111 protein-coding genes, 2 tRNA genes and 1 pseudogene (1 of these 114 running past the window's edge) are annotated in these 115,343 nt (G+C 39.0%); 7 read left to right on the forward strand and 107 right to left on the reverse strand.

The genetic code is table 11. The features are described from left to right. Positions 1–183: 183 nt before the first annotated feature. The 50 genes and pseudogenes from ACO6HM_RS04905 to ACO6HM_RS05150 all read right to left on the reverse strand — a co-directional run bounded on the left by ACO6HM_RS04905 (position 184) and on the right by ACO6HM_RS05150 (position 47,646). Complete coding sequence (locus tag ACO6HM_RS04905) at positions 184–558, reverse strand: type II toxin-antitoxin system HicB family antitoxin (protein ID WP_485390035.1); 375 nt, start codon at positions 556–558, stop codon at positions 184–186. Positions 559–575: 17 nt separating this feature from the next. Next, positions 576–767: a type II toxin-antitoxin system HicA family toxin gene (locus ACO6HM_RS04910; RefSeq protein ID WP_485372465.1), complete on the reverse strand. Its 192-nt coding sequence runs from the start codon at positions 765–767 to the stop codon at positions 576–578. Positions 768–869: 102 nt separating this feature from the next. Then, complete coding sequence (gene rpoC, locus ACO6HM_RS04915) at positions 870–4,541, reverse strand: DNA-directed RNA polymerase subunit beta' (protein ID WP_485390036.1); 3,672 nt, start codon at positions 4,539–4,541, stop codon at positions 870–872. Positions 4,542–4,656: 115 nt separating this feature from the next. Further along, complete coding sequence (gene rpoB, locus ACO6HM_RS04920; RefSeq protein WP_485390037.1) at positions 4,657–8,538, reverse strand: DNA-directed RNA polymerase subunit beta; 3,882 nt, start codon at positions 8,536–8,538, stop codon at positions 4,657–4,659. A 458-nt stretch (positions 8,539–8,996) separates the two neighbouring features. Beyond that, complete coding sequence (gene rpsR, locus ACO6HM_RS04925) at positions 8,997–9,275, reverse strand: 30S ribosomal protein S18 (RefSeq protein WP_208428205.1); 279 nt, start codon at positions 9,273–9,275, stop codon at positions 8,997–8,999. An 18-nt stretch (positions 9,276–9,293) separates the two neighbouring features. Continuing rightward, a complete protein-coding gene (locus ACO6HM_RS04930) occupies positions 9,294–9,740 on the reverse strand; it encodes a single-stranded DNA-binding protein (RefSeq protein WP_485390038.1) in 447 nt (148 codons plus the stop codon). A gap of 21 nt (positions 9,741–9,761) precedes the next feature. Continuing rightward, on the reverse strand, positions 9,762–10,049 hold the full coding sequence (rpsF, locus tag ACO6HM_RS04935) for a 30S ribosomal protein S6 (protein WP_485372462.1): 288 nt from the start codon (positions 10,047–10,049) through the stop codon (positions 9,762–9,764). A gap of 179 nt (positions 10,050–10,228) precedes the next feature. Next, entirely contained in the window at positions 10,229–10,417 is a 189-nt protein-coding gene (locus ACO6HM_RS04940) for a DUF951 domain-containing protein (protein ID WP_208428202.1), read from the reverse strand. A gap of 7 nt (positions 10,418–10,424) precedes the next feature. After that, a complete protein-coding gene (locus tag ACO6HM_RS04945; RefSeq protein ID WP_485390039.1) occupies positions 10,425–11,483 on the reverse strand; it encodes a type IV pilus twitching motility protein PilT in 1,059 nt (352 codons plus the stop codon). Positions 11,484–11,509: 26 nt separating this feature from the next. Next, the gene (locus ACO6HM_RS04950) at positions 11,510–11,986 is read right to left on the reverse strand and encodes a hypothetical protein (protein WP_485390040.1); all 477 of its coding nucleotides are present in this window, start codon (positions 11,984–11,986) and stop codon (positions 11,510–11,512) included. After that, positions 11,986–12,471, reverse strand: a complete 486-nt coding sequence (locus ACO6HM_RS04955) for a hypothetical protein (protein WP_485390041.1) — start codon at positions 12,469–12,471, stop codon at positions 11,986–11,988. The genes ACO6HM_RS04950 and ACO6HM_RS04955 overlap by 1 nt, the downstream gene beginning before the upstream one ends. 20 nt (positions 12,472–12,491) lie before the next feature. Beyond that, positions 12,492–12,971 (reverse strand): DUF4860 domain-containing protein, encoded by a 480-nt coding sequence (locus ACO6HM_RS04960; protein WP_485390042.1) that lies wholly within the window; start codon positions 12,969–12,971, stop codon positions 12,492–12,494. Position 12,972: 1 nt separating this feature from the next. Further along, on the reverse strand, positions 12,973–13,302 hold the full coding sequence (locus tag ACO6HM_RS04965) for a hypothetical protein (protein ID WP_485390043.1): 330 nt from the start codon (positions 13,300–13,302) through the stop codon (positions 12,973–12,975). A gap of 10 nt (positions 13,303–13,312) precedes the next feature. Further along, positions 13,313–14,356: a type II secretion system F family protein gene (locus ACO6HM_RS04970; protein ID WP_485390044.1), complete on the reverse strand. Its 1,044-nt coding sequence runs from the start codon at positions 14,354–14,356 to the stop codon at positions 13,313–13,315. Positions 14,357–14,506: 150 nt separating this feature from the next. Then, a complete protein-coding gene (locus tag ACO6HM_RS04975; protein WP_208428195.1) occupies positions 14,507–14,746 on the reverse strand; it encodes an acyl carrier protein in 240 nt (79 codons plus the stop codon). 136 nt (positions 14,747–14,882) lie between these two features. Then, a complete protein-coding gene (locus ACO6HM_RS04980; RefSeq protein WP_485390045.1) occupies positions 14,883–16,664 on the reverse strand; it encodes an HAD-IIIC family phosphatase in 1,782 nt (593 codons plus the stop codon). Between the two features lie 77 nt (positions 16,665–16,741). Beyond that, on the reverse strand, positions 16,742–16,972 hold the full coding sequence (locus ACO6HM_RS04985) for a DUF7723 family protein (protein WP_485390137.1): 231 nt from the start codon (positions 16,970–16,972) through the stop codon (positions 16,742–16,744). An 80-nt stretch (positions 16,973–17,052) separates the two neighbouring features. After that, complete coding sequence (locus ACO6HM_RS04990) at positions 17,053–17,790, reverse strand: acyl-CoA dehydratase activase (protein ID WP_485390046.1); 738 nt, start codon at positions 17,788–17,790, stop codon at positions 17,053–17,055. Beyond that, positions 17,778–18,929: a 2-hydroxyacyl-CoA dehydratase gene (locus ACO6HM_RS04995; RefSeq protein WP_485390047.1), complete on the reverse strand. Its 1,152-nt coding sequence runs from the start codon at positions 18,927–18,929 to the stop codon at positions 17,778–17,780. The genes ACO6HM_RS04990 and ACO6HM_RS04995 overlap by 13 nt, the downstream gene beginning before the upstream one ends. 12 nt (positions 18,930–18,941) lie before the next feature. Then, positions 18,942–19,892 carry a 2-hydroxyacyl-CoA dehydratase family protein gene (locus ACO6HM_RS05000; protein WP_485390048.1) on the reverse strand — a complete coding sequence of 317 codons (951 nt, stop codon included), beginning with the start codon at positions 19,890–19,892 and terminating at the stop codon, positions 18,942–18,944. Further along, positions 19,892–20,599, reverse strand: coding sequence for a lipoate--protein ligase family protein (locus ACO6HM_RS05005; protein WP_485390049.1), 708 nt, complete (start codon positions 20,597–20,599; stop codon positions 19,892–19,894). Before ACO6HM_RS05005 ends, ACO6HM_RS05000 begins: the two co-directional genes overlap by 1 nt. 11 nt (positions 20,600–20,610) lie before the next feature. Then, complete coding sequence (locus tag ACO6HM_RS05010) at positions 20,611–21,903, reverse strand: dihydrolipoyl dehydrogenase family protein (RefSeq protein ID WP_485390050.1); 1,293 nt, start codon at positions 21,901–21,903, stop codon at positions 20,611–20,613. 1 nt (position 21,904) lies between these two features. After that, entirely contained in the window at positions 21,905–22,267 is a 363-nt protein-coding gene (locus tag ACO6HM_RS05015; RefSeq protein ID WP_485390051.1) for a glycine cleavage system protein H, read from the reverse strand. A 62-nt stretch (positions 22,268–22,329) separates the two neighbouring features. Beyond that, on the reverse strand, positions 22,330–22,773 hold the full coding sequence (locus ACO6HM_RS05020) for a hypothetical protein (RefSeq protein WP_485390052.1): 444 nt from the start codon (positions 22,771–22,773) through the stop codon (positions 22,330–22,332). Next, positions 22,763–23,227: a DUF3990 domain-containing protein gene (locus ACO6HM_RS05025; RefSeq protein ID WP_485390138.1), complete on the reverse strand. Its 465-nt coding sequence runs from the start codon at positions 23,225–23,227 to the stop codon at positions 22,763–22,765. Before ACO6HM_RS05025 ends, ACO6HM_RS05020 begins: the two co-directional genes overlap by 11 nt. Before the next feature lie 58 nt (positions 23,228–23,285). Further along, positions 23,286–25,040 (reverse strand): ABC transporter ATP-binding protein, encoded by a 1,755-nt coding sequence (locus tag ACO6HM_RS05030; protein WP_485390053.1) that lies wholly within the window; start codon positions 25,038–25,040, stop codon positions 23,286–23,288. Positions 25,041–25,059: 19 nt separating this feature from the next. Continuing rightward, on the reverse strand, positions 25,060–26,427 hold the full coding sequence (locus ACO6HM_RS05035; protein WP_485390054.1) for a sugar phosphate nucleotidyltransferase: 1,368 nt from the start codon (positions 26,425–26,427) through the stop codon (positions 25,060–25,062). An 81-nt stretch (positions 26,428–26,508) separates the two neighbouring features. Then, on the reverse strand, positions 26,509–27,444 hold the full coding sequence (locus ACO6HM_RS05040) for a GDP-L-fucose synthase family protein (protein WP_485390055.1): 936 nt from the start codon (positions 27,442–27,444) through the stop codon (positions 26,509–26,511). A 19-nt stretch (positions 27,445–27,463) separates the two neighbouring features. Then, entirely contained in the window at positions 27,464–28,540 is a 1,077-nt protein-coding gene (locus ACO6HM_RS05045; RefSeq protein ID WP_485390056.1) for a glycosyltransferase family 10 domain-containing protein, read from the reverse strand. A 29-nt stretch (positions 28,541–28,569) separates the two neighbouring features. After that, complete coding sequence (rfbC, locus tag ACO6HM_RS05050; RefSeq protein WP_485390057.1) at positions 28,570–29,067, reverse strand: dTDP-4-dehydrorhamnose 3,5-epimerase; 498 nt, start codon at positions 29,065–29,067, stop codon at positions 28,570–28,572. Positions 29,068–29,090: 23 nt separating this feature from the next. Further along, entirely contained in the window at positions 29,091–30,122 is a 1,032-nt protein-coding gene (gene gmd / locus ACO6HM_RS05055) for a GDP-mannose 4,6-dehydratase (RefSeq protein WP_485390058.1), read from the reverse strand. A 34-nt stretch (positions 30,123–30,156) separates the two neighbouring features. Continuing rightward, entirely contained in the window at positions 30,157–31,257 is a 1,101-nt protein-coding gene (locus ACO6HM_RS05060) for an O-fucosyltransferase family protein (RefSeq protein WP_485390059.1), read from the reverse strand. A 12-nt stretch (positions 31,258–31,269) separates the two neighbouring features. Next, a complete protein-coding gene (locus tag ACO6HM_RS05065; RefSeq protein ID WP_485390060.1) occupies positions 31,270–32,070 on the reverse strand; it encodes a hypothetical protein in 801 nt (266 codons plus the stop codon). 15 nt (positions 32,071–32,085) lie between these two features. Next, positions 32,086–33,045, reverse strand: a complete 960-nt coding sequence (locus ACO6HM_RS05070; protein ID WP_485390061.1) for a glycosyltransferase family 2 protein — start codon at positions 33,043–33,045, stop codon at positions 32,086–32,088. Positions 33,046–33,098: 53 nt separating this feature from the next. Next, positions 33,099–34,583, reverse strand: a complete 1,485-nt coding sequence (locus ACO6HM_RS05075; protein WP_485390062.1) for an MBOAT family O-acyltransferase — start codon at positions 34,581–34,583, stop codon at positions 33,099–33,101. Further along, a complete protein-coding gene (locus ACO6HM_RS05080) occupies positions 34,580–35,575 on the reverse strand; it encodes a hypothetical protein (protein WP_485390063.1) in 996 nt (331 codons plus the stop codon). Before ACO6HM_RS05080 ends, ACO6HM_RS05075 begins: the two co-directional genes overlap by 4 nt. A gap of 55 nt (positions 35,576–35,630) precedes the next feature. Then, positions 35,631–36,638: a hypothetical protein gene (locus ACO6HM_RS05085; RefSeq protein WP_485390064.1), complete on the reverse strand. Its 1,008-nt coding sequence runs from the start codon at positions 36,636–36,638 to the stop codon at positions 35,631–35,633. A gap of 11 nt (positions 36,639–36,649) precedes the next feature. Continuing rightward, positions 36,650–37,732 carry a glycosyltransferase gene (locus ACO6HM_RS05090; protein WP_485390065.1) on the reverse strand — a complete coding sequence of 361 codons (1,083 nt, stop codon included), beginning with the start codon at positions 37,730–37,732 and terminating at the stop codon, positions 36,650–36,652. Then, positions 37,732–38,853 (reverse strand): glycosyltransferase family 4 protein, encoded by a 1,122-nt coding sequence (locus ACO6HM_RS05095; protein ID WP_485390066.1) that lies wholly within the window; start codon positions 38,851–38,853, stop codon positions 37,732–37,734. The genes ACO6HM_RS05090 and ACO6HM_RS05095 overlap by 1 nt, the downstream gene beginning before the upstream one ends. Next, entirely contained in the window at positions 38,837–39,814 is a 978-nt protein-coding gene (locus ACO6HM_RS05100) for a hypothetical protein (RefSeq protein ID WP_485390067.1), read from the reverse strand. Before ACO6HM_RS05100 ends, ACO6HM_RS05095 begins: the two co-directional genes overlap by 17 nt. Before the next feature lie 72 nt (positions 39,815–39,886). Further along, positions 39,887–40,918: an acyltransferase family protein gene (locus tag ACO6HM_RS05105; protein WP_485390068.1), complete on the reverse strand. Its 1,032-nt coding sequence runs from the start codon at positions 40,916–40,918 to the stop codon at positions 39,887–39,889. Position 40,919: 1 nt separating this feature from the next. Continuing rightward, positions 40,920–41,078, reverse strand: a pseudogene (locus tag ACO6HM_RS05110) (UDP-N-acetylglucosamine 2-epimerase (non-hydrolyzing)); the annotation flags it as partial. A gap of 4 nt (positions 41,079–41,082) precedes the next feature. Then, positions 41,083–41,331 (reverse strand): hypothetical protein, encoded by a 249-nt coding sequence (locus ACO6HM_RS05115; protein WP_485390069.1) that lies wholly within the window; start codon positions 41,329–41,331, stop codon positions 41,083–41,085. A 4-nt stretch (positions 41,332–41,335) separates the two neighbouring features. Continuing rightward, entirely contained in the window at positions 41,336–41,890 is a 555-nt protein-coding gene (locus ACO6HM_RS05120) for a DUF3990 domain-containing protein (protein WP_485390070.1), read from the reverse strand. Then, entirely contained in the window at positions 41,877–42,086 is a 210-nt protein-coding gene (locus ACO6HM_RS05125) for a DUF3791 domain-containing protein (RefSeq protein ID WP_485390071.1), read from the reverse strand. Before ACO6HM_RS05125 ends, ACO6HM_RS05120 begins: the two co-directional genes overlap by 14 nt. A gap of 166 nt (positions 42,087–42,252) precedes the next feature. Continuing rightward, on the reverse strand, positions 42,253–42,465 hold the full coding sequence (locus ACO6HM_RS05130) for a hypothetical protein (RefSeq protein WP_485390072.1): 213 nt from the start codon (positions 42,463–42,465) through the stop codon (positions 42,253–42,255). A 13-nt stretch (positions 42,466–42,478) separates the two neighbouring features. Further along, positions 42,479–43,840, reverse strand: a complete 1,362-nt coding sequence (locus ACO6HM_RS05135; protein ID WP_485390073.1) for an ATP-binding protein — start codon at positions 43,838–43,840, stop codon at positions 42,479–42,481. Positions 43,841–43,905: 65 nt separating this feature from the next. Continuing rightward, a complete protein-coding gene (locus tag ACO6HM_RS05140) occupies positions 43,906–45,087 on the reverse strand; it encodes a UDP-N-acetyl glucosamine 2-epimerase (RefSeq protein WP_485390074.1) in 1,182 nt (393 codons plus the stop codon). Between the two features lie 136 nt (positions 45,088–45,223). Beyond that, positions 45,224–46,435 (reverse strand): polysaccharide biosynthesis C-terminal domain-containing protein, encoded by a 1,212-nt coding sequence (locus tag ACO6HM_RS05145; RefSeq protein ID WP_485390075.1) that lies wholly within the window; start codon positions 46,433–46,435, stop codon positions 45,224–45,226. A 173-nt stretch (positions 46,436–46,608) separates the two neighbouring features. Further along, positions 46,609–47,646, reverse strand: coding sequence for a polysaccharide biosynthesis protein (locus tag ACO6HM_RS05150; protein ID WP_485390139.1), 1,038 nt, complete (start codon positions 47,644–47,646; stop codon positions 46,609–46,611). Positions 47,647–48,302: 656 nt separating this feature from the next. On the opposite strand from ACO6HM_RS05150, the gene ACO6HM_RS05155 reads away from it, so the two are divergent. Further along, positions 48,303–49,463, forward strand: coding sequence for a GGDEF domain-containing protein (locus tag ACO6HM_RS05155; protein WP_485390076.1), 1,161 nt, complete (start codon positions 48,303–48,305; stop codon positions 49,461–49,463). A 351-nt stretch (positions 49,464–49,814) separates the two neighbouring features. Here the strand turns inward: ACO6HM_RS05155 and ACO6HM_RS05160 are convergent, their stop codons facing one another. The 13 genes from ACO6HM_RS05160 to ACO6HM_RS05220 form a co-directional block, all read right to left on the reverse strand. After that, positions 49,815–51,011 carry a glycosyltransferase family 4 protein gene (locus tag ACO6HM_RS05160; RefSeq protein ID WP_485390077.1) on the reverse strand — a complete coding sequence of 399 codons (1,197 nt, stop codon included), beginning with the start codon at positions 51,009–51,011 and terminating at the stop codon, positions 49,815–49,817. 61 nt (positions 51,012–51,072) lie between these two features. After that, complete coding sequence (locus ACO6HM_RS05165; protein ID WP_485390078.1) at positions 51,073–51,738, reverse strand: NeuD/PglB/VioB family sugar acetyltransferase; 666 nt, start codon at positions 51,736–51,738, stop codon at positions 51,073–51,075. Positions 51,739–51,756: 18 nt separating this feature from the next. Beyond that, positions 51,757–53,721 carry an NAD(+) synthase gene (locus tag ACO6HM_RS05170; protein WP_485390079.1) on the reverse strand — a complete coding sequence of 655 codons (1,965 nt, stop codon included), beginning with the start codon at positions 53,719–53,721 and terminating at the stop codon, positions 51,757–51,759. Positions 53,722–53,898: 177 nt separating this feature from the next. Beyond that, positions 53,899–58,158: a SpaA isopeptide-forming pilin-related protein gene (locus ACO6HM_RS05175; RefSeq protein WP_485390080.1), complete on the reverse strand. Its 4,260-nt coding sequence runs from the start codon at positions 58,156–58,158 to the stop codon at positions 53,899–53,901. 366 nt (positions 58,159–58,524) lie between these two features. Continuing rightward, entirely contained in the window at positions 58,525–59,727 is a 1,203-nt protein-coding gene (locus tag ACO6HM_RS05180) for an FprA family A-type flavoprotein (RefSeq protein ID WP_485390081.1), read from the reverse strand. Positions 59,728–59,870: 143 nt separating this feature from the next. Beyond that, positions 59,871–60,287 carry a FoF1 ATP synthase subunit delta/epsilon gene (locus ACO6HM_RS05185; RefSeq protein WP_485390082.1) on the reverse strand — a complete coding sequence of 139 codons (417 nt, stop codon included), beginning with the start codon at positions 60,285–60,287 and terminating at the stop codon, positions 59,871–59,873. Further along, positions 60,288–61,688 (reverse strand): F0F1 ATP synthase subunit beta, encoded by a 1,401-nt coding sequence (atpD, locus tag ACO6HM_RS05190; protein ID WP_485390083.1) that lies wholly within the window; start codon positions 61,686–61,688, stop codon positions 60,288–60,290. 2 nt (positions 61,689–61,690) lie between these two features. Further along, positions 61,691–62,581 (reverse strand): ATP synthase F1 subunit gamma, encoded by an 891-nt coding sequence (gene atpG / locus ACO6HM_RS05195; protein ID WP_485390084.1) that lies wholly within the window; start codon positions 62,579–62,581, stop codon positions 61,691–61,693. A 2-nt stretch (positions 62,582–62,583) separates the two neighbouring features. Beyond that, on the reverse strand, positions 62,584–64,413 hold the full coding sequence (gene atpA / locus ACO6HM_RS05200) for a F0F1 ATP synthase subunit alpha (protein WP_485390085.1): 1,830 nt from the start codon (positions 64,411–64,413) through the stop codon (positions 62,584–62,586). After that, entirely contained in the window at positions 64,403–64,894 is a 492-nt protein-coding gene (gene atpF / locus ACO6HM_RS05205) for a F0F1 ATP synthase subunit B (RefSeq protein ID WP_485390086.1), read from the reverse strand. Before atpF ends, atpA begins: the two co-directional genes overlap by 11 nt. Before the next feature lie 20 nt (positions 64,895–64,914). Beyond that, positions 64,915–65,136 (reverse strand): ATP synthase F0 subunit C, encoded by a 222-nt coding sequence (gene atpE / locus ACO6HM_RS05210; RefSeq protein ID WP_023353816.1) that lies wholly within the window; start codon positions 65,134–65,136, stop codon positions 64,915–64,917. A gap of 32 nt (positions 65,137–65,168) precedes the next feature. Continuing rightward, positions 65,169–65,849 (reverse strand): F0F1 ATP synthase subunit A, encoded by a 681-nt coding sequence (locus ACO6HM_RS05215; RefSeq protein ID WP_485390087.1) that lies wholly within the window; start codon positions 65,847–65,849, stop codon positions 65,169–65,171. A gap of 160 nt (positions 65,850–66,009) precedes the next feature. After that, positions 66,010–67,230 (reverse strand): EAL and HDOD domain-containing protein, encoded by a 1,221-nt coding sequence (locus ACO6HM_RS05220; RefSeq protein WP_485390088.1) that lies wholly within the window; start codon positions 67,228–67,230, stop codon positions 66,010–66,012. A gap of 81 nt (positions 67,231–67,311) precedes the next feature. On the opposite strand from ACO6HM_RS05220, the gene ACO6HM_RS05225 reads away from it, so the two are divergent. Further along, a tRNA-Arg gene (locus tag ACO6HM_RS05225) sits at positions 67,312–67,385 on the forward strand. A gap of 29 nt (positions 67,386–67,414) precedes the next feature. Here the strand turns inward: ACO6HM_RS05225 and ACO6HM_RS05230 are convergent. The 6 genes from ACO6HM_RS05230 to ACO6HM_RS05255 all read right to left on the reverse strand — a co-directional run bounded on the left by ACO6HM_RS05230 (position 67,415) and on the right by ACO6HM_RS05255 (position 76,023). After that, positions 67,415–67,867, reverse strand: coding sequence for a VanZ family protein (locus tag ACO6HM_RS05230; protein WP_485390089.1), 453 nt, complete (start codon positions 67,865–67,867; stop codon positions 67,415–67,417). 9 nt (positions 67,868–67,876) lie between these two features. Then, positions 67,877–69,388: a carboxypeptidase M32 gene (locus tag ACO6HM_RS05235; RefSeq protein ID WP_485390090.1), complete on the reverse strand. Its 1,512-nt coding sequence runs from the start codon at positions 69,386–69,388 to the stop codon at positions 67,877–67,879. A 70-nt stretch (positions 69,389–69,458) separates the two neighbouring features. Continuing rightward, a complete protein-coding gene (pheT, locus tag ACO6HM_RS05240) occupies positions 69,459–71,897 on the reverse strand; it encodes a phenylalanine--tRNA ligase subunit beta (RefSeq protein WP_485390091.1) in 2,439 nt (812 codons plus the stop codon). A 107-nt stretch (positions 71,898–72,004) separates the two neighbouring features. Continuing rightward, positions 72,005–73,024, reverse strand: a complete 1,020-nt coding sequence (pheS, locus tag ACO6HM_RS05245; protein ID WP_485390092.1) for a phenylalanine--tRNA ligase subunit alpha — start codon at positions 73,022–73,024, stop codon at positions 72,005–72,007. Between the two features lie 380 nt (positions 73,025–73,404). Continuing rightward, positions 73,405–74,829, reverse strand: a complete 1,425-nt coding sequence (locus tag ACO6HM_RS05250; protein ID WP_485390093.1) for a diguanylate cyclase domain-containing protein — start codon at positions 74,827–74,829, stop codon at positions 73,405–73,407. A 30-nt stretch (positions 74,830–74,859) separates the two neighbouring features. Beyond that, positions 74,860–76,023: a PucR family transcriptional regulator gene (locus tag ACO6HM_RS05255; protein WP_485390094.1), complete on the reverse strand. Its 1,164-nt coding sequence runs from the start codon at positions 76,021–76,023 to the stop codon at positions 74,860–74,862. 459 nt (positions 76,024–76,482) lie between these two features. Between ACO6HM_RS05255 and ACO6HM_RS05260 the strand changes: the two genes are divergently transcribed. Further along, positions 76,483–77,016, forward strand: coding sequence for a glutathione peroxidase (locus ACO6HM_RS05260; protein WP_485390095.1), 534 nt, complete (start codon positions 76,483–76,485; stop codon positions 77,014–77,016). Between the two features lie 144 nt (positions 77,017–77,160). On the opposite strand, the gene ACO6HM_RS05265 is transcribed toward ACO6HM_RS05260, so the two are convergent. Then, positions 77,161–78,369: an NADP-dependent isocitrate dehydrogenase gene (locus ACO6HM_RS05265; protein ID WP_485390096.1), complete on the reverse strand. Its 1,209-nt coding sequence runs from the start codon at positions 78,367–78,369 to the stop codon at positions 77,161–77,163. A 157-nt stretch (positions 78,370–78,526) separates the two neighbouring features. Further along, positions 78,527–79,498, reverse strand: a complete 972-nt coding sequence (locus ACO6HM_RS05270; protein WP_485390097.1) for a tRNA dihydrouridine synthase — start codon at positions 79,496–79,498, stop codon at positions 78,527–78,529. A gap of 130 nt (positions 79,499–79,628) precedes the next feature. On the opposite strand from ACO6HM_RS05270, the gene ACO6HM_RS05275 reads away from it, so the two are divergent. Continuing rightward, a tRNA-Gly gene (locus ACO6HM_RS05275) sits at positions 79,629–79,699 on the forward strand. A 116-nt stretch (positions 79,700–79,815) separates the two neighbouring features. On the opposite strand, the gene ACO6HM_RS05280 is transcribed toward ACO6HM_RS05275, so the two are convergent. Both ACO6HM_RS05280 and ACO6HM_RS05285 read right to left on the reverse strand, forming a co-directional pair. Further along, positions 79,816–80,175 (reverse strand): response regulator, encoded by a 360-nt coding sequence (locus tag ACO6HM_RS05280; RefSeq protein ID WP_208428141.1) that lies wholly within the window; start codon positions 80,173–80,175, stop codon positions 79,816–79,818. 106 nt (positions 80,176–80,281) lie between these two features. Further along, positions 80,282–81,076 carry an alpha/beta hydrolase gene (locus ACO6HM_RS05285; protein ID WP_485390098.1) on the reverse strand — a complete coding sequence of 265 codons (795 nt, stop codon included), beginning with the start codon at positions 81,074–81,076 and terminating at the stop codon, positions 80,282–80,284. Positions 81,077–81,119: 43 nt separating this feature from the next. Between ACO6HM_RS05285 and ACO6HM_RS05290 the strand changes: the two genes are divergently transcribed. Further along, the gene (locus ACO6HM_RS05290; RefSeq protein ID WP_485390099.1) at positions 81,120–82,322 is read left to right on the forward strand and encodes an alanyl-tRNA editing protein; all 1,203 of its coding nucleotides are present in this window, start codon (positions 81,120–81,122) and stop codon (positions 82,320–82,322) included. On the opposite strand, the gene ACO6HM_RS05295 is transcribed toward ACO6HM_RS05290, so the two are convergent. From ACO6HM_RS05295 to ACO6HM_RS05320, 6 genes are all read right to left on the reverse strand, one after another. Then, a complete protein-coding gene (locus ACO6HM_RS05295; RefSeq protein ID WP_485390100.1) occupies positions 82,315–82,800 on the reverse strand; it encodes an N-acetyltransferase in 486 nt (161 codons plus the stop codon). The genes ACO6HM_RS05290 and ACO6HM_RS05295 overlap by 8 nt on opposite strands. 2 nt (positions 82,801–82,802) lie before the next feature. Next, the gene (locus ACO6HM_RS05300; RefSeq protein ID WP_485390101.1) at positions 82,803–84,878 is read right to left on the reverse strand and encodes a heavy metal translocating P-type ATPase; all 2,076 of its coding nucleotides are present in this window, start codon (positions 84,876–84,878) and stop codon (positions 82,803–82,805) included. Positions 84,879–85,058: 180 nt separating this feature from the next. Beyond that, the gene (locus ACO6HM_RS05305) at positions 85,059–85,355 is read right to left on the reverse strand and encodes a DUF6110 family protein (RefSeq protein WP_208428136.1); all 297 of its coding nucleotides are present in this window, start codon (positions 85,353–85,355) and stop codon (positions 85,059–85,061) included. A gap of 264 nt (positions 85,356–85,619) precedes the next feature. Further along, entirely contained in the window at positions 85,620–85,910 is a 291-nt protein-coding gene (locus ACO6HM_RS05310) for a DUF2325 domain-containing protein (RefSeq protein WP_485390102.1), read from the reverse strand. 25 nt (positions 85,911–85,935) lie between these two features. Then, positions 85,936–86,367 (reverse strand): flavodoxin, encoded by a 432-nt coding sequence (locus tag ACO6HM_RS05315; RefSeq protein WP_485390103.1) that lies wholly within the window; start codon positions 86,365–86,367, stop codon positions 85,936–85,938. 35 nt (positions 86,368–86,402) lie between these two features. Beyond that, on the reverse strand, positions 86,403–87,041 hold the full coding sequence (locus ACO6HM_RS05320; RefSeq protein ID WP_485390104.1) for a DUF3793 family protein: 639 nt from the start codon (positions 87,039–87,041) through the stop codon (positions 86,403–86,405). Between the two features lie 175 nt (positions 87,042–87,216). Here ACO6HM_RS05320 and ACO6HM_RS05325 point away from each other — a divergent pair, with 175 nt between their 5' ends. After that, a complete protein-coding gene (locus tag ACO6HM_RS05325; protein WP_208428132.1) occupies positions 87,217–87,588 on the forward strand; it encodes a metal-dependent transcriptional regulator in 372 nt (123 codons plus the stop codon). Positions 87,589–87,753: 165 nt separating this feature from the next. Here ACO6HM_RS05325 and ACO6HM_RS05330 read toward each other — a convergent pair whose 3' ends face one another. From ACO6HM_RS05330 to ACO6HM_RS05455, 26 genes are all read right to left on the reverse strand, one after another. Beyond that, the gene (locus ACO6HM_RS05330; protein WP_485372393.1) at positions 87,754–88,194 is read right to left on the reverse strand and encodes a MarR family winged helix-turn-helix transcriptional regulator; all 441 of its coding nucleotides are present in this window, start codon (positions 88,192–88,194) and stop codon (positions 87,754–87,756) included. A gap of 14 nt (positions 88,195–88,208) precedes the next feature. Then, positions 88,209–88,523: a thioredoxin gene (trxA, locus tag ACO6HM_RS05335; protein ID WP_485390105.1), complete on the reverse strand. Its 315-nt coding sequence runs from the start codon at positions 88,521–88,523 to the stop codon at positions 88,209–88,211. A 63-nt stretch (positions 88,524–88,586) separates the two neighbouring features. After that, positions 88,587–89,447: an NAD(P)/FAD-dependent oxidoreductase gene (locus ACO6HM_RS05340; RefSeq protein ID WP_485390106.1), complete on the reverse strand. Its 861-nt coding sequence runs from the start codon at positions 89,445–89,447 to the stop codon at positions 88,587–88,589. 977 nt (positions 89,448–90,424) lie between these two features. Continuing rightward, positions 90,425–90,826: a hypothetical protein gene (locus ACO6HM_RS05345; protein ID WP_485390107.1), complete on the reverse strand. Its 402-nt coding sequence runs from the start codon at positions 90,824–90,826 to the stop codon at positions 90,425–90,427. A gap of 192 nt (positions 90,827–91,018) precedes the next feature. Then, positions 91,019–91,438 carry a hypothetical protein gene (locus ACO6HM_RS05350; RefSeq protein ID WP_485390108.1) on the reverse strand — a complete coding sequence of 140 codons (420 nt, stop codon included), beginning with the start codon at positions 91,436–91,438 and terminating at the stop codon, positions 91,019–91,021. Between the two features lie 267 nt (positions 91,439–91,705). Further along, the gene (locus tag ACO6HM_RS05355) at positions 91,706–92,122 is read right to left on the reverse strand and encodes a hypothetical protein (protein WP_485390109.1); all 417 of its coding nucleotides are present in this window, start codon (positions 92,120–92,122) and stop codon (positions 91,706–91,708) included. A 2-nt stretch (positions 92,123–92,124) separates the two neighbouring features. Continuing rightward, complete coding sequence (locus ACO6HM_RS05360; RefSeq protein ID WP_485390110.1) at positions 92,125–93,897, reverse strand: hypothetical protein; 1,773 nt, start codon at positions 93,895–93,897, stop codon at positions 92,125–92,127. Positions 93,898–94,045: 148 nt separating this feature from the next. After that, a complete protein-coding gene (locus ACO6HM_RS05365; protein WP_485390140.1) occupies positions 94,046–94,213 on the reverse strand; it encodes a hypothetical protein in 168 nt (55 codons plus the stop codon). 527 nt (positions 94,214–94,740) lie between these two features. After that, entirely contained in the window at positions 94,741–95,355 is a 615-nt protein-coding gene (gene thrH / locus ACO6HM_RS05370; RefSeq protein WP_485390111.1) for a bifunctional phosphoserine phosphatase/homoserine phosphotransferase ThrH, read from the reverse strand. 102 nt (positions 95,356–95,457) lie between these two features. Then, the gene (locus ACO6HM_RS05375; protein ID WP_485390112.1) at positions 95,458–96,174 is read right to left on the reverse strand and encodes a succinate dehydrogenase/fumarate reductase iron-sulfur subunit; all 717 of its coding nucleotides are present in this window, start codon (positions 96,172–96,174) and stop codon (positions 95,458–95,460) included. Beyond that, on the reverse strand, positions 96,158–97,765 hold the full coding sequence (locus tag ACO6HM_RS05380) for an FAD-binding protein (RefSeq protein WP_485390113.1): 1,608 nt from the start codon (positions 97,763–97,765) through the stop codon (positions 96,158–96,160). Before ACO6HM_RS05380 ends, ACO6HM_RS05375 begins: the two co-directional genes overlap by 17 nt. 1 nt (position 97,766) lies before the next feature. Beyond that, positions 97,767–98,321 (reverse strand): hypothetical protein, encoded by a 555-nt coding sequence (locus tag ACO6HM_RS05385; RefSeq protein ID WP_485390114.1) that lies wholly within the window; start codon positions 98,319–98,321, stop codon positions 97,767–97,769. Next, positions 98,318–98,761, reverse strand: a complete 444-nt coding sequence (locus ACO6HM_RS05390; RefSeq protein WP_485390115.1) for a hypothetical protein — start codon at positions 98,759–98,761, stop codon at positions 98,318–98,320. The genes ACO6HM_RS05385 and ACO6HM_RS05390 overlap by 4 nt, the downstream gene beginning before the upstream one ends. Before the next feature lie 77 nt (positions 98,762–98,838). Next, entirely contained in the window at positions 98,839–99,282 is a 444-nt protein-coding gene (locus ACO6HM_RS05395; RefSeq protein WP_485390116.1) for an FMN-binding protein, read from the reverse strand. Positions 99,283–99,398: 116 nt separating this feature from the next. After that, the gene (locus tag ACO6HM_RS05400) at positions 99,399–100,091 is read right to left on the reverse strand and encodes an ABC transporter ATP-binding protein (protein ID WP_485390117.1); all 693 of its coding nucleotides are present in this window, start codon (positions 100,089–100,091) and stop codon (positions 99,399–99,401) included. Positions 100,092–100,094: 3 nt separating this feature from the next. Continuing rightward, complete coding sequence (locus ACO6HM_RS05405) at positions 100,095–101,237, reverse strand: ABC transporter permease (protein ID WP_485390118.1); 1,143 nt, start codon at positions 101,235–101,237, stop codon at positions 100,095–100,097. 2 nt (positions 101,238–101,239) lie between these two features. After that, entirely contained in the window at positions 101,240–102,529 is a 1,290-nt protein-coding gene (locus tag ACO6HM_RS05410) for an ABC transporter permease (protein WP_485390119.1), read from the reverse strand. 11 nt (positions 102,530–102,540) lie between these two features. Continuing rightward, the gene (locus ACO6HM_RS05415) at positions 102,541–103,845 is read right to left on the reverse strand and encodes a Fe-S-containing protein (protein WP_485390120.1); all 1,305 of its coding nucleotides are present in this window, start codon (positions 103,843–103,845) and stop codon (positions 102,541–102,543) included. A gap of 190 nt (positions 103,846–104,035) precedes the next feature. After that, a complete protein-coding gene (locus ACO6HM_RS05420; protein WP_485390121.1) occupies positions 104,036–104,716 on the reverse strand; it encodes an iron transporter in 681 nt (226 codons plus the stop codon). Positions 104,717–104,858: 142 nt separating this feature from the next. After that, a complete protein-coding gene (locus ACO6HM_RS05425; RefSeq protein WP_485390122.1) occupies positions 104,859–106,391 on the reverse strand; it encodes an FTR1 family iron permease in 1,533 nt (510 codons plus the stop codon). Positions 106,392–106,498: 107 nt separating this feature from the next. After that, positions 106,499–107,209, reverse strand: coding sequence for an ABC transporter ATP-binding protein (locus ACO6HM_RS05430; protein ID WP_485390123.1), 711 nt, complete (start codon positions 107,207–107,209; stop codon positions 106,499–106,501). After that, positions 107,209–108,414 carry an ABC transporter permease gene (locus ACO6HM_RS05435; RefSeq protein WP_485390124.1) on the reverse strand — a complete coding sequence of 402 codons (1,206 nt, stop codon included), beginning with the start codon at positions 108,412–108,414 and terminating at the stop codon, positions 107,209–107,211. Before ACO6HM_RS05435 ends, ACO6HM_RS05430 begins: the two co-directional genes overlap by 1 nt. Before the next feature lie 2 nt (positions 108,415–108,416). Beyond that, complete coding sequence (locus ACO6HM_RS05440) at positions 108,417–108,851, reverse strand: DUF4418 family protein (RefSeq protein WP_485390125.1); 435 nt, start codon at positions 108,849–108,851, stop codon at positions 108,417–108,419. 249 nt (positions 108,852–109,100) lie between these two features. Further along, a complete protein-coding gene (locus ACO6HM_RS05445) occupies positions 109,101–110,807 on the reverse strand; it encodes a glycosyl hydrolase family 18 protein (protein WP_485390126.1) in 1,707 nt (568 codons plus the stop codon). A gap of 143 nt (positions 110,808–110,950) precedes the next feature. Continuing rightward, positions 110,951–111,751, reverse strand: coding sequence for a hypothetical protein (locus ACO6HM_RS05450; protein WP_485390127.1), 801 nt, complete (start codon positions 111,749–111,751; stop codon positions 110,951–110,953). A gap of 14 nt (positions 111,752–111,765) precedes the next feature. After that, positions 111,766–112,989 (reverse strand): protein kinase domain-containing protein, encoded by a 1,224-nt coding sequence (locus tag ACO6HM_RS05455; RefSeq protein WP_485390128.1) that lies wholly within the window; start codon positions 112,987–112,989, stop codon positions 111,766–111,768. Between the two features lie 325 nt (positions 112,990–113,314). Between ACO6HM_RS05455 and ACO6HM_RS05460 the strand changes: the two genes are divergently transcribed. After that, on the forward strand, positions 113,315–114,025 hold the full coding sequence (locus ACO6HM_RS05460; protein ID WP_485390129.1) for an adaptor protein MecA: 711 nt from the start codon (positions 113,315–113,317) through the stop codon (positions 114,023–114,025). 130 nt (positions 114,026–114,155) lie between these two features. Here the strand turns inward: ACO6HM_RS05460 and ACO6HM_RS05465 are convergent, their stop codons facing one another. Both ACO6HM_RS05465 and ACO6HM_RS05470 read right to left on the reverse strand, forming a co-directional pair. After that, positions 114,156–114,359, reverse strand: a complete 204-nt coding sequence (locus ACO6HM_RS05465) for a DUF1858 domain-containing protein (RefSeq protein ID WP_208428109.1) — start codon at positions 114,357–114,359, stop codon at positions 114,156–114,158. A gap of 102 nt (positions 114,360–114,461) precedes the next feature. Next, positions 114,462–115,343, reverse strand: partial view of a transglycosylase domain-containing protein gene (locus tag ACO6HM_RS05470; RefSeq protein ID WP_485390130.1) — the end only. 1,458 nt of this gene lie beyond the right edge of the window; the window shows 882 of its 2,340 coding nt (coding positions 1,459–2,340); its start codon lies beyond the right edge, outside the window; it ends in the stop codon at positions 114,462–114,464.

Consider the following 115,343-nt stretch of genomic DNA (forward strand, 5'->3'; position numbering starts at 1 on the left):
ACTATTAAGGCTATCACGGTAAGGGCAATGCCCCTTATTACCCGCCTTTTCACAAATCCCTCTTCCATTTTCATGCCTCCATAATTTACAGAGAAGGTTACAATTGATATTCATTATCATTTATATTATAAGACTTTAAATGTCAAAATGCAAGGGGATATTGTAATTTAATTTTCTAATCTATTAAACTTTAATACCAAGATATTCCTTTATTCCATGCTGTAAAATTGCAGAGAAATTTACTGAATGCTCTTCTGCTATATCATTTAGCCACTTTGGGATAGTCAGGGTTTTCTTTATTGACTGATTATTTACTCTATCTTTTAGCAAATCTACCCACAATTCTATATACACTGCATTTGCTTCTACCTTCCCAGGCTTCGGCAAAGGCCTATTATTCTTTAAATAACTATAGGCTACTGCTTCGAGTACGTCTTTTGCACTCGCCACAGCCTCTTCCATCGTATCTCCATCCGTAAAACAGTCTTCGAAATCTGGAAAATTCACATAAAATGTACCCTCTTCTTCTCTTATTATACAAGGATAAAACGTTTTCATACTATCACCTTTCAAACTTAAAATTTTATTCCTGTTATTCTTTCTATATTGGTTAACGTACCAGCAGGAATATCTTTCTTAGTACACTTAACCGGACACATATGTCCATCTTTAATATATATTTCGTGTGAACCTGATGTATGATCTAGTACCCAGCCAAATTTTTTCATCAATTTTACCACTTCTTTATACGGTTTTGTTTTCCCCATTACAGCCTCCCATTAGTTTTATTATACGTATAATATATACGTATGTCAAGTTCTTCTATTTAAATAGGCAGGAGCAGCCGTAGCCACTCCTGCCTGATTTATTTATTCTTCATCCTGTCCGTTATCTGCTGTCTCAAATTCTTCGTTATCATAGTTCTCAGCATAGTTTTCATCAAACTCGTTTGGATTGAGGTTCTCCTCACCCATCTCATCAAACTCGTGATCGCTGTCAAGCTTAACTGAGCGGTAGAACTTCATACCTGTACCTGCCGGGATGAGCTTACCTAAGATAACATTTTCCTTAAGACCGATAAGCTTATCTACCTTGCCCTTTATTGCTGCATCTGTAAGCACCTTTGTGGTCTCCTGGAAGGAAGCTGCTGAGAGGAAGGAGTTGGTTGCAAGAGAAGCCTTAGTGATACCAAGCATTGTTCTCTCACCCTCTGCCTTCTCGAAGCCTTCCTGCTCGAGCTGCTCATTAAGCTCCTCAAACTCGATTATATCAGCATATTCACCTGTTAAATAATCGGTGTCTCCAGGCTCGGATATCTTTATCTTCTTAAGCATCTGACGAACTATCATCTCGATATGCTTATCGTTAATCTCAACACCCTGTAAACGGTATACACGCTGTACTTCACGAATCATATAATCCTGTACTGCTCTTACGCCCTTTATACTAAGGAGATCGTGTGGATTGATACTACCTTCTGTGATTTCATCACCGGCTTCAATCACATCTCCATCAAATACCTTGATTCTTGAGCCATAGTTGATAGGGTACTTTCTTTCTTCTCCGTCATCAGCTGTAACTACAACCTCACGTCTGCTCTTTGTATCCTGTATGCTTACCTTACCTGCAATTTCAGAAATAATAGCAAGTCCCTTTGGCTTACGTGCCTCAAAAAGTTCCTCTACACGAGGAAGACCCTGTGTAATATCTCCACCCGCAACACCACCGGTATGGAAGGTTCTCATGGTAAGCTGTGTACCCGGCTCACCGATTGACTGAGCAGCGATAATACCAACCGCCTCACCAACCTGAACAGGATCACCCGTTGCCATGTTTGCACCATAGCACTTCGCACAGATACCTACGTGGCTGCGGCAGGTAAGAACGGTACGTATCTTTATCTTAGCTGCTGTGCCTGCCTCCATTACAGCCTTGGTCTTCATTATCCTTGCTGCACGCTTTGGAGTAATGATATGGTTAGCCTTTACTATAACTTCACCATTGTCATCATATATAGTCTCACAGGAATATCTTCCCTTGATTCTCTCTTCAAGACTTTCAATCTCTTCCTTACCATCCATAAAGGCTGATACCCACATACCAGGTATCTCGCTCTTTCCTGCACGGCAGTCAGTCTCTCTGATAATAAGATCCTGAGATACGTCTACAAGTCTTCTTGTAAGGTATCCTGAATCGGCTGTACGAAGAGCTGTATCTGAAAGTCCTTTTCTTGCACCGTGGGCAGAAACGAAATACTCCAGAACGTCAAGTCCCTCACGGAAGTTAGACTTGATTGGAAGTTCGATAGTATGTCCCTTTGTATCCGCCATAAGTCCACGCATACCTGCAAGCTGTTTAATCTGCTTGTCAGAACCACGGGCTCCTGAATGTGCCATCATGTAAATATTGTTGTATTTATCAAGACCGCTCATAAGCTTAGCAGCAATCTCAGCATCGGCTTTCTTCCAGTTATTAATGACTTCCTGATATCTCTCCTGCTCAGTAAGAAGACCTTTTCTAAAGTTTCTTGTTATAATTTCAACCTTCTTCTGCGCTTCTTTAAGAATCTCTGCCTTTTCAGGTGGAATTGTCATATCTGACACAGAAACTGTCATCGCAGCTATGGTAGAATACTTATAACCAAGGCTCTTAACCGCATCCATTATCTCCGCTGTTCTTGTAGCACCGAGGTTTGCCATACACTTCTCAAGTATCTGCTTAAGTTCCTTCTTCTTAACGAGGAAGTCTATCTCAAGCTTTAAGAAATTCTCATCCAGGCTTCTGTCTACAAAGCCCAGATTCTGATCAAGCACTTCGTTGAATATGAATCTTCCGAGTGTAGACTCGATTATCCTCTGCTCCTTAACTCCCTTGGAGTTAATTCCCTCACGTCTCACCTTAATCTTAGCCTGTAAGGTAATATAGCCATTTTCATAAGCAAGAATAGCTTCATTCATGTTCTTAAAGAACATGCCTTCTCCCTTATCGCCAGGCTTGTCAAGCGTTAGGTAATAAATACCAAGAACCATATCCTGGGAAGGAACCGCAACCACACCACCGTCAGAAGGCTTAAGGAGGTTGTTAGGTGAAAGAAGGAGGAAACGGCACTCAGCCTGAGCTTCAACAGAAAGTGGAAGATGGATAGCCATCTGGTCTCCATCAAAGTCTGCGTTGAAGGCTGTACATACGAGCGGATGCAGCTTAATAGCCTTACCTTCTACAAGTACAGGCTCAAATGCCTGAATACCAAGTCTGTGAAGGGTCGGAGCACGGTTAAGCATAACAGGATGATCCTTTATTACATCTTCAAGTACATCCCACACCTGAGTCTCTACTCTTTCAACCATCTTCTTAGCTGATTTAATATTGTGTGCTATATCACGGGCAACAAGCTCCTTCATAACGAAAGGCTTGAAGAGCTCGATAGCCATTTCCTTAGGAACACCACACTGATATATCTTAAGGTCAGGACCAACTACGATAACTGAACGTCCTGAGTAGTCAACACGCTTACCAAGAAGGTTCTGACGGAAACGTCCCTGCTTACCCTTAAGCATATCGGAAAGTGACTTAAGTGCTCTGTTGCCAGGGCCTGTAACCGGCTTTCCACGGCGTCCGTTGTCAATGAGTGCGTCTACAGCCTCCTGAAGCATACGCTTTTCATTTCTTACAATGATATCAGGAGCACCTATCTCAAGAAGCTTCTTAAGACGGTTGTTTCTATTGATTATTCTTCTGTAAAGATCATTCATATCAGAAGTAGCAAATCTTCCACCATCAAGCTGTACCATAGGGCGAAGATCCGGTGGAAGTACCGGTATAGCCTTAAGTATCATCCATTCAGGGCGGTTGCCTGACTCCTTAAAGGCCTCTATCACCGCAAGCTCTTTCGCAGCCTTAATCATCTTCTGGCTCTTTGAATTGCCTGCCTTCTTTAACTCCTCTTTAAGACGCTTTGACTCTTCTTCAAGGTCAATATCTGCAAGAAGTTTATAGATAGCCTCTGCCCCAACTTCCGCCTTGAAGGTATTGCCATATTTTTCTTTTGCCTCTAAGTATTCTTTCTCAGAAAGAATAGTCTTCTTCTCTAAGTCACTGCTTCCCTTATCAGTTACTATATAAGAAGCAAAATAAAGTACTTTTTCAAGGCTTCTTGGAGGTATGGACAATATAGTACCCATACGGCTTGGAATACCTTTAAAATACCAAATATGGGATACAGGAGCCGCAAGCTCAATATGTCCCATTCTCTCACGTCTTACGGTTGCCTTTGTAACTTCAACACCACATCTGTCACAAATAACGCCCTTATAGCGGATTTTCTTATATTTACCACAATGGCACTCCCAGTCCTTACTTGGTCCGAATATCTTCTCACAGTAAAGACCATCCTTTTCAGGTTTGAGTGTTCTATAGTTAATTGTCTCAGGTTTTTTTACTTCTCCGTGAGACCATTCTTTTATTTTCTCTGGTGAAGCCAAGCCTATCTTTATCGCATCATAAGTAATTGGCTGAACATTTTCTATGCTCATCTCTGACATCCCGTTACTCCCTTCGTATTAAACCGGCCCTATGGGGCCAAAAACTAGTTAACCCCCATAGGCCTTATATCTTTTGTAAATTCCGATAGAGAAATAAATATTTCACAAGGTCAAATTAAAAGTCTTCGTTATCGTCATTACCACCATAGTCTAAATCTAAATCTTCACCATCAAAATAATCTGAGTCTTCTTCGTCCTGAATGCCCTCTTCAAGTTCTTCAGGTGTACCGGTAGTGAAGCCATTCTTTGCTGAAGCATCATCAAAAGTAAATGTATCCTCAGTTTCAATGAGCGGAGTGAGATCCTCATCACCATACTCAACATTTTCCATCATCTTGATTTCATTTCCATCCTCATCAAGTACGGTAACATCAAGAGCAAGTGACTGAAGCTCCTTTAGAAGAACCTTAAATGACTCAGGTATACCAGGCTCACTTATGTTCTCTCCCTTTATGATAGCCTCATAAGTCTTGACACGTCCTACAACGTCATCAGACTTAATAGTGAGAATTTCCTGAAGGGTATAAGCAGCACCATAAGCCTCGAGCGCCCAAACCTCCATCTCACCGAAACGCTGTCCACCAAACTGCGCCTTACCGCCGAGTGGCTGCTGTGTAACAAGTGAGTAAGGACCTGTAGAACGGGCATGAATCTTATCGTCTACAAGGTGGTGGAGCTTAAGGTAGTTCATGAAACCTACTGTTGCAGGTGAATCAAAGTACTGACCTGTTCTACCGTCTTTAAGCCATACCTTACCGTCTCTGCCAATCTTTACGCCCTTCCAGTCATTTCTGGAATCAAGATGTGTGAGCAGATAATCCATTACCTCATCACCAAGATCTTCTCTATACTTCTTTTCAAACTCATCAAGAGGCATATTGATGTAGTCATTTGCAAGCTCAAGTGTATCTCCGATATCCTCCTCGTTGGCGCCATCAAAGATAGGCGTGGATACCTTAAAACCAAGTACAGTGGCAGCGAGACTAAGATGAATCTCAAGCACCTGTCCGATGTTCATACGTGAAGGCACGCCGAGTGGGTTAAGCACGATGTCAAGAGGACGGCCATTTGGAAGGAAAGGCATATCTTCAACAGGGAGTACCCTTGAAACTACACCCTTGTTACCATGGCGGCCCGCCATCTTATCTCCTACCTGTATCTTTCTCTTCTGTGCAATATACACTCTTACGCTCTTCTTTACGCCGTGGGCAAGCTCATCACCCTTTTCTCTTTCAAACTTCTTAGCATCTACTATGATTCCGTACTCACCGTGAGGAACACGAAGAGAAGTATCTCTAACCTCTCTTGCCTTCTCACCGAATATTGCGCGAAGTAAACGCTCCTCTGCAGTAAGCTCTGTCTCCCCCTTAGGAGTAACCTTTCCTACAAGAATATCTCCCGCACGAACCTCTGCACCTATTCTTATGATGCCATCTTCATTAAGGTCTTTAAGGGCATCATCACCTACACCGGGTACGTCTCTTGTAATTTCCTCATCACCAAGCTTTGTATCTCTTGCCTCACACTCATATTCTTCTATATGAACAGAGGTGTATACATCATCTCTTACAAGACGCTCTGAGAGAAGAACCGCATCCTCGTAGTTGTAGCCTTCCCAGGTCATAAATCCTATAAGAGGGCTCTTGCCAAGACCAATCTCTCCACCCTTTGTTGAAGGACCGTCAGCGATAACCTGCTTAGCTTCTACGTGGTCGCCGTTATTAACTATAGGACGCTGATTGATACAGGTTCCCTGATTACTTCTTGCGAATTTAAGAAGTGGATACTCTGTTATCCTATTGTCATCATCATTTCTGATTAAAATCCTATCCCCGCAAGCGCTTTCAACCACACCTGCCTTCTCAGCGAGTACGCATACTCCTGAGTCAACTGCAACCTTTGCTTCCATTCCTGTTCCAACTACTGCTGAATCAGTGAAAAGAAGAGGCACCGCCTGACGCTGCATGTTAGAGCCCATGAGCGCACGGTTCGCATCGTCGTTCTGAAGGAAAGGAATCATCGCTGTAGCTGCTGAAAATACCATCTTAGGAGATACGTCCATCAGCTCCACATTCTTCTTGTCATAGGTAGAAGTCTCATCCCTGAAACGACCTGATACTGTGTTATTTATAAAATATCCGTTCTCATCAAGAGGCTCATTCGCCTGTGCAACTATGAAAGGATCTTCCTCATCAGCTGTAAGGTAAACAACTTCGTCAGTTACCCTTGGATTCTCAGGGTCTGACTTATCAAGCTTTCTATATGGTGCTTCAATGAAGCCGTATTCATTTATCCTAGCATAACTTGCAAGTGAGTTGATAAGACCGATGTTAGGTCCTTCAGGTGTCTCTACAGGGCACATTCTTCCATAGTGGGAATAATGTACGTCTCGAACCTCAAATCCGGCCCTGTCTCTTGAAAGACCGCCAGGTCCGAGGGCTGAAAGCCTTCTCTTATGAGTAAGCTCACCGAGAGGGTTGTGCTGATCCATGAACTGTGAAAGCTGGGAGCTTCCGAAGAACTCCTTAATAGCAGCTGTTACCGGCTTACAGTTGATAAAGTCACCAGGGTTTGCATCATCTACAGCATCGCTTCCGATGCTTCCAAGCTTGTCACGGACTGTTCTTTCCATTCTGGAAAGTCCGATACGGTACTGATTCTGAAGAAGCTCGCCTACAGCACGGATACGTCTGTTACCGAGGTGGTCGATATCATCCTCTGTACCTATTCCGTTCTCCAAATTGAAAACATAGTTAATAGAAGCAAATATATCTTCTCTGGTTATATGCTTTGGAATAAGGTCATTTATATGATTTTTAAGTTCACGTTTGAAGTCATCACTCTCGTAATCACCGTTAGCAAGTTCCATAATCTCCATAAGTCTTGGATAATAAACAAGCTCGGTAATTCCTACTTCTTCCTTATCAAGTTCAGGTAAAAATGCGTTGATGTCAACCATGAGGTTGGAGAGCACCTTCACATTTCTTTCTTCTCCCTGAATAAGTACATAAGAAACTGCAGCGTTCTGAATCTTATCTGCGAGTTCTGTAGTAATAACAGTACCCTTCTCACCGATAACCTCACCTGTAGACCTATCCATTACGTCTTCTGCAAGCTTATGTCTTACGATACGGTTACGGAAGGCAAGCTTTTTGTTAAACTTGTAACGGCCTACCTTTGCAAGATCATAGCGCTTTGGGTCAAAAAGCATGTTGTTTATGTAGTTTAACGCATTTTCCACAAGTAAAGGCTCACCCGGACGAAGCTTCTTATACAGTTCAAGAAGGCCTTCATCAGAATTGGTAGAAACATCCTTAGCAAGACTCGCCTGAAGCTTTGGTTCATCACCGAACAGCTCTTCTATATCCTTGTTAAGGCTCACTCCAAGTGCTCTTATAAGTACAGTTATAGGCACCTTTCTATTTCTATCTACTTTTACATAAAATACATTGTTTGAGTCTGTCTCGTATTCAAGCCAAGCACCACGATTAGGAATTACCTGAGAAGTATACAACTCTTTACCGGTCTTATCGTGCGCTATACTATAATAAATACCCGGGGAACGAACTAACTGACTGACGATTACACGCTCTGCACCGTTGATAATGAAGCTTCCGGTATCTGTCATCAGAGGGAGCTCACCAAGGAAAACACCCTTCTGCTGAGAACGAACTTTCTTTTCTTTAATGTCAACCAACTCTACAACTACTTTAAGTGCTGCCGAATATGTTCCGTCTCTTTCCTTGCACACCTCGATTGTATGATTCTCCTTTGGCTCTAAGGTAAAGTCTACAAATCTTAATCCATAGCGCCCGCTGTAATCCACAATCATAGAGATGTCGTCAAATACCTCTTTAAGTCCGTCAGTCAGAAGCCACTGATATGAGTTTTTCTGAACCTCAATGAGATTAGGCATTTCAAGAACTTCTTTCTGTCTGGCATAACTCATTCTAATTCCGTTTCCTGCTTTGATCGGACGAATTCTGTTTTTCTTCATTGACGTTTTCACCCCTTGATATTTTCTAAAATCTGCCGATAACCTATTGCGAAGAGATTCTCGGTATTTACTTCAACTACAGCTACACTTCTCTTAAGCATAGTTAAAATTATTTAAAATTCAGGATTTTAAACAAAAATCTAAGCATATTATTCAAGAAATGCAACTAAATGCTTGCACTTTTAAGTGGATTATGGTATAATAAGCATAGTTATCCATGTTCAAACATAATAGTGCATTTTTTATAATATCATTTTTTTTTCAAGGTGTCAAGCCTTGGATTTTTTCTTTTAAATTGGAATATTCATTGCAATCCCCCTAAGAGAGCTTTAATTGAACTATGAATTTAAAGAAATATATTATTAAAATTTTATCTGCTTAGGAAATCAAAAAAAATTCTTAACATGCAAAAGCTCCACCGCCTGATGTTTCAAACGATGGAGTTTAATTATTTCATTTTATTCGCAAACGTATGGGATAAGAGCTAAGTGACGAGCACGCTTAATAGCTGTTGTAAGTATTCTCTGGTGCTTAGCGCTTGTTCCTGTTATCCTTCTAGGAAGAATCTTACCTCTCTCAGAGATGAATTTCTTTAACTTAGCTGCATCCTTATAATCAAGGTTGTCAAGCTCTTCAGGGGTCAAAGCACATACTTTCTTTCTTCTGTGCATTGGTCTCCTGCGTGGGAAATCACTTTTATCTTCTCTAGAACCTTTGTTGTCCTTATTGAATGACATAGTTCCTACCTCCTAATATTATTGAAATGGGAGAGTATTGTCGATACCGTCAGGGATATTCATAAATCCATCCTCAGGCATCATTGGTTCCTGACTACCGCCTGCAGGAGCACTCTGGAATGTACTTCCGCCGCCTGCTGCATTTTTGCTCTCAGCAAATTCTATCTCTTCTACAATAATCTGAACGCTATATACCTTCTGACCTTCTTTATTTGTATAGTTATCATTCTGGATACGTCCGGTAACTACTATCTTGGTACCCTGCTTAAGATACTTCTCTACAAATTCACCCTGCTTACCAAAAGCAGTACAATTGAAGAAATCAGCGGTAACTGTATCTCCCTGTCTCTTAAATCTTCTGTCAACTGCAAGTGAAAATCTTGCTATAGCCATCTGGCTGTCACCCTGGGAATATCTAACCTCAGGATCTCTTGTAAGACGGCCCATTAATATTACTTTGTTCATAAAGGAAAACCTCCTTCTTAGTTATGCTTCCTGTTTAACGCATAAAAATCTAAGAACGTTCTCCATAATACGGACACGGCTCTCAATCTCACTAGGAGCTGATGATTCAGCTTCAAAATGGATGAAATAGTAGAAACCTTCGCTCATCTTCTGAATATCATAAGCGAGCTTCTTCTTTCCCCATTCATCGATATCGGTGATAGTGCCGCCAAAACGTGTTACAAGGCTCTTAACATCTTCTACTACTTTGTTTCTTGCCTCGTCTTCGATTTTTGCATTAACAACTAAGGCTAATTCATATTTGTTCATAGTTGCTCTGCTCCTCCTTCTGGTCTTTTCCGGCCCTTTTATCTGCTAGGACGAGTAGCGTAAAAAGAGCAAGGATTTATTTTTTACATCACGAATACTTATTATGCCATAAAAAAAAGGATTTTGCAAGTACTAAAATCCTTTTTCACCAATTATTTTCTTCTAACTTAGGTTCTACTTCAAGCATCTGACGCTTTTACCAGCTTTTTCGCACTCTTTTCGACTTGTTTTCTAGGAAGCATGACCTGCCTTCCACAGCCCAGGCAGCTAAGCCTTATATCCATACCGGTTCTTATAACCTTCCAGTCATAAGAACCGCATGGGTGTATTTTCTTTAAGGTAATTACATCATCAAGATTTATTTCCATAAGCCTCTTACCTTTTCACAGCCCTTCCAACCATTTCCTGATTGGTAGCAAAATTAAGCGCTGTCTGGCTGTCTATAAGCCCCTGGGTATAAAGCTCAAGTATACTTGAATCCATGGTCCTCATGTCTTCCTTACCTGATGAGTATATAACAGAATCAATCTGATGAATCTTATTGTCCCTTATCATAGTCTTTATCGCACTGTTTGCCTTCATTATCTCAAAGGCAGGAAGGAGTTCATTGTTAAGCCCGGGGATTAGCTGCTGTGATACAACAGCCTGAAGCACCATAGAGAGCTGAACCCTTATCTGCTGCTGCTGTGAGGCAGGGAATACATCTATGACTCTGTCTATGGTGTTCGCCGCCCCTATAGTATGAAGGGTTGAGAGGACAAGATGGCCAGTCTCTGCCGCTGTCATGGCTATATCTATGGTCTCATAGTCTCTCATTTCTCCTACAAGAATAACATCAGGAGACTGTCTCATGGCTGCTCTTAGTGCAGAAGAATAGCTTTCACTATCAATCCTCACCTCTCTCTGGCTTACTATACTCTTCTTATGTCTGTGAAGGAACTCGATAGGGTCCTCCAGAGTAAGGATGTGGCAGTTCCTGTTCTCATTGATTCTGTCAATGATGTAGGAAATAGTTGTGCTCTTACCTGAGCCTGCTGCTCCCGTTACAAGCACGAGTCCTTTGTTAAGCTCTGACAGCTTCATTATACTCTCAGGGATTCTCATATCCTTATAGCTAGGCAGTTCAAAGTGAACCACTCTTATAACTGCACCGAAAGTACCTCTCTGTCTAAATACATTACATCTGAAACGTCCAAGATTGGCAATAGATAGCGAAAAGTCATCGTCCCCCGTAGTCATGAAGTGGCTTAGGCTTCTGCCTGCCTTGTCGTAGATGCTGGTAATAATGTTCTCCGTATCAACCGGCATAAGCTTTGTCTCATCCATCTTCTTGATTGAACCGTCTAACTTGAAAGAAACCGCCTGTCCAACTACAAGAAAGATATCAGATGCATCTTCTTTTACCGCCCGTTCAAGGATATTCATCAACTCCATTTTAGACCTCCCATTATATCAAATAATTAATCGGTTATTTCAAGCTCGTATTGCAGGTCTTCCGATTTTGTTTTAGTACTCCATCTGTTAATTGTTGTTTCCTTACCCGAAACACCAACCTCGACATTTAAGCTTCTCTCATCCTTAACTACACTATAACTGATAAGTAAAGGGCGGTCACCTTCGTACTTAATATCTCCAACCTCTACCAATACACCGCCATCATCCGGCTTAACATCTTTTAATTCTTTAAGCTTTGCAAGGTCCCTGGTTAGGTCTTCACTTGTTTTAATGATTTCATCAATCTTAGCATATACTCTCTCAGCCTCTGCGTCCATTCTGTAGTAGATCCTTATGCTTTCGTCCGTCTTTGCCGAAAGCTTCTTTTCGTTAAGGGACGACTGGACTGCAAGAATGGCAAATATGGACATGGCGACAACAAGTATAACCAGTATAACCAAAGCGCCTCCTGAGTTTATTCTACTTTTAATATTATTTCTCATCATCTGCCGCCTTTTATGTATTTGGCACCTTCAAGATGCACAATTACTATGTTATTATTGACACCGTCATTTCTGTTGATAAAAGCATTGATTTCTCTAAGAGCTCCACTTCTTCTTGGTATATCCTTAAGCATAACCACAAGAGAATATCTCCAGTTAGTCTTGTCGGCCTTCTTCCAGTCCTTATCAAAATAAGCTTCTATTTGCTTTCCGGCCGCAGTCTTTACAACCTCACCTTCAAGCTCTTCTGCCGCATCCTTAGTGCTATATGCCTTGATAAGTTCTATCGCGGACTCTGCCTTTATAAGTCCTTTACTCAAATCATCTGCCTGTCTACTCATAGTATTGGCTGATGTGAAGAATCTTACTAGAAAAATGCTTATAATTGTAAATAGTCCAATCGCAATAACAAGCTCAAACACTGGAAGCATGACCCCCAGACTTGTTCTCGTATCCTTTGCGCTGTCCACGTTAAAAGAATTCATTATTCCTCCTTAAAGCCCATCTAAGCGGTTCTAAGTTTCACATACAGGGTTTCCGTACTCCCATCATCATCTATTGTAACCAGCTTAACAAGTCCGTCTTTTTCTGAAATTTCAAATGAATCTACGCTAAGTATGGAAAATCCGTCCTCAGGCTTAAACTTCATTCCTCTTGCACCTGTTATTTCATAAAGTTTTCCTTTGTAGAAATAAACCGAGGTATCAAAGATCTCCCCTCCTGCTTCCTCACTTAAGACCAGCATCTTGAGGCCATTCTCTTCTTTGATTGCAATCTTTCCAACCTCATCGAACTGATTAATCTTAGTCTTAACATAAGACAACGAAGTCCTAAGTTCAAAGCTGTTAAGATTCCTTTCAGCTATATTCTTATATACCGAAGCTCCCACACTGCCAAGCATCATAGCCGATATCCCAAACATGCAGATAACGACAAGCACGCAGACAGTATGAACCAGCCCCCTTTCACTCTTTTTATTCTCCATATTACCTCTTCTCATATACCTCTATGGTAGGCATAATATTTGACGCAAATGCATCGTAGTGGATATAATACTTGGATTTATCGTATTTTAACTTATAATTAGCTTCCATGTAATCTACATTGGGAGGGTATATCCCCTCTATGGAGTAACACTGTACGGCAGTCCTTACAGCCGCCTCTCTGGTAAGCTTGATTCCCTGCTCACTTCCAATGTTGCCCATGTAATAAATGCCCGCAACCAAAACCGCCAAAATAACCACTACAAAAGAAACTGTCTTAACTGCCACAAGCCTCTCAGCCCTTCTTGCCTTAATATTTACAAAACTCTTCATATCCCGCTCCTTAGCCTATAGACGCGATTACACTCATCAAAGGCATCATAACCGATATGAGTACTGCACCGACAATAACAGAAAGCATCACTACAAGTACAGTTTCTATAATCGAAGCGAGAGAGCCTAGTCTCTGGTTAATATCTGCATCAAATCTGTTTACGAGCTTAAAGAGGATGGAATCTCCTGAACCGCTCATCCTAGCCACGCCAAACATCTTAGCATGAAGGGAATTAAGCAGGCCCGCCTTCTTAAATGCTTCTTCAGGCTTTTCATCTGCCTCAAGCATGGATATACATTTATCTATCTTAGCTAAAGTCTTTTTATTTTCTACTACTTTTGAAGCATTTTTGACTGCCTCTGTCATTTCCATACCTGCGGAGTTCATTACCGCAAGAGTAGCAAGGAACTTACCTATGCTTATTCTATCTGCAAGTCCTGCTGATAAAGGATTGTTGTCTATTATGTTGGTAATAACTGCACTTCCACCCTTAAATCTATACCACGCAAGGCTGATAAGGAGAAGGGCAAGGAGAACAAGCACTACACCTACAATAATCTTAGAAACGAGGATACTTGTGTTCATAAGTTCTATTGTTGTACCTGTACCGCCGTCAAGCTCGAGGAAAATATCCTCAAACATAGGAAGAATCTTCCCAACCAAAACCAAAAGTATGACAGCCATCATACCAAGAAGCACAGTTGGATAACTGATTACACTTCTGATGCTGTTCTTAACGAGATTCTCTCTCTCATAGTAGTCTGCCAGAGAGCGCATAATCTCTTCAAGCTTACCTGTCATCTCGCCAATTCTAACCATTTCACACATATAGGTCGGAAATGAGCCGCTTTCTTTAAGTGCTTCACTAAAAGCCATTCCTGACTTTACATTGTCAGCAACCTTCTTTAATACATCTTTAGTCTTACCTTCATCCATTTCTTCATAGAGAATATAGGCACCCTCATATACAGGAATACCTCCATTTAGTATCATGGCAATCTGATCACAGAAAATGGATATTTCTTCCGGCGAAAATACTATTGTCTTAGACATATTATTCTCCTTAAATATTATTTGGCAAACTTCCAGATAATGTAAACATACATGCTCATTCTATAACAATCTTTAGATGAAAGCAAGGAAAAAGTGGAACTCACCTACCCAAAGGATAAGCAACTCCACTAATTCTAAGCATTTATGCCATTAATTGAGCCTGCCGATTATTATATCGACCATTTCCCCAACATTCTTCATCTTATTTACTTCACCAATATTAAATTTTATTCCGAATTTGTTCTCAACCGCCACTATAAGATTGATATGTTCAAGGCTGTCCCAATCCTCTATATCATCTGCTGTAGTAGAATCTGTGACAGTAATCTCCTCATCAAATACATCACTGAATACCTCATTTAATCCCTCAAAAATTTCTTCTCTGGTCATCTTATTTTCCTCCATTTATAAAATTTTGTTATAACTAAACCTTATAGCAAATATTTGACACCAACAGACGTGTAATAGCCCTGTGCCACATTAGGTAATCCTTACAAGGATAACCGTATTTTAAGATAATGTCAAACTAATACTGCAAAGTAATCACATTATTTTTGTTCTTGTAATCATCAGTTATGTCAAAAATCCACTCTGTGTTGCCATTTTCATCCTCAGATACCTTCGTAAATCCCTGAAGTGCATAGAAATCGCGAACCATGTTGTTCTTGGCTGTAGGGTAATAATAACCCTTAATCTGCTTCACTCCTCTTTCCTTGCACAGCCTTACAAGCTCATCCATCATGGCAAACTCCATATCACGCTTAAGCACGCGGCAACTCATAAGCCATAAATCTATGTGGCAGACCTCTTCGACAACATGACCGATGACAATGGATACTACTCCGTTGTCTCCAAACTTGTCCACAAGCTTACCATAAAGAGGGATATAGGCTTCATCCTCCATTACCTCTTCAATCTCAGTCTGGGTGTAACGCCTGGTTGTGAGGTTGAACTGGTTGCTCTTGTTTGTAAGCTGTGAGATTCTAGCTGTGTATATAGGCTCAAATCTCTTAATTGTTCCCACCATTTCAAGGGAGATGAGATAATCCTCGTAGTTCTCAAAAGAAGCCTGAAGTTTTGCCCTCTTTACATTTTCCTTATACATCTCATTGCGGCTTAAATCATCTTTTGAGAGATTCGTCACCTCAAAGAAGCCCGAGCGGTCTAAGGTCTGGATGTAGTTATGAGCCTCACCTATCTCAGGAGCTCTCACTCCCTTAAGGTTTCCTGCAACTATCGCCCTCTCGGCAGGGTTGTCATCTACAAACACCAGACTCTCAGGAAGTAAAGTAAGGCTGTCTGCTATAGCCGCAAAGTTCCTATCCTTTGGTTCCCAGTTAGCCCTTATCTCTATGAAGTCATCAGGTTTTAGTACCCCGTCAGGATGGTTAAGTCCTGCAATGGCATTTTCTTCTTCATTTTTTGATGCCACATTTAGCACAAGACCAAGGTCCTTATGCTCCTTTATATAGCTCTGAAATTCGCTATATACCTGCCCACCTGACTCCTCAGGTCCTATCTCAAGGTTATCTACTCCGTCATCACCTACTATGCCGCCCCAGAGGGTATTGTCAAGGTCAAGCACAAAGCCCTTTTTGTTCTTGCCAAGGAGAGACTTTATTATATTTGCCACATTGTAAGAAAGATATGGGATGGCCGTTACATTTAGGGCATACTTATACATATACCAATAAAACGGCTCCTGCCATTTCTTAAGGCCGTAGTCCGCAGATATGTAGTTGATATCACAGATATAGAAGTTATCATGCTCCCTTGCATACCTATAAAACTCTTCGTTTAGCCTATTGATGAAGTTGATTTTACCATGTATGTCACTGGCCTCCTTATTGCCCATAAGGCGGTAGAGAGGCATTTCAAAGTTATTTTGAATAATAGGACAGTGATACTTCTCCTCTAATCTCTCCCACATAGAGGTGAATTTTAGCATTTCACTCTTAATAAGCTCGTCTATGGTTTCAGGCGAATCGCTTATCTTAGGATATTCTGTGATATTCCTGTTGGTTGTGTGGATGTAGATAATCTGAGGAGCAAAGTTTTCCAGCTCCTCATTAGGAAAGATTGCATCCTGATAATAGCGGTTGTACTCAGACTCGTAGAACGTAGGCTTTATGCCGTAGTCAAGCAGGAAAAGTTCCATAACAAGCTTGATGTCGTTGGTGGTTGAGCCTCCTAAGATGGCTATCCTTGTATCAGTAAAACCGGTACCCGCTTCAAGTAACTCCTTTTTTATTTTCTTCTTCTTTGAGAGTATGTAGTTCTCATCGAAGGGGTAGGTAAGTTCTTTCATATCATTCTCCTTTCTCACCGTAAAAACCAGTATCAGACATTTCTCTCCACTTAAGATACATTTCTTTATAGTGGTGTTTAATAAACTTTTTCCTCAACAAATTCTTTATCCTGCAAGTAATAATCTAGTACAATTTGGCTTTCAATCTCATCCATGTTTGTCTCAACTATTATATCATTGCAGATAACTGCTGCACGACTTACATTGTTAAGATTAATTACACGAATATATTCTTTATCTTTAGTAAAAGCGTAACCGTTAATAATCATGTCTGCTTTGTCCGCAATTTCCTCAATATTAAGATGCATATTCAATTCTAACCTCCTTAATATTTTTTAAGAACTTCTCAACATCATAGTATAGATTTTCCATATTAAGTTTTTGTCACTTACCTTTCCATCAAGGCACAGCCAATTGCTGAAAGATAGGAACAATTAGGAGCGGTCACACAGTCACATTCTAGGGCATTTTCTGCATAATTACTAAATCCCGGAATCTTTGTGAAACCACCGGAGAGCAAAATTTTGCTTCGTTTAACCTTTTTTAGAAGTAACTTTGCCTGAATAAGGATATGCCAAATTACTCCCCTAACTATATCATCTTCATCCACATTATCTGCTAAAAGTGTTACTATCTCACTGCTTGCAAATACCGCACATACAGATGAGAGTTTGAGAGGGGTTGTGTCTATTCCGGTAAGGTCTATTTCCGAAAAGTCCTTCTCAAGCATTCTAAGCACATTTGCCAAAAACATTCCACTTCCTGCAGCACATTTACCATTGATAAAGAACTCTTTTAGTCTTCCGTTTTCCTGCCTTATTATCTTGGTATCCTGACCACCTATATCAAGGATAATATCAGAGTCAGGGACTAGGAAATGCCCTCCAAGAGCCAGCGCTGTAAGTTCATTTATGTTCTTTAGCGCCTGTATATTTTTCTTACCATATCCGCAGGAGACTATATTAGATGATGGATAACTTTTAGTCAGCTCATCTAACTTTGCCTCAAAGTATTCTTTTTGTCTTATAGGCGTTTTCTCAGAAAAAAGAGCGGTTATATCATTTTTCTCATTCATAATACAGTACTTAGTATATGTAGAACCTATATCTATACCTATTTTATGCATAAATTTTCCCTTAATATATCTATCCTAAGCTCTGCCCCATCAATTTTCAAAAACTCCCTATCCACCATATCCATCTCTATCTCTGCCTGTGGAATATCTATATTTCTGGCTGAAATATAGTCACACTTACAGCTTTTATTGTGTAAGGTGATGGTGCATACTGCTCCCGACTCCTCGATAAGAGACTTAAGCCTTGAATTTCTGGTCTTTTGGTTTAAGTTCAAAAATGTATAATTATATGCGTTAAAGAGTTTTTCATATGCATCTTCACCGGAATAGTCAAGAATCCACCAAGTAATATAGTTGGAGCCGGTTATCCTAATGTTATCCAGTGCCTCATCAAAATGTCTGTTTGGATGATACCAAAGCGGATACCCTGTCCAAAATGCCTTGATTTTGTTATCGTCAGGCTGGCTCTCTTCACTTTTTAAGTCTTCTAGAAGCACTCTGTACAGTTCCTCAGTCTCATGCTTACAGCGTGAAGTGATAAGAAATGAAATATCATCAAAAAGCGAGGTTATAGGAAGATTCTTCTCCATCCTAACCTTTATTATCTCTTTCCACACCTCGGTACATCTTACACTATTATCTATTAGTTTTAATAAAATATTCATATCAAGCTTATTACCACTTAGGTCTTCCAGTACCCCAATAAGCTCTTTGTGCTGTTTAGCCACATAAGAGCAGGCGGCCTCTCTATCATCGATTTCACCCGGATAATCAATGACAACAAGGGGAACATTAAATCTCTTTGCCAGTATATTCCACCAATTTGGCAGAGTATTACACTGATTGTTGGTTGCTATAAGTATATCAGGAGTTGGTGGGACTCCTCTTGGTCCCTTTTCCGTAACGAGGCAGCCCTCTATGCAACACGAATAAGAACAACAATCTCTGGAAAGCCCTTCATTCTCACTTTCTTCAAGCAGAGGCTGTTCTTTTCCACTTGCTGCTATAACTGCCGCATAGCTTTCAGGATAATAGTAATAAATATCTAGCGCCTCAAGAATCTCAACAGGCGCAAATGAAGTTACCCAAGCAACCTTTTTATCCGGTTTTTTACCCTTGGCGTACTTTGAAAACCATTTATAATAATCTCTAAGCAATCCTGCCTGGAGTGCCGCTATTGACTGTTCCATACACTCTCCAATCTATAACAAATCTGAAAATGCCTCAAGCTCTAATTCCGACTTTCCACTATCTTTAGAGTCTGCAAGGCTTATTCTAACAATATTTATATCTCTTTCATCAGCCATCTTTTTATACACTGAAAACAAGTAGTCATAAGGTTCACAGTATTTTTGAGATATATAGATTATCCCCTTTACTCCCTTATTCTCCATCTCGCTAAAGTCATTTTCAAGTATGGCAGAAAAATTATCCTGAGTTGGGGAGAGCCTGTTCTTTAATATGCTGTCTGCTATACATTTATATATATCATCACCATTAGGACAGACAGGCTTCATAGACGCAAGTCTGCCTGATTCAGGAAGGTTGTCTCCAACTACTTTCATTCCTAGCTTTTCAATGGTTTCTGCTATCTCTACATTCGCAAGGAATGAACCAACAACATATACCTTTTTATCTGTCGATTCCCTCTCGGTAAACTCTATTTCTTCTGCCTGTATTTCAAGTGGTTCTGAAAGTAATTGATGTATCTTGCTTAAGTACTCGTGATAAGAAATCCTGTCAAGCTTATCATAAGCCGCTTTAATCCAAGCATTTCTCTTATTGATAAGCTCTATACGCCTCTCTATGCTTTCTGCAGTTAAGCTAACCTTGTAATGCTCTTTAAGAGCTTTAGTATAGCTTTTTAGTATTTCAGCAAAGTACTGTATGGCTAAATCATCCTGCCTGGCAGGAATATTAATCTGATAGATGAACTTATTAGTTTCACTCAGGTATGAGCCTATTATCCTACTGCTGTCACAGCTTTTAGGAAATACTGCTCCGTCAATACTGTCGTCTTTTATTACCTGCGATATGTAATCAGCAGCATAACCACAGTACTGAGCAATATTATACTCACCATCAAAACCTGTAAATCTAACAATGTCACATATATGCTCAGGAACAAATCCCGATAAAGCAAGTATCCTCATTACATTCCCTTTCCTTCCAAAATCCACTCATCATTTTCAAAAATCTTCCTGTACTCTTCTACTTTGCTTTCTGTTGGCGCTTTTCCTAATCTAACCGCATTGGTAGCCTTTATCATAGCTTCCTTCATGCTCTCTACCGTTATTTTGTCTGAGATTTCAGATAGATTGACCACTCTGGACTCCACGCTTTTTACGTGGTTTCTCTCAAGCTTACTTATATCAGGAGTCAGGTATTTTGACAATTCCTTGAAATCTGAATTTATCAAAATAGTGCCATGTTGACACAATACATCATCTTTTACATAAAAAGCATTGCCACTGAACTTTTTATCATCTACTGTCAGATCATTTCTTCCGTTAAACTCTGAAACTATGCCAAAATAACTAAGTGCCTCCTTAACAATCCTCTGATAAGTATGTTCTTTAGCTATACTCTCTTTACAAATGATTGAAAAATTTAAGTTGCCCAAGTCATGATAGACTGCACCACCGCCTGATGGCCTCCTGGCAAGAGTGCCTCCTGCCTTAATAAACTCATCAACCTTACACTCGGCATAGGCATTCTGATTCTTCCCAATGACTATAGTGTGGGAGTTCTGCCAAAGATATAAAATCACCGTATCCTCATCCACAAAATCAAATAAGCTTCTTTCAAGTGCCAGATTATAATACGGGCTTGTATTTTCTGAACAAATATACTTATACACCTTGTTTACCTCTAGTTTCTTATTAGTTTAGCCAAAGCTTCTGTTACTGCCTCATAAAAGGTAGGATGAGCTCTTGTAGAGCCTTCAAGTTCAGACACTGTAATACCATTGTTTATCGCGAGAGCTAATTCTCCAACCATATCACTTGCTCTTTCACACATAAGCTCTGCGCCAAGTATCTTCTCGGTATTTTTATCTGCTATTATCTTTATAAAGCCTCTGTCTGTTGAACCTATGACAGTCCTGGCATTGGAATACATCGTCTGCTTTGCACTTATGTAATCTATCCCCGCTTCCTTTGCTTCACTTTCAGACAGACCAACTACAGCTACTTCAGGCATAGTATATATACACTGAACCACTGCACTTTTTTTGGTAGTTTCTCCTGCTATAAACCTTACCACCTGCTTTGCTTCTTCCATAGCAACATGCGCAAGCTGTGCGCTATTCTCTGTAACATCACCTACAGCAAATATATTTTTAGTTTTGGTTCTGTAGTATTCATCAACTACTATTCCGCCATTATCAGCGATACTTATAATGCCTTCATCTATGCTTTCATCTATGCCTTCTAGATTAGGCTTCCTTCCAAGAACTGATAAAACGGTAGCAGAACTCTTGTCAATATTGGCAAAATCAGCCTCTGTATGTATCTTAACTCCGTTTTTCTTTAATACACTACTAATCGAAGCCGCTATCTCCTTACTCCACTTGCGAAGAATACGCTTCCCTCTTATGTATATATCTACCTGTGCACCTAATCTGCTAAAAATATCGGCAAATTCTACTGCAGATACTCCACCTCCAAGGATTATAAGCTTATCAGGCAAATGCTTGAGGCTAAGGAGTTCATCTGTATTTATGCAGTGAACAAAGGGCTTGTCCGTATTCTTTGAGCCAGTTGCAATAATTATATGTTCTGCTTCAAACACTTCGCCATTACAGCTAATATGAGTCTCATCAAGAAGCTTAGCCTTTCCTTTTACAATGGTTATCTTACTTTGTAAGAGATTATTTGTGAGGTCTTCTCTTAGCTTTGATACTATATTTTCAGATTCTGCTACAGTTTTTTCGTAGTCTAAGCCTGTTAACTCTACGCCAATCCCATAGCGCTTTGATTCATTTATATTGCTGTAAAGTTCTGCCACGTGAGAAAGGTACTTTGTCGGTACACAGCCTCTATTTAGACAGGTTCCACCAAGCTCATCCATTTCAAACAGCAATACGCTAAAACCATATCTGACAGCTTCAAAAGCAGCACTATAGCCTGCAGGTCCTCCACCAATGATAGCAATTTTATACATTTTATAATCCCTTTACATATTCTAAATACTCTTCTTCTGTCATTAAATCTTCCGGTTCTTCTTCTACCTTTACCTTAAACAACCAAGCTTCCTCAGGCTTAAGTGTTATCTTTTCAGGATGATCTGCTATTTCTTCATTTACTTCTACAACCTCTCCTGATATCGGACAGATTATATCAGTTACAGTTTTAATGCTTTCTACGTCTCCCACAGTATCTCCTGACTGAACCTCATCCCCTTCTTCAGGGAGATTAAGAAACATAATATTGCCAAGCTTTGTGATAGCGTAGTCTGAAAAGCCTACGGTGTAGAGGTCCTCAGATACGGTAAGTTTTAAGTGGGTTGTGGTGTAATATGTTGTCATTTTGATTCCTCCTGTTTCTTGGTGGTAGTATAACTGCATTGTATATAATACATTAATGATTATTATTCTAGGACTTTTCCTTCCTTGTAGCACAGTGCAATGTATTCTCTGGACTGATAAAAGAAATCCGAATTGTAATTTGATATAGTTTTATCTATCCAAGATGAATAAACTTCAAGCAGGCAGCTTATGACATCTTTACCCGAATATTCAGATACATCCTCGATAAGTCTTTCATATACAGCACCTATCTTCCAATAATCAGGGATAGCATACTTGCATTTTTTAACATTGTCAAACTCTCCTGTCGGAATCACACAGATATTTATAAAATCATCTGCAACCTTCTCAATTGGTTCACAATGAAAAACATCCGCATAATTATAGATTCTCTTGACTTTTTCTTCACCAAGATATTTAACAACATCAGAACGTTTAAGTTTCTGTCTTCTTCCAATGAACTCAATCAGACTGCAGGTAAAAAAGAGGTCATTATCATTCTTCATAAGTTACCTCTCTTCCTCTGATAAATGTAAGAGTAGAAAGTGCTCTAACCGTATGAAAGCTTATTTGATGTGTTGGTCTGCTAAATTTAGCCAATGCCCAAAACGCCTCTCTGCTTATCTTTTTATCAGCAAAATCCTGAACATAGTTAAATATCGTATCATTTGCCATAGGTCCTTCCACAATATCAAAATTATGAGGATTTCCAAGCCTGCAATCTACTATAAAATCAAGCCACTCTTCAGTCATATCGGTAAATTGTTTAATATTTAATTCACTACAAGGTACATATTCATATTCGCTTATAAATCCTTTACCATCAAATCTTGTAGCCCATCTTATAGCCTGACTTTCAATATTAGTACAATAAAATCCAAAATAGAAGTCTTTATTGTACCTTTGTAGTCTAATCTCCGGAAATTCTACTGTTTGCTGGCTGCCATGGTAAAGTATCAATTTGTTCTCCATCTTATCTCCTATCACGGTTTCTAGGCTCCACTACACCATTTTTGTCTCATAAATTCTCTTCAACTATCTTTCCATCTCCAACCCTGTAAACCATATCACACTCTTTTATTGTCTGTAGTCTATGTGCAATAATTATCATTGTTTTCTTACCATGTAAGCCGTTAATGGATGACATAACAGCAGCTTCAGTTTCGCTGTCAAGTGCGGAAGTTGCCTCATCGAATACAAGAACTGCTGGGTTTGAGTACAGTGCCCTTGCTATACCTATCCTTTGTTTCTGTCCGCCAGATAGGCGCATTCCTCTTTCACCAATCTGAGTATGTATTCCATCTTTTAGCCCTCTAACAAAGTCTTCAAGTTGTGCCTCCCTAAGAGCCTCCCATACCCTCTCTTCATCCTGTTCTTCTTTTTTTACACCAAAAGCCACATTACTTTTAATATCATCATCCAACATAAATATACTCTGCGGGATGTAGCCTATATTAGATAGCCATTCTGAATAATGCTCCATTACATTAACACCATCCGCAAGTACTTCGCCTTCGTTGGCAAGCAAAAGCCCTAACAATATATCAACTGCTGTGGTTTTACCAGATCCTGATGCACCCACTATACCAATTGATTTGCCTACTGGGATTATCATATTAGCCTTATCTAAGATTAGTTTATCTGAATTCTGGTAGTTATATGTTATATTTTTCAGTTCTATTTTATCATTAAAAGTTAAGACTTTTACAGCCTTATTTGAATTATTTTTTCTATAAGATAAATATTTTTTCTCATCCTCTTCAAACATCTCAATATCTTCTAATAACTTGTTCAATGATGGCAACTGAAATACCACCTGATTGATTCCTGCAACTATCCTATTAGCACTTGGCATAAGTTTCATAGCTGCCATGGCAAATGCTCCTAGTGTAGGAACCAAAGTTTCTATCTCTCTTCCCTTGTATATCATAAACGCTATAAACGCTAAAGTTGAGCATACAGAAACCATTTCTATCATAAGTCTCGGAATATTGGAAAACACAGTTCTCCATTTTTCTGCACTTATATATTTTTTACCGCTTATTTCAAAATTTTCTTTGAAAAAGTTCTCTTTACCACCAACCTTAATTTCTTTAATTCCCGTTATGCCTTGTATTAACCACTTATACATAAGAGAATTATTAATTAACTGTTCTTCTCCCTTCCTTTTAAGCACGGGTTTTACTAACTTTGATATAGCTATCACAACAACTACCATCATTACAATAACAAATGTAGTCATAAGCGGATCAATTATAAAAATAGTCACAGAAATCGCTAACGCAACTACAGACTCTGTAAACATCCCTAAAACTGTAGTTAGTAATGCATATGTCGCAGGCACATCAGACTGTACAACCCTTAGTATTTCACCCGATTCAGCATTTAGAAAAAACTCGTAGGGACGATTAAGAAAACCACTCAACATTTTTTGTTGCATAGCAAATTGATTGTTACATACAAATCTAGCCTGAATGTAGTACTGCATCATCAAGAAGAAATCCTTAAAGATAAACACAAAAATAACCGCAACGATACAAACAATCACAAATGTCCTATGCGAATGTAAATCTAAAATATTGCATATATATGCAATATACTTGTTGCTGGTTATTATATCAGGTTGCATTATAGCAGTAATAAGAGGTAACATGAGCGAAACTCCAATTACCTCTAAAAATGCGCCTATTACAGTTACTAATCCTAATATGGCTAAGCGGCTTTTTTGCTTAGCATTTAATAGTTTGTTAAATTTTCCTAATACAGAAAACATATTCACTCCATTCAAGCTCTTATGATAATTTCTTGTTTACATCAAAATAATTCTGCATAATATCATCCCAATTAAATAAGGTTCTTTCAACATCATCTCTTTCAAGATTGCCAAGGAGAATCTCAATATATACAAGTTCTTCACCACCTTTTATCGCATGAAACCTACCAGCTTCTATCGTAACCGAAATTCCAGGAGTAAGTTTTAAAATACAATCATCCGTCACAAGCAATCCTTCTCCAGAAAGCACTGTTATAATCTCAGCATGCTCAGTATGTCTATGATATGAAGTGTGTTTCCCCGAAGCCACCTGTACCTTATTTGTACAGACTCCTCGGCCTCCTTCTTCTGACCTATCAATTGTCTTGATTGTTCCCCATATTCTTTCCTCGTACCTAGGGGATATCTTTATTCTATTCAAACTGTCCTTTAGGTATGAACTTCTTTCTTTATCGGCTACAAGAATTCCATCATAGGTTGCTGACACTATTAGATTATCTGCTCCCATGACAATTAGTGGAATATCCAAAGTATTGACTGCATGTGTAGCACTTGAAGTATCATCAATGTATACGTCACCTATGCTATCTACATCCATTTCTTCAGTGAGTGTATTCCAAGTTCCTATATCTTTCCATATGCCACTATACTCTATAGCTATTTTACTGCCACTTTTTTCAAGTACCTCATAGTCAAAGCTGATTTTAGGTAATTTCTCATAGCTTGCTATTACATCAGAATAGGAGAAATTTATACCATATTTTAGACAGTATGCTTTAATCAGTCCAAGCTTAAAGCAAAATACTCCACAATTCCACAAAGCCTTCTGTGCTAGTAGCTTTTTAGCTTCCTCTAGTTGTGGCTTTTCCTTAAAGCCTTTTATATCAAAATATCCCTCCTTTCTTTCTCCTGGAATTATATATCCATATTTTTCAGAGGGATAGGTTGGAATCGCTCCCATTAAAGCAATATCGCTTCCACTTTCAGTTAGCTTTTTTGCAAGTAGTTCAAAGTTCTCGAAGTAGTCTCTTTCAACATAAGGATCTACAGGCATTACAATTACTACTTCATCCTCATTAGAGCCCTGTTCATATAGCCAGGAACAACCTAGTAGAATGGCAGGGAATGTGTCTTTCCTAGATGGTTCTACAGCAATCTTTGTCTTGCTTCCAAGCTGACTGTAAATAATGTCCTTCTGCGCCTCACTTGCTATAATTACTGCATCATCTGATTTCCCGACAGATTTAAGCTGGGAAAACACTCTCTGCAACATAGACTGTCTACCATCTTCTCCAGAAAGCACCTTAATATACTGCTTTGAGCAAAAGTCATTTGACAGAGGCCATAATCTCTGTCCCGAACCACCTGATAACAGTAAAATTTTCATTTAAACTCCTCATTTTTTCCAAATGCCATAGTATTCAATAATGCCCATTTCACAGGATAAACTGATATTTATATTACTATATTATTCCTTTACAATTTCATCCAAATAATATTTATATGTTTTTTCTATTCCTTCTCTTAATGCAGTACTTGCGACCCAACCTTCATTTTTTAATCTACTAACATCCAAGAGCTTTTGAGGCATACCATCAGGCTTTGATGTATCAAACTCAATTGCCCCTTCAAATCCTACCACATCTGAAACAATTTTTACTATGTCTTTTATTGAATGATCTACCCCTGTTCCAATATTAAAAAATTCATTACCATCATAATGAATAAAAAGGTAGAAGCAGGCATCCGCAAGATCGTCTACAAACATTAGTTCTCTTCTGGCATTACCCGTACCCCATACCTCAACTTTATCATCCCCATTCACTTTCGCTTCATGTATCTTTTTTATAAGAGCTGCAACAACTCTACTGTTTTGAGGGCTGAAATTGTCACCGATCCCATAAATATTACAAGGAATAACCCCCATATAATTGGTATTGTACTGCCTATTATACATCTCACATAGTTTTAACCCAACTATCTTTGCTAGTGCATATCCTTCATTTGTGGGCTCAAGTTTTCCATCCAGCAGACAGGTCTCTTCCATTGGTTGAGGAGATTCTCTTGGATATACACAAGATGATGCCAGAAACAACAGTTTTTTTACTCCATTTTTATATGCAGCATCTATTATATTATTCTGCATTACCAAATTATCATACAAATACTCTGCAGGTGCCTTAATATTGTCCATTATCCCGCCTACTTTAGCCGCTGCAAGGATGACGTACTCAGGCTTTTCTCTTTCAAAATAATCAAAAACCAAAGATTGATTTTTCAAGTCCAGTTCTTTCGAGCCAAGTCCTATAATATTATTGCAGCCAGCCTCTCTAAACCGTCTTTCTATCGCAGAACCTACAAGTCCTTTTCTTCCTGCAATAAATATCTTAGAATCATTCTTCATTTGTTACCACTCTCCTTACTTATGCAGATAATTTATTTTTAATATAATGCAAAAATAATTTTACTTTGAAAACACTATACCCTACCTTAAACTTAACTTTATCCTTAAAAGTGATTACCATTTTTGAATTATTATTATTTGCTTTAGCTAATATATCAAAGCACTTTATCCACTCTTCTGCACTAAAACTACGAATTTCATTTGTATTTAGTACAAAGTTCTTAATTCTATCTATATAACACATATAATCACTATCAGGCATATTTTTAATATATAAATAAAGTTCTTCAATACTACTAAACTTGTCAAAATCTATAAAGCACTCTTTGGGGATATATTCAGTTACATTAGTTGCTCCTTTATATATTGGAACTATTCCGGCAGTTAAGCAATCAATTAATTTTTCGGTCAAATAATCTTCTTTCGAAACATTTTCTAAACTTAAGGCAAATTTGAACTTTTGATAAACATCTTTTTTATCTCCGCATATACCGCCATATGAAGTATATCCACTATTTCCCCAACCATTTCCATAAAAAATTATGTCATCAGGATGACGTTCATCAAACCACTTAATAACCCTTTCTCTCTCGCTATATAACTCACCTTTAACAGACGAAGATTTATTAGCCGATATATTGGTTAACAAAACTCTATTGTCTTGTCTTTCACTAAATACACCTTCACTTACGTCCTGCTTCCAGTCGTATGGTATATTTAATTTAAATACTCTGGCTGAATCAATTAATTCTTTATTCCAAGTCATTACATACTTGAATTTTTTTAGAAAAAAACTGATACCCTGTTTGCTATGTTGTATATTAACCACTTCAGGCTCCTGCATCCAATAAACAGTCTTATCTAACAAATCATTATTCAACACTTCATTGTACCATTTATAAGACCAGGCATACCATCCCATAAACACAATCCATTCAGCATCAATTAAATCTTCTTTTTTTGAAATCAGCTTAATCCATGAATCATCTCCTCTATCTTTTAAAATTCTTTCAATATCCTTTAACCTTATCCATTTATCAGGGTAAGTTCTATCTATTAGCCAGTTTAGCTCTATAGGTACAACTGCAATCTTCAATTATAATACCTCACACATTGATTCATTTTTTATCTATCCCTTTCTGACAATATTGGGTTATTGTCAGGCCACACTATGCCAAACTCAGGATCATTCCACTTAACAGTAAACTGCTTTGCTTCGCCATAAACCGTAGTCTGCTTATAACTATATACAGCAACATCACTGAGTACGTAAAATCCATTACCAAACATAGGAGGAATATACACCTGATGTCTGTTCTCAGAAGTAAGCGTAAATGCCTGCCATTTACCATATTCATCCGAGTTTTTATCATTGTTAAGTACAACCTGGTATATTCTGCCATAAGCACACTGAACCAGCTTTGCTGTCTTAGGATCACCATGCATACCTCTAAGCACGCCCTTATATGTAGTAGATAAATCATCCTGAATAAACTTGTCAGTTATCCCCATTTCAGCGTATAATTTTTCATTGTACACCTCAGTATAGTTTCCTCTAAAATCCTCAAATATGTCAGGCTTAATAAGCAACACACCTTTTAGATTAGTCTTCTCAACTACCATAATATCTCCTTTTTGATAAACTTCTATTTTATCTTTTCAACCAGTTTAATGTCACTATCCACCATAATATTTACAAGCTCATCAAAGCTTGTCTTTCTAGGGTTCCAACCAAGTTTTTCCTTGGCCTTTGCAGGATTGCCTAAAAGAGTAACTACATCTGTAGGTCTGAAGAATTCAGGTGATACTTCTATAACTGTCTTACCTGTGTTTACATCAATACCCTTTTCTTCTACTCCTTCACCTTCCCATCTAAGCTCTATACCAGCTCTCTTAAATGCTCTGGTACAGAAATCCCTTACTGAATACTGTTCTCCTGTTGCTACAACAAAGTCATCAGCCTCGTCATGCTGTAACATAAGCCACATGCATTCAACATAGTCCTTCGCATAGCCCCAGTCTCTGAGCGCATCAAGATTACCCAAATATAGTTTATCCTGTACACCACCTGCTATCTTTGCTGCTGCCAAAGTAATCTTTCTGGTCACAAAGGTCTCACCTCTTCTTTCAGACTCATGGTTAAAAAGTATACCATTGGTAGCAAACATACCATAGCCTTCTCTGTAATTCCTTACTACCCAGTAGGCATACTGCTTTGCAGCTGCATAAGGGGAGTATGGATAAAAAGGAGTTGTTTCACTTTGTGGTATCTCCTGAACCTTTCCAAATAGTTCTGATGTTGAAGCCTGATAGAATTTACACTTCTTTTCAAGGCCACAGGTTCTTATAGCCTCAAGCAACCTTATAACTCCTGTTCCTGTGGCATCTGCAGTGTACTCAGGCACTTCAAACGAAACAGCCACATGACTTTGTGCTGCAAGGTTATATATTTCATCAGGTTCAACCTTAGAAATGATTTTAACCAGACTCAAAGAGTCAGTTAAATCTCCATAATGTAAGTGAAAATTAGGCCTGCCCTCAAGATGATCTATTCTTTCCTTCTTCTCAGTAGAAGCTCTTCTTACTATACCGTGAACTTCGTAATTTTTTTCTAATAAAAACTCCGCCAAATATGAGCCATCCTGTCCTGTAACTCCTGTAATAAGTGCTTTCTTCATATTCTCTCCTATCTAAGTCATATACATATCTATATTACCAGCCGTTGAACTTTATTCCGTCTTTTTTAATTACCTCTTCTATACTCAAACTGTCTTTCTTATCTGAAAATACGCCCTTATCCATAATAATGTCATCAGTATACTTCTCGTTTCTGGCAAGTTTCCATATCCTTGCACAGATGGGGACTTGTGACATTCCTGTAATAATACCTGTGCATTGCATCAAGGACATCATATCAAGCATTACATCTTTTGCAAAATTGTAATTTGGATTTTCTCTTTGCTTAAAATCCCCATTATTACTTAATGCAGGATTATCAATTGTAGATGATCGCATTATATTTTTATGATACACCAATTTTCCCCTATATTTTGCAATAAACTTATCCAAATTATTCTGATCTTCGGTCGCTAAAAATATATTGTCATATTTATCAGCAATTTTATCTATTTGTTCAAAATAATCCTCGGCAGTAATAGGCTTTGGATGATTATAAAACTTGCGGTTAAAATCTGTTCCCCTTGCCTGAACTCCAAGTATTCTCCTTCCTTTAACAAATATTTTATCAATTTCATTTTGCAGTTCGATTTCAAGTTCTTTTCTAATACTTATATATTTACTCCAAATTCTTGCGGCTTCAAGAAAGTAATCTTGAGTCAATTTATATCCTTCATTTTTGAAGCGTTCGATTATCATTGAAAGGTCATCTCTACTCATTTCTGTAGTTCTATAACCCTGTTCATAAGTTTCCATACCAATGCCAACAGGCTGTTCAAAATAATATTCCCATGGATTGTTCTTACCTAAAAAGCCTTTCTCCTCAGCATAAGGTGAATCTTCCGATACAGTTACCACCGGATAAAATCCCAATTCATCAGCAACCATACAACCATCTAATACTTCTCTTAATATAGCACCAAATCCGTAGTAAGCATACTTTTCGTTTATAAGGTAAAGCACTTTCCCTTTTTCTTTATCACCCTTTTGCACTATCTTATATAATGTCCTATTGTTATAGAGACTATTTACATCCTTAATAAACTCCATATTATTAAAATTTTTCAAAAACTTTGCTAGGAATCTTATTCTCTCATGTTTTGCTATTTTTGTTATTATATCAGCCTTTAAGCTCATGCCATTTCTCCTTTATATCCCGAAATATTTCGCTGCAATATACATAAGCCTTTCCTTAACTTTCTTCAAAAATGGTCTTTGGGTAAGATCAACAGCAAAAGGGTTTTCCTCAACTCCTCTTACAGTTAAGTCAATATCAATATTATGTTTATGAAACAACGGTTCTACCACTTTTCTCACCCATTTTCCTCTGTATATACCTGACCAGTCTTTAAGCGAATATTCAAATGGACCTTCAACTCCATCAATAAGTGAATAAAAGGCTTTTTCACATCTTCTTGTTCTTGCATTGCCAATAACCTCCCAGTCCCAAGGATTTTCCCATGGTCTGGTGTATTTAAGCAGTATTTCTTTTCTCCACAGTGCAGCCTGACAATTCAATCTATAATCTCCATCCTGAGGCCTCTTCTCAAAGCCTTCAAACCTGCCATCTTTTATATTTTCACCGTATGCGGGCATAAAGCAAAAAACAGCTACATCATCATTTTTATCCAACCACTCTATGCACTGATCTAACATATTTTGATTCACAGGTCTGGTTAGAAAAAAATCGTCCAAATACATTAACACATACTCAGTATCTATTCTTTTAAGTGTCTCAATAAGCCTCTTTCCCCATTTATCTTTAACACCATGCTGATACAGTCTAAATGTCTTTATCCCCATATCATCATAATCAAAGGTTTTTGACTCTGTATTGAGTACAATAGGCCACTTCCTATCCTTCCACTCAGCCTTCATTATCTTAAATAGAGGATACCACGTGTCCTCGTATTTATCACAGCTATTTACCAAAATAGTACACTTTTCCATTATACCTCATACCTCTCAATATTTATACTTCTTTTTAATAATTTTTATCCATAGCTGTGGAAAACACTTAAATATCAGTAAGGCAATATTAGTTTTGGTATCTGCTATGAATCCACACTTTCTTAAGTCAACTTTATACTTTCTTATATATTCACTAAAATTATCCTTTGATAAACTCATAAATGCATAGTATAGGAGCTTATCATGTATAACCACTGCCTCTGCATCTCTCGCAAGCTTTATTTCATTATTTCTCTTAAAAAACTCAACTCTTTCTTCTTTGAATTTCATTTCAAACTCTATAGTTTTTCTTTGAAATCCCTTTGATATGATACTCCCTTCTCTATTTATCCTGTAATTATACAGGCACTTATTTACATATGCTATTTTATTAGCCCTGTACATTGACTCTGCATTGTACATTATATCTTCATAAACTCTGCTCTTAAACCACAATTCAGAAATAATCTCTCTTTTATACAATTTATTCCAAACAGAAATGTTGAACCAATATTTACTATTTGCTGTCATTGTATAATGTAATATTTCTTTACCTGTAGTGATAAAGCAGTCATCATACTTTACTTTAGGTGTCTTACCATCCTTAAGGCACTCATTATATCCGCATATTGCAATGTCAGAATTAGTCCTTTCAGCAGCCTGTACTAATTCTTTGCAATAGTCTTCCTCTATCCAGTCGTCACTATCCACAAAACAGATATAATCACCTGAAGCTATCCTCAATCCCCTGTTTCTCGCTTCTCCAAGTCCTGCGTTCTCTTCATGAATTGCCTTGATTCTACTATCTCTAAGAGCGTATCTGTCACATATATCTCCACTCTTATCTGTTGAACCATCATCTACAAGGATAATCTCAATGTTAGGATAAGACTGATCTATAACTGAGTTCAAGCATCTCTCCACATATTGCTCAACATTATACACCGGAATAATAACACTTATTAACTCATTCATATTTTTCCCCTAAATATTTTAATTAGCAAACCTTAATACACTCAATCTTTAAGTTAAAATTGCATATATATAAAGTTAATTGAGTCGCCATATCCACCATTTTGCAAAATAAAACTTGCAAAAATAATAATTATTACTACCGCATAATTCAACCATCTTACTGCCATATTTCTCTTTCTTATTTTTTCTCCAAGTCTAACATCAAATGCAGAAATCACTAAGAAAATAACCATACACATTATCCCAATCAGTACCTTCAGTTTTTCATTACCTAACAAACTTGAGAAAAATGCATGATTGCTAATGTTGGTTGCAAAATTAGTGACCATTCTACCAAGGACTTTAACTGTTGTTGTAGTTGAATCAAGGTTTAAGAACATATTTCCTATACAGAATATAAGAAAAGTCCTTGTCCTCTGGAAATATTCGTAAGTTTTACTCTCAGTATTTATTTTAAGAATAGCAATTACCTTGGTAAATACAGGTGTAAGTATCTCTCCCAGTATGATGGTGCAAGCATAAAGCATACCATTACCTATCCAAAACTTCAAATCAGCACCATGCCAAAGTCCAACTATACTCCATAAAATCACAAGGGCTATATAAGTTGTTAGCTTTTTAAACCTTTTCTTGCCTATTTTTTCTATAAACTTTTTAGATATCTTTCTATTCATCCAAAGTAAAATAGGGTAAAATACATAGTCCTTCACCCAAGTACCAAGGGTTATATGCCATCTGCGCCAAAGTTCAGATACGTTTTTAGCTGTAAAAGGTTTATTAAAATTCTCGACTACTTCAATTCCAAAAAGCCCTGCAGCACCAATTGCTATGTCCATACAACCTGCAAAGTCACAATAAAGCTGCACAACAAAAAGCATTGCATTTATAGTAAGTAAAGCTCCTGATACATTTTCATAATCAGAATAAATTGCGGATACAAGAACAGCCAGGTTGTTAGCTACAACAATTTTCTTGAAAAATCCCCAGGTCATCCTATATAGAGATGCAACCACTCTTTCATAATCAAAGTTTTTTTCCTTTAAGAATTCACCAGATAACTGACTTTTCCTTGAAATTGGTCCTGTTACCATCTGAGGTATAAAGCATAAAAACAATATATGATTCCAAATATTCTTTTCTCTTTCACAATTTCCATTTCTTATGTCTATACAATATCCTAAAGCTTGAAATGTATAGAACGATAGTCCCATCGGCACCCAAAAATTTAGCCCTTTAGTTAATATTAGTCCATTATATTTAAGTACCAATAATATACCCAAATTTACTCCAATGCCTATAAACCATGCAAATACATGTGCCGATTTTGAATCCTTATATTTCTCATATAAATATCCGTAAATCCAAGTTGTAACAACTGTTGTGAGTAAATAAAGTGCACTCCATTCAGCATATCTAACATACCAGATTATACTAAACAATACTAATATCACATTCTTAGTATTTATGGATTTCACTTTATAATATATCGGTAATATTGCCAGCATAGCAATCCAAAAAAATGGATTTAAAAATATCATTTGACTATTCCTCCATTTTCATATATTCTCATAAATTTATGATTTTTCCCAGCTAAATTATTTTCAATGATTCTACATATTCCTTCGTTATAATGCCAAGCGTCTTCCCATTCATCTTTCATGTATGATAATTCCGATATATACTGCATATCATAAATAGTTGCATAAGATGAAAGCATCTTTTTTAATCTATCTGCTTGCTTTAATATTTCAAAATTCTTGGGCACCTCATCATATAATCTACCATTTATAGGAGGCGAAAAGAATATTAGTTTAATATTATTTTTCTTGCAATACTTTGCAATTTCTATTAATCTATCTACATCTTTACTGTTCATCTTATATACATCAGTAGCTTCTCTATCTGCCTCGATAGTTTCGTTATAGAAATTTTGTTGTTCTTTTTCATTTTTAATTCCTTTTTCACTAGTTATCTTCTTTTTCACATAATTTATAGTTGATTCCAAAGCCATCCTATTATTATAATAATCAAAAATATAACTTTTATACAATTCCCATCTGCTTAGATCTACGATTCTACTCAGCCTGTCCATATTGTAGTATGTATTTAGAGCTTTACTATCTAACTCAAAAATAACTTTGTCAAGTTTTACTCTCTTAGCAGTATAATAAAACTCCAATATACTTTCTTCCGGAGGACAGCCTCCATAAGAAAGATTTAGCCATTTTGTGTCTTTATTTCCTTCAATTCGAGCCAAATTGCTGACATCAATCCTATCTATCTTTGAATCTCCAAAAATAACACTATATGTTTTGTCATCAGATAAGCAGTTTATATACTTTATTGTTGGGTAAGGATTATATTTTGTAGCTCTATACCCGGTTTCATCCATTATAAAAGTATTCTCTATCTCGTTAAAATACTTTACCCTAACACCAAAAAAATCATACAAATCAAATCGTATAAAAATAGTATAGTATATTATAAAAAATAAACAGATAACACTTAGTCTCTTATATAACTTGTTCACTTATTCCTCCTAATAATCACAAATCCTATCGCTATAGTAATACAAAGAAGCATCATCATTGCAGTAATCTTCCTTTATTATAAATGCGTATATATTCATAACTTTTATCTACTAAATTTCTTTCAACTATCCTACAAATATTGTTAGTATAATGAACCACCTCATTCCAATCATCCTCCATATATGAAGTCTTTGTGATAAACTGCATATCATATACCGGTGCATAATATGATAATTCAACTTTTACTTTATTTACCTGATTCAAAATGTCATATTTTGAAATCACTTTTTTATAAAGCTGGCCGTTAATCGGAGGAGAGAAAAATATGAGTTCAATTCCATTTTTATCACAAAACTTGGCTACTTCAATCAGCTTAGCAATAAGTCTCCTATCAATAGCAAATTTATCTGCCCAGTTAGAATAATCTTCAATCAATATCTTATTTATGTCTTTCTTTTCTAAGGCTGTCTCTTCTGCTAAATAATTTGTATTTTTTAATAATGTTCTGCCTGTATAATCGACCATTGTTTCCATGGCCATGCGATTATTAAAGTAGTCAAAAATGTAGCATTTATATAGTTCCCATTTACTTAACTTCTCTAACCTTGTAAGTCTGTCTAAGTCTAATTCAGGACACAATGCCTTAAAATCCAGTTCAAACACAACTTTATCCAGCTTTACTTTTTGTACGGTGTAATAAAATTCTAAGACACTTTCTGTTAACGAGCAGCTGCCAAATGCCAAATTTAACCAGGTAGTTTTATTTTTATTTACATCCATATTCGCCATATACTGTGGATTTATAAAAGATGCTCTTGAGTCACCTAAAATAATGCTATATGATTGGTCATCTTTAAGTTCTTCAATGTACTTAATCGTGGGAAATATTGTAGTTTTTGTAATCATATTACCCTTATCGTCAACTACAAAATTATCTTTTATCTCATCAAAGCACTTCAATCTTACTCCAAAAAAATCATATTTATCAAATCTGATAAATATCATATAATAAGCGAGGAAAAATAAACTTAAAATTCCCAGCCTTTTAAATAACTTAATCATACATATCCTCGCTAATTACGTTTATCAATTTCATATAAATAAACATCATACAATTCTTTTAGTACATTATTAATATCATATTCCTCAATACTTTTATTTACTGACTCATCGTGCTCTCCATCTAGTTTTAATATAGTATCACACCATTCTGACAAATCGGTGTCCAATGATAATAGTTTTATATTATTTGCCTTACAAATGCTAGCCGGCACTTTGTCTGAGACTACTGCCGGTATACCACTTGCTTCTGCTTCCAAAACTGCTATTCCAAAACCTTCATATAGTGATGGAAATACAAACACATCACTTGATTTAAGTATGTTAGCTACATCTGTACGATTGCCTAAAAATAAAACCTTTCCATCTAAACCTTCATCAGCAACCAGCTTTCTGATACTGTCTTCCAATACACCACCACCTACCAGAGCCAGACAGGCATTAGGTTTGTAAGAAAGAAATTTTTTAAATACTTTAATTAGAAATTCATGGTTTTTAGGCTTTGAAAAACTTCCCACATGGCATAAAACAAAGGAATCTCCAGATATCCCAAGTTCATCCCTTATACTAACTCCATTTTTAAATTTATCCACATCTATCCCATTGCTCACTACAACCGTATTAGTACAGCCATAATATCTATTAACCGCCGTCCTTAATTCTTCGTGCAAAGCAATTGGCGTAACCTTATACTTTTTGAAAAGAAATCTGTTTACAACTCTATCATAAATTCCCGCATCTGTAAGGACTTCGCTATGTATAGTATGAAATATTGGTTTTCCTAACGTGCCTGCCATCACAACATATTTAAGTGCGGACATATGTGTATGGATAACATCGGGATTAAAGCTCTCAATCTCCGCTTTCAGCTGTTTCACAAATGTAATATCCAAAGGCCCTTTTTTATTTAAGTAGGTAACAGGAAGCTTTTCAGCCTTTATTATCTTATCATAAATAGAGCCACCTGGTGAATAAAATGACACAGCCTTCATATCCATGCAGCTTCTATCAAAATTTCTCAGATAAGTAAGCACCAGGCCTTCTGCTCCTCCTACATTAAAGCTAGGAACAACCTGTAAAACTCTTATTTTCTTCATCAGCTTCTCTTCCCTATTATCTCCTTAACCATATTTAAGATCTTCGCTGAAATCCTGCTCATATCGTATTCACTTTTTGCTTTTTCATAAGCAGCTTCTCTCAGATTGTCATATCGATAAGCCTGAGTAATTACCTCTTTAAGATGCTTTTTTAGTTCTTCTACATTTTGTACATCAATCAAAATACCGCAATTATCACCTAGCATCTCAGGTATGTTTCCAACTCTGGTTCCAATAATTATCTTCTTAAGAGCCATGGCTTCCATTATAACATATGGGCATCCTTCTGTATAGCTTGGCAGGACAAATACTGATGCCCTGTTAAGCAGTTCCATAGCCTCTTTGTGAGATTTTTCTCCAGTAAACTCAATGTTTTCAAAACTATACTTTTCTCTTAACTCATCTATATATTCTTGCTTGTAAGGTCCAACAATTTGCAATCTCCAGCCCTTAGTCACAATTTGAATACTTTCCCAAGAGGATACAAGTTCCTCTATACCTTTTTGCTTAATTACCCAACCCAGATACATAACCGACTTCTCAGTTGATTCACTGGGAATAGGCAACGACTTTAAATCAATCGGATTTGGAATATATTCTATCTTATCACCAAAGCAAGCACTTAATTCATCTCTGGTTTTTTTGTCAATAGCAATAGTTCTAGCTGATAATGTAATTACTTCTTTAATTAGTCTCCATTCAATTGTATTTTCCCTTATGATTTCGGGGATCCTGCCAAAATGTATGTGATAAATAAAGGGTATATTTTTCTTTCTAAGCAGGTTTGCCACCATAAGATCCCTAATAGCCGCTAATGAACCACTTGTCGCTATATGGACACAGTCCATTTTATCAGTTTTTATTTTATCCCTTATTTCAGAGACTATCCCAAACATAGCAAATCCACTTACAAATACTCTTTTAAGGATTCCTCTTCCTTCCGTCACCCTTCCCTTAGGCGCAGTATTGACAAGAGAAATGTCTGCCAAATTATTCTTTGATAAATACTCTGTAAATACTCTTGTCCAATTCGCAATCCCACCATATGGAGGCGGTAATGGGGCAACGAAGCAGATCTTTATTTGCTTATGTTCATTTTCTATATTATTTAGATTTGTCATATTGACCATTCTCCCAGATTTTCATATATTTATGGCTAATCCCCGCAAGATTGTCCTCAACCTGCCTCATTATGCCTCCCGTAAAATGTGATGAGTCTAGCCAATCCGATTCCATATATGATAATTCTGACTTATCTTGCATATCGTATACTACTGAATCTTTCGATAATTCGCTCTTAATCTCGTGTAATTCTTCCACCAAATCTTTCTTTTCTTCGACAAGGTCACTTATTTTGTGATATAACGGTGGCGAAAAAAATATCAATTTGATATCATTCTCTTTACAGTATTTAGATATTTCTTTTAAATTCTCTACCGCTTCCTCATTTATTGTATAGGTTTTTAACACCTTAATCTTATCCTCTATTCCTTTTTTTACTAATTCAGCCTTACTCGTATTCTCCTCATTAGTTATCCCCCTAATTTTTTTATACGCTTCTTCCAACATAGTTTTATTGTTGTAGTAATCAAAATAATAGGCCTTAATCATATCAAGATAAGACATGTCAAAATATTTACTAATTCTATCCATTCGCCAGTTGTTATTGAGTGCATGAAAATCCAATTCAAAAATTACTTTTTTTAGCTTTAACCTTTTCACTGTATACCAAAATTCAAGTATACTCTCTTCAAGGGCTGCACCACCGTACGAAATATTGAGATATTTTTCTCCTGAAATTGAAGATAGCCTTATCACATCTAAAAATGCAAACTTTGAATCCCCAAGAATTATACTATACTCATTGTTTTTATCAATATCATTTATATACTTCATCAATGGATAAGGACTATTAAGAAACATCTTATCACCATTATACGAAACAACTTTTGTATCAGTGATATTATGCAGATAATCAGCTCTTATTCTTGAAAAATCATTTGTGTCAAAAGCTATAAACACTAAAAAATACGAAACAAAAAACAATAATATTCCAGTAAATTTCAGGTATAGTTTACGCATTTTTAATCTCCTAACACATTGTTTAATAGTATTTATGTTTAAACTCTATCCTCTCATCACCTCATCCAAGGTTTATGCTCTTTTTATAATATATGGCATAGTTTTATTAAACCTAGAAGACATAATCCCCAGCAACAAACTTACAACTATTCCAATCCCCATAACCACATAGTTTATCTCTACACCAAGCGCAATTATAGCATTTACTACAACCATGTGATACAAGTATGTTCCATAGGTTATATCAATCTTGGCTCGAAACTTTATCTTAAATAAATATCCAAATATAATAGTCATAGCTGCAAGGGCGATCCCGCTTAGCAGTGGAAGGTATGAACCAGATATCAACCCATCCCCCACAAAGTACATCGCTACAAAGAATAAGCCGGCTATTGCAATCAATCTACTATCGCAATTAAAAATCTTCTCTCTAAATCTGTAAAAGAAACAGCCAATCATAAACATATATAAGTATGGGATTATGCTGCAGTTCAGTAACTTTATGGCAATCATTTCACCATCGCCAGCCACAGCAGTCAGATAATTCAGACCGGCAAAGCAGGCAATAAGAATGCTCCAAGTAATAATTCCTTTATTTTTAAGCCATTTCCATATAAGTAATATTATAACATAAAACTCCAGTTCTACAAGTATAGTCCATAGGCTTCCATTAGGCGCACCTACACCATATCCTCTCAGCCACTCACCGGTGTAGAAGTTTAGACAACCAAACTGAGTAATAACATATATCAATCCTTCCTTTAGGTTAGGCTTCGGACTATATAGCACGAAAATCACAACAGTATTTATAAGCACACAGAGCCAGTATTCTGGAAATATTCTAAAAAATCTCTTTTTAAGAAACTTTGGCTTGTCTATGTCTCCATTCATACTATCTCTATCAAGTGAAGCAGCAGTTAGATAGCCACTTAAAGCAAAGAGGATTACAACTCCCTGAAATTTAATTAAAGCTTGTAATACTGCAGGAAGCTGAAGCTTAAAATGCTCTGCCATGTGATTTATCATTACTTGCAGCATAGCATAATATCTTATTATGTCAAAAATGTTATTCTCAAATGAAAATTTAGTTACAGGCTTATTCACCCTATTTCCTCCACACTATCTTATTCACAACCCCTGTATACCCCTGGATTATCCTTACCACCTTATCGCTTACATTCTCATCCATATAGTCCGGTGTAGGGAGACCGTAGTCTCCGTTTAGCTTCAGGTTTACTGCTGTGTCTGCTGCCTGCAAGAGGTTCATCCTAAGCAACTTCCAAGAACTTATATAGTTCTTCCGCACCATATTCTATTTCTTTTTCGCAGCATGCAATAAGGAATTCGTTCTGTTCCAAATACATACCGGAATCTGTATCCATTAACAGGTCAAACATTTCCATTTGCATAAATTTAGCATAAGCTTCATCCGCACTGAGCCCTAATTTAGTCATGATAAATTTAGTTATATTTACCACGCATAGGCCTTTAATTGTTTCAATTTTATTCTCAGACATTAAATCATCTCCAATCTATTTCTTTCATAGATTTTATCAATCTATCAGCCACTTCTTGCTTGCCAATAAAATACTGAACTCCTAAGTTTTCCGGTTCTAAATTATTTAACAGTATGTTTTTGGCTTCATGTGTCCCAACTTTTCCATAAAGTCCATCCCAATATGCTCTTAAGCAAATCATTGTATCATCATCCGCAGTTGGTCCTATTACCAAATCATAGTCATGTGGTGTACCACCATGTTCTCTACAACGAAGAATAAAATCCAACCATTCTAGATTAGGTGTATAAAATTGTTTAACATTAAGACTCTCTAAATACTCCTTATCCAACTCAATTTCATACAAATACTCTTTAACATCAGTAGTACTCTTATTCCTGTTACGACGTAGTATTTCTTTGTATTTCTTATGCATCATGCCTATAGCCTGTTTTTTAGATATCGCTATATAGAAGCCTTTCCCAAAATCTTTCCGTCCTCTTCCCTTCGTCACGTCAACTTGCTTTATTGCAGAGACAGTTCCATGATAAAGGATGCATTCACATTCAGCTTGCAACATAGTTATCAATCTCCTCCACCATTTCTTCTTCTGTAAGGCTATCGAAAATGTCTGGGCATTCCGCAATATAATTCAGTATTTCAAACTTCCTGTCCAACTGTTCAAAATCTCCCTTTGTTATCTTATGAGCCTTCATATAATTTGTTGACACAAGATACATTAGAAATATGCTGTTATTCAATCTTCTCTCTGACATCCGCATACCTCCTTCATTCTAGTTCTATTCTACCTGTACTTTTTATCCCACAAACCGAGTTAATCATAAGAACCTTCATAGCTACTCCTTTTATAACAGCTGATTTTACGTATATCTCCATAACTTTAGACACAGCAAAAGTTTGATTGATTATATACTTTTGTTGTTATTTTTCTTTTCTCGCCAAATGTGGCTTACATTCATCAAGCACACTTAATATATTGCTCATATTGTGGCTAATGGATTTACCATTCAATCTACTCTGACTCACTCCATCAATCAGCTTATTTGCCTTAAATCTTGTTGCTTCACTATTCTTATGCCCATCTTCTACCTTTTTACCCAGGTAAACTCTCTCAATGTCCTTACAAAACCACACATATTCATAGTTGTTAGCTTTGCAAAATTTCTATAAAATCAATGGAATCCACATTAAACGGTGAGCCCTCAATCATACCATTTCTGTATAATTTTGAAGGCGAGTAGTTGCCATTGGTTGTCCAAGGATAAATCTTATGGTCTATAGACAAAAAGTCTATTGACTTTTTATTTCTCTTTAGTACATCCATCGGTCCGACATTATGTGTCGTAAAACAAAGCTGTCCTTCGCCATACTCCATAAGATATTCCAGTAAGGCACATAAGTACACATCATGCAGGTTTGAGTCAAATTCATCTATAAATACAATCCCACCTTGTACCATATTCTGCAAAAAGTCAAATAGTCTTATCAGTTTCTTTACTCCGGTACTCTCAAATTCCGTATGGACTACATAATCTCCATAAACCATATTCAAATTGCAGACATAATTGTCTCCATCTTCTTTTCTGTCAATTGTTATATCCGTCAAATCAGATTTGAAGATTTTTATAAACTCTTTTAGTCTTTTTACTTTCTTTTCATAGCGTGTATATATTGACTTTGCAATCAAATCAGTACCGCCCGATATTACATCAATCGAAGAACGATTCAACCTTAAAGCTCCTTTACGCAAAGAATCAATATATGTATCATCTTTATCTGATTCCATAGTATACATTAGCATATTTTTAAGAAGGTAATCTATGTGGTTGTCAGACTGATCCATATATATGTTTATGCTTAATCCAAAATTCATGAGTTTCCACAAGCCATCAATAGCCATATGGTTATATATTTCCCTTATATAAAGTGCCTCTTTTATAAATAATTTATCTAAGAACATAGATGACATAGTAGCCATTGATAGCAGATTCAAAGTATTCTGAATAAAAGTATTCTTTAACTCTTCATCATTTTTTATATCAATGTAAGTAATTATTCCATTTTTAACTTCTATTAGACTATTAAAGTCATCCTTTTTAGAAGTCGCAAGTCTATATGATAGTTTTTCTGAACTAATGGCATACTTATCAGTAACGGTCTTTTTAAGTAATATCTCATACCTATAAAGATAGGTCTTTTCTTTATATTCAGCCAGAAAATCTGCACCTATAAAAAGCTCCTTCGATTTCTTATTGATAATCGCATCCAAGTTCTTCTGAACCATAGGGTTATTAAGATAGCCATCATCAAGCAGAAGATTTCTGAGTATATCTACGGAAGCTACTATGCCTGACTTGCCTGAACCATTGATTCCATATATGCCTTTAATATTATATTCTTTAGTATCTAAAGGCATTGTTATGGTCTTTTTGTAAAAGGAAAGCGATACCTCTTCTTCTAACGTCTTAATCCCTTTTACTCTATAATTAACTAAATATATATGCTTCATAACTTACTCCTCCTATAAGGAGATTATAACATGTTTTGAGAGCAAATTAAATACATTTTGTATTTTTATTTCCTCCACACCATCTTATTCACAACCCCGGTATACCCCTGGATTATCCTTACCACCTTATTGCTTACATTCTCATCCATATAGTCAGGTGTAGGAAGGCCGTAGTCTCCATTTAGCTTCAGGTTTACAGCTGTGTCTGCTGCCTGCAAGAGGCTCTTTTCATCTATACCTGCAAGGATGAAGTCTCCTTTGTCAAGGGCTTCAGGTCTTTCGGTAGAGGTTCTTATGCAGACTGCCGGGAATGGACTGCCCTCGCTTATGTAGAAAGAGCTCTCTTCAGGGAGGGTGCCACTGTCCGATACTACCAAAAATGCAGACATCTGAAGCTTATTGTAGTCGTGAAAGCCTAAAGGCTCCTGTCTTATAACTCTGCTGTCAAGCTTAAAGCCTGATTCTTCAAGGCGTTTCCTGCTCCTTGGGTGGCAGGAGTAAAGCACCGGCATATCGTATTTTTCTGCCAGCTTATTTACCGCTGTAAAAAGGGAGGTAAAATTCTCCTCAGTGTCGATGTTTTCCTCTCTGTGAGCAGATAAAAGGATGTATTTGCCCTCTTTTAGACTTAGCCTTGTAAGTACATCACTTGCCTTAATTTCGGCAAGATTGGCTCTTAGCACCTCAGCCATAGGGGAGCCCGTCACATAGGTTCTCTCCTTTGGAAGACCGCATTCCGCAAGATACCTTCTCGCATGCTCAGAGTAAGCCATATTCACATCTGATATTATATCCACTATCCTGCGGTTTGTCTCCTCAGGCAGACATTCATCCTTACATCTGTTGCCCGCTTCCATATGAAATATAGGTATGTGAAGCCTCTTTGCTGATATAGCAGAGAGACAGCTGTTGGTATCACCGAGTATAAGAAGGGCATCAGGCTTAAGGCTTACCATCAGCTTGTATGAAGCAGCAATGATATTGCCAACTGTCTCGCCAAGGTCAGCTCCTACCGCATCCATATATACTTCAGCATCTTTAAGCTTTAAGTCCCTAAAAAAGATACCATTTAAGTTATAATCATAGTTCTGGCCTGTATGGGCTAAGATACAGTCAAAATACAGCCTGCACTTCTTTATAACCTCTGAAAGCCTTATTATCTCAGGTCTTGTGCCAACTATTATAAGTAACTTCAATTTACCGTTATTTACAAAACTCACATCCGTGTAATCTGTCTTCATCTTCATACCTCATTATTTCAAACACTTATTTTTATCAATACTCATAGCTTTTATACTATCAATTCTTCGTTTTCCACTTACTAATTAGCTTTAGTTCGCTGATTTTTTCATTAACCCATCATTTGTTATTACTTAATCAATCTTAATTATCCACTTCCACCTTCTCAAAAAAGGTGTCAGGTCTATTCTTATCAAAGCTTTCATTTGCCCACATAAGCGTAATCAAATCCTCTGTATCTGAGAGATTGATGATGTTATGTGTATAGCCCGGCAGCATATGTACTGCCTCAATCTTCTCGCCGCTTACATAAAACTCCAAAACCTCATCCGTTCCTATCTTTCTCTCCTGTATAAGAGCCCTTCCGCTAACCACAATGAAGAATTCCCACTTAGTATTGTGCCAGTGTTCTCCCTTTGTGATACCGGGCTTGCTTATATTTACCGAGAACTGCCCGCAGGAGGTGGTTTTAAGAAGTTCTGTGAAGCTCCCTCTGTTGTCCACATTCATCTTAAGCGGAAAGCTTACCTTTTCTTTTGGTAAATATGATAAATATGTGGAATAGAGCTTCTTAGCAAAGCTTCCAGCCGGTATCTCAGGTATAATAAGGCTCTCAGGCTGATTCTTAAATTTCTCTAGAGTTTCAGCTATTTCCCCAAGAGTCACCTTATGAGTAACAGGAATGTAGGCATATCTGCCATCTTCCTCTCCTTTGGCCTCTACTCCCTCATATTCACAGTATTGTGCTTTACCTTCAAGTGCATCCAAAAGGCCTTCTACAAGGTCATCTATGTACAAGAGCTCGAGCACAGTATTTCTGTCATTTATCGTAAGCGGCAGGTCGTTGGCTGTATTATAACAAAATGTTGCAACAGCTGAGTTATAATTGGGTCTGCACCACTTACCAAAGAGGTTAGGAAACCTATATACCAGCACCTTCGCTCCTGTCTCCTTACTGTAATCAAAGAAAAGCTCCTCACCTGCAAGCTTAGACTTTCCGTATTCTGAAGTCTGAAATCTCCCTGCAAGCGTTGCCTGCACTGAAGAAGATAGCATTACAGGGCAGGTATTCTTACATTTTTTAAGTGTTTCTAAAAGTTCTGAAGCAAAGCCGAAATTTCCCTTCATAAACTCCCCATCATCCTTAGGGCGGTTCACTCCTGCCAGATTAAATACAAAGTCAGCCCTCTCACAATAGTAAAAGAGCTGTTCTGTATCTGATTCTACATCATATTCATATATTTCATCTATCTTAAGTTCAGGTCTTGTGGTATTTTTCCCATCTCTTACACATTTGAGATTCTCCACAAGATTCTTTCCTACAAATCCTTTTGCACCGGTAACAAGTATATTCATATCGTTATCCAATCCTGTTCTTGCCTCATTCAGACATTTTTCTCTCTTCCAATGCTATTTTCATAATCCAAACATCAAAAGCATCTGACATCCTTTGACACTTGGCTGCTACAGCTTGGTTACTCTAAGCCTTACAATATATTACGCTTAACACATTTCCCTAAAAACCGTGTTTACTTTTCAAGCTCTTCCCTAATATAGCTAAGCTCCATAAGCTTCGTCTTTACTTCCTCCACATCAAGAAGCTCAGTATTGTTTGAGTTAAACTCTGTTAGCTTAGCTCTTTCAATATTTCCCTGTGTGAAATATTTGTCATAGTTTAGGTTTCTGCTGTCACAAGGTACTCTGTAGAACTTGCCAAGGTCGATAGCTCTTTCGCACTCCTCATTGGTAAGCAGGGTTTCATACATCTTTTCACCATGTCTTATACCTATCTGTCTGATAGCGCCCTTATCCCCGCCAAACAAGTCGCAAACTGCCTCAGCCTGAACCTTTATAGTGCAGGCAGGCGCCTTCTGTACCAGGATATCTCCTGTTTCCCCATGTTCAAATGCAAAGAGAACGAGATCGACCGCTTCTTCAAGCGACATTATAAATCTTGTCATAGTAGGCTCTGTGACTGTAATAGGGTTTCCTGCCCTTATCTGGTCTATCCAAAGCGGAATAACTGAGCCACGAGAGCACATAACATTGCCGTATCTCGTACAGCATATCTTGGTCTTTGACTGGTCTACGGTACGTGACTTCGCTACTATTACCTTTTCCATCATAGCCTTACTGGTTCCCATGGCGTTTACTGGATAGGCAGCCTTGTCTGTGGAAAGGCAGATTATGCTCTTTACTCCTGCTTCTATGGCCGCATTTAACACATTTTCAGTACCAAGCACGTTGGTCTTTACCGCCTCTATAGGGAAAAACTCACAGGAAGGTACCTGCTTAAGTGCTGCGGCGTGGAAGATGTAGTCAACTCCGTTCATAGCATTTTTAACGGAGTTTATATCCCTCACATCTCCTATGTAGAACTTAATCTTCTCAGCCACCTCAGGCATCTTCGCCTGATACTCGTGCCTCATATCATCCTGTTTCTTCTCATCCCTTGAAAATATCCTTATTTCACCGATATCTGTAGAAAGAAACCTGTCCATAACTGCATGTCCGAACGAACCGGTTCCACCTGTAATAAGCAGGGTTTTTCCTGTAAATATACCCATGATAATTGCCTTTCTGTAAGCTAATATATTTAAAATTATTGCTTGATACGCTGTAAGTGTCAAAAGACAATGTATTCTCCTAAAAGTAACCCAACAGAGTATTATCCCTTTGACACCTGTATCATAATATGCTATAGTTATGGAGAAGAGAGTATCCACGTATATGGTACTCCCTAAGCTTGGTAAATCTTTTAACAGACTACTTCGCTTGTTTGCGGCAAGCAGGTAATCTACTTTCTCTTATCGAGAAAAGTAAAAATGGCGATAAGAAAACCGCCGAAGGATATTAGCAGACCTAATATCCCTATGAAGATCATGATGATTTCATAAGCAGTCATCAGCACCACCTCCCTTCGTATGATTCCGATTGCTCGGTTTGTACTTAGGGAGTTTCCTTTTTGTCGCAGATACTCTCCACAAAAATATTTTAACATAGTGGGCTGACATTTTCAATCAAATTAACTCTTTATATATTGCAGAATCTTGATTTCATGCACTTTCCCTATTGAAGTTAGAAAAAAAATGTGTAATAATTAAACTTAGTGTATACAAAATACAGCAACTGCTTTTGATAATGAACTTTTAGTTTAATATGATATAAGTTTCAAATACTTTTGACACCTGCTTAGTTTAACAGAAATTTATGAGGTACAAATATGGGGCTCACACATATATATGTCGCAAGTGCAGTAGGTATAGCGTTGGTTATATCCATCATGTCCTGCAATCAGTCTATACTAAAGAGTGATAAGGTTGATTACAACATGCTTAGATACATGCTTATGATAGTTGGTGTTTCCTGCTTTTTTGATATCGTAGTTTTCACTGCTGATGGACAACCCGGTGCACTTTGCAGGTTAGCAAATATGATTGGTAATACTGTTACTTATATGGCCACCATATCACTTTGTCTGCTTTGGGATATCTTTGTAATCTTCCACCTATACGGCAACACCTCTAAGACAAGGAAATGGTCGACAGTTATCTCCATACCTGCCATTATCCTTTTCCTTAGCGCCCTTATCAATATGATTTATCCTATAGTATTTACTATAGACGAAAATAATATATACAAGAGAACTTCTATATCCTATGCATATGTACTGGTATCATTTTGTTACATCCTTTACAGTGCATACATACACACTACTTTTAAGAATAAAAAGCATGTAAGATTCTTTCCGATTTTGGTATTTTTGTTTCCTGTACTTATAGGCTTTATTGCACAGATTCTTTTCTATGGTCTTGCTACGGGCTGGGTGGGAGCAGCTATAGGACTCTCCAGTGCATTCATGAGCATACAAAAGGAAAGCGCCTTTATCGACAGTCTTACAGGGCTGTTAAACAGAGCCTATCTCTTTAGCAGCAGGCTTTATGAATCAATGCACGGCGGTATGATGCTGGATATCAACCGTTTTAAGTCAATAAATGACAACTTTGGCCACGACACAGGAGATATTGCCCTAAAAGAAGTTGCAAATATCCTTTCTGAGGCTACAAGCGAGCAGGGAGTTGCTATCAGATACGCAGGAGACGAATTTCTTATCTTTGTGGAAAAGGCTGAAAATGAGATTTTATTGCAGATAAAAGACAAGATCAGCAAAGAGCTTAGTAAGCTTAATTCACAGCCGGGCAGAAAGTATCAGCTGTCTCTTTCTTTTGGTTTGGGATTGTATGATCCTGCTTCTGAGAGCTTTGATGAATTTGTAAAGAGGCTTGATACGAATATGTATTACGATAAAGAGCAGTACTACCGAAGCCATGAGAGGCTTAGCAGAAGAAAGTCAGAGAGAACCGGAACCAACGTATTTATATAACTTGAATTTTATCTATATGTATGCTACAATTACGGAGAAGAGAGTATCCATTGCAAAATGAATGCTCCCTAAGATTTTGTAGAATCAAAAATGATACTACTTATCTCGTACGTGCAACGAGGTACAAACTCTTACTTTCTCTTGCCAAGATAAGTAAGAATGGCGATTAACAAACCGCCAAAGGATATTAGCAAAGCTATTATCCCTATGAAAATCGTTATGATTTCATAAGCAGTCATTAGCACCACCTCCCTTCGTATTATTCCGAGTTATCGGTTTATACTTAGGGAGTTTTTTCATCTCGTTCCTGATACTCTCCGGTATCAATATTAACATACTTAATGGGTAATATCAACAAATGTGCTTTTTATATTTATGGAGTTTAAAATGCCTCATAATTATCTCGTAACTTCTCTCCACCGCATAATTCTCAAGTAAATATCTATATCCGTTCTCTCCCATGCGTAGTCTTAGCTCTTTATCTGTAAGCTTACTTACATTTGAGATAAAGTCTTCCACGTTATCACTTATAGAGCTAAGCCCGAAGTCATTATCCACAGCAATCCTCCCGATATCTGTATTTTCATCCGTACAGGCAAGAACAGGGATACCTTCTTTAAGGTAGGATAAGAGCCTTGACGGGAAGTTTGGTATGGTAAACCTGTGGTCAAGAAATATCATCCCGACATCAGAGACTCTTACAAGCCTGTCATAATCAGCCTTAGGCAGGAATTTAATCAGGGTGAGATTGTTTGGCTTATACTCACTTACAAATGCCAGAAGCTTTCCGTATTCGGTCCCGTCACCGCAGACTACAAAGTAAGCTTCCTCCACTGTGGAAGCCTTCTTTATGCACTCTATGATGAAAGGTATATCCTGAGGCTTGCCAAGGTTGCCTCCGTAGAGAAATATGGTTTTGTCTACCGGGATACCGTATTTAGCAAACAGCTCTTCTCTATCAGCTTCCCTTGTTTTAGCTATACCATCAGCACTTAATGCTACACTGATATCCGCCTCAACCTTTATAGAATTAGGGCAGACTTCCACCTTGTTACTGTCGATTTCATTATTCTTAAGCAGATAGTCTACATTGGCAGGAGACATACAGCCTATATAGTCAGATATCTCATAGAGTTTTTTTTCTTTGCTTCTAAATAGTGCTTTCGCCATAAATGGCTTTAATATACCTATATCCACAGCATTCTGTGGAAAGATATCCTTTAGCAAAAGATAGGTCGCTGCTCCGGTACTCCTTTTTACCCTCTCTACCACAGCAGCCAGGCTGATAGGAGGAGTCGAGTATAATATAAGGTCAAACTTTGTCCCCGGAAAATACTTATAGACAGCCTTTAAGTACTGCGAGGCAAGCCTCATCTGGGATATCCCCTTTTCAAGCATACCCACTCCAAAGAGGTTTCCTGTTCTGCACCTTACAAGGGTTATGTTCGGGGCACTTATAACCTCTTCCTCTCCCGCCTCCTTTTTCTCAAGCGGCGATATTATAGATACTTTATGCCCTTTTTCCGCAAAGCATTTCATAAGATCCATATATATCCCCTCATCTGAGGGAGAGTATATTTTCATAAGTGTTAGAAACAATATCTGCATGTTATTTACCTTTTCTAATGTCGTAAAATGCCCTTACATCGCCCATCTTTATCTTCCTTGCAGGATTGCCCACTACCATTACTCTGTCATCTACATCCTTTATAACCACAGAGCCCATGCCAACCACAGAGCCGTCACCAATGCCTACTCCCTGCTTCACGGAAGCATTTAGCCCGATGAAGGAATTCTCCCCAAGGCTTGAGCCACCGCCCATAGCCACGAAGCTGGACACAACTGAGTTCCTTCCGACACTGCACTCGTGGTCAATCGCCGCAAGGGGCTGTATGAGTACATTTTCCTGCAAATGAGTCTTTACCGAGATAAAGGCATTAGATCCTATCATCACCCCTTCTTCAAGCCTTGCACTGCCTGCAATGACCGCCGATGGGTGGATGAGGGTAGCAAAGCTATAGCCTGCCTCTTTTACCTTCTTGTATATCTTATCTCTCACTACAGGCTCCCCTATGCCGGTCATAAACTCAATCTCTGATGCACTGTATCTGCTTTTTGCCTCAGTAAAGGTGATAATCCTCTCTCCGTCTGTCTTTTCGGTAGCATCATCAATAAATATGATCTTTTCCCACCTGTTCTCCTTTTCGTTAATCACCATTGCAAGCTCTTCTACCTCGAGCCCGTGTCCGCCGTATCCATATATTCCAAGTACCATATCCCCTCCTTATAGTGCTTATTTTAGCCACAAATCTCCTACAGCATCCGAAGGCATCCTGAAGTCCCCTCTAGGAGACAGTGTTACCGAGCCTACCTTTGGTCCGTCAGGAAGACAGGACCTCTTGTACTGCTGAGCGAAGAATCTGCGGTAAAAGCTCTTTAGCCACTTCTCTATCTCTTCTTTTGTATACTCATCTGCAAATGTAAGACAGGCTATTCTATATAGCTTGTCAGGCTCCATTCCCCATCTTACCATGTTGTAGAGGAAGAAGTCATTTAATTCATAAGGACCCACTATAGCCTCTGTCTTCTGCTCGGTCTCACCGTCATCATTGGTTGGAAGAAGCTCAGGGCTTACCGGTGTCTCAACTATGTCGGTAAGTACATCTGACAGTTCCTTCTTTCCGTCTTCAAGAGCAAGTTCAGCAGCATGTCTTACTAACTGCCTTACAAGCGTCTTTGGAATGGATGCATTTACACCGTACATAGACATATGGTCCCCATTGTAGGTAGCAAAGCCAAGTGCCAGCTCACTCATATCTCCTGTTCCTATAACGAGGCCTCCGTACTCATTGGCCAGGTCCATAAGTACCTGTGTACGCTCACGAGCCTGTGCATTTTCAAATGTTACATTGTGGTCATTTACATCGTGGCCTATATCCTTTAAGTGGGAAAGCACAGACTCTTTGATGTTTATTTCACGAAGTGTGATGCCAAGTTCCTTTGCAAGCTTTATGGCATTGTGGTAGGTCCTTCCTGTAGTTCCAAAGCAAGGCATGGTTACTGCTATCACATTTTCCCTGCTAATACCTAACATGTCCATAGTCCTACATATAACGATGGCAGCAAGGGTCGAGTCAAGTCCTCCGGAGAGGCCAACTATAGCGTATTTACAGCCTGTATGAGCCATTCTCTTCTTAAGCCCAAGTGCCTGAATGGTAATAACATCCTCTGAACTGCTGTCTCTTTCTTCCTTACACTCAGGTATGAAGGGAGACTTTGGAAAGGTTCTAAGAAGAGGTGTCTCTATGAGCTTTTTCTCAGACTTACCTTCACTGTTTTTCTCTGTAGTATATACATTTTCGTAAGAGAAGTCTATAAAGTCATAGCTCTCCCAGCCCATTATTTCACAGGTATTCATCTTTCTTCTCTCGTAGGCAAGCTTATTTATGTCTATCTCTGTAATGATGGTGCCATTCTTAAATCTTGGCTTTTCCGCAAGGATGATGCCATCTTCACATATCAGGTTATGTCCGCCAAATACAAGGTCTGTGGTAGACTCACCTTCTCCCGTTGTAGCATAGATATAGCCTGCATTAAGCCTTGCTGACTGTCCCTGAACGAGGTTCCTTCTATACTCCTGCTTACCCATAATCTCAGGGCTTGCTGAGAGGTTAGCTATAATGGTTGCACCTGCCATAGCGTGATGGTTGCTTGGAGGAATGACTACCCACAAGTCCTCACAGATTTCAGCAGCTACTTTTAGGTTCTTTATATCTTTATTTTCAAATATCAGCTTATTGCCAAAGTATGTATAGCCTGAGCTGTTTTCTTCCCAGTCTAAGAGCCTGTTCTCACCTACGCAAGGGGCAAAATGCCTTGCCTCATATAGCTCTGAATAGTTAGGGATGAATCTCTTTGGCACCAGACCTAGGAGTTCTCCGTCCTTAAATACAGCAGCAACATTGTAAAGCTTCCCGTCAGTTTCAAATGGCAGTCCCACAAAAGTAAGCATATCGAGACCTGCGCTTGCCTTAATTATCTCCTTAAGGGTATCAAGGGCCGCACTTAAGAGCCTCTCCTGAAGAAAAAGCTCGCCACAGGTATAACCTGTAATCGTAAGCTCTGGGAAGACCGCTATCTTTGCTCCCATCTCTGCACAGTATTTCATTTCTTTAATTATGCTCTCTCCGTTAAAATTACAGTCTGCAACCCTTATATCAGGAGTAACTGCGGCAACCTTTACAAATCCATGTCTCATATCTATGTCACAAGTCCTTTCAATAATTTTTTATATTATCTTTCTATTTTACCGCTTTTATGGCATTTTTACAATCATAAAAATAGTTGGTACAATCAAAACAAAGGCCCACCCTGTCACCTGCTTAGGTGGAGGGCGGGCTTATCTTGTGTTTATCTTTATAAACCGTACTTTATTTTAGATTTCTTCCTCTTTACGCTTCCTAAAGGTAAAGCCTGCCATAAGTACAAGGCCAAGGCCTGCTGCGTAATACCAAACTGTGGCAGCGCCACCGGTTCTAGGAAGAGCCTTCTTCTGCTTAGCCTTAAATCCTGCTAAAGGAGTACCATCCTTTTCAAATACATACTCTTTTTCTCCGTTTGGCTTGGTCTTCTTTATAACCTTACCCTGAGGAGTTCCATCTTCACCAATAACCTCGAATTCATCAGGACTGTTTGGCTCATTTGGATCAGGTGTATCATTTATAGGATATGAAGGTACCAAAGGTGTTGGGTTAGGTGTAACCGGAATTACAGGTACCGGATTAGGTGTTTCCGGTGTTGTAGGAATGACCGGAACAGAAGGTGTTGGATTCTGAGGGGCAGGAGGTGTCACCACTCCAGGGGTTACTACTGCACTTGGTGTTAATACTGCACCCGGGGTTACAACTGCACTTGGGGTTAATACTGCACCAGGAGTTGTTATCGTACCAGGAGTTACAACTGCACTTGGTGTCAATACTGCACCAGGAGTTGTTATCGTACCAGGAGTTACAACCGCACTTGGAGTTACAACCGCACTTGGGGTAACTACCGCACTTGGAGTTACAATTGCGCTTGGGGTAATAACTGCAGGAGGAAGTTCTCCCTTCTTCTTGTTGATTACCTTAATCTCGTTCTGCAAGAGTGTAGCCTTGCCTTCATAATCTCCGACTAACTCTACCTTAAAGCCGCTTTCAAGTTCAACGACTTTTATGTTATATGGCTCACTGTTTAATACATACCCTTCCGGAGCCTTTGTTTCAACAAGTTCATAATCTCCTGCTGAAAGGTCTTCTATCTTGATAGCTCCATCAGTTCCTGTCTTAAATGTTCCAAGATTTACCTCAGCAGCGCTTCCGCTTGCAATCTTCTTAAATCTAAACTCAGCTCCGGAAAGTCTTGCTCCCTCTGCGTCAGTCTTTACTATGTTCAGACGCTGATATATCTTGTTTCTTATACGGGCAAATGCATTGGCAGTAACAGTATGTGTAACACTGATACGGCTTCCCTTAATAACAGAGTTTTCGTAAAGAGCTACTGAGTTGCTAAGACCGTCTCCACGCTTTGCATCGTCTGCAAAATCTGTAATATAAGATATCTTATAGGTACTGTTTCTATCAGGTATTTTAACAACAAGCTGACCTTCCTTTATGTCATAGGAGAATATCTTATCAAGGTTTTCTGTTATTTCTTTCTCTGCGACAAAGTTACCCTTGTCATCAATTGTACCCTTAGCTATCTTGTAGTTGTCGCCCTCTAAGATGAGCTTATCACTACCCTTTTCTTTTCTAAGGACAACGCCTGCACCAAGCTTGTCTACAAGCGATACCTCGGTGTTGTCACTGTCTTCGTACACTCTATATGGTCTGTAATATACATTCCAGTTGATAAAGCCCTGTTCATCTAAGTAGACTTTATCCTTGTCCTGCTGGCCATCGTAGTTCTTCCAGAGGTATCTGTTATCATAGTTTGCATAAGCAAGACTCATAAATACCTTATCGTTCTGCCTTAGATTTGTGCCGAAGGTTGAATAACCTTCAAGACCAAGGTAAGCATTGTTTCTGCTCATGAATCTCTCATTGATGTTTACATCCTTGAGTCTTAGCTTAACAAATATAGCGTAAGGAGCGTCAAGCTTGTCAAAGTTAATCTGAAGAGCAAGCTTCTCTGAACCTCTTGTGATATACTCAGAGCTAATGCCCTTAGCCTTAAGTTCATCATCAGTAAGGTATTTGCCATAAGCATTTACCTCTTCAACCTTAGATCCTGCATCACCTACAGTCTCACCAGGCTCTTTAACAGCCGGTGTTCCCTTGTACATAACAAAGTATTTATCATTGGCTGGATTGTCCTTGTCCTCGGCTATAGGAACAAGCATAAATCTGTCATCCGGCACAACTTCTCTTAATATGAACTTGCCCACATCTCCATCTACGTCCTTTAATTCAGCTGCATTTACGCTGATTTTATATACTATGGACTTAGTCTTTCTGTCGAAAGCTGTATCCTGGTTGTTGATAAGCTCATTTGCTGAGTTGATTACATCATCATTTACTGCCTCAGCATTGTAATCAGCCAATAACTTATTAGCTGCCTCTGCTGAAAGTGTCTGCTTTAAGAGCATCTTTCCATAATATCTGTACTGGACCTTGTCAGAAAGTACAGGATGAGCTCCCTTGGTAAGAACAGCGTAGTTATCTACCTTAGTGGCTTCGCTCATAATTACTTCTCGGTCAGTTATTCTTGACTTGAACTTTACAAAGTTTACCTTATCATTTACAAGCTTAGTCTCAAGTACGTGGCCTACTACCTTACCATCCTTAACAATCTCATACACATTGCTTGTAACACCTTCTGTAGCTGATGTAAGAGGCTTGGCTAGATTTAACAGTCTCTGATGCTTTACCTTATCAGGCATTATATCCTTAAGTTTAGTTCCGTTTGCAAGGGAGGTAACTGAATTCTCTCCTACCTTTCTTACAGAGTAGCCATTTCCTTCATTTACAACATCTCTGCTTACATTAGTATTGTTATCAAATATAAATACATCATAGAGGTTATATGTGCCAGGTGAACTAACCGCGTTCCTATCAACATTTATTACCCACTCAGGCTCATTTCCTACGAACTGACCTGTTCTAGAGCTAATGCCCTTAGCCTGCTCAAGAGATACATTACGATAGTCAGCTTCTTTTCTTATTGTACCATAAGGCTTGTCACCGACAGCTCTTGTGTATACGTAAGCATGTAGCTTTACCTTGTTTTTAGAGTTATTGTTCCACCAGGCATAAGCATCATTATCAAAGACTGCAAGGTAGTTATCAGGCTCGATGGTGCTCTCTATTACAAGCTCTCTCTTTTCTTTTACATTAGGAATATTGAAGGTTAACTTCTTTCCTGACTGTGTAGGTACAATTGTAGCAGGCTCACCTTTCCACTTGTTCCTGGCAGTATCCCAGGTTCTAATTGTTGCCTTTACGAAGGTCTGTGCAAGTCTTCCTGTTCTGTCATTTTGTAATTCGTCTTCTACTACCAGGTCGCCCAGGTCATAGCCAGGCTCATTTAATGTAACTCTCCAGGTAATCTTCTTTCCTGTATTGTCAAGATCTCCCCTTTTTTCACCAAACTTTTTCACTTGAACAGCTGCAGTGTCGTAGGCCGCACCTGATGAACTATTCGAATTCTCAGGGAACTTTACTACTCTTGCAGTATTCTGATAGGTAACAAATTTATCACCAGGCTTATAAAATCCTGCAGCATTTACTCTAGTACTTACAGTCGCAACTGCAACTCCAGGGTTAGCCGGATTTAAGTCTGATGCCTGTAACTTATACCTAAACATCTTTTCATTGATGTGGCTGTCAAGATACTCCTCGAAGTCACCCACATTTTTGTTATTTATCCTAAGTGAGCCCGGTATATAATCACCGCCGAGAGCAGGATGGATGGTAGGTCCTTCCACAAGGCTGAATCCCTCAAGACTTATATACTTAACAGGATTTGTGTCCTTGATATATCTTTCAAACTTTATAGTCCAGTCAACTTTGCTGTTCTTCGGATCAAAAACACCTTCTTTTTTGACTCTGACAGCACTGTCTATCTTACCTATTTCATATTCTTTACCTAATAGGGTTATTTTTAGTACATTTTTTTCAAAGTTGATTTTACTTGCATCTGCTTTAAGCTCCATAGATGCTCCAATTCTAGCATCTTTTTGCTTAAATACCTTGTCATCTGTGTCTGAAAAGTCAAATCTTGCTATAAGCCTTCCAGCTGCATTCTTTGTAAAGATTGCATCACAGACCTTTAGTTTGCTGTCATTATCTATTACAGGCACAACTGTTTTATTGGTACCTGCTGCAAGCTTTATGTTGTCTCCCAGGTCAAACTCAACAAAATCATTTTTCTTTATACGGTTTTCTGAGTCTTCCTCACCCTCAAATACGGCTGTAAAGCCGATATTCACCAGGATGTTTCTTGATAAGTCAATTAGAGATGAATCCGTGATAACATCTTCGTAGTTGTTACCACCGTTTTTCCCCTGCTTAAACTCGATAGACGTAGTTGGCATATCCTTTACCAGACTAGTCTTGTCACTTCCTGCCGCGAATACATTGCCTGGAAGCTTTACCCCTGTAAGGAAAAGCGCTGCCGTAAGCACCAGTGCAAGTATAGCAGAACCATGTTTTTTCCACATATTTTTCTCCTTCTTCTTAGGCTCCAACTCCTTTTGAGCCATTTTTAGTTGATTGTTGTAAGGCGAATCGTCATCCTCCTTTAGTTTCTCTAAAACATAATACTGTTGTACTCACATATTATATCGACACACCTTCCTCCTCTCATAATAGATGAAATGGATATTTCGATAAAAACAATATTCTGTCTTTAGATATTTATATCAACAATTTATATATTTTGCAAGTAGAAAAATATGTAGATTTTCGTTTATTTTTGTAGCTTATTTACGATTTTATGTATTTTTAAGATTTTTTGTCAAAAAAAGAAAGAAAGACACTAATTTATAATGTCTTTCTTCCGATATATATTTTTTAGCCTTTTACTTTTAGTCTTCTACTTCCTCAGCTATAAGTCTTGCCAGCTCATCAAGCTTTTCTTCTTGTTCTTCCATTATGGCTGACTTGATGGTAAGTGTCTCTCCTATCTGTCTCATATCCTTTAAGCCATCTACGGTAGCCTTGATGGTCTTGCCGGCACTAGGTGCCCACGAACCGTTCTCTATCACGGCATATGCCCTGTTCCTTACAGTGAGTTCCCTCATCTCTGTAAGCAGCTCATTCATCTTAGGATGAACTGACATATTGTAGGATGCGGATGCAAATACAACCACACTGTACTTAAATATATCGCTGATATGGGAGGAGTAGTGATGTGCAGAAACATCAACCACCTTCATGTTTGTTATTCCACGCTCTGCAAGCTTTGTAGAAAGCAGGTGTGCGGCAAGCTCTGTATTGCCATACATAGACGCGTATGCTATGAATACTCCGTTTTCCTCAGGAGTATAGGTACTCCAAGCCTGATATTTCTCAAGGAAAAAAGGTATGTCTTTTCTCCATACAGGACCATGGAGAGGACAGATATAAGCTATCTCAGCAGGGAGCTTCTTAAATACAGCCTGCACCTGTGCTCCGTATTTTCCTACTATATTGGCATAGTATCTTCTTGCCTCATCAATGAAGCTATTCCTATAGTCAAGCTCATCATTAAATATCCTACCGTCAAGTGCCCCAAAGGAGCCGAAGGCATCTGCGGAGAAGAGTACCTTGTCAGTCTCATCATAGGTAAGCATAACCTCAGGCCAGTGAACCATAGGTGCCATAAGGAACTTAAGGTTGTGCTTTCCTGTGGATATAGTGTCACCTTCGTTCACAAAGATAAAGTGCTCAGTCATATCCACGTGGTAGAACTGAGATATAAGCCCCGCTGTCTTTTTGTTGCCTACTATCTTTAACTCAGGATAGAGGGAAATAAGCTGTGTAATAAGGGAACAATGGTCAGGCTCCATATGGTGAACTACCAAGTAGTCAAGCTTCCTGTTGTCAAGAAGTGAGGTAACGTTGTCTATGAACTGCCTTCCTATTGCATAATCTACCGTATCAAACAGTACTGTCTTTTCATCAATTAAAAGATAAGAATTGTATGCCATTCCATCAGATAATGGGAAGCAGTTCTCAAATAGTGTGATTCTTCTGTCGCTGCTGCCAACATAGTATAAATCATCTGTAATCTGTCTGGTACACTTCATTAGGTTATCCCCTTTCGTAGCACTTTTGTTATTGTATTCAAGTTAGATGCCAAGTACTTTTGACACTCATATCATATTATACAGCAAAAACATGGGAAACTAAAGTCTAAGTTTAGTTTCTCATGTTTTTTATTTAATTCAAATTAGGAATTGTACTTTGAACACTCCTTAAGTCTGGTAAGAGCCCTTGCAAGGGATGCCTGACTAATCCTGTGTTCTTGGATACTCTGCTTCTGTCTTAGCTGTTCCTTGGCTCTTTCAAGAGCATCTCCCGCTCTCTTTGAGTCAATTTCGTCAGGAAGCTCAGCTGTATCCACAAGCATAATGGCTCTGTTGTGGAATATCTGAACCATGCCGCTTCCTACCACCACATAGGTGACAGTCCCATCTTCCTCAACTATATGAGCTTCACCTATATCAACTGCAAGCACCATGTCTTCGTGGTGCGCCTGTATAGCCCTTAGTCCATCACTCTGTGGGATAACTAAGGTCTGGCACTGTCCTTCAAAGAAGATTCTATCACTTGCATATACTTTAAGATAAAATGTTCTATTTGCCACTTATACGGCCTCCTGCTCCATAGCTTCGGCTTTTGCCTTAACTTCATCAATTGTTCCTACGTTGAAGAAAGCTCCTTCAGGATATTCATCCATTTCACCATCTATTATAGCCTTAAAGCCCTTTATTGTCTCAGCAAGAGGCACATACTTGCCCTGAACGCCTGTAAATGTCTCTGCCACAAAGAAAGGCTGTGAAAGGAAACGCTGTATCTTTCTTGCTCTGTTAACTGTCTGTTTGTCAGCCTCTGAGAGCTCTTCCATACCGAGGATGGCGATTATATCCTGAAGTTCTTTGTATTTCTGAAGCATCTCCTGAACTTTTCTTGCTGTATTATAATGCTCCTCTCCTACTACATCCGCCTCAAGGACACGGGAGGATGACTCAAGAGGGTCTACGGCAGGATAAATACCCTGCTCAACTATCTTTCTTGAAAGCACTGTGGTTGCATCCAGATGTGTAAATGTAGTTGCAGGAGCAGGGTCGGTAATGTCATCCGCAGGTACATATACCGCCTGAACCGAAGTAACTGAGCCAGACTTGGTAGAAGCGATTCTCTCCTGAAGCTCACCTACATCTGTTGCAAGAGTTGGCTGATAACCAACTGCTGAAGGCATACGGCCAAGAAGGGCTGAAACCTCTGAGCCCGCCTGCACATAACGGAATATATTGTCTATGAAAAGCAGCACGTCAGCGTTTTTCTCATCTCTAAAATACTCCGCCATAGTAAGTCCTGTCTCAGCGACCCTCATTCTAGCTCCAGGTGGCTCGTTCATCTGACCGAATACCAAGGCAGTCTTAGCTATAACGCCTGACTCCTTCATCTCAGTCCAGAGGTCATTTCCTTCTCTTGAACGCTCACCTACACCGGTAAATATAGAATATCCACCATGCTCAGTAGCTATATTTCTTATAAGTTCCTGAATAAGTACTGTCTTACCTACACCGGCACCTCCGAACAGACCAATCTTTCCTCCCTTTGCATAAGGCGCAAGGAGGTCAATAACCTTGATGCCTGTCTCAAGTATCTCTACCGCAGGACTCTGTTCATCAAACTTAGGAGGTTCTCTGTGTATAGTCCAGTGCTCTTCATTCTCAAGGCTTGCTCCTCCATCGATTGTATCACCGAATACATTGAAAAGCCTGCCAAGCGTAGCCTCGCCTACAGGAACTTTGATACCTGAACCTGTAGCCACTACTTCCATGTCTCTGCTAAGTCCTTCTGAGGCTGTGAGCATGATACATCTGACTATGTTCCCACCCTGGTGTGAAGAAACCTCCATAAGACACTTTTTACCATGGTTATCTACGTATAGAGCATCTTTAATCTTTGGTACATCTTCATCCGGAAACAGGACGTCTACAACCGGTCCCATTACCTGTATTATCTTACCATTCTTCATTCTCATTTCCTCAAATGCTGTGCCTTAGCACCCGCTACAACTTCGGTTATTTCCTGAGTTATCGCAGCCTGCCTTACACGATTATATTGTATTGATAAATCTCTTATTATGTCATCTGCATTGTCATTTGCCGCCTGCATCGCCATCATTCTGGCATTCTGCTCTGAACAAAATGACTCTACAAGCGCTCCGTATACAAAGCCTACCAGATAGTTAGGTATAACCGTATCAAGCACTTCCTTTGGAGATGGAAGCATGGTTATGTCCTGCTCAGTGATGAAGCCTGCAGGGATGTTACCCATAATCTTTTTCTTGTCAAGAGGCAATAGAGGTACTACCTCTGCCTGTGTGACCATGCTATTTACCATCCTTGTGTAAACTATGGTTATCTCGTCTAACTCTCCTGCCTGATACTTATCTACTACAGCACCGACTATCTTACGTGCTCTATGTAAAGACGGATTCTGAGTGGTATAACGGAAATGTGCATCTATCTCCATTCCCTTATTCATAAAATAACTTCTTCCAAGCTCTCCTACAACAAACAAGGAGTGAATCCCCGGCTCACTAAGCCACTTTTCGGTACACTTTATTACGTTGTGGTTATATGCTCCCGCAAGTCCCTTGTCTGCAGTAACTATGATGAGACCTCTCTTCCTCTTTTCAGGAGGTATCTCGTCAAGATTCTTAAGGAAGATATGCTGCATATCCGGCATGTGCCTTAAGAGTCTTGCGATTGCCATCTGGAGATTGTAAAAATACGGCTCGGTATCCCCCAGATTCTTCTTGGCTTTTCTAAGCTTAGTGGAGGATATGAGGTACATAGCCTTGGTTATCTTAGCCGTATCTTTAACGCTTGAGATTCTTTTTTTTATCTCTCTTGCATTAGCCATATTTATTTACCCTCTTTTGCGCCAAGATAAAAGTTACGAAACTGTGTTGCCGCATCTACTATCCGCTGCGTCAAATCTTCAGAAAGTACCTTCTGATTCTCGATTTCTCTGATAATCTCAGGATGATGTGCTTCAAAATAATCAAGCATTTTCATCTGGAAGTCCTTAATCTGATCATTTTCAACAAGCATCATGACCTTCTTTGTAGCCGCAACAAGTGTGATAACCTGTTCGTGAAGTGAAAGCGGCCTGCAGAGAGGCTGCTTTAGAAGCTCCATAAGGCCTTTACCGTATGTAAGCTGATTCTTGGTTACCTGGTCAAGGTCAGATGAAAACTGTGTAAATACTTCCATCTCACGGTACTGTGCCAGGTCAATTCTTATAGAGCCTGATGCCTTCTTCATAGCCTTACTCTGAGCCGCACCACCTACACGGGATACGGAAAGACCTACGTTGACCGCAGGACGCTGACCTGAGAAGAAAAGGCTGCTCTCTAAGAATATCTGTCCATCTGTGATGGAGATTACATTGGTAGGGATGTAGGCAGATACGTCTCCTGCCTGTGTTTCTATGATTGGGAGAGCTGTAATTGAACCTCCACCCGCCTCATCTGATAGGCGGCTGCTTCTCTCAAGAAGTCTTGAATGTAGGTAGAATACATCTCCAGGATAAGCCTCACGTCCCGGTGAACGCTCTAGGAGCAGGGACAAGGCTCTGTATGCAACAGCATGCTTACTAAGGTCATCATACACAATGAGTACATCTTTGCCCTTGTACATAAAGTACTCAGCCATAGAGGTAGCTGCGTAAGGGGCAATGTACTGAAGCGCAGATGAGTCTGAAGCTGTTGCCGACATAATAATAGTGTATGGAAGTGCTCCGTGTTTATCTAAGGTATTAACTAATTTTGCAACTGTAGAAGCCTTCTGGCCTATGGCTACATAGACACAGATAACTCCCTTGTCTTTTTGGTTGATGATAGTATCTACTGCTATGGCAGTCTTACCTGTCTGCCTGTCACCGATTATAAGCTCTCTCTGTCCTCTTCCTATAGGGAACATAGAGTCGATTGCAAGTATACCGGTCTCAAGCGGTACAGATACCGACTTTCTATCAATTATACCCGGCGCTTCATGTTCTACAGGCCTAAAGTCTGATGCGATGATATCTCCGCCACCGTCAATAGGAGTGCCGAGTGCGTCTACAACTCTGCCGAGGAAGCCTTCACCTACAGGTACACCTGTCTTCTTGCCTGTACGGTTGACTCTGTCTCCTTCTGCTACTGTGTCCGCTTTGTTGAAAAGGATACATCCTATGCTGTCAGACTTGATATCCTGCACCATACCTTTGGCACCTGATTCAAACTCTATAATCTCGCCGTACATAGCGTGGTCAATGCCCTGAATCTTGGCGATACCATCACCTACAGCTACGACAAAGCCCACTTCCTGTTCTTTGGTATTAGGCGTGAAGCTCTCTATGCTGCTTCTAAGCTTTGAGAGTCTGTCTTTTGCAATCCTAGCGGCATCAAGCCCATCGTCAAGATAGTTTACATCTGACTTCTCAGAACTCCCATCATCTGAACTTAGAAGCTCAGACATAAGCTGGTCAAGTCTTCCCTTTGTACTCCAGTCATACTCATGAGTTCCAACACGAAGCACAAAACCGCCTACCAAGTCTTTTTTCTCTACGAGATCTATCTTGACCTCATCTTTATTTACACCCTCTTTAGCTGCGACAAAGTCCTTTATTTTGTCAAGCTGGGAGTCAACCGGCGGCGTAACATAAAAAAGGCTCACCTTTAGTTCTTTTTTATTGTTATCAAGATTCACTGTGTTTACCCTCTTTTGTTATAAATTCATCATAAAGATTCTTGTCAGCTGCACCATTGCTGTTGTCATGCATAATCTTACTTGTAGCATCCATGACAAGACGTGCAATCTCCATGTCAGCTTCCCTGATTATCTTCTGATGTTCATCCTTTGCCTGTTCTTTTGCCTTATCAACTATTGTTCCCGCCTTCACATCGGCCTCTTCAAGAATACGCTTGTATTCCTCATCAGCACTTGCTCTGGCCTTGTCGATTATATCCTGTCTTTCATTTGAAGCATTGCTTATAGCCTCTTCATACTTAGCTTTAAGTGCATAAGCATCCTGTTTGGCTGACTCTGCTTCATTAAATTTACCGTTTATAGCATCTCTTCTCTTGTCAATCACATTGTTGATTGGCTTAAACAAAAACAATTTGATTATTATATACCATACCACAATGTTAATCGCCGTAAAGAGGAGATTCCAGTCTACTTTAAGCATTATTCCTCCTTAAGTGAACCTTACTTAAGCATCATTATTATAAGAACTGCGATAACGAAACCATAAATAGCTGTTGCCTCTGCAAGTGCCGCACCAAGGATGAGCACGCTACGAATCTTTTCTGCAGCCTCAGGCTGTCTTGCTGTAGCATCTGCTGCCTTACCTGTTGCGATACCGATACCGATACCTGCTCCTAAACCTGCCAAAACTGCAATACCAGCGCCAATTCCTAATAAATTCATAATTTTTCTCCTTATCTTATTATTAAACTGACCTACTCAAGCTGTTCGCCTATGAATAAGCCTGTCAAGAACACAAATACATAAGCCTGAATCAATCCGTCAAATATATCAAAGTAAAAACTAAATGCAATTGGAAGTCCTACAGGAAGCACGAACTCTATGAGCTTCATGACAACGAATGCTCCCAGAACATTACCGAAAAGTCGCATACATAGAGACAAAGGCGTTGTAAATACCTCGAGAATCTTAATAGGGGTAATAACCACCATAGGCTCTGTAAAGCTCTTCAACCATTTGCCTACACCTTTTTTGTGTATGCCTGCAAACTCGATAATAAATATACTAAATGCCGCCAGTGCTATAGTCACATTCAAGTCCTTTGTAGGGGGCTTAAATCCCAGTATACCGACCACATTTGCAATACCTATATAGATAAGAATGCTCGTCAAATACGGGGCATAGGCTTTACCATGTTCTCCGACGATGTTAACTACCGCACCCTGCAGCTTGGTAACCACCTCTTCCACCATCAGCTGTCTCCTGCTAGGATTCTCAACTTTTAGGTTTCTGGTAAGTAATATAGAAGCAACAAGAACGACGGCCATAATTATCCAAGTTACAACAACTGACTCTGATATGCCTCCAAAAAACGGGACATCAAACACCGTTTCGACATTCAGCTCTTCTGCCAGCCGCTCAGCCAAATCTCCCATTACCGCTCCTTTCTTAAAATTATGATATAGGTGTCAATAGTAAAACATCTGTGCAGCTTTTCTTGCAGGATAATTTATCTTATTTGACACCCCAATCGACTTTCGTATTATAGTCCTCTTGACTTTCATAGTCAATAGGAATAATTTTATCTCTTCCTATTTATAGGAACATATCCCTATACCATACCAAAGCGTCTATATAAGCAGTACTTACCGGCTTTACATCTATGTTAAGCACAGTCATTATCCTGCTTACCTCCTGCCAGTCAGCGTTCTCATAGTGAAGCATAAAGTTAAGAAGCGGAGCAAGCCTTCCCTTTCTCTGAAGAAGAGCAAGACTTATATCCTCAGCTATGTTGACCATCTCAAGTGCCTGTTTCATAGGTATCTCAAGGATAACATCGATAACAGAAAACAGTCCCATAAGGAAGAGTTCTGAAGTAAGTGCTCCTAAGTCAAAGCAATAAGCAAGGTTTTCTGCAAATTTTGCACGGATGAGCGATAACCTCATTATTTCACTTGGCTTATCTACACAAAGTGACTTAGTAACAGCGGTACTAGCCCACCTTCTTATCTCCTTCTGTCCAAGCATAGCTGTAGCTGCTCTTATAGAGGTAATCTTTGAATTTCTTGCAAGCTTGTTAACTATCTCAAGCATATTTACCGCAAGTACGGTGTCCTTTGAGATAACATCAGCCACCTCAGTAAGGTCAAAGTCAGGCTGATTTACGAGGTTAAGAAGCTCGATATAGGTCATCTTAAGAGGAGCAATCTCTCCCGTCTTTGAGATAGCAGGCATCCTGAAGAATTCACCTTCAAAAAGATAGTAGCCTCCATCCTCTGCGAGCCTGTCATAATCCTCCTTTGAGTCCACATTGACTGCACAGAGCCTGATGTGAGGATATACCTGTCCGAAGTAGAGCTTAGCCTTATCTATCTTAATCTTCTTGTGGTCAAGAAGGATATAGTCCATAAGGCTAAGTACAGGCCTGTACTCTTCAAACTGGTCTATATTCAGCTTCCTCATAGCAAGTTTGTAGCCCTTTGCCTTAAGCTCTGTGAGTCTGTCCACATACATCTGCTCAGGATTTATCCTATAGTCTATGAGTAATACTACCCTTTCCGCAGGCGCACTGCACTTATTCTCTATATCGGAAAAGAGAGATATATTGTTTACCTCTATGAACACTTCTTTATCACCGGCTAAGGTACCGATGCCCATGCTTTCCACGATATCAAGTCCCAATATGCCTGCCGCAGCATCTAAACTGCCCGTTCCAAGAAGGGATGGATGAAGCAGAAAATTTTCTCTCTGCGCAAAAACTGAATACGCGCAGACTTCCATTTTACTGTCAAATAAAGGTATTAATGTTGCTAGCATTTTTATATTTCCTTTCAAAATGATTTTTTTACTTTACAAATAAGAATCATTGTGCTACAATATTACTCGTTCGACAATTTTGTATGTGTAGCTCAGCTGGATAGAGCGTCTGACTACGGATCAGAAGGTCGCGAGTTCGAATCTTGTCACATACATATCAGGTACCGCTTATCGGTACCTTTTTTTATTTTTTAGTCCTAAAAATAAACTTAGCTGCCACCGCTCCTATCACAACTCCTGTAGTATTTAGAATCACATCATCTATGTCACAGATGCCTACCTTAGTCACAAGCTGAATCCCCTCTATAAGCACTGTAAAGCCAAAGCCAAGCAGGGCTGTTTTTATAAATGTAAACTTCTTTTTTCTTAAATAATAACCCACAAATAATCCAAATGGTACAAACGCAAACACATTCCCGGCAAGATTTAATATAACCAATCTTGCACCTATAACATTGATGTTCTCAATGTATCTGGTTATCTCCTTAAATAATGTAAAGTTGTACCTGTAGATATCTGATATTTCCCTCTTGCCCAGGCTGTCACTAAGGAATAAGTGATAGCACAAGGCAAGCAGGTAAACAATAAAAACTATGCCTATAAGCAGGTTTTTGTTCTTCTCAATGAATTTTCTCATTATACATCCTTATAGTCCGTATTCCTTAGTGAACTTTTCAGTGAGATAATCAATATAATAATCTGCGTTGAATTCCTCACCCGTAGCTAAAAGAAGTATCTCGTTTGTATTCTTAAGTTTTCCGTATTTATGAACCTTTTCCTTTAGCCAGTCCATAATCTTTGATATCTCGCCTCTTCTTAACAGACCGTCAAAGTCAAGTTCCTTCTTCATCTGGTGGTAAAGCTCTGCAGCGATTGCATTGCCAAGGGCATAGCTTGAAAAGTAACCGAAGCTTCCACCTGACCAGTGTACATCCTGGAGGATGCCGTCCTTATATGTGTCAGGTCGTATGCCAAGGTATTCTTCGTATAAATCATTCCAAAGCTCCGGCAGCTTTTCTACAGGGTAGTCCTCATTAAATATCTTCTTTTCTACCTCGTAGCGCACAAGCACGTGTAAGCTGTAGGTCAGCTCATCTGCCTCTGTGCGTATAAGTCCCGGCTCAGTACGGTTGATGGCTGTTATAAATTTATCTAGGCCTACATCCTTAAGCTGCTCTGGGAAGGTAGAGACAAGCTTCCCATAAATAGGCTCCCAAAAAGCCTTGCTTCTTCCGATAATGTTCTCACAGAATCTTGACTGTGACTCATGAAGCCCCATTGATGAGCCTTCCCCAACAATGGTCTGGGTAAGTTCATCAGGTATATTCATCTCATATATGCCATGTCCTGCCTCGTGGATAATCGAAAAAATAGCGCTTTCCAGATTGTTCTCATAATAATGGTTCGTGATTCTTACATCCTTATTGTGAAGGCTGTTTGTAAAAGGATGCTCACTTTCTGCAATAACTCCCCTATCAGGATCAAAGCCCATATATTCGGCTAAGTATTTGCAGAACTCCCTCTGTTTATCCACTGGGTAGTTCTTAAAAAGAAAATCATACTCAACCTGTGGTTTTTCCTTTATCTTCTTAAGCAGAGGAACTATAGCCTCCTTAAGCTTACCAAAGAATTTATCAAGTATTTCCTGGTTAAATCCTTCTTCGTAGTCATCTAAGAGTACATCATAAGGCTTTTCGCCCTGTTTTACTCTGTAGCCTGCAAACTTTCTTGAATATTCAATAAGTGATTTAAGCGTAGGAAGAAACCTCTCAAAGTCATCAGCATTCTTCGCCTCTGCCCATCTTGACGCTCCCACGGCCTGCAGTTTAGAGAATTCCTTGAACTCATCAGCAGGAATCTTTTCAAGTACTTCATATTCCTTTTTGAGCTGTTTAATGATTCCCTTTTCTACCTCGCTAAGTCCTTCGTCTTTTCCATCTTCAACGTCCTTTGATAGCCTGTATACGATGTCCTTTACTTCATCGTTCATAATAGCGTTGTAGGACTCTCCTGCAAGTACTCCCATAACTTTGGCAGTCTGGTCAACAGCAGCCTTTGGCGCAAGAGTTTCTGTATCCCACTCAAAGAGTGCCATAGCAGTGTTCATAGCCATAGCTTTGTCAAGATATGGCTTAAGCGCTTTAAAATCATTATTCATGCCTTCTTCTCCCTATACTATTAATCTAATCACATTATCCACTATTTTGGCATGATTTGCAACCATAAACTTAGCTTCTAAGTACTGCTCCTATAGTCTGAAGGCCCTTAAGAATCTTATCCATAACAGCGCTTATCTCTGATTCTTCAAGGGTTTTTTCTTTATTTCTGAAGGTAACCGAGTAAGCCATCGATTTCTTACCCGCACCAATTCTCTCTCCCTCATATATATCGAAGAGTTCGAGGCTTTCCAATATAGCTCCACTCTCAGATCTAATAATTTTTTCTATCTCTCCCGCTGTGAGGCTCTTATCCATCACAAGACTTATGTCACGGACAACTGATGGAAATTTGGCTATTCCTTCGTATTTTACGGTAAAATTAGCCTTTTTACAGATGACACTAAGATCTATGTTGGCTACGTAGGTTCTCTCAGCTATACCGTAGGCCTCCTGAACAAGAGGATGTACTTCTCCAAAATATCCAACTACCGTATCCTCATAGATAATCTCAGCCTGTCTACCCGGATGAAGGAAGGTCTTGCCTGCGTTTGCGTTGTAGGAAGGGAGCTTCTTCATGCCTACCTTGTATAAGAACTCCTCTATCACTCCCTTAAGCACGAAGAAATCGCCTTCTCCGTACATACCGAGGCAGAACTGCTTTCTCTCCTCAGGATAGTCTACTAGAGGAAGCTGCTTTGCGAGGTAAATATTGGATATCTCATAAAGCCTTACATTCTTATTTCTTCTTGCTGAGTTGGTTCCAAGTGACGTAAGCATACCGTTTATTATCTGGGTACGCATAATGGAATAGTCCTCACCAAGAGGGTTCTTTATCTCTATGGCCTCTCTTTCCTTTGCATCTAAAGGAAGCAAAAGCCTGTCAAATACCTTAGGGCTCTCAAAGGAGAAGGTCATTCCTTCGCAGAAGCCAAACTGCTCTGCAAGTTCCCTGGCTTTACTCTCTATTTCCATGCCAAAAGTCTCTCCTCCGGCTGTGGACTCGCCACTTGGAAGGGTGGTAGGTATCTTGTCATAGCCAAAGAATCTTGCAAGTTCCTCTGCCAGGTCTGCATTACGGAGCAAATCCTGTCTAAAATAAGGAACCACAACACTCTTTAGGTCGTCATTTATCTTTATACAAAGCCTGTCAAAATACTCTCTTGCCTCATTAAGGCTGATGTTGGTCCCAAGCAGACGGTTGCAGGCATCAAGGTCAAATTCTACCTCTCTGTCACCCTCTTTTACAGGGTATACATCAACTACTCCTCCAACTACCTCACCGGCACCTATCTCCTCTATGAGGGTGCAGGCTCTATTCATAGCTAAAAGGGCAGTCTCCGGATGAAGTCCCTTTTCAAACTTACCTGAGGCATCAGTTCTAAGGCCTATTTTCTTACTTGAAAGGCGGATATTGGTACCATCAAAGCAGGCTGCCTCAAGGAGAACAGTGTTAAGGTTTTCATTTATCTTGGAATTCTCTCCACCCATGATTCCTGCAATGCCTACAGCCTTCTTTCCGTCCTTTATAAGCAAAACTGTATCGTCAAGCTCTCTTTCTACTCCGTCAAGAGTAGTAAATTTCTCTCCGTTTACCGCCCTTTCCACCACTATCTTTTTTCCCTCGATAGTGTCAATGTCATAGGCGTGCATAGGCTGGCTAAGTTCAGTCATCACATAGTTGGTTATGTCTACGATGTTATTGATAGGACGGATACCTACTGCGGAGAGCTTTCTCTGCATCCAAAGAGGAGATGGGGCTATCTTTACATTCTTAACCACTCTCGCAACATAACGCTTGCAAAGTTCATTATCTTTTATTTCAACCGAAATGTAGTCCTCTGCCTTTTCATTGTTGCCAACCTCCTTAATCACAGGAGGCTTAAACTCCTTACGGAAGGTGGCTGCGGCCTCTCTTGCTATGCCCTCTATACCAAAGCAGTCTACCCTGTTGCTGGTTACTTCGTATTCTACAAGAGCGTCTCTAAGTCCAAGAGGAATAAGGGCATCACTTCCAAGCTTAAGTGTACTTCCACCCTCGATTTTATTGAAAATGTAAAGTCCTTCCTCGTCTGCCTCAGGATAATAGGTCTTATCCCTGCCAAGCTCGTCTATAGAGCACATCATGCCCGCTGAGTCTACTCCTCTTAGCTTTCCTGCCTTTATAACAAAGCCTTCCCCCGGCTTATTTCCTGAATGGTCACAGGCTACCCTTCCTCCATCAAGCACTACAGGAACTACAGCGCCTTCAAAGGCATTAGGTGCACCTGTAACTATCTGGATTTCCTTGCCATCCTCATCAATCTGAACCTGACATATAACAAGCTTGTCAGCGTCAGGATGTCTTTCTATCTTGTTGATTCTTCCTACTACTATCTTGTCAAGATTCTTATCAAAGTACTGGGCGCTTTCAGCCTTGGTACCGCTAAGCGTCATTGCATCCATATATTCTGCCGGTGTACAGTCAAGCCCCGGCACCATTTCTTTTATCCATGATAAAGGTGTATTCATGTTATTCTCCTCTTTCTACCTGATTTAAGCTGTCTTCAGGCATCCTACAACTGTAGAATCACACTGTGTAAGAGCCAGACTTTTTATTTTTAGAGTTTATCCTAAGCTTAGAACTGTCTTAAGAAGCGCACATCATTCTCATAGAGAAGACGCATATCATCAACCTCATATTTAAGGAGAGCAATTCTCTCAAGACCAATACCAAAAGCAAAGCCCTGGTACTCCTTAGGATCTATGCCACGCATCTCAAGTACGTGAGGGTGTACCATACCGCAGCCAAGAATCTCTATCCAGCCTTCATTTTTACAGAAGCGGCATCCTTTTCCTCCACACTTAAAGCAGGACACATCCATTTCTGCAGAAGGCTCTGTGAAAGGAAAGTGGTGTGGTCTGAATTTAACCTTGGTATTTTCTCCGAATATCCTTCTTGCAAACTCAGCAAGAGTTCCCTTAAGGTCTGCAAAGGTAACATTTTTGTCAATGACAAGTCCTTCTACCTGATGGAAGGAAGGAGAATGTGTCGCATCCACCTCGTCTGAACGAAACACCCTGCCAGGTGCTATTATCCTGATAGGCGGTTTCTGCTTCTCCATAACATGTACCTGAACTGATGAAGTCTGGGTACGAAGTAAGAGCTTGTCACTTATATAAAAGGTATCCTGTTCATCCTTTGCAGGATGGTTCGCAGGTATATTAAGTGCCTCAAAGTTATAATAATCAAACTCTATTTCAGGGCCATCTACCACTTGATAGCCCATACCGATAAAGATTTTCTTGACCTCATCAAGCGCTATGGTGTTTGGATGTCTATGGCCTATCATAGGCTTTTTCGCAGGAAGGGTAACATCTATGGTCTCTGTGGCAAGCTTAAGGTCTAGCATCTTCTTGTCAAATTCTTTTTTACGCTCGTCAAGCCTTTTCTCTATAGTCTCCCTAGCCTCATTGACAAGCTGGCCTACCTTTGGCCTATCCTCAGGCGCTACATCCTTAAGGCTCTTAAGCACCTGCGTAAGTTCGCCTTTTTTACCAAGAAAGCTGACTCTGGCGTCATTTAACTTCTCGCTGTCCACAGCCTCTTCTATCTGCTTAAGCGCAGACTCCATAATTGCCTGTAATTTCTCTTTCATTTTATCCTCCATATAGTGTTATAAACTGCGGTATCCCTCGGAGAGTTTTATGTAATAGAAGCTTAAAGCAATTCCTACTGCATAAAAAAAGCCCCTGCATAAAGCAGGGGCGAATATTCCCGTGTTACCACCCTGGTTCCTATCCTAAGATAAGCACTCTCTTGCAGATAACGGCTGCTGCCGATGAAACCTACTCTCTATGATTTAAGCCTCACAACTCGGGTGTGAATGTCAGAATCGGGGTTGCATAAGAAAACTTCCAGCAAGCGTTTCCTCTCTCTGTATGACTCCCTTTCCCTGTGCCAAAAGGCTGCACCTTCAAAGTTTTTATTATTTGATAAAGTAAATGATATATGTTTATGAAAGGAATGTCAAGTCTTTTAGAGCTGTACTATCCTATAACTGTTTCTTCTAATCTTCTTTTCCTCATAGAGCGCATCATCCGCTCTCTTAAGGAAATCCGAGATAGAAGCATAAGGCGAAAATATATCAAAGCAAACTCCCTGTGTAATTGTAACGATATCCGAAGCTTTTGAATACTTGTGCTCCATGGCCATCTTCTGCACATTCTTCTTTAATTCTTTTACCATGGTCTCTATTTCGCTGTGCAGCGAACCCGGGTAGATGATAACGAACTCATCCCCTCCGTACCTTGCTGCATACACCTTAGGATGATCCTGAGTGAGTCTTAGCAGAACTCCTGCAATCATGCGTATACACTCATCACCCATTTGATGCCCATAATTGTCGTTAAACTGTTTAAAATAATCTATATCGAGTATTTCAACACCAAGAGATCTCGGATTGGCACGAAGATATTTCTCAAGATCTTCCGAGTATTGGTCGTATGACATCCTGTTTGGAAGCTCTGTAAGGGCATCCATTTCTGATTTTCTCTGTAAGTCACTGTTTTCCCTCATATACCTCACGAGGTTGTTGATACTCTCAGCTACAAGGTTCATCTCTGCAAACGACTTTATCTCAAGCCTGTTGTCAGGTATTATCCCTACCTCAAGCTGCTTTAGATAATATGCTATGCTCTTTATTGTATTTAAGAATTGATAAATGATGATGAAAATGATACCAATGATGATGGCAATGACAAAAAGTGTAAATAAAGCTACCTTCACAACAGCCTTACCAACTTCCCTGTTCATATCATCTATATTACGTCCGACAACCATTGCACCTATGACCTTATCGTCACTATCCTTAAGCACTCTGTAAAGGCAGTATATCGCACTTCCCGCAACATTTGCCTCACCTTTATACTCACCGGCTCTGTCAAGGGTTTCGGCAACATTCCTTGTTATAAATGTACCTAGGATAGAAACTCCATCTTCACCTAGGGTACTACCTGCAACTCTAAAATAATGCGCCGGTTCGTATGGAAGCTTTTGTTTCCTTGCAGCGAGCAGCCTCGGGTCGTCATCCCTTACCTTCAGAAAGACATACGAAAGTATTCCTGTCTTTGAGTAATGCTCTAAGAAAGGTTCCAGGTTGGCTTTTTCTCTTGTTCCATCGCCAATTTCAGTATCTCCAAAGTAAATGGAATTTCCTCTTACATTCCATCTTGCAGTATCGTCATGCTCTGAAATCAAATCCTTTACATAGTTCATATCAGCTTCAAGTCGGCTTCCTATGAGCTTTTCTTCAAGATTTCTGATAGTGCCCGATACTATAAAACTAACAAAAAATACAATAATAATTGAAATAAGAATTCCTGCAACAACAACCTTCGTGCTGATTGTACTTACATTCCAGCCTTTGTCAGTCTTTTTCTCGACTTTCTTATATTTTCCCATTATTATCTCCACAAAAGCAGAACTACCTGCTTATACCATATTTTTTAATTCATACAGCCTAAGGGCAAGCTCTAACTTAAATCTGGCGTTGGCACCGTCAGTCTGAAGCTCCATAATCTCTTCTGTCTTTTTAAGTCTGTATTTTGCAGTGTTATAATGGATGTAGTTGTTTTCTGAAGCCCTTGTAAGACTCCAGTTTGCATTGATAAGCTCCTTAAGGAAGATATAATACTCTGTCTCATTTTCTCTGTCATACTCTATAAGTTTTCGGATAGGGCGCATAAGCTCACCCGCCAATATATCCTTATTTACAGCGTTATTAAGAAGTGAGAACAACTCCAAATCCTTGTATTCGTGTATCATTCCAAGTCCAAGCATACTACGGCCAATTTTTACTGCTTCTCTTGCCTCTGTATAAGATATCGGCGTATCGAAGATATTATTTATAGTCCTTCCTATACCAATTGTATAAGTAAATCCGTAATTTTCTTTAGAATCCTCCATAACACGCTTAAATACGCTATCTTTGTTATGCAGATAATTATTGTCAAATTCAAATATAAATATAATGCTGTCGCTGTTTTGATAATAGTAGAATGTCATGCCCACGTTCAGAAAATTATTTCTGAGTTCCCTAAACATCTTTTCCTTGACTACTTCGATTTTCCCGCTTGACTCCTTTAGGTCAACAGTTTTCTTCTTGTATTCGTCAAGGTCAAAGATAACCACCACCACATTGTCCTTCATATCCCAGCCGTTTAATTTACATCTGATATTGAACTCTTCGCGGGACTTGATATTGCCGGTACATATATCAAGCACCAGCTCCTGCTTAAGGTCCTTATCCACTCTATCCTCAGAGAATTTCTCCTTATGCATAAGAATATACAAATCACCCACATAGCCAAGCGCCTTCTTTTGCGTCTCTGTAACGTCCTTTTCTAAAATGTTCATAGAAAACTTGCCAAGCACTTCTGCATTTAAGCTAATCTGATACTCATAACAGTTTGAAAGGTCTACATTTTCCTCCTCACCCATTATTACTCTCGTGTTATTTATGTAATTAAAAAATATAAAGTCGCAGGCAAAAAGAGAGTGCATATATTCCATAACCGCTTCTTCATTTCTGCTTTCCATACTTAAGCTTATCAGTTTTTTTAACATTTCAAGTTCTTTTATTATATCTTCGCTCATAATCCACCATCCTTAAGTCATATTATATAGTGTCACTGATAAAGAATTGCTGATGTTATTCCCCGCAATACCTAAAAATACTGTTATCTCTTAGGGCAAGGAACTACCTAATAACATTATAGGGGCATTTTAGGAGTTTAGCAAGCCTAATCATATAAACAGCTGCTTAATTATATTATGATGTGGGTGTCAAAAGTATATAGCACCCATTGATACAAGATTGCTACAGACCCGCTTTTTGCAATCCTTTCAAAAGCGGCTTCTTACCTATATTAACAAATATATCGGCTGTCTGTACTATCTAAAGTCTACAACGAATTATGTGTATTTAAAAATAAACAAAGTATTCAATTAAATTGTACGCAATTTTAGTTATTTTACATGTAGAATTAATTCTCTAAAAATGTTATCATCATCCTATCAAGTTTAGTTTTGCCAAACGGCAAGAAGGAGGACAAAATGAGTGTATATGATTTTAGCGTAAAGAACGTTGAGGGTGGTACTACTTCACTCTCAGAGTATAAAGGAAAGGTACTTCTCATAGTAAATATAGCAACAGGATGTGGTCTTACTCCACAGCTTGAGGATCTTGAGAAGTTATATCAGAAGTACAACAAGGACGGATTTGAAATCATCGGCTTCCCTTGCGGACAGTTCCTTGATCAGAATCCTGAGGACGGAAAAGAAACCGTTAAGTTCTGTATGGTAAACTATGGTGTTACCTTTGAGAACTTTGAGAAGCTTGAGGTAAACGGACCTAATGCAGACCCTCTCTTTAAGTATCTTAAGGAGCAGAAGCCTGAGGAAGTTACCAACTCCGCTTCAGCAGGACTTCTTGAGAAGCTTGCAAGTCTTGGACAGGTATTCCCTGGAGCAGAAATCAACTGGAACTTCACCAAGTTCTTAATTGACAGGGACGGAAATGTAGTTGAGAGATTCTCTCCAACCGTGACAAGCGAGGATATGGATCCTTACGTTAAGAAACTTTTGTAATTTTGCTTTTTCATTACTCCTATACATAAATATATATAAGAGCTATTGCAGTATGGAATTAATGCTTTACTGCAATAGCTTTTTTTATGGTTATTATGCATAGTTATTATGCATAGTTATCGTTATATGCTTCTTGCAGACTTCTTACAGACTCTTTTCAAGTCTTTCTCTTACAGCCTTTATGAAATCCTCAGTGCCTGCTGTCTTTACTTCTTTAAGAGTAGTTATCTCAGCTAAGTCCTTTGTCATAATGCCGCTTTCTACTGTTTCTATAACCGCCTTTTCAAGCTTGCCTGCAAAGGCGGCAAGGTCACTTAGGCCGTCAAGCTCTCCTCTTTTTCTAAGAGCTCCACTCCATGCAAATATAGTAGCTATGGAGTTGGTTGAGGTAGGTTCACCTTCAAGGTACTTATAATAATGCCTCTGAACTGTTCCATGTGCTGCTTCATACTCCCATACTCCCTTAGGAGACACAAGCACAGAGGTCATCATAGAAAGAGAACCAAAGGCAGTTGCAAGCATATCGCTCATAACATCTCCGTCATAGTTCTTACAAGCCCATAGGAAGCCTCCGTCACTCCTTATCACCCTTGCCACAGCATCATCTATGAGTGTATAAAAATAAGTGATTCCCTTGTTCTTAAATTTTACTTTATAGTCCTTTTCATAAATTTCAGAAAATATGTCCTTGAAGGTATGGTCATACTTCTTAGAAATGGTATCCTTAGTAGAAAACCATAGGTCAACCTTCAGCTCTAGAGCGTACTCAAAGCAGGCTCTTGCAAAGCTCTCTATGGAAGAGTTCAGGTTGTGCATACCCTGAATGACGCCGGGTGACTTAAACTCGTGAATAAGCTCCTTTGTCACGCTTCCATTCTCAGCTGTAAATACCAGTTCAGCCCTACCGGGACAATTCACCTTCATTTCAGCATTTTTAGACACATCTCCGTAGGCGTGTCTGGCTATGGTAATAGGCTCTTTCCAGGTGCGCACATAAGGCTCTATTCCTTTTACAAGAATAGGAGTTCTAAATACTGTTCCATCAAGCATGGCCCTGATAGTACCGTTTGGACTCTTCCACATCTCTTTAAGGTTGTATTCCTTTACTCTTGCTGCATTAGGTGTGATTGTAGCGCATTTAACTGCAACACCGTACTTGAGCGTAGCCTTTGCAGACTCTGCTGTAACCTTATCATCCGTTTCATTACGGTATTTAAGCCCCAAGTCATAGTATTCTGACTTAAGCTCTACAAAAGGATGGATAAGTTCATCCTTTATTATCTGCCATATGACTCTGGTCATCTCATCTCCGTCCATTTCAACAAGCGGAGTCTTCATCTCTATCTTTGCCATAGTATGCCTCCTGTATCTAAACTTGTAATACAACGTTTTTATAAGGTTATCACAATTAGGGAGTGATGGCAAATACTTTGTAAACAAGCTTATATAGAAATACAATGCTGTGGGCATCTATGATAAAGGACTACACACCTTTGCCTCTTACAATCTTCTACACTACCTTACAGTTAAACAAAAGCACATTTACCGCAGCCTTATATTCAGCCACTCCCTTAGCTTTTTTTATATCTTTTACGTAGGCCTCACTTCCTTCAAAGCTATCCTGCAAGTAAAACCAGATTTCCTTTAACTTAAGTACTGCTGCAGCCCCTCCATTAAACTCCTCAAGATATGTGTCTAAGAGTTCTTCAAGGAAGTTTCTTATCCTGCCTTGTCTGTCTGTGACCACCACTCCCGCCATATCTTCCAGCAAAAATGGGTATCTTAATAGCCCCCTCCCTATCATAATATGGTCTATATCCGGGAATTCCTTTTCTATAGCAAGTACATCATCTACACCTTTAAGCTCTCCATTGAAGCAGAGCTTACCTGCTTCGTCTGCTTTGGAGTATTCGTCTACTGCCTGCTTAAAGCACTCTTTATGTACTCTGCCCAGGTAAAACTCTGTCCTGGTTCTTGGATGAATGATTAGCTTTTCAATCGGAAACTGCCTATAAAGCGAAATGATATTACGGAACTCAGAAGCTTCCTCATAGCCGATTCTCGTCTTTATGGATATTTTAAGTCCTGTATGTTCTGCCTCGTTAAAGATACCTGTTAATAGCTCCTTAAGACCATCAAGATTTTTTAAGGCACCTGAGCCTCTCCCCTTATTTACCACAGTTCCCGAAGGACAGCCAAGGTTAAGGTTTATCTCCTTATAGCCCATTTCCATAAGCTTAAAAGCAGTCAGGTTGAAGGCATCTTTACTGCTTGTAAGTATCTGAGGTACTATCTTTATTCCTTCATTGTGTGCGGGAAGAAGCTCTTTTATATCTTTTTTATCAATCCCCCTCTTTTCCTTGGGCGTAATAAATGGGGTGTAATAGTCAGTTACACCCTTAAAATGTCTGTCAAACACCCTTCTAAATATCCTCCCTGTAATCCCCTCCATAGGGGCAAAGCTTACGATGTAGTTTTTCATTTCACTTCCTTTATAATCACTTAACAGAAGAAAACCATTTATTATGGCCTTTTTATGATACTTGTAAGTTTTCTTCATAATTTTAGCTTTACATACTAATCATTCAAGAGTATAATTGTGTTGTAGTTAAGCAGATGTAGTTCATCGGTAGAATGCGACCTTCCCAAGGTTGAGAGGCGGGTTCGATTCCCGTCATCTGCTTTTTATTATTGGTAAATCACCTTCAATAAGACAACAAACTAAGACCATTTTCATTTTCAGAAAACAGTCTTAGTTTATTTTATTTGTATATTTTAAATCATACTGATTTATAAGGCTTATTTAATCTTTGCAAGTGACTCCAATACTCTGTCCTGCTGGAAAGGTTTAACGATGAAGTCCTTTGCACCGCTCTGGATAGATTCGATAACCATAGCCTGCTGTCCCATAGCTGAACACATAACTACATTAGCAGCGGCATCGAACTCCTTAATCTTCTTCAAGCACTGTAATCCATCACATTCAGGCATTGTAATATCAAGAGTAACGATGTCTGGCTTTAACTCTTTATACTTTTCAAATCCATCATTACCGTTAACACCCTCACCTACAACCTCATATCCGTTCTTAGATAGGATGTCCTTAAGCATCATTCTCATGAAAGCCGCATCATCTACTACCAACACTTTCTTAGCCATTATTATACTCCCTTTCACGCATTATTTTAAAGATTTGAATTCAGAAGACTATTCCAACAACTCACTATATATTTTACTAGGAATTGCTGATTTTAGCAACCATGTTTTAAATATTATTCAAAACCCAGCTAAAACCACGAGCCATACGAAGTGGAACATCAACAAAGTGGTTTCCTTCATTCCATTCCAAAATATGCTTTATGTGGTTTTTCTCTGAAAATTCATTATACTGCATTTTGATACAATTTTCAACCTTAGACAGCCTTTTATTTGAAGTTCTTGATTCTTTAAGACCGAGGCTTAGATAAACTGCCTCCGAGTTCATCCCTTTCCCACGGATGTATTCTCTCCAGCCCTTATACCACACCGAAGGAGAAGCCGCTGCTATTCCGCTAAAGATAGAGCTTTCATATCCTGCCCATAGCGCAAACAGCCCAGCAAGTGAATAACCTCCAAGAATAACAGGGACAGCAGCATCAAGTCCACATAGTTTTTTGATGCCGTCTATATTTTCCCTAAGATAGTCAAGGTTCTTATTCGCTCCTCCACCAAAACCCTTCCTGCCAAATACAGGCTCTGCCTCCCAAGGTGATAGTTCATCATTCCAGCATTTAGCCCTAATTCCCACGAAAGCAAAGGTTTTGTCGGTAAAGGTCTCTATCAGATTAATTTCCTCTTCAAGTTCCCCCTCATCATTTTTGTCAATGAATTGTACCAAAATATACTTCGGATTGTTTACACAATATCTTAATATCTCTTTTCCATTTATTTTTAATTCTTCAATCATTTTCCCTCCAAAATGTACTGGCTTTTTAGCCATTATACCATTATAATTGCTTTTAGCAACTGCAGATACATTACAGTTCAAATCCTTTACCTGCTCTTCACGGCTTTTGCACAATTGCCCTGCTTAATCCATATCATTATTAAAATAAGGAGAAACCATGTCAACTTTCGAGCTATATTACGCGCACCCATATAAAACTGACTTTGATGCAGATATTATAAGCATAGATGCCTGTGATACTAAAGAAAACACTTATAAAGTAATACTTAATCAAACCCTCTTCTTTCCTGAGGCAGGAGGACAGTCCTCAGATAAAGGAGAGATTATATTGGGAGATATTACTACTGTTGTAGAAAATGTGCAGATAGACAAAGAGGGAACCATTACTCACTATATACATTCTTCTTCACCGCTTGATACCAAAAGCCTTGTGAATACTGAAATAAAAGGAAGGATTGACTGGGAACATCGTTTTTCAAATATGCAGCAGCACAGCGGAGAGCATATATTTTCAGGAATAGTCCACGAAAAATATGGCTATGACAACGTAGGCTTCCACCTCTCCGATAATAGCGTAACTATGGACTATAGCGGCGTACTAAGCCCTGATGAAGTGGCTGAAATCGAAGCTCTTGTAAATGAAGTCATAGTGTCAAATGTAGATATAACCTGCTCTTTTCCTAGGGATACTGAGCTTGAAAATATTGATTATAGATGTAAGGGGGAGCTTTCAGGTGACGTAAGGATAGTGGAAATAAAGGGAGTAGATATCTGTGCCTGCTGTTGTCCTCATGTCGCTAAAACAGGTGAAATAGGGCTGCTTAAGGTAATCTCCTCCATAAAGTATAAGGGAGGAACCAGGCTGTCCATCCTCTGTGGCTTCAGGGCTCTTAAGTATTTTGGCTCCCTGCAGGCAGATATGAATGAGCTAAGAACCCTGCTTTCCTCAGAACTAAGTGAAGTGGTAAACAACGTAGCTGCCATAAAGAACGAAAGAGATGAGCTTAAGATAAAACTACGAGAAGCTAATAAAGCTAAACTAATAAGTGAAATCGACCATCTATCCGATTCTGCCAGAGCTCTTATCTTTACTGATGAAGTAGATGCAAAGAGCCAGAGGGAGGCTCTTAACTACCTCATAGAAAGAAGGGATAATTACTGTGGTATATTGGTTGGAGACGACAAAAAAGGCTATTCCTACCTTATAGGCAGCAACAGCCTTGATTCTACTTTAATTGGAGAAAGGCTTAAAGAAAGCTTTGGCGCCAAGGGCGGTGGCAAAAAAGAAATGATACAGGGCTTTGTAGAGGCAAAGGCCTGCGACATCAAAGCCCTGCTTGATAGCTTTCCGTTTATTTAGCCACATACTGATAGGCTATCCTCTCGCCCTCTCTAAGCCTAACAAGTCCACATCTTACAAAACCTTGCCTGGTAAGAGCCTTCTGCATGGTAAGGTTTTTTTCGTGGGTATCTATCCTGATATTTGAAAGCCCCGCTTCCTTCATCCTCATAAGGCTGTATTCAAATACCTTAGAGAATACTCCCTTAACCTTTCCATTGCCGGCTACTCTGTGTATGGTAAGATAGTCCTCTTCATTTAGCCAGCTTCCATCATATATCTCTTTGTAGGCTTCCTCTTCTCCCATTAGCACAAAGGCGAAGTTATAGTCTCCGTCAGTATAAAGTACACCGTTTTCTATGTCATTTAACAAGATAGCTTCACCAGGATAGCTCATACCCCACTGGTTGGGATTGCCATTTTCCCTCATATACTGCCTTGCAGCTTCGTAAAGCACACTTAGCTTTGGCAGGTCTTTTACTCCAGCTTTTCTTATCATAGCTACTCCATCAGATTGGTGGTAGACGAAAGACCTATGGCAAGGGTAGAGAGATTGTGTACAAGAGCCGATGTAGCAGGTTTAACTACTCCAAATACACCAAGACCTATGAGTCCTCCGTTGATACCTACTATCTTCCTGTAGTTGCTGTTTATCCTCTTCATAAGAAGGTTGGAAAGAGTTTTAAGCTTCACGAGCTCGTTTAGATTGTCAGCAACTATGGTAATATCCGCTATCTCCCTGGCCAGTTCTGCCCCACCGCTTATGGCTATACCGCAGTCAGCCGCAGAGAGCGCAGGAGAATCATTGATGCCATCACCTACCATGATGACCTTTCTTCCCTTTTCTTTTTCTTTCTCCACAAATCTTGCCTTATCCTCAGGCAGAACCTCGGCATAATACTTGTCTACTCCGATTTTATCTGCAACAGCCTTTGCTGTACGCTCATTATCACCTGTCATCATTACAACCTTCTTGATGCCAAGCTCCTTTAGCTTCTTAAGTACTTCCCTTGCTTCTTCTCTTACAGGGTCCGAGATACATATAACCGCCGAGAGCTGTCCATCAATTGCCATATAAAGGTGGGATGAGTCCTCAGGGATATTGTCAAATTTCTCTTCAAGTCCTGCAGGAACTACAACTCCCTCATCTTCAAATACAAAATGATAGCTTCCTATGACTACCTTTTTCTCACCTATACTGCTGCTGATTCCGTGGGCAACTATATAGTTAACCTTAGAATGCATCTCCTTGTGCTTAAGCCCCTTCTTCCTTGCAGCCTCTACAACTGCATTTGCCATTGAATGAGGGAAATGCTCCTCAAGACAGGCTGCTATTCTAAGGAGCTCATCCTCTCCCCTGTCTTCAAAGGAGATAACAGAAGTAACCACCGGCTCCGCCTTGGTAAGTGTACCTGTTTTGTCAAAAACTATGGTGTCTGCAGCCGCAACTGCCTCTAAGAACTTGCCTCCCTTTACTGTAATACCATTTTCAGAAGCCTCCCTTATGGCAGACAGAACTGATACAGGCATGGCAAGCTTTAGTGCACAGGAGAAGTCTACCATAAGCACGGAAAGTGCCTTGGTTACGTTGCGTGTTAAGAGATATACAATTCCCGTACCGGCTAAAGTATAAGGCACAAGCCTGTCTGCAAGCTTAAGAGCAGAGCTTTCTGCACCGGACTTGAGCTTTTCGGTCTCCTCTATCATCCTTACTATTTTCTCAAACTTGGAGTTACCTCCTGTTCTCTTTACCCTAAAGGTAAGCTCGCCCTCCTCAATAACAGTACCTGCGAATACAGTGCTTCCCTCTTCCTTCTTTACAGGCTCACTCTCGCCCGTCATCGAAGCCTGATTGACCATAGCTTCACCACTTACAACTACTCCGTCAAAAGGAATAACACCGCTTAGATGCACTACTACCTCATCATCTTCTTTTACCGTATTGTAATCAACAAGAATCTCTGTACCATCCTTTTTAAGCCATACCTTGCTTATATTTAACGAAAGTATGCCTGCAAGGTCTGCTGTGGTCTTCTTCTCAGTCCACTCCTCAAGGAGCTCTCCTACTCCAAGCAAGAACATAACAGAGCCGGCAGTATTAAAGTCTCTTCTTAGCACCGATACTCCTACAGCCACACCGTCAAGCAAAGCAACCTCTATCTTCCCGCTCACAAGGCTCTTTATACCAGCTTTTATGTACTTGAGTGACTTTGCTATGGTAAGCGCAACCCTTACCGGTATAGGAGTAACAGTCACTGTAACCAGCCTTTTTGCGATAGCTATAAATAGCTTGTCCTGATAGGCAGCATTAAGGCGCCTGCTGGAATTGGCTATAAATTCTTCTGGAGCAGCAAACCTCTCATAGTCAAACTTCTGTATGGCATCTACTATATCCCATTTGTCTCCAATAAATTTGATTGTAAGCGTGCAGGTTCTATCGGATACCTTCGCAAATGTAACTCCAGACAGATGCCTCACATAGTAAAACAAAGTGTCGGCCTGTTCATAGCTCATATATCTTTGTAACAGCTGTATCCTAAGCCTGCCGTTTGATTCTGACATAATCTTAAACTTCATTATCCTACCTCTAATTATCTGATGATGCAGTTGTCAAAAGGAAAAATCCATTGTTAGCATACCCGAAATGGATTTATCATCTTTTCACACCCGCACAGTCTTATACGATTGACTTCACATAGAAAAGAAATAGCCCGCGGGGAGTGTGGCTAAGCCTTTACTCCCTGCAGGCTAAGAATATTATTCTTCAGTACTTTCTACTTCTTTGTAACTTTTGGAAGTATCTTCAAACACAGCTTCTTCTGCTGCCTTTCTATCCTCGTTAATATCCTTAGCATCCTCATAGATATCCTCGCAGTTCTCTTTGAGTGTCTCGGTACGCTTAAGCGTATAATCCTTAACTCTAAGAGCTGCAGCAGTTACGTGTGTGTAGCATTTCTTAGCATCCTTGCTAAACAGAGCCTTAAGGCCTACTGTTCCAAATGCAAAGCCTCCAAAAAATATTCCAACTTTTTTCCAATTAATCTTATCCCACATCTCAGGACCTCCTTTTAATAAAATAATAAGATATTCTAAGATGTCAAACTGCCTTCTAAACTTCATAATAAGCAATCGGCTTTGAGTTATACCTGTTTCACATCAATTACGTACTGATTATAACAATAGGCAAAACCGATTTCAATTATTTTTTGTAGTTTTTGAGAAAATTTTGCAATAAAATGGCTCTAATAAAGACTGACTTTCATTATTGCTGGATATTAGTTTCCATTATCATTAAAACTGATAAATTTCACGTCAAGTTTATGCCATAGCAGGCATCATATTGTCAAGAATCTCATTTAATGCAGTACTGCTGCTTGTATGGCTTCTTACAATACTAGCCTTGCATTTTTCAGCTTCAGCAAGGGCTGTGCGCACCATTTTGTGTGATACAGTGTTTGTAAATAGTATCAACAAGTCAGGTGAACCTATCTGTCCACTAAGATTAGCAGACATCTGTGTAAATATTTTTGCTTTACATTTATGTTCCTTACATATCTTTTTATACATACAAACCATACGGTCGTGACCGCCGACTATAACCACACTCATAATGCACCCCTTATATTATCCAGTTTTAAGCCTGTGCAAGCTTCTTTCCAAGCTCCTTGCATTTCTCAAGACCATTGACGTCAGGCTCAAGATTGCAAATAACGCCTTCATCTCCGATAACTGTAGCACCTGCTGCCTTCATCCTGTCTACCCATTCTCTCATCCATTCGCCATCGCCCCAGTCGTATGAACCAAAAAGTGCAATAACCTTGCCTGATACGTGTGGCTCAAGCTCTGCTACAAATGGCTCCATCTCGCTCTCTTCAAGTACCTCTGAACCCATCGCAGGACATCCAAGTGCAAATGCCTTTTCTCCCTTAAGTGCGTCTACAGAAGCAGCTCCAACCTCAAGTAACTCTGCCTCAGCTCCTGCTGCTTTGATGCCCTCTGCAACAGCCTCAGCCATTGCCTGGGTATTTCCTGTCTGTGACCAGTACACTACGCTAATCTTGCTCATAATAATGACCTCTTTCTGTGTGTATACACTGTTTTCTATGCACAAATCACACGTTTAGAATACTCTTCTTTACTGTGACCTATGTTGCTGTAATTTGTGATAATGTCCATTATATCAAGTCCCTCATATAACAGTCTCACTATCTCTGTCTGAACCCTCTCGTAATCCTTAAAGAGCCTTATCTTAAGCTCTGTATCCTTATATACCTTCCAGTATCCGCTGTAGAGATAGTTCTTACCGTTCTCTTTTATGAAGCCCTCCACATCCTCGATAGGATATCCAAGGAAGAGTCCCAGTTCGTGCGGAAAATCCTGCTTTAGCTCCATATATCTCATATAGCGTTTGACAAACACGGGAAAGATTTTACTTATGTCAGAGGTTTCATAGCCACACTTGTAAATGAATGCCACAACCTCTTCTCTTGCCAGATACTCCCTAAGCTTTGCCTCTCTGTAAATAAGTATTACAAGCCTTTCCCTGCCGGGATATAAAATTCTAAAGGAAAGTTCGGTTTTCTTTAGCACCACCGATAACTCTCTGAGGCTTTTTGCAGGTATTGTGAGTAAATTGGATATTTTAATCCCTGAAATAACAGGCGCACACTGAAGCGCCAACTGAAGCGGAATCGAATGCACATCCATCTCTTTTATGATGTCAACAATATCAAAACTCATATCGCCTCTCCGAATCTTATTAAGTTAGTGCTTTCTAACTTAATATGATGATAATAAACTTTTAATGATTTGTCAATAGATTTTGATAATTATTATTATTTTCATTTTACTCACCCTTGCGTACCCTGGCAATCTTTGCTATACTGAAGGCAAATAAAGCTTGGAGGTAGCGTTAATGAAAATACATGAATCTGCTGAGGATTATTTGGAGACAATACTTATGCTTACCGAAAGAATTGGAAATGTGCGTTCTGTAGATGTTTCCAATGAAATGGGCTTTAAGAAATCAAGCGTAAGCGTGGCGATGAAGAATCTGAGAACCACAGGGCATATAACTGTCGACGAAAATGGCTACATCAAACTTACTCCGCTTGGAAAAGAGGTAGCTGATATGATATATGAAAGGCATAAGTTTTTTTCTTCCTGGCTTACAAGCCTTGGTGTCGATAAAGAGACAGCACTGGAAGATGCCTGTAGAATTGAGCATGTTATAAGCAAAGAAAGCTTTGCCGCAATTAAGAAGTTTTTGAACGAAAAAGAGGACTAGGTGTCTATACCTAAGATTACTCATATATTTTAAACACAGAAAAAGGGTTGAACACATAAGCTGTTCAGCCCTTATTATGCGAAGCCATCTATCTAAGTTCTTTCTCCTTAGTTAAATGACACTCATATCATTTAATTAAAGAGAAGTATCAGCTAAAATGCAAAATTAAAACTCTTTCAGCATCTTATCAAGCATCCCGTGAAGAGTTGTCATCTCTTCATCCGTAAGCCTAAGACAGGCGCCCATCTTCTTTGGCACGTCAAGGGCCTTGTCTTTAAGCTCTCTTCCAAGGTCTGTAAGAGTTACATTAAGCACTCTCTCATCATCCTTATCCCTGCTTCTGTCAATAAACTTCTTTTGTTCAAGCTTCTTAAGAACAGGTGTAAGAGTTCCCGAATCTAAGTATAGAATCTCCCCGAGTTCTTTTACATTTACTTTCTCATTTTCCCACATTACCATCATAGTGATATACTGCGTGTATGTGAGGTCTAGTTCATCAAGAAAAGGCTTATACTTTTTAACTATCTCCTTAGCGCAAGCATAAAGAGGGAAACAAAGCTGGCTTGAAAGCCTCAACATTTTATACTTGTCTTCTTTCTGCATCATTTCACCCTTTATGATTAACCTATGCTTTTATTTATAAATTCAACTAACTGTGGCTTTGGTACAAAACCAATCTGTCTGTCAACAGGCTCTCCATCCTTAAATACTACAATTGCAGGTATACTCTGAATCTTGTTCTTGATTGCAAGCCCCTGGTTTTCATCTACGTCAACTGCGAAAAAATCAGCCTTACCTGCGAGTTCTTCTGATACCTCTTCAAGTACAGGGCCTAACATCTTGCAAGGTCCACACCAGGTAGCATTAAAATCTACAACTGCATACTTACTCTTACTAACCTCTGCAAATTCTGCTTCATTAATCTTCTTTACCATAATATCCTCTTTCCCGGTGATAACACCAAATTTATCATAACTGCAAGAGTTACTAACTATAATTTATCTCTTTACCGTCAGGTAGGAAACCGCAGACAACGCAGCTACATTTCCCTCACCCGCAGCCTTTATATACTGATAAGGCTTGCCTGTCACGTCACCACAGGCAAATACACCATCAATATTGGTACTCATGTCTCTTTCAACCGCAATATGCCCATCCTTCATAAGGAGCCCCGGCACCAGCTTATCAGCAGAGACTGCGTCTCTTAAAATGAATATTCCGTCTGCACTGAGCCTATCTTTGTTAGTCACAAGAATCATCTTGTCACCTTCTTTTATTATCTCTTTTGGAACAGTGCCGGTAACAACCTCTATATTGTCGGCAAGCTGTGAAACATCTTTGTACAAGGCTATGTAAGTCACCTTATCCGCCTTTTCAGCAAGGAAGTTAGCCTCCTCTTCTTCTCTTACGGAATAGCCGATAACAATCGCTTCTTTCCCTTTATAAAGGGCAGCATCACAGGTAGCACAATAGCTGACTCCCCTTCCGAGGTTCTCATCTTCTCCCGGAAAAGCCTTTCCTGCTACTACTCCTGTAGAGATAATCACCGACTTCGACTCAAACATCTGATCTGCGGACTGGAGCACAAAATAATCTCCCATCGCATATACAGCATTGATCCTTGTCTCATTTATCTTTATCTCCATAGCTTCCAAATGGTCATGATACGCTCCTGCAAGCTTCTCGCCCGTTATGTCAGGCAAGCCGAGATAGTTCCTTATTTCAACTGCTTTTGTTATCTTGTGGCTTAACTCTTTACTGCCAAACAATATGATATCTTTATTTCTTAATTTAGCTGTAATAGCGGCTTCAAGTCCTCCCGGACCTGTTCCTACTATTGCAATGTCATATCTGCTCATTCTACCTCATTTTCTAATAACTACAAAAGTTTAGTTATATGTTCTTCCATAGACATAGGCTTAGTCACAGGGGCAAATCGCTTTACCACCTAACCTCTGTATTCTTCAAGCGATTTCTCCTGACCGTTTAGCAGCCTTACCTTAAAATCATAAATTTCCATATTTCTCACCCTTCACAAAACAAGCAATATAATCAGTAATAATGTAAACATAAGCTATTGATTTACGTATGATTATATTGCATACAATTAGTTTTGTCAAGTAGTTAACGAAGGTTTATTTTTAGCTACCTTACTTCGCCTTCTGTTTATCTCTATGCTTCTGATGGGCAAACTCCGCCACATACTCTTTTCTGACTGTTAAATCGGAATTCAGCAGTTCCACCGTACCTCTTTTATCTTCTCTCTGTGTATTCTTTGTAGAAACTCCTATTCCCTCAGCTATCTCTTTATGTGTCTTCTTTTCTTTTAAGTTAGCTTCTATAATACATCCTTCTACTAGTGTTAAGTGTTTACTTTTTTTCTTTCTCTGTTATAACAAGCTTGCATCGGTTACTTTTCGTTTTTTTGTTTTTCGCAAATCCAATTATAACATATATGGTAACTCGATGCTTTTTTATTTTCTTTTAAGTGGACACTTTATTTTACAACTTATAATTCCTTGACATTCAAATTATTGCATTAATTACTGTCCTTGCTACAAATCTCATACATATCTCTCCAGATTACTCAAGTCAATTGTATCTGTAATTTCTGTATTAGTACCAGTTATAAATATTTTATTAGCTATTATTATCCGCCAAATTTAACATCATAACTTTTCATTTTAACTATTACATCCGATTGTATATAAATCAAATATAATTAAACAAAATTTTGCTTTCATTTCTTTACTTAAAAAGGGAACAGCAAGCTTGCCATTCCCTAAGTGTCTTTTACAGTTTAGGTTTGCGCTTTATTCCTTTAATACCTCTAAACTTATACTTTAAATCTTTTAAGGATAATGTTTAAAAGTATGCTAAGCCCAAACATTATCAAACAGTTTGTTGCAAAAATATTATAAGCAATATTCAGGGCAATTCTAGCAACAATACCACTAACATTAGAATAATTAGGAAATAATATTCTATATAAGAAATATAATCCCAAAACTAAAATACCCAATGTAATACTCCATAAATTTTTTCTGCTTGATAATTGAAAAAATATAAATTTATTAAAAATCATATTAACGAAATATAACAACAAAAGTGTGCAGGCAGCATGTAATGTTTCGCCTAGTATACCCTCAACTGCAATTTCTCCTATTATAAAAAGGCACAGCATGAATAAAGAATAACCTGCTATAGCATTTAATCCTATTCTTATTACAAATCTCATACTCACTCCTCCAGCATACTTAAATCAACGGTGTTAGTAATTTCAGTATTGGTTCCCGTTATAAATATTTTATTGGCTATTATTATGCCGTTGAATTTAACATCATAACCTGTTATTGTAACTATTACAGCCAATTATACTATAAATTAAAAATTATCAAACAAAGTTTTTCGTTTTATTTCTTTAGTACTTTTAATGATCCTGTCTTATATCTTTCAAGGTAAAGTTTAATATTATGCTCAAAATAAACATTATCGAGCAGTTCATTACCAAAAGACCATTAGCTCCATCTAGTGTAACTTTGGCAACAATACCATTACATTCAGAGTAATCCGGAAATAATGCACCATATAAAAAATATAAGCCAAGAATTAATATCCCCAGTGTGACACTCCATAAGCTCTTATTCTTTGGTACTCGTAAAAACATTATTTTATTAAAAAGCAAGTTAACTGCATACAATAAAGCAGTATTCAAAATAGGATATAGCAAAAGGGAAAACGTTGGATAATTACTCAGTTCATCTATCAATTCACCTATTAAGTAAGCACAGAATATCATTAAAATATAGAAAGCCCCGATATTTATTCCTATTCTCAATATAAATTTCATACTTACCCCTCCAGATTACTCAAGTCAACTGTATTAGTAATTTCAGTATTGGTTCCTGTTATAAATATTTTATTGGCTATTATTATTCGCCAAATTTAACATCATAACTTGTCATTTTAACTATTACAGCCGATTATACCATAAATCAAAAATTATCAAACAAAGTTTCGCTTTCATCTCTTTCTTTACTTAAAGGGGAACAGCAGCTTTGCCATTCCCCTAAGTACATTTCATAGGTAGATTCTAGCTTCTAAACACTTCTTACTTTCAATATTGTAAAAATTTGACCTTATATTTTCTAAGTATAATGTTTAACGGTATACTTAATATAAACATTATTAAGCAGTCAACCGCCAAAAGATTATCAATATCCTTTTCAATAACACTGGCTACAATGCCATTATGATAAAAATAATCCGAAAATATTACCTTGCACCAAAAATATAAACCTAAAATTAAAACACCTAATGTAATGCTCCATAAATTTTTATCAGTTGATAACTTCAAAAATGCTATTTTATAAAAAAACAAATTAACTATATATAGCAAAACAAAATTTAAAATAGCATATAAGAAAACACCAAACATTCCACTAACTAAAAGTTCTCTTGTTATACCTGCACACAATATCATCAAAAGGTAGCAAGCTCCAACATTCATACCTATCTTAGTTATAAATTTCATACTTACCCCTCCAACTTACTTAAATCAACGGTATTAGTAATTTCAGTATTGGTTCCTGTTATAAATATTTTATTGGCTATTATTATGCCGTTGAATTTAACATCATAACCTGTTATTGTAACTGTGCCATTTGGAGCATATATTATACCGTTAAAGTCAAATTTTTTATTTGCTATTATGCTTATATCTCCTTTTTCTGAAGTCAAAATTACAGGCTTTTTAGTGACAAATTCTCTTGTGTTATATCTCAGATGTTTTCTCACATTTAACGACTTATCAAGCATAAAGTTTTTATGCTTAACATAGCAGGTATTTCCAATGATTGTATGATTTTCTATGTTCTTAAACTCTGTAGCAGGGATAGCCTCTTTAATATATCCTGCCAATCTGGTCTCAAGATTCTCCTCTAAATTTATATTATCTGTTTTCTGTTTTATTGCGTTTTTAAGATATGTTTTTGCATTAAAGATACCATTTCCATTAAAATTACTGCTAAGTACACTTAGTAAACCATCTGATGATATATTGGTATCAATAGCCAGGTTTTTTGAAGCAAGATTGGTTGATAGAAGCCTGTTTTTTGAAACCAGACCATAATTACTAAAATAACTTGAATCATAATCAAGCTCTTCCTCTAAGTTCTTACCTTCATATATGTTACTAGGCTTAATTATTCTGTCAATATTTCCGTCTGAATCTTCATCTAACTTAAGATTTAGTCCGCCATTAAAGTCAGTATCGGTATATATCTTAGTTGTTTTGGTTATCGGTACATTCCTAAAGACTACTCTTTTAATTTCATAACCTGAGTCAAATATGGAGGCAGTATACTCCATAACTCCGTTATCTGTACCTGTAAGCAGTACATTGTTATCCTGTTGATTTAAATATGCAATTTTTATGTCATTATCTTTTCCTAAGCTATAGAAATCACCTTTTTCATAATCTTTGTTATAAGTAGTTTCATTAGTAACTTCTGCCCATACATTCCCATCTGAATCTGTCATGGATAAATTTACAGGGCAGGCAACTCTTAATTTGATATATTTCTGTGCAGGTTCAAGCCAGCCTGTTGCATTTATAGCTTTTGGCAAATCATCTAAAATATTTTTAGAATGAGCTGTTGTACCATTTAGTATATTACTTACAAAGTCTATTACATCCTGATTTCCTGCAAGTTTAGCATGTTCTTCATTGATAAAAAAATCTCTGTCTTTATCGATTGTATTCCCAATGGTGGCACTTATTACAGGTACTGTACCATCACCCATATTGGAAGTAACAAGATTACTAGCAAATTTATATTTGCCATTAGTATAATATTCCTCGATCTCCATCAAAGTATTCTTATTATGCCCAATTACTGCATAAAAATCAACGGAACTAATTATATGTTTATTACCAAAAATACCCTTATGAAATTTTTCTGCATTAGATAACATTGGCTTTAATATATCAACACTATTTCTAGCCCAGTTTCTAGTAGATATTAAATTATAAGTTTCATTATAATTTAGTTTACTTATCTTGTTTTTTTCCGCTAAGCCAGCTTTGATAGAAGCCATATCTATATCGGTTTTTTTAATGTATTTAGTTCCGCCTAGTTCAAAAAATTTTTCTGTCGGTAATAATTCATATACTGAAAAAAAATTATTAACTACAGCTTTAAAGTATTCTTTGACAAAATAATCTTGCCAATTACTTAAAAAACTTCCTGTTTCAAGTGTAAATAATGATTTAGGGGCACCTAAATATGGTGTTCCTAAAGTTATCAATTATTTTTCCTTGTTCAGAAAATACTTACTTTTCAAGGTATTTGCTAGAGTTTGGTTTGCATGAACTACTCAAGATTCCGAGAGTTCATTTAGATCCTTTAATATGTTTTATGCTCTTCTACATATAAGATAGCAGAACTAAAATTCGTTAAGTATCTCCATTCTTATACCTCTGTGGATTAAGTCTTTTCATAACCTGCCTCCAATCATTTTTTTTTTGGTTTATAGGACGTTTAGGCTGATGCAATATACCTAAACATATAGATGGATACTTGCTTACACTCTTTATAACTTCAATCCTCATTACCCTTTCAATAACCTTAAGGCCCCATTGTTAACATTCTTTATTTTCACTTATCTCATATTGTCATTCTTAGTTTAATGATAAATTATTTGATGCACTCCTTATTATGTCTTTAATTGTAATGTAACATATTTTTAATCTTAAATCAATTTCAATTTGCTTTATTTTGTAGAAATCGTCAAAGAATATCGAAGATATGATTTAATAGTACGCGAAATAGGATTATACTCATTAATCGTTTGTTTAACAATCGCTGTTTGCACTTGTATTATTTTAGTGTTATTTGAAAAAGTAAATTCCACATTAGTATGGATTTTACTTTTTCCTGGTTTTGGAAAGTAAACTCGACTCCTGTTTGCTATGACAAAAATAGGTCACGTTCTTCCTGTAAGGCCAATTATAGCATTTTTTCAGATAACGTATACATCTAGCTCTTAATTTATGTAAAATTTATAAAAAGTAACTTCCATACCGTATCTATAATAAAAAATTAAAACTTAGGTTTAGAAGTTACTTTTGCAATTCACCTTTATTTTTAGCTACCTTACTACACTTATAGCTTTTCTAATTTCAGAGAGTAATTCCTCGTATGTTTCTATGGTTCTCACATCCTTGTTTTCATTTTTTATTCTCTCAGGGCTTCTAAATAAAAACCCTGCTTTACTCGCTCTTATCATACCCAGGTCGTTGTAGCTGTCTCCTGCCGCTATGGTATCAAAGCCTATACTCTGTAAGGCTTTTACAGTATCAAGCTTAGTTCCGTTCTTTCTAAGCTTGTAGTCTATTATTTCACCGTTGTCAGCTATCTCAAGTTCATGGCAAAAAAGAGTCGGATAACCTAACTTTTTCATCACAGGAAGTCCAAACTCCCTATAGGTGTCACTTAGTATTATCACCTGCGTGAAGCTTCTAAGCTCGTCTAAGAACTCCTTTGCTCCCTCGTAGGGCTCGACCTTATCTATCACCTTTTGGATAGCTTTGATGCCGTAGTCATGCTCCTTTAAGAGTCTGATACGCATTTTCATAAGCTTATCATAATCAGGCTCATCCTTAGTGGTAAGCCTAAGCTCTTTTATCCCTGTTTCATGGGCAAATTCTATCCATATCTCAGGAATCAATACCCCTTCCATATCTAAACAGACTATACTATTCATAATACCTCCCCCAAAACAATTTAACACTTGTTCACTATCTCTTTTTTTCATTTTAAATCAGCATCTGGTATACACACTGCATAAGTTTTATTGACAGTCATGTCAACGTTTGAACAGACTCTTCCACACTGCCACTTCATTTGACTTGCTTAACATCTTATCCATATCTATCCCTGCAGGACATATATCCTTACAGGCAAGGGACTTGCCACAGCCCTTATAAATATGTTCCCTATACTCTCTCTTAAGTTCCTCTGCCCCACCTCTACCTGCGGCAGTTATCAACCTTGTAGCAGGCACAAAGGATGCTGCGCCATAGAAGTCTCCTCCCACATAAAAATTCGGACAGACTTCCAGGCAGCACCCACACATCAGACATCTTGAAGCCTCATAAGCTGTATCCGTATTCTTGTCAGTAAGCCTTACTTCTTCTTCGAGATAATTCTTGATGTCACGCAGGTTATTATACAATATACTTCTGTCAACAATAAAATCTTTTATTACGGGGAACTTGCTAAGTGGGGCAAGTGTGAGCCTGTCCTTCTTCATATAATCCCTTATAAATGTATCGCAGGCAAGCCTTGGCCTTCCATTTACAAGAATAGCACAGGCTCCGCATTTTTTCTGGAGACAGCTGCACTCCCAGCTTATGTAGGGCACGGGCTCTCCCTCTGTATCTCTTATGTCAGGATTAGCATTTATCTCACGAAGCAGGCTTGCCACCGTCAGATTTTCCTTTTTAGGAGTTAGCTTAATGCTTTGAAAATAAGGATTGCTCTTAGCATCTTCCTGCCTTTTTATCTCAATTATTACTTCCATTGGTTCTCCATAACTCTATGTTTATATTTTCCTCGCTTATATAAGCCTTAGTTAAACCCTTATACTCATCACTTCTATCAGGATAATCTTCCCTGTAGTTTGCTCCCCTGCTCTCTTTCCTGTAAAGCGCACTTAGTATGAGTGCCTTTGCAAGGCTAAGCCTGTCTTTTTCCCTTTCATTTAACTGCCTCTTAGATAGCTTGGCGATTGCAGTAAGTCCCTCATTAAGCAGTGCTTTATTCCTCACTATCCCTAGTGCAGAAAGTAAAATATCTCTTAGCTCTATTATAAAGCTATCTCTTGCATTTTCAAATTCACTCTTTTTATATTCTACATCCATAGTAATATCTTCAATGTCGTAATTTGCATCCGCATAACCTGCAGAATTAGAGTCTTTTATCACACTCTGACCTGCCTTCCTTCCTCCGTATATTGCACCTAGAAGGGAATTGCCTCCAAGCCTGTTCGCCCCGTGATAGGCAGAGCTTGCTTCCCCTGCCGCATAAAGGTTTACTACATTGGTCTTGTGGTCTATGTCTACATCTATTCCACCCATAAAGTAGTGGATGCCTGGTCTTACAGGGATAGGATCATTTTTAGGGTCAATACTTAAGTAGTGGATAATCTCTTCTCTTAGATCAGGCAGCCTCTCCTCCCAGACTTCCTTTTTCAGTTCAGTCATATCAAGGTAGACCTGAGCTCCTCCATTATCCCTGCTTACAAAATACATTTCCCTTGAAACCACATCTCTTGGCATAAGGTTCTTAAGCTCAGGATACCTCTCCTCCATAAAGTAGTATTTTTCATTATCCTTATAAACGAAAAGACGTCCGCCTTCTCCCCTAGCAGCCTCGGACACAAGACAGACCTTGTCGGCTATTTCTATAGTTGTAGGATGATACTGTATCATCTCAAGGTTGCTAAGCCTGACTCCTTGTGCAAATACCTTGGCAGTCACATCTCCGGTATTAGCAGTTGTACCTGTGGTAACTCCCCTAAATATACCTGCCATCCCCCCTGTTGCAAGGATTACGCTTCCTCTTATATAATACACCCTGCCAGTGTAATTATCCCTTATTTCTACTCCCTTACAGACCTTACCTTCATTATCAAGCTTAAGCTCTAAGAACTCGTGATGGCTATACCTTTTTATAAGTCCTGTGGTCTCATACTTCCTTACTTCATCTATCAGGGCAGTCATAAGAACCTTGCCTGTACTGCTTTTTGCATAGGCCGTTCTTTTCTTCTTCTGTCCTCCAAAGTTCCTTAGCTGTATGAGATCGTCTTTTAAGTTAAATGGCGCACCTAAGCTTGCAAGATACCTGATTATCTCGGGAGCGGCATTCGTTAGTCCACGAACTGCAGCCTCATCAGCTATATCTCCTCCCGCCTTCATTGTATCTGCAAAATGATTCTCTACGTTATCTTCCTCTCCCATAGTATCTAAGGCTCCGTTTATGCCACCCTCTGCCATAACCGACTGAGCCCTCTCAGATGGATAGTTGGAAACGAGGTTACAGCTTATTCCTTTTTCAGCAAGGGTAATGGCTGCAGAGAGCCCTGCAAGCCCGGCTCCTATTATATTTACCACTTTAGTACCTCCACATTACATTCCATCTAAGGAAATAAATCACAAAAGCTACTGTTGACATAAGAAGAATAAACGCAAGCACAAGCAGTATGTCTTTGACATAGGCTCTAAAGCCCGCTATACCGAAGCTTATGAGCAAAGGCCTTATATTTGATAGTATATGTACCACGAGTGTAAGGATAAGAAGAATAGAAAAAATGAGTTGAATTTCGTTAAATTCTTTCAGCCTAAATACATCTTTCTTACTTGAAAATAGGATTATGTGGCAGGCAATAAGGAGAATCATGGCAAAGCCTGTTATCCTTCTTATCCAAAATACCGCATTCTCCCTAAGGTAAAACTTTCCGCTCTTTTTACCTGCAACGAGCGAATCTATGGTAAGCCTGGTTCCTATCACTATATGGGCTATCAAAAACGCCATTAAAATGTAGGAGAGAGTTTTCATCAAGACATTACCGCCGGGTATTATCTTCATAAGCTGAAATGAGCCTGCCACAGCATGAATCAAAAACAGTATTATTAAAATAAGGCTGATAATAGTATTCCACTTTCTCATCCTGACTTCTTCTCCTCACTTATATTTATATCCTCTATGTAAGCCTTGTTCTTCTCTTTAAGCTTATATGAGTCTGCAAATTCTTTCGACATCAGTAGAACGTCAAATTTACCTTCTTCTGCCCTTGACACGACCAAAACTGCTTCTTCTTTTTTTATCTTCATCTGATTTTCCGGAAGCTTTGAGCGGAAGCTCTCTGCCATTTCCAGCCCCATTGTATCACCCTCAGCCACAGTACAGGCTATGTCTTCAAAGATAATGTCAGTTTCTTTTCCATCAAAGAAATCTATCCACTGGTTTAACTTCTCCTTATCCGTATGAAGCCTGGTGTTTATTAGCACTATATAGTTGCCTGAGGGCTTATCTATGACAACCGAAGGGCTTGATACCGCATCTGCCTCATCTGAAGATAGGAGTCCCCTCCAATAATCTGTCATCATCAAAGGGACTCCTACCACTATAAACAACGCACCTGTCACTATAAAAAGATGCTTTAATATTTTAATTATTCTCATCATTATTTTGCTTTTGCTGAGTCAAGAGCTATCTTGGCCGCCTCAACAAACTGGTCATGGTTAATGGTTGCACCTGATATCGCATCAATATCATCAGGATTGCCGCTCTGAACAAGGAGCTTCGCATACTCCTCGCAAGCCTTAACAGCCTTCTGCGCCTTGTTGTAGAAATCTCTATTTGCAACACTTCCCTGCTTCTTACCATAGTCTGCACCCTTCTCAGTGCCATCAGGCTCATAGGTCGTAAAGCTGCACTCGGTAATTGCATTATCCTTTACAGTAATCTTAACCACGCCATAGCCGTTTCCTGCATCTGAGCCATCAGGATTCGTATAGACTGAGCTGGTACCCTCATAACTTCCGTCAGCAAGCTTCACACTGCCGCCACAAGCAGTAAGCATAGCAATTATAGACGCAAAGCTCACAATTCTCATATACTTTTTCATCATTTTACTCCTTATAATTTCCACGCTAAGTTACGCCTACGCTGATAAATGCCCAGACTCGCTTAGGCATTATCAGCTCCGGCTATCCAACTAAATTTAGTATCATAAAAGCTTAACTACTCATGAAACCTAATATGTCCCGTAAAGTTACTGTTTACGGTCTCTTTTGATATCTTACCGTTGCGAAGCACTATCATCCTCTGAGCGACCTCAGCTACCTCAATATCGTGAGTAACCACAATGAGAGTTGTGCCTTCGCTGTGAAGCTTCCTAAAGAGTTCTACTACCACCTCTTCGTTGGCATCATCAAGGTTACCTGTAGGCTCATCTGCAAGGATGATTTCAGGTTGGTTGATAAGCGCTCTGGCTACACATACTCTCTGCTGTTCTCCACCTGAGAGCTGGCTTGGAAGGTGCTTAGCCCTGTCTGCAAGTCCCACCCTGTCAAGAGCTTCCATGGCCTCTTTTTCATCAGTAATACTGTGGTAATACTGTGCAAGCATAACATTTTCAAGCGCTGTAAGATAGTTTACAAGATGGAACTGCTGGAAGATGAGTCCTATCTTATCTCTACGGATATTGGTAAGGTTCTTTGCGCTTTCCTTTGCGATATCTACTCCGTCTAAGAGGACTGAACCCTTGGTAGGCTTATCCATACAGCCTATTATGTTCATCATAGTGCTCTTACCTGAGCCTGAAGGCCCCATTATAGACACCCACTCACCCTTTTCTACCTTGAAGTTAACATTGTCAAGGGCGTGAAGGTCACCATATATTTTGTATACATCTTTCAACTCTAACAAGCTCATTTTTTATTCTCCTTTTAACACTAAAGCAGGATCTATCTTGGTTGTTGTCCTTATAGGTATGAGGCAGGCAATACCTGTAACTGCTATAGATACAATGATGGTTATAGGCACAAGCAAAGGCCTGAAGGATATCGAACTGCCAAATACATTGACACTGACTGTCTGTGCAAAGGCAAAGCCGATAACTGAGCCTACAACTCCGCCAAGACCTCCAAGCAGTATGCCTTCTCCCATAAATTCTTTGATTATACTGGAATCCGAGGCACCTATTGCCTTTCTAAGTCCAATCTCTTTCCTTCTCTCAGTTACTACAGCTGTCATAGTTGTTGCAACACATATCATCGTGAGTGCAAGAACTATAGCTGTAACAAGAAATACAAGAGCCTGGAGCTTTGAGAGTACTGTAGTTTCAGATGCAGTAACCCTCTTAACCAGACTTGCACTCACTGTATCTACCTTTTTATTTATCTCAGAAACGTACTTGTTAAGGCCTTCACCTGAGGTCGATATACTTACCTCTGCTAAATCAATGTTACCTTTTGCCCCTGCAAGAGTCTCAAGGTCCTCCATTGACATATATACATAGTCTTCTTCTCTTCCACCTGTATTTAATATGCCGGTTACCTTGAAGTCAAGCGTATTGTCCTGCTGATCTTTGGCTACATTTTCAGGAGTGAAGCTGACTGTAACGCTATCTCCTACCTTTAGCTCAAGACTGTCTGATATATTCTTACCAAGTAAGAGCTCTCCACTTTGTTTAGGCCAGTTGCCATCTACGAGCCAATAAGGACTGGTTTTCTTTACGTCATTCATTATGGTTCCCGCTGCAAGTATAGGCTGCTCATGCATTCTTACCGTCTCATAGCGGAAAGGTGTGGCACCTACAAGTTCGTTTGATTTAATAATGTCTGTAGCCTTTTTTAAATCGCTCTGTGTAAATCTCCTGTCCGTAGGCGTAAGTACCATATTGGCACCGTAGTTTCTAAACTCTGCCCCCATCTGACGGGGTACATCATAGTAAATGGTTACAAGCCCTGATAGGATAGCCGCTCCTATGGCTATAGCTAAGAGCGCTATAATCATTCTGGACTTTCGCCTCATAAGAGAGGCTGTAATCATTCTTAAAAACATTTTTCTATTTTTCATCATTATCTCCCGTGTAACACTGCCTCAGGCTCAAGTTTAAGAAGCATTCTTATGGCAGGTATGCTTCCGATAAGAGTTACTATAACCACAAGTACTCCAACTATAGGTATAACCATAGGCCTTAGTGTGATAAGTGAGCCAAATACGGTCTTACCGATAATCTGTGCAAAGCCTATACCGCAGGCAAAGCCAACAGTTCCGCCTATAATGGCAGTGATGATAATCTCCGTTAATACAAGCCCTGTAATAGCAGAGTTATGAGCGCCTATCGCCTTCATAAGTCCTATCTCACTGCTTCTTTCCATAACCGAAGCGGTAACCAGGTTACATATACCAAGGGCAGAGCCGATGAGGCTTAATATGGTTATAAGGAGCATCAAAAGCTGAGTCTTGTCAAGGATGGCCCCCTCGGAGTCAGCTACCTGTCTTACAGGGGTAGCTACTGAGTCTGTGATAACCTCCTGTATCTGGTAGCAGATAGAGCTTACATAGGCTGTACAGTACCAGATTTCATATTGGGCTACGGTTAGAGACTGAGGATCCTTAGCCGCCTTAACTGCAAGCTCATTATCAGGAGTAGTAAGGGCACTTACTTCAATGGTGTCAACCTTTCCTTCAAGCCCATCAAGTGCCTGAGCCGCCTTAAGTCCTGTAAATATACGGTCATCTTCATCTCCTCCGGATGAAAATACTCCTACTATGTCTAACTCTCTCTCTTCCTTACTTCCTTTTACCTTTATCTTGTCACCTGACTTGAGCTTAAGCTTCTCAGCCAGATTATCACCTATCATGCAGGCATTTTCATCGGAATTGGTCTGCTCATCTATCCATTTTCCGTCTTTTATCTCCCACCAGCTTCTAAGACTGGCTAGACCGGCATCAAGCTTCTCACCTGTAGGTAACTCCATATGGTGGTTAAACCAGCTTCCCACCACGAGCACATCAGAGCCATCAGAAAGCTTTGCACTGCTATTTATAAAAGGAGTGTAGTCAACTATGTTGAATGCCCAGAATATAGTCTTAATCTTACCTAATTCATCTTCTTTTAGGTAAGCTCCGCCTGATTTACCGCCTTTTAGGTCATAAAGGTCACTTACCACGCTCTGTCTCTTAGGCATAACTGTAATGTTGGCACCGAAGGTCTTAAGCTCTTTGTTTACCTTATCGCCTACATCCAATACCACACATAGCATGGCTGTAGCAAGGGACGCTCCAAGGCCTATAGTAAAGGCAATAAGAATCATTTTTTTCCATTGGCGGATAAGAGTCCCTTTTACCATTCTAAAAAACATATTTATCTCCCTTACTTAAAAATATCCTCGTGTTTCACAAGCTCAGCTATAGGCACTATTATATTGCCGTCCTGAATCTTGTAGTCTATAACTATAGGGTTACATCCACCCTTAAAGCCGATTGTATTGATGTTCATAACTACGTTACAGAGGTTGCAGACTACCTGCCCTTCTCTCTCATAGTATCCTGTCTCACCGCAGATATCACAGGCATCAAGACCAATACCATAGGCACTTGAGTTAGGCTTTTTGATTACTATGAATCTAACTGTCTTACCTTTATCTGTGGTGTAGCCGAATCTATGAAGATGTCCGTCTGAGACCTGATCAAATGTAACTATAACGCTGTCTTTAGTTACCTTTGCATCTTCTACAGGAGATATCTCTATTTCCTGATTTGCATACACCCTAAGTGCTGTAAGTGTTACAAATGAAAATACTGCACACACCACTGCTGTAAAGCTCCAACGCTTGATATTTCTCCATTTTGCCTTGATTTTTCTATGCTCAGCATTGTTTTCATAAGGCTCATTTACGTGGCGGCTCTTAACAAAGAGTACCGCAGGAACAGCTAAACAAGCCAAAACAATGGCAAATGTGAACATAATCTTATTGTTTGAAGTAAATACTGCAATTGTAAATATGGTATGATTGGTCTTTATTACCCTCTTTGCCAGAAATACACCCAAGGTATCGCCCAGCTCATTTGCCATATTGATAAGTATGGCTATAAACATAACTGCAAAGCCAAGCTTTGGACTAAGCCTTACATTTCCCTTATACACAGCAAGTCCCGCAACAAAGCTAAGGATAAGGCCGAAGCACATCCCTACTATGCTGTAGAGGAAAGTAGCAGAGAGCACACTCTGCTCAGCGAATAATATCGTGTGTGGATTTTCTAAAAATGGCGGCAGGAAGTACAAAAGCATAGCTACAGCCATAAGCGAGAGCATAACTGATTGAAGTATGCCTCTTATCTTAGTCTGTTTCCTTATAATGAGACTTATAAGCACAAAAAGAATCAGGGCTGCCAGATTTAGTGCATATATCCTCACATTCCACATAGCTGTATCAACTTTGTTGGTGGTTGTTTTAAATACAGTCATTACTACAGCACTGATAAGACCGATAACAACCGCTGCCCATTGAAACCTCTTATAGATATCTCCGCCCACAAACTTAACGCCTGCAAGTAACAGCCCGGTAAGCAGCATCATTGGAAGTAATTGTTCAGTAGACAATACAAAATATTTAAGCACTTCTTTCTCCTTATCTATAATCCAAACTTCATCCGCCATCTGTATATAGCAAAACACAATACTCTCGTGTTGTCCTATATACAGATGTAGAATATGTGAAGTTAGTATTTACTACAAAAAAACTCTCTTGTAAAAAGCTTACATCGAATTTTTATGCTTTTGATACTTGTATTATACATCACAACAGCTGCACTGGGCTGTTACCCCCAATGCAGCAAATTGTAAGCTTAATAATATTAGTTTTTAATTACCAGCTCTGCTTTACGTAATCCCAGTCTTTCTCAACTGTAAGATTGCCATCCTTAAAGTAGTCTTCAAGAACTGCTCCCGGGCCTGTCTCAGCGTCACTATGGATTAAGTAGCCTTTTTCAGCAGGGCTGTGGATAGTGAATTTAAGCTTGTAGGAGCCTGACTCACCCATCTTAATATTAGCACCGTAGTGAGGACCATCAGAAGCACTCATAGGCATGAAGGTTCCCTTAGCTACCTCTTTACCGTCCTTATCAGATATTAAATAATCAATAGTAAGATATGGAACCCAGTCACCTGTACCAAATCCAAGCTTATTCTCAAGAGCTGAGATATCTGCCTCAAGGTGAACCTCATTCTCCTTGTCTATCTTCTCCTGACCCGGAGCCATAGGAACAGGCTGGAAATATACTGCAGATACGTTGAGGAAGCCTACCTTCTCATCTTCAAAGATAGGAATCTCAGTAAATCCTGCTGCATCTCCAGGTGCAGTAGTGCTTGCTGAACCCTTATCTGCAACAACACTTGATGTCTTGCTTGAAGCTTGGCTAGATGTCTTGCTTGCTGTGCTTGCAGCCTTACTTGTTGTAGAATTTGTTGTAGCCTTCTGACCACAGCCTGTTATAGCTGTTACTACAAATGTACCTGCAATAGCAAGTGATAATAATTTCTTTTTCATATTCTCCTCCTATAAATAAAAATTAATATATATGATAACGAAAGCGGCAGCTCTCATTTATCAACTAATCTACTTCTCACGGTTTCATCTCTTCGCGAGAGCCAAGCCACAGTACTTATGTATACTCTATTTCAGTAACTTCTTACGCCTTACCGGAAGCATTTTCCTGCAGCACTTCTTTAACTACGCTCTTGATGATTTCTCTAAGCTTCTTTTCCTCCTCTTCCTTAGCAAGGGCTTCCTTCTTAGCTGCCTCTTCGGCACGCTTCTTGTCAGCCTCAGCACGGATTGCAAGATTTTTCTTTCTCCAGTGGAGGTATACGATCACTGTAATCACAAGAAGAATAATCTGAGGAATCAGCGTTTCAAGGATAGGATATATGCCAAGTACATCCAAAATCTCGGTTGAAGGTATGATACTTGCGAGCCAGTCAGGTGAAGTCATTACTATCACGTCACCCTCGATGAGCTCTTTTATACCTGCACCAAGGAAGGATATTGACATTACAAACATCAATATACTTGTTGCAGTAAAGAATGGTCTTAAAGGTATTCTTAGGCTGAATGCGTGTATTGCGTAGTATACAAATATAAGGGCTATAAAGCCGACTATAAGTCCTGCCCAAACCATGCCTATATTTTCATCCTTAAGCATAGGCTGGAAGAAAAGAACAACCTCAGCACCTTCTCTAAATACTGCGAGGAAGGCTGTAAAGGCAAGCGCCATCGTACTTCCTGTCTTGGCACTGCTCTCTGTCTTGCTCTTTATGTAGTTTGTCCAGGCATCGCTTTCTGACTTAGATAGCATCCAGTTGCTTACATAATATAAAACTACCACTGCAGTAAGGGCTGTAACGCCTTCGATGATTTCCTGTGAAGCACTGTTTGCCAGTGTAAGTGCCTCTAACAGCCAGGCAAGTACAAAGCTTGCACCTATACCAACTAATGAACCAACATATACAGGCCTAACAAGCTTCTTTCTTCTTTCTGCGTCACCACCCGAAGACTTGGCAAGGTAGGCTATGATAGCACCAACTATAAGTATTGCCTCGAAACCCTCTCTAAGGATAATGGAGAAGCAGGCTATAAATGTAGCCGTTGCTGCACTCCTGCCTCCACCTGATTGTTCTGCAAGCACTTCTTCGACCACCTGTCTTATAGTAGCTGTATCGGCATTTCCTGCTTTTGCATTTCCCTTTGTGGATGAAGCAGGCTGCTTGCCATCAAGAATGTTTGCATCGTTATGAATCATCGACTGAAGCTTATCCACTTCTTTGTTGAATTCATCCACGGAGCCGCCATTTTTAGTCACAGCCTTGCAGGCTGCAAACTGAAGCTCTATCTCAGACTTTCTTGAACCTGATATCTTACCTAAGGTAAGCCTCTCAAATCCTGTTGTCTCATAGTAACCATAGTAGCCATGGTTTATAGTATCATAGGCTCCTTTAGAGTCTCCTGACTTATAAACCTCTTTTGCATGTTCAAACACCTTGTCCATAGCACTCGCTACATCATTCCAGGACTTTGAAGGTGCACCGCTTGCCTTGTATTCTTTCCAGGTCGCATAGTACGCATCATCAGCCTTCGCTATGGAGGTAAAACCAAAGCCTGCTAAAAATACAAACAATACCACAAAAACTCTTGCAAGCAACATTCTTCTCTTACTGTTATACATTAGTTCCGCCTTCCTTCTTTACTTTTGGCTCTTTTGTCATATTGATTGCTTAATCATCCCTTAACCGCAACCTTTACAACAATTAGGTCTCACTAACCACATATAAGTTATCCCAAAACTTTATCTTTGTCAAGTATGATTCCCAATTTCATTTCAAAAACTTTATTGGCATACTTAAACACTTCCTTATCGTGAGTAATGACTAGGACTGATTTTCCGCTTTCTGCAAGTCTCTTAAATATCTTAAGAACTGTCTCAGTGTTTTCATCATCAAGGTCTGATGTAGGCTCATCAGCAAGGATGAATTCAGGTTCATTGATAAGGGCCCTTGATATAGCCATCCTTCTTAGTTCCCCTCCTGAAAGCTCAGTAGGCATAACTGAGGCAAGCTCCTCTATCCCTGTTTCTTTAAGCAGTTCTTTCGCCCTTTCTTCCACTTTCCTTAGCTCTTCCTTATCTTTTGTGCCATTCCCATACAGATTGTAAGGGAGGATCACATTTTCAAGTACTGTAAGTGTATTGATGGCTGACTGTCCCTGAAGTACTATACCAAAGTGTTTATTTCTAAACTTTGACAGGCTTACATCGTCAAGCTTATAAAGGTCAGTATCTCCTACCGTCACTGTTCCTGTACTTGGAGTAAGAAGCCCTGTAAGGATATTTAAGAGTGTACTCTTGCCACTTCCTGACTGACCATAGAGTACTACAAGTTCTCCTTCATTAAGACTAAAGTCATTTTCACCTAAGGCAAAGAACTTGTTAGAACCAGCTCTCTCCCTTAGAAACCATTTACTTATTTTATTCGCCGTAAGCTTCATCAGTTGCCCTCCCTTAGGATAAGTGCTGTGTCTATTTTAGATGTCTTAAGCGCACTTAAGGATGATGCCAGGCAGCCTGCAGCCACCGAAGCTACTATGGTTATAAGAGCAAGCAGGGCTACCTTATCTGCCCCTGGAAGTAAAAACGGAAGGTCAAAGGTAGTAAGGCTTATCTCTCCTACCAGCAAAACCGCCACTACGGCAGTCAGCGCACCAACTACACTTCCTATGAAGTTCACCATAAGGGCCTCTTTAAGGATGATGCCTGCCACCATTTTTCTTGAAGAACCTAGGACTCTAAGAATAGCAAACTCCTTCTTTCTCTCATTAGCTATCATGGTAAAGGCCAGTATTAGAATAAGTATAGCAAGGAGCCAGATTGCTATGATAAGAACGCTTATTATCCTTGAAGCGGATTCAAGCTGTCCTGCAACCCCTGATATCATATCCTGTGTCTGTATAGCCTCTACACCTCTGGTCTTTATATTTATCTCACTCATTACATCAAGAGGAGTATAGCCATCTGCAACATTTATAAGAATACAGGAGGTAAGCTTGTCAGGATCACCGTCATTATTAGTAACCATCCCTGTTTCCTCTGCTGATTTAAGCAGTGCCTTTACGGAATCTATGCTAAGATATACTGCGGTATCAAGATAAGTCCCTGTTTTTTTAAGCTTGCCTTTTACAGTGCAAACCTTCCCATAGAAGGTAAGGGTATCTCCTGCAAATGCGTTGAGGTCGTTACCTACAAGCATTTCAAATTCGCCAAGCTTTCCATCATAGGACTCTTTCACCCAAGGCTTGATAGTAAAGTCAGTCTCCGGATCAAAGCCTATAATCTGAAGCTTAGCCGAGCAGCATCCAGCCTTTGCAGACGCAAGGAAATACTGCTCTGATATCTCCTTTATGCCATCCATATTCTTAATCTTGTCTAAGATACTTCTATCCATGTAGAAATATCCGGGATTGCCCTGCAGTATCATATTGGAGAAGTTTGTCTTGGTCGTAGCTGCGTACGGAACCACCATAACATCCGCTCCAAGCCTTGACCTAAGAGACATAAGTCCTTCCTTAAGTCCTGTGATTGCAAGAGAACCTCCCGTAACCGAAAAACATAGCAAGGCAGAAAGCAGGACTAATATAATCGTCCTGCCCGGTCTTCTTGCTATGTTTTTATATGAAATACTATTAAACACTGACATTTTTACCTCTTATTTTCACTCTCAGCTTCCTTTTTACTAATCACTATGTTTACTGCTTCCACTGCAATTAAAGCTACGCAAACCCCGATAACTGCAGGACGCATTGTTGTTCTACAGTGCATATCCGGCATCATGCATATTCTTATTATAACCTGAGGAAAAAGCATCGCCATAACCGTAACAGGTATCATAGACGCAGATACGGCCGCCCTTTCTCCTGCTTTCTTAAATTTGAACAACAACAGAGACATAACTGCAAGAGCTATTCCTGTAGCAAATATAGCCTGTTCAGCCCAGTGGCAAGGCATAATCATTGCACCCTTTTCCATGCTTACAGGGCAGGAATGAAATACATATTTCACTCCAAATGCAAGCACAAGACTAAGTGCAAGCGAAACTACAGACAGCAGCGTAGAAATTTTGTTCTTTCCACTCATAAATATACCTCTTTCAACACAATATTTTCTTGATGCTTCCATCGATTTAATATTGTAACCTAAGGCAATAAATCCGTCAAGTAAAATTGAGAATTATAATCAATTTTACTTTTCTTATTTATAAAATACTATCAATTATATTAGTATAAATGGGACTGCGTTGCAGTCCCACCGCTTTCAGATTGCAAGATTTCATCTTCTTGGAATTCGAATAAGTATTTAATTATAGTTATTTATTTTAAGTAGTAGTTACTTAAGCCAGTCAGTCACACTCTCCCAAGCTTCTTTTCTTTCAAGTCCAAGCTTCCAGAATGCAATTCCTGCTACCTTATCCTTTTCAACCAGCTTCAGTTTTGCCTCAAGTGACTTCTCCTCTTCAAGCCAGATTCTCATTCTATCTTTTCCGTCCTTCCACTCAGCATAGTACTGTCCTTTTTCCTTGTCCCATTCTTTCTTAGCTTTGTTGCTGCTTACAAGATTTAGTCCGCCATCCATAGACAAAGCCCTGCTGGTAAGCTTTCCTGAATGTGCTTCCCTCCAAAGTCTTGTATAGAATGGCAGACCCACTATCAGCTTCTTCATAGGTGCACTCTTGGCGGTATTCTCTATGCTGTTTTTCACCCAGCTAAGGCTTGATACTGAGCCTGCTTTGGGAGAGCCCGAATAATGCTCATCATACGCCATTACACATAGATAGTCCGAGACAATTCCCTGCTCTTTGATGTTATAAAAAGCATTGAATTCAAGTGGAATATAGTTGTCTACAGAAAGTACCTTTTTCCTGCTTCTCATCTCTATGGATAGCTCTCTTAGGAACTCTATATACCCTGAGGCATACGAGGACTTAATATGCTCAAAATCAATATTTATGCCATCCAGATTATATTCTTCAATAAAATATATGATATTTTTAATCAAGTTACCTCTTGTTATAGTACTCATAAACAGCCTATTGTAGTCAACATCCTTGTTAAAGTCACTGATTAAAGGCCATACATCCACATTTATAGCCTTAAGCTTTGTCACATAGTCCTTAGATGCAAGGCTTGTAACCTCACCTTCAGAGTCTGCCACCCCAAACCATGTAGGAGATATTACATTGAGGCCTTCCGCCTTGGCAAGGGCAGTCCCCCAGCCCGCATTGGCTGCAGTGCTTGTAACCTGATGCCAGCCAAGAACTATAGGTTCATCTTTCGTAATGCTCGTATAGCCTGCATCTTCTTTTTCTCTGTCAAAGCTGTACTTTTTGTGCTCGATATTATCTGTATCAAGATCAGAGGTCTTAATATATCCTGTCACGCCATCCTCGGTAAACACTCTGGTATAGTCATTCCCTGTGCCTTCAAGAAGATATACCTTTTCTCCCTCTTTTAGCTCCTTTAGGATAGGCTCTTTTTTGTCCCCTGCTTCTCTAAGTGTTGAATCACTTTTAACACCTGCGTACTCATATTCAGCGTTATTCTCATCAAAGATGACTACTCTTCCCGGATTTTCATAGACATCCGCCTTCATCTCGTGCCACTTTTCTATAAAATCCAGAGCAACATAGAGATTGCCACCGTCTTCTATAAAGCTTGGTACTTCTTCTGTCTCATCTTTCCCGTTTACCTGATATTCTTTTTCTCCTGCCGTGTAGACGTATTTTTCAGTAGCAGTCGTATATACTACCACGTCATCCAGGGCATCATAGTATATCCTTGGCATCATCTTTTCGGCCGCAGAATAAGGCAGATAGGTCTTTCCATCCTTTATAATGGCATTTTCATCTGACTTAATAAGGTCAACTACAAGCCTTGCCTCACCCTCAGGGAGCTTATAGTAATCTGTTAGTGAAATTTTCGTATTGTTTGAGCCACTAAAATCAAGCTTTTTTCCTAATACAAGGATAACAGCAGATATAATTGCTATTACAACTACCGGAATAATAATCATAATAGGATTTAATTTTTTAATCATTGGTACCTCCAAATAATAAGTTTCCTAATTATGATACCACTACTATGGAGATTTGTCATTTATTTTTGTACACACAATAAAAACACCGGACTCTCTAGGTAAGAAAGTCCGGAGTCATTCAATAAGCAAACCTTGTGATGTAACTACTCCTTTTTATTCCAGTAAGCAGCAGCTTCTTTCCATTCTTCGTCTTTGCCGGCAAGCGTCCTTTCCCGCCTCTCTCTTTCACCTTCAAGTGATTTGTCAATGTGCATGTCATACGTGTAGCCTGATAGATTGTTTGTTATCTTCTTTGGGCTTAGCAGCTTTGCTGCTCTTTTATTTACAGGATAATTAACCTTATGTCTGTCAGACTGCTTTCCTATAGTGAGGTATAGCTTCGCTCCCTCAAACAATTTGATATCGGAAAGTGCACTTTCAAGGATTATTATTTCTTCTTCACAAAGTGCCAGATAAACCAAAGATTTTTCCTTAGACTTGTTAAAATCCATTATCTTTTTTTCAGATACTACAGTATAATTGCGTCCGTCAGCCAAAGACAGCCTGACATCCGCGTAATCTCCAACTTTTAGGAGTTCAGGCAGCAGGATATCTGAGTATTCACATATAAACTCATTTTCTCCCAACTCCGTTTTCCTGCCTACAGGCAAAGCAAGCTCATTTCCTGTCTCAGACATTTCATTTCTTGCTGTTTCTTTTAGTTCCATTTCACTCTCTGAAACCACGGTCTCGTCCACCGTCTCTTTCTCAGGTAAAATATTAACCTCTGCCTGTTCTACATTAATGTTCTTATCTGATGGCCTGTTTAACAGCATAAATGCCGATATTGCAGTTACTGTGACCACAAGCAATATAAATAAAAATACCACTAGCTTCTTTCTTCTGCCAACTCTTTCAAAATCATCATCAGATAATAGTTTTGCTTCTTCCTTACTAATAAACATAAATCCTCCTCTTATTATATCCTCTCTCTTCCTATTCCTCTGCATCCCGGTTTTATCTTAAGCCAGTTAAGAAACTTTCTTGTCTCCCTAAGACTTGCCTCATCCGATAAATTATCAATTATAAGCCAATCCTTTTCTCCAATATCCTCTCTATGTGAAGTTAAGAATGCAACCGACCTACTTCCCTTAATAAGGTTGTTTTGTATGACGATTATCTTTTCATCACAGCTGTAGAACAAAAGAGAAAACTCATCTACTCTTCCAAAGTCAATGACAATGTTGTCAAAGCCTTTTTTTATAATATAAGCCACATCTTCCTCCGCCACTGAGTTAAAAATTCTGATGTTTTTTAAGTCTGTCATGCAGTTAAGGTTAGTCTCAGTCCCGTCTTCATCCCTAATTAAAGACAGGAATGCAACCTTTCTTCCCTTTGCAGCCAACTCCTTTGCTAAAAGCAGGGCAATATGAGTGGTGCCTACTCCACTCTCTGCTCCACAAACAGCTATCATCTTCGAAGATATATCCCTAATTATGCCTCTTTGCTGATTCTTTTGCGAAGTCGGTAGTGCTTCTTTACAGATTTTTTTTACAAGCTTTTCAACATCCTTTATATCAGGGCGTTCATCAGGACCTTCTTTTAGACAAAGGCTTGATAACCTAAGCAATTTGTCTCTGATGCTCTTTTTAAACAAACTGTTTTTCTGTCTGTTTTTTTCTGCCAAATATCTTACTAAAGAGCCAAAACCATAGATGTCCGTTGCCCTTCCTAAGGCCTTCCCCTTTATTAGTTCGGGAGCCGCAAAGCCACTTGTTGCAAGAGGCGTAAAACCATCATTTCCTTCTGTATAAACTACTGAACCGAAATCTACTACCTTAAGTCCGTTTTTTGTAAGAATTATATTGCCGGGTTTCCAATCGATGTAAAGCACAGATTCTTCCAAAGAGTTAATAAATTGCAGAAAGTCTAAAAGTCCTTTTACTATATATGAAAGCTCCTTCTCATCAAGACAGTTTTGCAAGAATTCTTCTGATGCAAGACCAACTCCTTCAACGTACTCTTCAACCAGATATAGGTTTTCGCCATCTTCCTCAACATCATATAGCTTGGGTATAAAGTTAGAACTATACCTAGACAGAAACTTAGCCTCCGTCTTTAGCTGATTAAAAAATGGATTGGTTTTTGATATTTTTTTGATTACACGATATTCTTTAAGCTTCACATGTGAAGCAAGGAACACGTGCGGATTAGGATTTAGGGGATCCAGAATAGAGAGAATATGGTATTTACCTAACCATAGGTTAATCCATATCAGCTCCTTTCACTTTAGGAAATTTCCAAAACTAACATTAATGTACCCGTATTGTACCTGTTTTATGCGAAGATTTCAACGGCATTTTCACCAAAATTTCGAAGGTTTTTTCGGCATAATTACCAAAGCTTTGAGTGGTGGCTGAAAGTCAAGGAAAAAAGTAAGTCACCACTAAAGATTGACAATATTTCTCTTTTATCCTATACTAATCTTTTAGAAAGTCCTAACAATCAATAGGCAGAAAGGTCAGTTTATGAAAATAGAAAAACTTAATGAAAATCAGCTTAAGATAACCTTGGCGCCTGAGGACCTTAGTATAAGGGGACTTGCTCTAAATGAGCTCTCTTATGGTTCTCCAAAGACCAAGGAATTATATAATGAACTTGTTGATCAGGCTCTTACTGAATTTGGCTTTGAAAGTGAAGATGGTGCGCTGGTTATAGAAGCTATCCCTACTTCCAAAGGAAATCTCGTCATCTTCATCACTAAGAATCAGACTGCGGATGACCTCGATACCAGGTTCTCAAGATTCTCACCTGATATACTAGAGGAGGTAGAGGAAAATGAGTTTGTACCTCTTACCGATATGCTAAAGTTTTCGGGGCTTAATGATAAGAAGACTAAAGCTTCTGATAGGGGCCTCGGTGAGAAGGTACCAAAAAAAGACGGAGATGCCAAAATCTTTGTATTCAATACACTTGATGCTGTTACTGAGCTCTGTGTCCACATAAAGGATATATTTATTGGTAAAAGCTCTCTGTTTAAGAGCAACCAAAGCAAGCTGTATTTCCTAATCCTTGAGAAGAATCTTTCAGACAAGGAAACCTTTGGGAAGATATGCAATATTGCGTCTGAGTTCTCTACTCAGGGCAGAAGCAACTATGCAACTACCTCTGTAATAAATGAGCATTGTGAGAAGATAATCGGCTCAGATGCCGTTACCATACTTGCGGCTATTAATTAGATTAGAAGCCATAGACTGTATCAAAGCCGGGGGATAGCAGTACTGTCCAAAAACTCTTTATTAAATATCGTTTATTAGCAAAAAAAGAACTGTAGCGGATATCGTTACAGTTCTTTTTAGATAAATTACATTAAGCTACAAACTCATTAAGAAGCTCACAAAGCTCATCAGCATCAATTCCGTGAACCTCTGCAGCCTCCTCTAGTGTCTCTCCCAGAGATGATGGGCATCCTACACAGTGCATACCTGCGTTTAGAAGCACCGGAATAAGGTTCTCATCTACCTTAAGAATATCAGCTATTATCATATCCTTTGTTATTTTCTGTTCTGCCATAGTTTTACCTCTTTCAAACCTGATTTTACTGTAAAATGTGTCTACATAGTACCAAACACACATACCATTATAAGCTACGAAGCCTCCTTAGTCAAGAAGTGGTTATGGTGTTTCTGCCGTACCATCTGAGTTCTCTGTTGCACCTTCTGTCTGTCCGTTGTCGGCATTATTATCTTCAGCACCGCCTGTGTTATCAGAGTCCTCATTTGAAGGATTATCTTCGTCTACCGTTCCTTCTTCAGGATTTTCCCCTTCATCTATAGTAGTTTCATCCTGTTTCCCAGTATCTGTATTAGTATTTTTCTTCTCTTCTTCGGCCTTTTTCTCTTCCTCAAGCTTCTTTTCTTCCTCTTCCTTAGCCTTTTCTTCCTCTTCCTGCTCTTCTTCAGTGTCTTTATCTGTCTCCTCAGTATCTTCTTTTGTAGGAGCTGCAGTTATCTTATAGTCGTCAAGCTTTGCCAAAGGAAGTCCATTATTAATGCTATCCATATAGGTTTTCCATATGCCAAGAGGTGTAGCAGTATAGGTTAGTCCCGCAAGGCTTTTCGGTATGTCATATCCCACCCACACGCTGGTGGTGTAGTACTTGGTAAAGCCAACGAACCACAAGTCCTTACTATCGTTAGTCGTTCCTGTCTTACCTGCACAAGGCATAGTGGCAAGCTTTCCACCTACACCTGTTCCCTTGGTCATAACTGCTTCCATACAGGTTATCATCATCTTGCAGGCATTTTCATCATAAATATACTTGCTTGTTCCCTTTTGATAGAACCCGTCAGCAACTATATCATTGCCGGAAGAATCAGTCATTTTCATTATGCAGGTTGGCTCCCTGAACTCTCCTCCATTTTCAATGGCTGCGTAAGCAGACGCCATTTCGACAGCATTTACACCCTTGGTGAAACCTCCAAGCGCGGCCGACGGATAGTAATCAGTGTCGGCTATGCCGGAAAATCCCATATCAAGGAGCTTCCCTATACCTAT

The organism is Catonella sp. (genome assembly GCF_057250765.1).

What these genes read in the sequence shown, in the direction of transcription:
- ACO6HM_RS05440 (WP_485390125.1), bottom strand. Translation starts at nt 108,851, where the DNA reads ATGAGTGGAAAGAACAAAATTTCTACGCTGCTGTCTGTAGTTTCGCTT.
- ACO6HM_RS05255 (WP_485390094.1), bottom strand. Translation starts at nt 76,023, where the DNA reads ATGAGCGAAGATATAATAAAAGAACTTGAAATGTTAAAAAAACTGATA.
- ACO6HM_RS05260 (WP_485390095.1), top strand. Translation starts at nt 76,483, where the DNA reads ATGAGTGTATATGATTTTAGCGTAAAGAACGTTGAGGGTGGTACTACT.
- ACO6HM_RS04905 (WP_485390035.1), bottom strand. Translation starts at nt 558, where the DNA reads ATGAAAACGTTTTATCCTTGTATAATAAGAGAAGAAGAGGGTACATTT.
- ACO6HM_RS05020 (WP_485390052.1), bottom strand. Translation starts at nt 22,773, where the DNA reads ATGAAGAATGATAATGACCTCTTTTTTACCTGCAGTCTGATTGAGTTC.
- ACO6HM_RS05165 (WP_485390078.1), bottom strand. Translation starts at nt 51,738, where the DNA reads ATGGTACTTGGAATATATGGATACGGCGGACACGGGCTCGAGGTAGAA.
- ACO6HM_RS05040 (WP_485390055.1), bottom strand. Translation starts at nt 27,444, where the DNA reads ATGAAGAATGATTCTAAGATATTTATTGCAGGAAGAAAAGGACTTGTA.
- ACO6HM_RS05305 (WP_208428136.1), bottom strand. Translation starts at nt 85,355, where the DNA reads ATGTGGGATAAGATTAATTGGAAAAAAGTTGGAATATTTTTTGGAGGC.
- ACO6HM_RS05115 (WP_485390069.1), bottom strand. Translation starts at nt 41,331, where the DNA reads ATGTCTGAGAATAAAATTGAAACAATTAAAGGCCTATGCGTGGTAAAT.
- ACO6HM_RS05145 (WP_485390075.1), bottom strand. Translation starts at nt 46,435, where the DNA reads ATGAATATACTTGTTACCGGTGCAAAAGGATTTGTAGGAAAGAATCTT.
- ACO6HM_RS05465 (WP_208428109.1), bottom strand. Translation starts at nt 114,359, where the DNA reads ATGGCAGAACAGAAAATAACAAAGGATATGATAATAGCTGATATTCTT.
- ACO6HM_RS04945 (WP_485390039.1), bottom strand. Translation starts at nt 11,483, where the DNA reads ATGGAGTTGATGAATATCCTTGAACGGGCGGTAAAAGAAGATGCATCT.
- ACO6HM_RS05075 (WP_485390062.1), bottom strand. Translation starts at nt 34,583, where the DNA reads ATGATATTTTTAAATCCATTTTTTTGGATTGCTATGCTGGCAATATTA.
- ACO6HM_RS05155 (WP_485390076.1), top strand. Translation starts at nt 48,303, where the DNA reads ATGGGGCTCACACATATATATGTCGCAAGTGCAGTAGGTATAGCGTTG.
- ACO6HM_RS05035 (WP_485390054.1), bottom strand. Translation starts at nt 26,427, where the DNA reads ATGAAAATTTTACTGTTATCAGGTGGTTCGGGACAGAGATTATGGCCT.
- ACO6HM_RS04950 (WP_485390040.1), bottom strand. Translation starts at nt 11,986, where the DNA reads ATGAGAAATAATATTAAAAGTAGAATAAACTCAGGAGGCGCTTTGGTT.
- ACO6HM_RS05395 (WP_485390116.1), bottom strand. Translation starts at nt 99,282, where the DNA reads ATGAAAAAGTATATGAGAATTGTGAGCTTTGCGTCTATAATTGCTATG.
- ACO6HM_RS05120 (WP_485390070.1), bottom strand. Translation starts at nt 41,890, where the DNA reads ATGTTGCAAGCTGAATGTGAATGCATCCTTTATCATGGAACTGTCTCT.
- thrH (WP_485390111.1), bottom strand. Translation starts at nt 95,355, where the DNA reads ATGAATAGTATAGTCTGTTTAGATATGGAAGGGGTATTGATTCCTGAG.
- ACO6HM_RS05300 (WP_485390101.1), bottom strand. Translation starts at nt 84,878, where the DNA reads ATGAAGTTTAAGATTATGTCAGAATCAAACGGCAGGCTTAGGATACAG.
- ACO6HM_RS05350 (WP_485390108.1), bottom strand. Translation starts at nt 91,438, where the DNA reads ATGAAATTTATATTGAGAATAGGAATAAATATCGGGGCTTTCTATATT.
- ACO6HM_RS05290 (WP_485390099.1), top strand. Translation starts at nt 81,120, where the DNA reads ATGTCAACTTTCGAGCTATATTACGCGCACCCATATAAAACTGACTTT.
- gmd (WP_485390058.1), bottom strand. Translation starts at nt 30,122, where the DNA reads ATGAAGAAAGCACTTATTACAGGAGTTACAGGACAGGATGGCTCATAT.
- ACO6HM_RS04910 (WP_485372465.1), bottom strand. Translation starts at nt 767, where the DNA reads ATGGGGAAAACAAAACCGTATAAAGAAGTGGTAAAATTGATGAAAAAA.
- rpsF (WP_485372462.1), bottom strand. Translation starts at nt 10,049, where the DNA reads ATGAACAAATATGAATTAGCCTTAGTTGTTAATGCAAAAATCGAAGAC.
- ACO6HM_RS04940 (WP_208428202.1), bottom strand. Translation starts at nt 10,417, where the DNA reads ATGGAAATAAATCTTGATGATGTAATTACCTTAAAGAAAATACACCCA.
- ACO6HM_RS05030 (WP_485390053.1), bottom strand. Translation starts at nt 25,040, where the DNA reads ATGTTTTCTGTATTAGGAAAATTTAACAAACTATTAAATGCTAAGCAA.
- ACO6HM_RS05175 (WP_485390080.1), bottom strand. Translation starts at nt 58,158, where the DNA reads ATGTGGAAAAAACATGGTTCTGCTATACTTGCACTGGTGCTTACGGCA.
- ACO6HM_RS04980 (WP_485390045.1), bottom strand. Translation starts at nt 16,664, where the DNA reads ATGAAAGAACTTACCTACCCCTTCGATGAGAACTACATACTCTCAAAG.
- ACO6HM_RS04960 (WP_485390042.1), bottom strand. Translation starts at nt 12,971, where the DNA reads ATGGAGAATAAAAAGAGTGAAAGGGGGCTGGTTCATACTGTCTGCGTG.
- ACO6HM_RS04990 (WP_485390046.1), bottom strand. Translation starts at nt 17,790, where the DNA reads ATGCATAAAATAGGTATAGATATAGGTTCTACATATACTAAGTACTGT.
- atpF (WP_485390086.1), bottom strand. Translation starts at nt 64,894, where the DNA reads ATGCTTAAAGTAGACTGGAATCTCCTCTTTACGGCGATTAACATTGTG.
- rfbC (WP_485390057.1), bottom strand. Translation starts at nt 29,067, where the DNA reads ATGGTAGTTGAGAAGACTAATCTAAAAGGTGTGTTGCTTATTAAGCCT.
- ACO6HM_RS05340 (WP_485390106.1), bottom strand. Translation starts at nt 89,447, where the DNA reads ATGAGCAGATATGACATTGCAATAGTAGGAACAGGTCCGGGAGGACTT.
- ACO6HM_RS05230 (WP_485390089.1), bottom strand. Translation starts at nt 67,867, where the DNA reads ATGAGAAAATTCATTGAGAAGAACAAAAACCTGCTTATAGGCATAGTT.
- ACO6HM_RS05405 (WP_485390118.1), bottom strand. Translation starts at nt 101,237, where the DNA reads ATGAAAAATAGAAAAATGTTTTTAAGAATGATTACAGCCTCTCTTATG.
- ACO6HM_RS05435 (WP_485390124.1), bottom strand. Translation starts at nt 108,414, where the DNA reads ATGTCAGTGTTTAATAGTATTTCATATAAAAACATAGCAAGAAGACCG.
- ACO6HM_RS05420 (WP_485390121.1), bottom strand. Translation starts at nt 104,716, where the DNA reads ATGAAAAAGAAATTATTATCACTTGCTATTGCAGGTACATTTGTAGTA.
- ACO6HM_RS04965 (WP_485390043.1), bottom strand. Translation starts at nt 13,302, where the DNA reads ATGAAGAGTTTTGTAAATATTAAGGCAAGAAGGGCTGAGAGGCTTGTG.
- trxA (WP_485390105.1), bottom strand. Translation starts at nt 88,523, where the DNA reads ATGGTAAAGAAGATTAATGAAGCAGAATTTGCAGAGGTTAGTAAGAGT.
- ACO6HM_RS05060 (WP_485390059.1), bottom strand. Translation starts at nt 31,257, where the DNA reads ATGAGCTTAAAGGCTGATATAATAACAAAAATAGCAAAACATGAGAGA.
- ACO6HM_RS05090 (WP_485390065.1), bottom strand. Translation starts at nt 37,732, where the DNA reads ATGAAGAAAATAAGAGTTTTACAGGTTGTTCCTAGCTTTAATGTAGGA.
- ACO6HM_RS05385 (WP_485390114.1), bottom strand. Translation starts at nt 98,321, where the DNA reads ATGAGAAAGTGGAATACTATTATCAGCCTTATTTTAATAATACTGTTT.
- ACO6HM_RS05265 (WP_485390096.1), bottom strand. Translation starts at nt 78,369, where the DNA reads ATGGCAAAGATAGAGATGAAGACTCCGCTTGTTGAAATGGACGGAGAT.
- ACO6HM_RS05140 (WP_485390074.1), bottom strand. Translation starts at nt 45,087, where the DNA reads ATGAAGATGAAGACAGATTACACGGATGTGAGTTTTGTAAATAACGGT.
- ACO6HM_RS04995 (WP_485390047.1), bottom strand. Translation starts at nt 18,929, where the DNA reads ATGGAACAGTCAATAGCGGCACTCCAGGCAGGATTGCTTAGAGATTAT.
- ACO6HM_RS05015 (WP_485390051.1), bottom strand. Translation starts at nt 22,267, where the DNA reads ATGACAACATATTACACCACAACCCACTTAAAACTTACCGTATCTGAG.
- ACO6HM_RS05065 (WP_485390060.1), bottom strand. Translation starts at nt 32,070, where the DNA reads ATGGAAAAGTGTACTATTTTGGTAAATAGCTGTGATAAATACGAGGAC.
- atpG (WP_485390084.1), bottom strand. Translation starts at nt 62,581, where the DNA reads ATGGCTAATGCAAGAGAGATAAAAAAAAGAATCTCAAGCGTTAAAGAT.
- ACO6HM_RS05375 (WP_485390112.1), bottom strand. Translation starts at nt 96,174, where the DNA reads ATGGAAGTAATAATTGAGATAAAAAGGCAGGAAGATGCTAAGAGCAAT.
- ACO6HM_RS05235 (WP_485390090.1), bottom strand. Translation starts at nt 69,388, where the DNA reads ATGAATAATGATTTTAAAGCGCTTAAGCCATATCTTGACAAAGCTATG.
- ACO6HM_RS05250 (WP_485390093.1), bottom strand. Translation starts at nt 74,829, where the DNA reads ATGGGAAAATATAAGAAAGTCGAGAAAAAGACTGACAAAGGCTGGAAT.
- ACO6HM_RS05425 (WP_485390122.1), bottom strand. Translation starts at nt 106,391, where the DNA reads ATGTATAACAGTAAGAGAAGAATGTTGCTTGCAAGAGTTTTTGTGGTA.
- ACO6HM_RS05410 (WP_485390119.1), bottom strand. Translation starts at nt 102,529, where the DNA reads ATGTTTTTTAGAATGGTAAAAGGGACTCTTATCCGCCAATGGAAAAAA.
- ACO6HM_RS05460 (WP_485390129.1), top strand. Translation starts at nt 113,315, where the DNA reads ATGAAAATAGAAAAACTTAATGAAAATCAGCTTAAGATAACCTTGGCG.
- rpsR (WP_208428205.1), bottom strand. Translation starts at nt 9,275, where the DNA reads ATGTCATTCAATAAGGACAACAAAGGTTCTAGAGAAGATAAAAGTGAT.
- ACO6HM_RS05325 (WP_208428132.1), top strand. Translation starts at nt 87,217, where the DNA reads ATGAAAATACATGAATCTGCTGAGGATTATTTGGAGACAATACTTATG.
- rpoB (WP_485390037.1), bottom strand. Translation starts at nt 8,538, where the DNA reads ATGAAGAAAAACAGAATTCGTCCGATCAAAGCAGGAAACGGAATTAGA.
- rpoC (WP_485390036.1), bottom strand. Translation starts at nt 4,541, where the DNA reads ATGTCAGAGATGAGCATAGAAAATGTTCAGCCAATTACTTATGATGCG.
- ACO6HM_RS04970 (WP_485390044.1), bottom strand. Translation starts at nt 14,356, where the DNA reads ATGTCTAAGACAATAGTATTTTCGCCGGAAGAAATATCCATTTTCTGT.
- ACO6HM_RS05320 (WP_485390104.1), bottom strand. Translation starts at nt 87,041, where the DNA reads ATGAGTTTTGATATTGTTGACATCATAAAAGAGATGGATGTGCATTCG.
- ACO6HM_RS05170 (WP_485390079.1), bottom strand. Translation starts at nt 53,721, where the DNA reads ATGAGACATGGATTTGTAAAGGTTGCCGCAGTTACTCCTGATATAAGG.
- ACO6HM_RS05160 (WP_485390077.1), bottom strand. Translation starts at nt 51,011, where the DNA reads ATGGATCTTATGAAATGCTTTGCGGAAAAAGGGCATAAAGTATCTATA.
- ACO6HM_RS05355 (WP_485390109.1), bottom strand. Translation starts at nt 92,122, where the DNA reads ATGAAATTTATAACTAAGATAGGTATGAATGTTGGAGCTTGCTACCTT.
- ACO6HM_RS05000 (WP_485390048.1), bottom strand. Translation starts at nt 19,892, where the DNA reads ATGAGGATACTTGCTTTATCGGGATTTGTTCCTGAGCATATATGTGAC.
- pheS (WP_485390092.1), bottom strand. Translation starts at nt 73,024, where the DNA reads ATGAAAGAGAAATTACAGGCAATTATGGAGTCTGCGCTTAAGCAGATA.
- ACO6HM_RS05085 (WP_485390064.1), bottom strand. Translation starts at nt 36,638, where the DNA reads ATGATTAAGTTATTTAAAAGGCTGGGAATTTTAAGTTTATTTTTCCTC.
- ACO6HM_RS04975 (WP_208428195.1), bottom strand. Translation starts at nt 14,746, where the DNA reads ATGACCAGAGAAGAAATTTTTGAGGGATTAAATGAGGTATTCAGTGAT.
- ACO6HM_RS05270 (WP_485390097.1), bottom strand. Translation starts at nt 79,498, where the DNA reads ATGAAAAACTACATCGTAAGCTTTGCCCCTATGGAGGGGATTACAGGG.
- atpD (WP_485390083.1), bottom strand. Translation starts at nt 61,688, where the DNA reads ATGAAGAATGGTAAGATAATACAGGTAATGGGACCGGTTGTAGACGTC.
- ACO6HM_RS05125 (WP_485390071.1), bottom strand. Translation starts at nt 42,086, where the DNA reads ATGTCAGAGAGAAGATTGAATAACAGCATATTTCTAATGTATCTTGTG.
- ACO6HM_RS05215 (WP_485390087.1), bottom strand. Translation starts at nt 65,849, where the DNA reads ATGGGAGATTTGGCTGAGCGGCTGGCAGAAGAGCTGAATGTCGAAACG.
- ACO6HM_RS05295 (WP_485390100.1), bottom strand. Translation starts at nt 82,800, where the DNA reads ATGATAAGAAAAGCTGGAGTAAAAGACCTGCCAAAGCTAAGTGTGCTT.
- ACO6HM_RS05345 (WP_485390107.1), bottom strand. Translation starts at nt 90,826, where the DNA reads ATGAGATTTGTAATAAGAATAGGATTAAATGCTATAGCAGGTTATTCT.
- ACO6HM_RS05095 (WP_485390066.1), bottom strand. Translation starts at nt 38,853, where the DNA reads ATGACAAATCTAAATAATATAGAAAATGAACATAAGCAAATAAAGATC.
- ACO6HM_RS05315 (WP_485390103.1), bottom strand. Translation starts at nt 86,367, where the DNA reads ATGAGCAAGATTAGCGTAGTGTACTGGTCACAGACAGGAAATACCCAG.
- ACO6HM_RS04985 (WP_485390137.1), bottom strand. Translation starts at nt 16,972, where the DNA reads ATGCATCTTAATATTGAGGAAATTGCGGACAAAGCAGACATGATTATT.
- ACO6HM_RS05430 (WP_485390123.1), bottom strand. Translation starts at nt 107,209, where the DNA reads ATGAAGCTTACGGCGAATAAAATAAGTAAATGGTTTCTAAGGGAGAGA.
- ACO6HM_RS05150 (WP_485390139.1), bottom strand. Translation starts at nt 47,646, where the DNA reads ATGGGTATATTTACAGGAAAAACCCTGCTTATTACAGGTGGAACCGGT.
- ACO6HM_RS05135 (WP_485390073.1), bottom strand. Translation starts at nt 43,840, where the DNA reads ATGAAGCATATATATTTAGTTAATTATAGAGTAAAAGGGATTAAGACG.
- atpE (WP_023353816.1), bottom strand. Translation starts at nt 65,136, where the DNA reads ATGAATTTATTAGGAATTGGCGCTGGTATTGCAGTTTTGGCAGGTTTA.
- ACO6HM_RS05390 (WP_485390115.1), bottom strand. Translation starts at nt 98,761, where the DNA reads ATGATGACAGATTATTGGAGGGGACTCCTATCTTCAGATGAGGCAGAT.
- ACO6HM_RS05070 (WP_485390061.1), bottom strand. Translation starts at nt 33,045, where the DNA reads ATGAATGAGTTAATAAGTGTTATTATTCCGGTGTATAATGTTGAGCAA.
- ACO6HM_RS05220 (WP_485390088.1), bottom strand. Translation starts at nt 67,230, where the DNA reads ATGCTAGCAACATTAATACCTTTATTTGACAGTAAAATGGAAGTCTGC.
- ACO6HM_RS05330 (WP_485372393.1), bottom strand. Translation starts at nt 88,194, where the DNA reads ATGATGCAGAAAGAAGACAAGTATAAAATGTTGAGGCTTTCAAGCCAG.
- ACO6HM_RS05400 (WP_485390117.1), bottom strand. Translation starts at nt 100,091, where the DNA reads ATGAGCTTGTTAGAGTTGAAAGATGTATACAAAATATATGGTGACCTT.
- ACO6HM_RS05280 (WP_208428141.1), bottom strand. Translation starts at nt 80,175, where the DNA reads ATGGCTAAGAAAGTGTTGGTAGTAGATGATGCGGCTTTCATGAGAATG.
- ACO6HM_RS05445 (WP_485390126.1), bottom strand. Translation starts at nt 110,807, where the DNA reads ATGATTAAAAAATTAAATCCTATTATGATTATTATTCCGGTAGTTGTA.
- pheT (WP_485390091.1), bottom strand. Translation starts at nt 71,897, where the DNA reads ATGAATACACCTTTATCATGGATAAAAGAAATGGTGCCGGGGCTTGAC.
- ACO6HM_RS05450 (WP_485390127.1), bottom strand. Translation starts at nt 111,751, where the DNA reads ATGTTTATTAGTAAGGAAGAAGCAAAACTATTATCTGATGATGATTTT.
- ACO6HM_RS05180 (WP_485390081.1), bottom strand. Translation starts at nt 59,727, where the DNA reads ATGAAGTGTACCAGACAGATTACAGATGATTTATACTATGTTGGCAGC.
- ACO6HM_RS05310 (WP_485390102.1), bottom strand. Translation starts at nt 85,910, where the DNA reads ATGAGTGTGGTTATAGTCGGCGGTCACGACCGTATGGTTTGTATGTAT.
- ACO6HM_RS05100 (WP_485390067.1), bottom strand. Translation starts at nt 39,814, where the DNA reads ATGCGTAAACTATACCTGAAATTTACTGGAATATTATTGTTTTTTGTT.
- ACO6HM_RS04930 (WP_485390038.1), bottom strand. Translation starts at nt 9,740, where the DNA reads ATGAACAAAGTAATATTAATGGGCCGTCTTACAAGAGATCCTGAGGTT.
- ACO6HM_RS05010 (WP_485390050.1), bottom strand. Translation starts at nt 21,903, where the DNA reads ATGTATAAAATTGCTATCATTGGTGGAGGACCTGCAGGCTATAGTGCT.
- ACO6HM_RS04955 (WP_485390041.1), bottom strand. Translation starts at nt 12,471, where the DNA reads ATGAATTCTTTTAACGTGGACAGCGCAAAGGATACGAGAACAAGTCTG.